The organism is Halobacillus sp. Marseille-Q1614 (assembly GCF_902809865.1).
In the GTDB taxonomy this organism is placed as follows: domain Bacteria; phylum Bacillota; class Bacilli; order Bacillales; family Halobacillaceae; genus Halobacillus_A.
This window is the reverse complement of sequence record NZ_CADDWH010000001.1, coordinates 1-115,343: the sequence shown is the minus strand read 5'-3', so window position 1 is coordinate 115,343 and position 115,343 is coordinate 1. Positions and strand designations below refer to the sequence as shown.

Annotated in this window: 115 protein-coding genes, 5 pseudogenes and 1 riboswitch (1 of these 121 running past the window's edge); of the genes and pseudogenes, 25 read left to right on the top strand and 95 right to left on the bottom strand. The window is 41.5% G+C overall.

Translation table 11 applies throughout. The features are described 5' to 3' along the window. Nucleotides 1-452 carry the 5' portion of an AAA family ATPase gene (locus tag HUS26_RS00585; protein ID WP_173915304.1) on the bottom strand. Its footprint begins 67 nt before the window's first position, so 452 of the gene's 519 nt are visible here — the first part of the coding sequence; the start codon lies at nucleotides 450-452; the stop codon falls past the left edge of the window. 234 nt (nucleotides 453-686) lie between these two features. Between HUS26_RS00585 and HUS26_RS00580 the strand changes: the two genes are divergently transcribed. Further along, nucleotides 687-1,322, top strand: a complete 636-nt coding sequence (locus tag HUS26_RS00580; protein WP_173915303.1) for a phosphatase PAP2 family protein — start codon at nucleotides 687-689, stop codon at nucleotides 1,320-1,322. A 259-nt stretch (nucleotides 1,323-1,581) separates the two neighbouring features. Here the strand turns inward: HUS26_RS00580 and HUS26_RS00575 are convergent, their stop codons facing one another. Both HUS26_RS00575 and HUS26_RS00570 read right to left on the bottom strand, forming a co-directional pair. Further along, nucleotides 1,582-2,052, bottom strand: a complete 471-nt coding sequence (locus HUS26_RS00575) for a GNAT family N-acetyltransferase (RefSeq protein WP_254434102.1) — start codon at nucleotides 2,050-2,052, stop codon at nucleotides 1,582-1,584. A gap of 143 nt (nucleotides 2,053-2,195) precedes the next feature. Further along, nucleotides 2,196-2,375, bottom strand: coding sequence for a CsbD family protein (locus tag HUS26_RS00570; protein WP_173915302.1), 180 nt, complete (start codon nucleotides 2,373-2,375; stop codon nucleotides 2,196-2,198). A gap of 283 nt (nucleotides 2,376-2,658) precedes the next feature. Here HUS26_RS00570 and HUS26_RS00565 point away from each other — a divergent pair, with 283 nt between their 5' ends. Then, entirely contained in the window at nucleotides 2,659-3,921 is a 1,263-nt protein-coding gene (locus HUS26_RS00565; RefSeq protein ID WP_173915301.1) for a hypothetical protein, read from the top strand. Between the two features lie 137 nt (nucleotides 3,922-4,058). On the opposite strand, the gene HUS26_RS00560 is transcribed toward HUS26_RS00565, so the two are convergent. The 5 genes and pseudogenes from HUS26_RS00560 to HUS26_RS19940 form a co-directional block, all read right to left on the bottom strand. Beyond that, nucleotides 4,059-4,868, bottom strand: a complete 810-nt coding sequence (locus HUS26_RS00560) for an STAS domain-containing protein (protein ID WP_173915300.1) — start codon at nucleotides 4,866-4,868, stop codon at nucleotides 4,059-4,061. Nucleotides 4,869-5,162: 294 nt separating this feature from the next. Further along, complete coding sequence (locus HUS26_RS00555) at nucleotides 5,163-6,152, bottom strand: aldo/keto reductase (protein ID WP_173915299.1); 990 nt, start codon at nucleotides 6,150-6,152, stop codon at nucleotides 5,163-5,165. Nucleotides 6,153-6,232: 80 nt separating this feature from the next. Further along, nucleotides 6,233-6,617, bottom strand: a pseudogene (locus HUS26_RS19955) (arylamine N-acetyltransferase). 20 nt (nucleotides 6,618-6,637) lie between these two features. Further along, nucleotides 6,638-6,868 (bottom strand): arylamine N-acetyltransferase, encoded by a 231-nt coding sequence (locus HUS26_RS19945; RefSeq protein ID WP_254434254.1) that lies wholly within the window; start codon nucleotides 6,866-6,868, stop codon nucleotides 6,638-6,640. Beyond that, on the bottom strand, nucleotides 6,804-6,944 hold the full coding sequence (locus HUS26_RS19940) for a hypothetical protein (RefSeq protein ID WP_254434314.1): 141 nt from the start codon (nucleotides 6,942-6,944) through the stop codon (nucleotides 6,804-6,806). Before HUS26_RS19940 ends, HUS26_RS19945 begins: the two co-directional genes overlap by 65 nt. Before the next feature lie 255 nt (nucleotides 6,945-7,199). Between HUS26_RS19940 and HUS26_RS00545 the strand changes: the two genes are divergently transcribed. Further along, nucleotides 7,200-7,808, top strand: coding sequence for a hypothetical protein (locus HUS26_RS00545; RefSeq protein WP_173915298.1), 609 nt, complete (start codon nucleotides 7,200-7,202; stop codon nucleotides 7,806-7,808). 196 nt (nucleotides 7,809-8,004) lie between these two features. On the opposite strand, the gene HUS26_RS00540 is transcribed toward HUS26_RS00545, so the two are convergent. Together HUS26_RS00540 and HUS26_RS00535 are read right to left on the bottom strand one after the other, a co-directional pair. Beyond that, nucleotides 8,005-9,822: a YhgE/Pip domain-containing protein gene (locus HUS26_RS00540; protein WP_371809521.1), complete on the bottom strand. Its 1,818-nt coding sequence runs from the start codon at nucleotides 9,820-9,822 to the stop codon at nucleotides 8,005-8,007. Nucleotides 9,823-9,824: 2 nt separating this feature from the next. Next, a complete protein-coding gene (locus tag HUS26_RS00535; protein ID WP_173915296.1) occupies nucleotides 9,825-11,858 on the bottom strand; it encodes an RND family transporter in 2,034 nt (677 codons plus the stop codon). A 182-nt stretch (nucleotides 11,859-12,040) separates the two neighbouring features. Between HUS26_RS00535 and HUS26_RS00530 the strand changes: the two genes are divergently transcribed. Continuing rightward, entirely contained in the window at nucleotides 12,041-12,607 is a 567-nt protein-coding gene (locus HUS26_RS00530) for a TetR/AcrR family transcriptional regulator (RefSeq protein WP_173915295.1), read from the top strand. Between the two features lie 73 nt (nucleotides 12,608-12,680). Here the strand turns inward: HUS26_RS00530 and HUS26_RS00525 are convergent, their stop codons facing one another. Continuing rightward, nucleotides 12,681-13,166: an SRPBCC family protein gene (locus HUS26_RS00525; RefSeq protein WP_173915294.1), complete on the bottom strand. Its 486-nt coding sequence runs from the start codon at nucleotides 13,164-13,166 to the stop codon at nucleotides 12,681-12,683. 265 nt (nucleotides 13,167-13,431) lie between these two features. Further along, complete coding sequence (locus tag HUS26_RS00520) at nucleotides 13,432-13,875, bottom strand: GyrI-like domain-containing protein (protein WP_173915293.1); 444 nt, start codon at nucleotides 13,873-13,875, stop codon at nucleotides 13,432-13,434. A gap of 416 nt (nucleotides 13,876-14,291) precedes the next feature. Between HUS26_RS00520 and HUS26_RS00515 the strand changes: the two genes are divergently transcribed. From HUS26_RS00515 to HUS26_RS00505, 3 genes are read left to right on the top strand one after another with little or no spacing between them, the layout of a single operon-like run. Then, the gene (locus HUS26_RS00515; RefSeq protein WP_173915292.1) at nucleotides 14,292-16,403 is read left to right on the top strand and encodes a BglG family transcription antiterminator; all 2,112 of its coding nucleotides are present in this window, start codon (nucleotides 14,292-14,294) and stop codon (nucleotides 16,401-16,403) included. 22 nt (nucleotides 16,404-16,425) lie between these two features. Continuing rightward, nucleotides 16,426-16,692: a PTS sugar transporter subunit IIB gene (locus tag HUS26_RS00510; protein ID WP_173915291.1), complete on the top strand. Its 267-nt coding sequence runs from the start codon at nucleotides 16,426-16,428 to the stop codon at nucleotides 16,690-16,692. 29 nt (nucleotides 16,693-16,721) lie between these two features. Beyond that, nucleotides 16,722-18,092 (top strand): PTS ascorbate transporter subunit IIC, encoded by a 1,371-nt coding sequence (locus HUS26_RS00505; protein WP_173915290.1) that lies wholly within the window; start codon nucleotides 16,722-16,724, stop codon nucleotides 18,090-18,092. A gap of 115 nt (nucleotides 18,093-18,207) precedes the next feature. Here the strand turns inward: HUS26_RS00505 and HUS26_RS00500 are convergent, their stop codons facing one another. From HUS26_RS00500 to HUS26_RS00485, 4 genes are all read right to left on the bottom strand, one after another. Further along, on the bottom strand, nucleotides 18,208-18,774 hold the full coding sequence (locus HUS26_RS00500; RefSeq protein WP_173915289.1) for a DUF4256 domain-containing protein: 567 nt from the start codon (nucleotides 18,772-18,774) through the stop codon (nucleotides 18,208-18,210). A 52-nt stretch (nucleotides 18,775-18,826) separates the two neighbouring features. Continuing rightward, nucleotides 18,827-19,870 (bottom strand): DUF2332 domain-containing protein, encoded by a 1,044-nt coding sequence (locus tag HUS26_RS00495; RefSeq protein WP_173915288.1) that lies wholly within the window; start codon nucleotides 19,868-19,870, stop codon nucleotides 18,827-18,829. A gap of 153 nt (nucleotides 19,871-20,023) precedes the next feature. Next, on the bottom strand, nucleotides 20,024-20,950 hold the full coding sequence (locus HUS26_RS00490) for a nucleoside hydrolase (RefSeq protein WP_173915287.1): 927 nt from the start codon (nucleotides 20,948-20,950) through the stop codon (nucleotides 20,024-20,026). Between the two features lie 441 nt (nucleotides 20,951-21,391). Next, a complete protein-coding gene (locus HUS26_RS00485; protein WP_173915286.1) occupies nucleotides 21,392-22,705 on the bottom strand; it encodes a TrkH family potassium uptake protein in 1,314 nt (437 codons plus the stop codon). A 155-nt stretch (nucleotides 22,706-22,860) separates the two neighbouring features. Here HUS26_RS00485 and HUS26_RS00480 point away from each other — a divergent pair, with 155 nt between their 5' ends. Beyond that, nucleotides 22,861-23,526, top strand: a complete 666-nt coding sequence (locus tag HUS26_RS00480) for a TrkA family potassium uptake protein (RefSeq protein ID WP_173915285.1) — start codon at nucleotides 22,861-22,863, stop codon at nucleotides 23,524-23,526. Between the two features lie 108 nt (nucleotides 23,527-23,634). Here HUS26_RS00480 and HUS26_RS00475 read toward each other — a convergent pair whose 3' ends face one another. The 3 genes from HUS26_RS00475 to HUS26_RS00465 all read right to left on the bottom strand — a co-directional run bounded on the left by HUS26_RS00475 (nucleotide 23,635) and on the right by HUS26_RS00465 (nucleotide 25,610). Then, nucleotides 23,635-24,096, bottom strand: coding sequence for a hypothetical protein (locus HUS26_RS00475; protein ID WP_173915284.1), 462 nt, complete (start codon nucleotides 24,094-24,096; stop codon nucleotides 23,635-23,637). Between the two features lie 15 nt (nucleotides 24,097-24,111). After that, complete coding sequence (locus HUS26_RS00470) at nucleotides 24,112-24,753, bottom strand: uridine kinase (RefSeq protein ID WP_173915283.1); 642 nt, start codon at nucleotides 24,751-24,753, stop codon at nucleotides 24,112-24,114. A 263-nt stretch (nucleotides 24,754-25,016) separates the two neighbouring features. Continuing rightward, complete coding sequence (locus tag HUS26_RS00465) at nucleotides 25,017-25,610, bottom strand: YdhK family protein (RefSeq protein ID WP_173915282.1); 594 nt, start codon at nucleotides 25,608-25,610, stop codon at nucleotides 25,017-25,019. Nucleotides 25,611-25,906: 296 nt separating this feature from the next. Between HUS26_RS00465 and HUS26_RS00460 the strand changes: the two genes are divergently transcribed. Next, nucleotides 25,907-26,143 carry a hypothetical protein gene (locus HUS26_RS00460; RefSeq protein ID WP_173915281.1) on the top strand — a complete coding sequence of 79 codons (237 nt, stop codon included), beginning with the start codon at nucleotides 25,907-25,909 and terminating at the stop codon, nucleotides 26,141-26,143. 147 nt (nucleotides 26,144-26,290) lie between these two features. Here HUS26_RS00460 and HUS26_RS00455 read toward each other — a convergent pair whose 3' ends face one another. The 4 genes from HUS26_RS00455 to rraA form a co-directional block, all read right to left on the bottom strand. Further along, complete coding sequence (locus HUS26_RS00455; protein ID WP_173915280.1) at nucleotides 26,291-26,845, bottom strand: DUF488 family protein; 555 nt, start codon at nucleotides 26,843-26,845, stop codon at nucleotides 26,291-26,293. A 116-nt stretch (nucleotides 26,846-26,961) separates the two neighbouring features. Beyond that, nucleotides 26,962-27,258 carry a hypothetical protein gene (locus HUS26_RS00450; RefSeq protein WP_173915279.1) on the bottom strand — a complete coding sequence of 99 codons (297 nt, stop codon included), beginning with the start codon at nucleotides 27,256-27,258 and terminating at the stop codon, nucleotides 26,962-26,964. 643 nt (nucleotides 27,259-27,901) lie between these two features. Beyond that, nucleotides 27,902-28,135, bottom strand: a complete 234-nt coding sequence (locus HUS26_RS00445; RefSeq protein ID WP_173915278.1) for a hypothetical protein — start codon at nucleotides 28,133-28,135, stop codon at nucleotides 27,902-27,904. Between the two features lie 178 nt (nucleotides 28,136-28,313). Beyond that, nucleotides 28,314-28,799: a ribonuclease E activity regulator RraA gene (rraA, locus tag HUS26_RS00440; protein WP_173918697.1), complete on the bottom strand. Its 486-nt coding sequence runs from the start codon at nucleotides 28,797-28,799 to the stop codon at nucleotides 28,314-28,316. 293 nt (nucleotides 28,800-29,092) lie between these two features. On the opposite strand from rraA, the gene HUS26_RS00435 reads away from it, so the two are divergent. After that, on the top strand, nucleotides 29,093-30,283 hold the full coding sequence (locus HUS26_RS00435; RefSeq protein ID WP_173915277.1) for a sodium:proton antiporter: 1,191 nt from the start codon (nucleotides 29,093-29,095) through the stop codon (nucleotides 30,281-30,283). A gap of 246 nt (nucleotides 30,284-30,529) precedes the next feature. Further along, on the top strand, nucleotides 30,530-32,461 hold the full coding sequence (fbp, locus tag HUS26_RS00430) for a fructose-1,6-bisphosphatase (RefSeq protein ID WP_173915276.1): 1,932 nt from the start codon (nucleotides 30,530-30,532) through the stop codon (nucleotides 32,459-32,461). Between the two features lie 276 nt (nucleotides 32,462-32,737). Here the strand turns inward: fbp and HUS26_RS00425 are convergent, their stop codons facing one another. The 19 genes from HUS26_RS00425 to HUS26_RS00335 all read right to left on the bottom strand — a co-directional run bounded on the left by HUS26_RS00425 (nucleotide 32,738) and on the right by HUS26_RS00335 (nucleotide 48,368). Further along, nucleotides 32,738-33,184, bottom strand: coding sequence for a hypothetical protein (locus HUS26_RS00425; RefSeq protein WP_173915275.1), 447 nt, complete (start codon nucleotides 33,182-33,184; stop codon nucleotides 32,738-32,740). 324 nt (nucleotides 33,185-33,508) lie between these two features. Next, entirely contained in the window at nucleotides 33,509-34,285 is a 777-nt protein-coding gene (gene srlD / locus HUS26_RS00420) for a sorbitol-6-phosphate dehydrogenase (protein ID WP_173915274.1), read from the bottom strand. A gap of 16 nt (nucleotides 34,286-34,301) precedes the next feature. Further along, nucleotides 34,302-34,664, bottom strand: coding sequence for a PTS glucitol/sorbitol transporter subunit IIA (locus HUS26_RS00415; protein WP_173915273.1), 363 nt, complete (start codon nucleotides 34,662-34,664; stop codon nucleotides 34,302-34,304). 20 nt (nucleotides 34,665-34,684) lie between these two features. Further along, nucleotides 34,685-35,716 carry a PTS glucitol/sorbitol transporter subunit IIB gene (locus HUS26_RS00410; protein WP_173915272.1) on the bottom strand — a complete coding sequence of 344 codons (1,032 nt, stop codon included), beginning with the start codon at nucleotides 35,714-35,716 and terminating at the stop codon, nucleotides 34,685-34,687. Beyond that, nucleotides 35,709-36,281: a PTS glucitol/sorbitol transporter subunit IIC gene (locus HUS26_RS00405; protein ID WP_305792015.1), complete on the bottom strand. Its 573-nt coding sequence runs from the start codon at nucleotides 36,279-36,281 to the stop codon at nucleotides 35,709-35,711. The genes HUS26_RS00410 and HUS26_RS00405 overlap by 8 nt, the downstream gene beginning before the upstream one ends. Continuing rightward, the gene (locus HUS26_RS00400; RefSeq protein ID WP_173915270.1) at nucleotides 36,281-36,730 is read right to left on the bottom strand and encodes a transcriptional regulator GutM; all 450 of its coding nucleotides are present in this window, start codon (nucleotides 36,728-36,730) and stop codon (nucleotides 36,281-36,283) included. The genes HUS26_RS00405 and HUS26_RS00400 overlap by 1 nt, the downstream gene beginning before the upstream one ends. After that, a complete protein-coding gene (locus HUS26_RS00395) occupies nucleotides 36,727-37,695 on the bottom strand; it encodes a sugar-binding transcriptional regulator (RefSeq protein ID WP_173915269.1) in 969 nt (322 codons plus the stop codon). Before HUS26_RS00395 ends, HUS26_RS00400 begins: the two co-directional genes overlap by 4 nt. Nucleotides 37,696-38,042: 347 nt before the next feature. Continuing rightward, nucleotides 38,043-41,210 carry a bifunctional cytochrome P450/NADPH--P450 reductase gene (locus HUS26_RS00390; protein WP_173915268.1) on the bottom strand — a complete coding sequence of 1,056 codons (3,168 nt, stop codon included), beginning with the start codon at nucleotides 41,208-41,210 and terminating at the stop codon, nucleotides 38,043-38,045. 80 nt (nucleotides 41,211-41,290) lie between these two features. Then, complete coding sequence (locus tag HUS26_RS00385; protein ID WP_173915267.1) at nucleotides 41,291-41,866, bottom strand: TetR/AcrR family transcriptional regulator; 576 nt, start codon at nucleotides 41,864-41,866, stop codon at nucleotides 41,291-41,293. 198 nt (nucleotides 41,867-42,064) lie between these two features. Beyond that, nucleotides 42,065-42,436 (bottom strand): iron chaperone, encoded by a 372-nt coding sequence (locus HUS26_RS00380; protein WP_173915266.1) that lies wholly within the window; start codon nucleotides 42,434-42,436, stop codon nucleotides 42,065-42,067. A gap of 170 nt (nucleotides 42,437-42,606) precedes the next feature. Then, entirely contained in the window at nucleotides 42,607-43,164 is a 558-nt protein-coding gene (locus HUS26_RS00375) for a GNAT family N-acetyltransferase (RefSeq protein ID WP_173915265.1), read from the bottom strand. Nucleotides 43,165-43,389: 225 nt separating this feature from the next. Next, nucleotides 43,390-43,806, bottom strand: coding sequence for an ASCH domain-containing protein (locus tag HUS26_RS00370; RefSeq protein ID WP_173915264.1), 417 nt, complete (start codon nucleotides 43,804-43,806; stop codon nucleotides 43,390-43,392). 270 nt (nucleotides 43,807-44,076) lie between these two features. Continuing rightward, nucleotides 44,077-44,451 (bottom strand): glyoxalase superfamily protein, encoded by a 375-nt coding sequence (locus HUS26_RS00365; RefSeq protein ID WP_254434100.1) that lies wholly within the window; start codon nucleotides 44,449-44,451, stop codon nucleotides 44,077-44,079. Between the two features lie 300 nt (nucleotides 44,452-44,751). Beyond that, nucleotides 44,752-45,408 carry a permease prefix domain 1-containing protein gene (locus tag HUS26_RS00360; RefSeq protein WP_173915263.1) on the bottom strand — a complete coding sequence of 219 codons (657 nt, stop codon included), beginning with the start codon at nucleotides 45,406-45,408 and terminating at the stop codon, nucleotides 44,752-44,754. Then, nucleotides 45,392-45,751 carry a PadR family transcriptional regulator gene (locus tag HUS26_RS00355; RefSeq protein WP_173915262.1) on the bottom strand — a complete coding sequence of 120 codons (360 nt, stop codon included), beginning with the start codon at nucleotides 45,749-45,751 and terminating at the stop codon, nucleotides 45,392-45,394. The genes HUS26_RS00360 and HUS26_RS00355 overlap by 17 nt, the downstream gene beginning before the upstream one ends. Before the next feature lie 335 nt (nucleotides 45,752-46,086). Next, entirely contained in the window at nucleotides 46,087-47,196 is a 1,110-nt protein-coding gene (locus HUS26_RS00350) for an endonuclease (protein ID WP_173915261.1), read from the bottom strand. A 126-nt stretch (nucleotides 47,197-47,322) separates the two neighbouring features. Continuing rightward, entirely contained in the window at nucleotides 47,323-47,517 is a 195-nt protein-coding gene (locus tag HUS26_RS00345) for a hypothetical protein (RefSeq protein WP_173915260.1), read from the bottom strand. A gap of 45 nt (nucleotides 47,518-47,562) precedes the next feature. Next, a complete protein-coding gene (locus HUS26_RS00340; protein ID WP_173915259.1) occupies nucleotides 47,563-47,901 on the bottom strand; it encodes a hypothetical protein in 339 nt (112 codons plus the stop codon). Nucleotides 47,902-47,972: 71 nt separating this feature from the next. Beyond that, on the bottom strand, nucleotides 47,973-48,368 hold the full coding sequence (locus HUS26_RS00335) for a VOC family protein (RefSeq protein WP_173915258.1): 396 nt from the start codon (nucleotides 48,366-48,368) through the stop codon (nucleotides 47,973-47,975). A 298-nt stretch (nucleotides 48,369-48,666) separates the two neighbouring features. On the opposite strand from HUS26_RS00335, the gene HUS26_RS00330 reads away from it, so the two are divergent. Further along, a complete protein-coding gene (locus HUS26_RS00330) occupies nucleotides 48,667-49,404 on the top strand; it encodes a PHP domain-containing protein (protein ID WP_173915257.1) in 738 nt (245 codons plus the stop codon). Between the two features lie 641 nt (nucleotides 49,405-50,045). Here the strand turns inward: HUS26_RS00330 and HUS26_RS00325 are convergent. The 5 genes from HUS26_RS00325 to HUS26_RS00305 all read right to left on the bottom strand — a co-directional run bounded on the left by HUS26_RS00325 (nucleotide 50,046) and on the right by HUS26_RS00305 (nucleotide 56,015). Then, entirely contained in the window at nucleotides 50,046-51,695 is a 1,650-nt protein-coding gene (locus HUS26_RS00325; protein WP_173915256.1) for an alpha-glucosidase, read from the bottom strand. 20 nt (nucleotides 51,696-51,715) lie between these two features. After that, the gene (locus tag HUS26_RS00320) at nucleotides 51,716-52,540 is read right to left on the bottom strand and encodes a carbohydrate ABC transporter permease (RefSeq protein ID WP_173915255.1); all 825 of its coding nucleotides are present in this window, start codon (nucleotides 52,538-52,540) and stop codon (nucleotides 51,716-51,718) included. Further along, nucleotides 52,540-53,400, bottom strand: a complete 861-nt coding sequence (locus tag HUS26_RS00315) for a carbohydrate ABC transporter permease (RefSeq protein WP_173915254.1) — start codon at nucleotides 53,398-53,400, stop codon at nucleotides 52,540-52,542. Before HUS26_RS00315 ends, HUS26_RS00320 begins: the two co-directional genes overlap by 1 nt. Before the next feature lie 70 nt (nucleotides 53,401-53,470). After that, entirely contained in the window at nucleotides 53,471-54,745 is a 1,275-nt protein-coding gene (locus HUS26_RS00310) for an ABC transporter substrate-binding protein (RefSeq protein ID WP_173915253.1), read from the bottom strand. 277 nt (nucleotides 54,746-55,022) lie between these two features. Continuing rightward, entirely contained in the window at nucleotides 55,023-56,015 is a 993-nt protein-coding gene (locus HUS26_RS00305; protein WP_173915252.1) for a LacI family DNA-binding transcriptional regulator, read from the bottom strand. 218 nt (nucleotides 56,016-56,233) lie between these two features. Here HUS26_RS00305 and HUS26_RS00300 point away from each other — a divergent pair, with 218 nt between their 5' ends. Both HUS26_RS00300 and HUS26_RS00295 read left to right on the top strand, forming a co-directional pair. Beyond that, complete coding sequence (locus tag HUS26_RS00300) at nucleotides 56,234-56,965, top strand: ZIP family metal transporter (RefSeq protein WP_173915251.1); 732 nt, start codon at nucleotides 56,234-56,236, stop codon at nucleotides 56,963-56,965. A gap of 101 nt (nucleotides 56,966-57,066) precedes the next feature. Next, nucleotides 57,067-57,645: a hypothetical protein gene (locus tag HUS26_RS00295; RefSeq protein WP_173915250.1), complete on the top strand. Its 579-nt coding sequence runs from the start codon at nucleotides 57,067-57,069 to the stop codon at nucleotides 57,643-57,645. A 281-nt stretch (nucleotides 57,646-57,926) separates the two neighbouring features. On the opposite strand, the gene HUS26_RS00290 is transcribed toward HUS26_RS00295, so the two are convergent. The 11 genes from HUS26_RS00290 to HUS26_RS00240 all read right to left on the bottom strand — a co-directional run bounded on the left by HUS26_RS00290 (nucleotide 57,927) and on the right by HUS26_RS00240 (nucleotide 68,547). Then, nucleotides 57,927-58,136 (bottom strand): hypothetical protein, encoded by a 210-nt coding sequence (locus HUS26_RS00290; RefSeq protein WP_173915249.1) that lies wholly within the window; start codon nucleotides 58,134-58,136, stop codon nucleotides 57,927-57,929. Between the two features lie 75 nt (nucleotides 58,137-58,211). Then, on the bottom strand, nucleotides 58,212-59,252 hold the full coding sequence (locus tag HUS26_RS00285; RefSeq protein WP_173915248.1) for a glycosyltransferase family 4 protein: 1,041 nt from the start codon (nucleotides 59,250-59,252) through the stop codon (nucleotides 58,212-58,214). A gap of 2 nt (nucleotides 59,253-59,254) precedes the next feature. Next, nucleotides 59,255-60,487, bottom strand: coding sequence for an O-antigen ligase (locus HUS26_RS00280; RefSeq protein ID WP_173915247.1), 1,233 nt, complete (start codon nucleotides 60,485-60,487; stop codon nucleotides 59,255-59,257). Next, nucleotides 60,474-61,940: a lipopolysaccharide biosynthesis protein gene (locus tag HUS26_RS00275; RefSeq protein WP_173915246.1), complete on the bottom strand. Its 1,467-nt coding sequence runs from the start codon at nucleotides 61,938-61,940 to the stop codon at nucleotides 60,474-60,476. The genes HUS26_RS00280 and HUS26_RS00275 overlap by 14 nt, the downstream gene beginning before the upstream one ends. 33 nt (nucleotides 61,941-61,973) lie before the next feature. Next, nucleotides 61,974-62,582 carry a hypothetical protein gene (locus HUS26_RS00270; RefSeq protein WP_173915245.1) on the bottom strand — a complete coding sequence of 203 codons (609 nt, stop codon included), beginning with the start codon at nucleotides 62,580-62,582 and terminating at the stop codon, nucleotides 61,974-61,976. Further along, nucleotides 62,566-63,309: a YveK family protein gene (locus HUS26_RS00265; protein WP_173915244.1), complete on the bottom strand. Its 744-nt coding sequence runs from the start codon at nucleotides 63,307-63,309 to the stop codon at nucleotides 62,566-62,568. Before HUS26_RS00265 ends, HUS26_RS00270 begins: the two co-directional genes overlap by 17 nt. Next, nucleotides 63,306-64,247: an NAD-dependent epimerase/dehydratase family protein gene (locus HUS26_RS00260; protein ID WP_173915243.1), complete on the bottom strand. Its 942-nt coding sequence runs from the start codon at nucleotides 64,245-64,247 to the stop codon at nucleotides 63,306-63,308. The genes HUS26_RS00265 and HUS26_RS00260 overlap by 4 nt, the downstream gene beginning before the upstream one ends. 48 nt (nucleotides 64,248-64,295) lie before the next feature. Then, entirely contained in the window at nucleotides 64,296-65,240 is a 945-nt protein-coding gene (locus HUS26_RS00255; RefSeq protein ID WP_173915242.1) for a hypothetical protein, read from the bottom strand. Between the two features lie 13 nt (nucleotides 65,241-65,253). Then, the gene (locus HUS26_RS00250; RefSeq protein WP_173915241.1) at nucleotides 65,254-66,621 is read right to left on the bottom strand and encodes a sugar phosphate nucleotidyltransferase; all 1,368 of its coding nucleotides are present in this window, start codon (nucleotides 66,619-66,621) and stop codon (nucleotides 65,254-65,256) included. Between the two features lie 15 nt (nucleotides 66,622-66,636). Continuing rightward, entirely contained in the window at nucleotides 66,637-67,866 is a 1,230-nt protein-coding gene (locus HUS26_RS00245) for a glycosyltransferase family 4 protein (protein ID WP_173915240.1), read from the bottom strand. Nucleotides 67,867-67,881: 15 nt separating this feature from the next. Then, nucleotides 67,882-68,547, bottom strand: a complete 666-nt coding sequence (locus HUS26_RS00240) for a sugar transferase (protein ID WP_173915239.1) — start codon at nucleotides 68,545-68,547, stop codon at nucleotides 67,882-67,884. 333 nt (nucleotides 68,548-68,880) lie between these two features. On the opposite strand from HUS26_RS00240, the pseudogene HUS26_RS00235 reads away from it, so the two are divergent. Continuing rightward, nucleotides 68,881-69,714, top strand: a pseudogene (locus HUS26_RS00235) (hypothetical protein); the annotation flags it as partial. 183 nt (nucleotides 69,715-69,897) lie between these two features. Continuing rightward, a complete protein-coding gene (locus HUS26_RS00230) occupies nucleotides 69,898-70,770 on the top strand; it encodes an alpha/beta fold hydrolase (RefSeq protein ID WP_173915237.1) in 873 nt (290 codons plus the stop codon). A 364-nt stretch (nucleotides 70,771-71,134) separates the two neighbouring features. Here the strand turns inward: HUS26_RS00230 and HUS26_RS00225 are convergent, their stop codons facing one another. The 6 genes from HUS26_RS00225 to HUS26_RS00200 form a co-directional block, all read right to left on the bottom strand. Next, complete coding sequence (locus HUS26_RS00225) at nucleotides 71,135-71,845, bottom strand: EAL domain-containing protein (protein ID WP_173915236.1); 711 nt, start codon at nucleotides 71,843-71,845, stop codon at nucleotides 71,135-71,137. Between the two features lie 385 nt (nucleotides 71,846-72,230). Further along, on the bottom strand, nucleotides 72,231-73,598 hold the full coding sequence (locus HUS26_RS00220; protein ID WP_173915235.1) for a TrkH family potassium uptake protein: 1,368 nt from the start codon (nucleotides 73,596-73,598) through the stop codon (nucleotides 72,231-72,233). Between the two features lie 131 nt (nucleotides 73,599-73,729). Beyond that, nucleotides 73,730-74,395: a TrkA family potassium uptake protein gene (locus tag HUS26_RS00215; protein ID WP_173915234.1), complete on the bottom strand. Its 666-nt coding sequence runs from the start codon at nucleotides 74,393-74,395 to the stop codon at nucleotides 73,730-73,732. Between the two features lie 88 nt (nucleotides 74,396-74,483). Then, nucleotides 74,484-74,641: riboswitch (cyclic di-AMP (ydaO/yuaA leader) on the bottom strand. 706 nt (nucleotides 74,642-75,347) lie between these two features. Beyond that, a complete protein-coding gene (locus tag HUS26_RS00210) occupies nucleotides 75,348-75,932 on the bottom strand; it encodes a hypothetical protein (protein ID WP_173915233.1) in 585 nt (194 codons plus the stop codon). A gap of 106 nt (nucleotides 75,933-76,038) precedes the next feature. Next, nucleotides 76,039-76,734, bottom strand: coding sequence for a hypothetical protein (locus HUS26_RS00205; RefSeq protein ID WP_173915232.1), 696 nt, complete (start codon nucleotides 76,732-76,734; stop codon nucleotides 76,039-76,041). 304 nt (nucleotides 76,735-77,038) lie between these two features. Then, the gene (locus tag HUS26_RS00200; protein WP_173915231.1) at nucleotides 77,039-78,322 is read right to left on the bottom strand and encodes a peptidase; all 1,284 of its coding nucleotides are present in this window, start codon (nucleotides 78,320-78,322) and stop codon (nucleotides 77,039-77,041) included. A 266-nt stretch (nucleotides 78,323-78,588) separates the two neighbouring features. On the opposite strand from HUS26_RS00200, the gene HUS26_RS00195 reads away from it, so the two are divergent. After that, entirely contained in the window at nucleotides 78,589-79,287 is a 699-nt protein-coding gene (locus HUS26_RS00195) for a hypothetical protein (RefSeq protein ID WP_173915230.1), read from the top strand. A 247-nt stretch (nucleotides 79,288-79,534) separates the two neighbouring features. Here HUS26_RS00195 and ald read toward each other — a convergent pair whose 3' ends face one another. From ald to HUS26_RS00145, 10 genes are all read right to left on the bottom strand, one after another. Beyond that, nucleotides 79,535-80,674 (bottom strand): alanine dehydrogenase, encoded by a 1,140-nt coding sequence (gene ald / locus HUS26_RS00190; protein WP_173915229.1) that lies wholly within the window; start codon nucleotides 80,672-80,674, stop codon nucleotides 79,535-79,537. Nucleotides 80,675-80,697: 23 nt separating this feature from the next. Further along, complete coding sequence (locus HUS26_RS00185; RefSeq protein WP_173915228.1) at nucleotides 80,698-81,348, bottom strand: GNAT family N-acetyltransferase; 651 nt, start codon at nucleotides 81,346-81,348, stop codon at nucleotides 80,698-80,700. Nucleotides 81,349-81,373: 25 nt separating this feature from the next. Further along, the gene (locus HUS26_RS00180) at nucleotides 81,374-82,798 is read right to left on the bottom strand and encodes an NAD-dependent succinate-semialdehyde dehydrogenase (RefSeq protein WP_173915227.1); all 1,425 of its coding nucleotides are present in this window, start codon (nucleotides 82,796-82,798) and stop codon (nucleotides 81,374-81,376) included. A 12-nt stretch (nucleotides 82,799-82,810) separates the two neighbouring features. After that, on the bottom strand, nucleotides 82,811-83,893 hold the full coding sequence (locus HUS26_RS00175) for a C45 family peptidase (protein ID WP_173915226.1): 1,083 nt from the start codon (nucleotides 83,891-83,893) through the stop codon (nucleotides 82,811-82,813). 42 nt (nucleotides 83,894-83,935) lie between these two features. After that, nucleotides 83,936-85,321: an aspartate aminotransferase family protein gene (locus HUS26_RS00170; RefSeq protein WP_173915225.1), complete on the bottom strand. Its 1,386-nt coding sequence runs from the start codon at nucleotides 85,319-85,321 to the stop codon at nucleotides 83,936-83,938. A gap of 186 nt (nucleotides 85,322-85,507) precedes the next feature. After that, complete coding sequence (locus tag HUS26_RS00165; RefSeq protein ID WP_173915224.1) at nucleotides 85,508-87,625, bottom strand: sigma 54-interacting transcriptional regulator; 2,118 nt, start codon at nucleotides 87,623-87,625, stop codon at nucleotides 85,508-85,510. A gap of 141 nt (nucleotides 87,626-87,766) precedes the next feature. Further along, complete coding sequence (locus HUS26_RS00160; protein ID WP_254434099.1) at nucleotides 87,767-88,018, bottom strand: hypothetical protein; 252 nt, start codon at nucleotides 88,016-88,018, stop codon at nucleotides 87,767-87,769. Nucleotides 88,019-88,049: 31 nt separating this feature from the next. Then, on the bottom strand, nucleotides 88,050-89,504 hold the full coding sequence (nhaC, locus tag HUS26_RS00155; protein WP_254434098.1) for a Na+/H+ antiporter NhaC: 1,455 nt from the start codon (nucleotides 89,502-89,504) through the stop codon (nucleotides 88,050-88,052). Nucleotides 89,505-90,171: 667 nt separating this feature from the next. Beyond that, the gene (locus HUS26_RS00150; RefSeq protein WP_173915222.1) at nucleotides 90,172-90,459 is read right to left on the bottom strand and encodes a hypothetical protein; all 288 of its coding nucleotides are present in this window, start codon (nucleotides 90,457-90,459) and stop codon (nucleotides 90,172-90,174) included. Between the two features lie 298 nt (nucleotides 90,460-90,757). Next, nucleotides 90,758-91,204 (bottom strand): SgcJ/EcaC family oxidoreductase, encoded by a 447-nt coding sequence (locus HUS26_RS00145; protein WP_173915221.1) that lies wholly within the window; start codon nucleotides 91,202-91,204, stop codon nucleotides 90,758-90,760. Nucleotides 91,205-91,335: 131 nt separating this feature from the next. On the opposite strand from HUS26_RS00145, the gene HUS26_RS00140 reads away from it, so the two are divergent. Genes HUS26_RS00140 through HUS26_RS00130 form a run of 3 tightly spaced genes read left to right on the top strand, consistent with a single transcriptional unit; the run spans nucleotide 91,336 to nucleotide 93,600 of the window. Further along, nucleotides 91,336-92,160: an amino acid ABC transporter substrate-binding protein gene (locus HUS26_RS00140; protein ID WP_173915220.1), complete on the top strand. Its 825-nt coding sequence runs from the start codon at nucleotides 91,336-91,338 to the stop codon at nucleotides 92,158-92,160. Beyond that, nucleotides 92,144-92,851 carry an amino acid ABC transporter permease gene (locus HUS26_RS00135; RefSeq protein ID WP_173915219.1) on the top strand — a complete coding sequence of 236 codons (708 nt, stop codon included), beginning with the start codon at nucleotides 92,144-92,146 and terminating at the stop codon, nucleotides 92,849-92,851. Before HUS26_RS00140 ends, HUS26_RS00135 begins: the two co-directional genes overlap by 17 nt. 11 nt (nucleotides 92,852-92,862) lie before the next feature. Further along, nucleotides 92,863-93,600, top strand: a complete 738-nt coding sequence (locus HUS26_RS00130) for an amino acid ABC transporter ATP-binding protein (protein WP_173915218.1) — start codon at nucleotides 92,863-92,865, stop codon at nucleotides 93,598-93,600. 87 nt (nucleotides 93,601-93,687) lie between these two features. On the opposite strand, the gene HUS26_RS00125 is transcribed toward HUS26_RS00130, so the two are convergent. The 6 genes from HUS26_RS00125 to HUS26_RS00105 all read right to left on the bottom strand — a co-directional run bounded on the left by HUS26_RS00125 (nucleotide 93,688) and on the right by HUS26_RS00105 (nucleotide 97,025). Further along, nucleotides 93,688-93,984 (bottom strand): hypothetical protein, encoded by a 297-nt coding sequence (locus tag HUS26_RS00125; protein WP_173915217.1) that lies wholly within the window; start codon nucleotides 93,982-93,984, stop codon nucleotides 93,688-93,690. A 27-nt stretch (nucleotides 93,985-94,011) separates the two neighbouring features. Further along, the gene (gene dnaB / locus HUS26_RS00120; protein WP_173915216.1) at nucleotides 94,012-95,265 is read right to left on the bottom strand and encodes a replicative DNA helicase; all 1,254 of its coding nucleotides are present in this window, start codon (nucleotides 95,263-95,265) and stop codon (nucleotides 94,012-94,014) included. Next, complete coding sequence (locus HUS26_RS00115; RefSeq protein ID WP_173915215.1) at nucleotides 95,262-95,588, bottom strand: hypothetical protein; 327 nt, start codon at nucleotides 95,586-95,588, stop codon at nucleotides 95,262-95,264. Before HUS26_RS00115 ends, dnaB begins: the two co-directional genes overlap by 4 nt. Next, the gene (locus HUS26_RS00110) at nucleotides 95,585-96,325 is read right to left on the bottom strand and encodes a DnaD domain protein (protein WP_173915214.1); all 741 of its coding nucleotides are present in this window, start codon (nucleotides 96,323-96,325) and stop codon (nucleotides 95,585-95,587) included. Before HUS26_RS00110 ends, HUS26_RS00115 begins: the two co-directional genes overlap by 4 nt. Before the next feature lie 324 nt (nucleotides 96,326-96,649). After that, a complete protein-coding gene (locus tag HUS26_RS20120; RefSeq protein ID WP_256371048.1) occupies nucleotides 96,650-96,772 on the bottom strand; it encodes a hypothetical protein in 123 nt (40 codons plus the stop codon). A gap of 4 nt (nucleotides 96,773-96,776) precedes the next feature. Beyond that, entirely contained in the window at nucleotides 96,777-97,025 is a 249-nt protein-coding gene (locus HUS26_RS00105; protein ID WP_173915213.1) for a hypothetical protein, read from the bottom strand. Nucleotides 97,026-97,546: 521 nt separating this feature from the next. Between HUS26_RS00105 and HUS26_RS00100 the strand changes: the two genes are divergently transcribed. After that, entirely contained in the window at nucleotides 97,547-97,813 is a 267-nt protein-coding gene (locus HUS26_RS00100) for a helix-turn-helix domain-containing protein (protein WP_173915212.1), read from the top strand. A 457-nt stretch (nucleotides 97,814-98,270) separates the two neighbouring features. After that, a complete protein-coding gene (locus HUS26_RS00095) occupies nucleotides 98,271-98,507 on the top strand; it encodes a hypothetical protein (protein ID WP_173915211.1) in 237 nt (78 codons plus the stop codon). Nucleotides 98,508-98,563: 56 nt separating this feature from the next. On the opposite strand, the gene HUS26_RS00090 is transcribed toward HUS26_RS00095, so the two are convergent. The 4 genes and pseudogenes from HUS26_RS00090 to HUS26_RS00075 all read right to left on the bottom strand — a co-directional run bounded on the left by HUS26_RS00090 (nucleotide 98,564) and on the right by HUS26_RS00075 (nucleotide 101,072). Next, nucleotides 98,564-98,737 (bottom strand): hypothetical protein, encoded by a 174-nt coding sequence (locus HUS26_RS00090; RefSeq protein ID WP_173915210.1) that lies wholly within the window; start codon nucleotides 98,735-98,737, stop codon nucleotides 98,564-98,566. 423 nt (nucleotides 98,738-99,160) lie between these two features. Then, nucleotides 99,161-99,397, bottom strand: coding sequence for a hypothetical protein (locus tag HUS26_RS00085; RefSeq protein WP_173915209.1), 237 nt, complete (start codon nucleotides 99,395-99,397; stop codon nucleotides 99,161-99,163). A 193-nt stretch (nucleotides 99,398-99,590) separates the two neighbouring features. After that, nucleotides 99,591-100,305: pseudogene (gene istB, locus HUS26_RS00080) on the bottom strand (IS21-like element helper ATPase IstB). Next, nucleotides 100,302-101,072, bottom strand: coding sequence for a hypothetical protein (locus tag HUS26_RS00075; RefSeq protein WP_173915208.1), 771 nt, complete (start codon nucleotides 101,070-101,072; stop codon nucleotides 100,302-100,304). Before HUS26_RS00075 ends, istB (HUS26_RS00080) begins: the two are co-directional and overlap by 4 nt. A gap of 189 nt (nucleotides 101,073-101,261) precedes the next feature. Between HUS26_RS00075 and istA (HUS26_RS00070) the strand changes: the two are divergent. The 3 genes and pseudogenes from istA (HUS26_RS00070) to HUS26_RS20185 all read left to right on the top strand — a co-directional run bounded on the left by istA (HUS26_RS00070) (nucleotide 101,262) and on the right by HUS26_RS20185 (nucleotide 103,534). After that, a pseudogene (gene istA, locus HUS26_RS00070) lies at nucleotides 101,262-102,492 on the top strand (IS21 family transposase). After that, nucleotides 102,492-103,253, top strand: a pseudogene (gene istB / locus HUS26_RS00065) (IS21-like element helper ATPase IstB). The pseudogenes istA (HUS26_RS00070) and istB (HUS26_RS00065) overlap by 1 nt, the downstream one beginning before the upstream one ends. A gap of 128 nt (nucleotides 103,254-103,381) precedes the next feature. Further along, nucleotides 103,382-103,534, top strand: a complete 153-nt coding sequence (locus HUS26_RS20185; protein WP_173918694.1) for a YdcF family protein — start codon at nucleotides 103,382-103,384, stop codon at nucleotides 103,532-103,534. A gap of 114 nt (nucleotides 103,535-103,648) precedes the next feature. On the opposite strand, the gene istB (HUS26_RS00055) is transcribed toward HUS26_RS20185, so the two are convergent. The 11 genes from istB (HUS26_RS00055) to HUS26_RS19930 all read right to left on the bottom strand — a co-directional run. Further along, on the bottom strand, nucleotides 103,649-104,392 hold the full coding sequence (istB, locus tag HUS26_RS00055) for an IS21-like element helper ATPase IstB (protein WP_173915207.1): 744 nt from the start codon (nucleotides 104,390-104,392) through the stop codon (nucleotides 103,649-103,651). Next, nucleotides 104,382-105,944: an IS21 family transposase gene (istA, locus tag HUS26_RS00050; RefSeq protein WP_173915206.1), complete on the bottom strand. Its 1,563-nt coding sequence runs from the start codon at nucleotides 105,942-105,944 to the stop codon at nucleotides 104,382-104,384. The genes istB (HUS26_RS00055) and istA (HUS26_RS00050) overlap by 11 nt, the downstream gene beginning before the upstream one ends. 341 nt (nucleotides 105,945-106,285) lie before the next feature. Beyond that, nucleotides 106,286-107,434, bottom strand: coding sequence for a DegT/DnrJ/EryC1/StrS aminotransferase family protein (locus HUS26_RS00045; protein WP_173915205.1), 1,149 nt, complete (start codon nucleotides 107,432-107,434; stop codon nucleotides 106,286-106,288). 49 nt (nucleotides 107,435-107,483) lie between these two features. Then, nucleotides 107,484-108,737, bottom strand: a complete 1,254-nt coding sequence (locus tag HUS26_RS00040; RefSeq protein WP_173915204.1) for a phenylacetate--CoA ligase family protein — start codon at nucleotides 108,735-108,737, stop codon at nucleotides 107,484-107,486. Between the two features lie 60 nt (nucleotides 108,738-108,797). Next, a complete protein-coding gene (locus HUS26_RS00035; protein ID WP_173915203.1) occupies nucleotides 108,798-109,436 on the bottom strand; it encodes a NeuD/PglB/VioB family sugar acetyltransferase in 639 nt (212 codons plus the stop codon). Then, complete coding sequence (locus HUS26_RS00030) at nucleotides 109,429-110,028, bottom strand: sugar transferase (protein ID WP_173915202.1); 600 nt, start codon at nucleotides 110,026-110,028, stop codon at nucleotides 109,429-109,431. Before HUS26_RS00030 ends, HUS26_RS00035 begins: the two co-directional genes overlap by 8 nt. A 17-nt stretch (nucleotides 110,029-110,045) precedes the next feature. Then, nucleotides 110,046-111,203: a glycosyltransferase family 4 protein gene (locus HUS26_RS00025; protein WP_173915201.1), complete on the bottom strand. Its 1,158-nt coding sequence runs from the start codon at nucleotides 111,201-111,203 to the stop codon at nucleotides 110,046-110,048. A 3-nt stretch (nucleotides 111,204-111,206) separates the two neighbouring features. Beyond that, nucleotides 111,207-112,487 carry a nucleotide sugar dehydrogenase gene (locus tag HUS26_RS00020; RefSeq protein ID WP_173915200.1) on the bottom strand — a complete coding sequence of 427 codons (1,281 nt, stop codon included), beginning with the start codon at nucleotides 112,485-112,487 and terminating at the stop codon, nucleotides 111,207-111,209. Continuing rightward, nucleotides 112,487-113,500 (bottom strand): NAD-dependent epimerase, encoded by a 1,014-nt coding sequence (locus HUS26_RS00015; protein ID WP_173915199.1) that lies wholly within the window; start codon nucleotides 113,498-113,500, stop codon nucleotides 112,487-112,489. The genes HUS26_RS00020 and HUS26_RS00015 overlap by 1 nt, the downstream gene beginning before the upstream one ends. A 27-nt stretch (nucleotides 113,501-113,527) precedes the next feature. Then, nucleotides 113,528-114,895: a phenylacetate--CoA ligase family protein gene (locus HUS26_RS00010; protein ID WP_173915198.1), complete on the bottom strand. Its 1,368-nt coding sequence runs from the start codon at nucleotides 114,893-114,895 to the stop codon at nucleotides 113,528-113,530. A gap of 19 nt (nucleotides 114,896-114,914) precedes the next feature. After that, nucleotides 114,915-115,343, bottom strand: a 429-nt coding sequence (locus HUS26_RS19930; protein WP_217424720.1) for an EpsG family protein, incomplete at its 5' end; no start/stop codon positions are given.

The following is a 115,343-nucleotide window of genomic DNA, read 5'->3' as shown; positions in this document are numbered from 1 at the left end:
TCCGTTGTATCATAGAGAAATGACTGATTAGACTTTTTCCCCTCCAGTTCCTCTAATAATTGTAAAGAACGCTTCCCTAATTGAAGATCTCCTCGTTTATTCAGCCGCTTCATTAGCACCTCTTCATCTGCTCGTAAAACGACATAATAGATGTGAACATTTAGTTCCGTCAGCTGCTTACAAAACCACTCCAACTCACTTTCCACGACATAATCGATCACGACATTAAGGTTGTTTTCAACGAAATTCCTCGTAAGCGAAAGGATATTCTGCCATACGATTTCTAAATGGCGCTCCCACGAAAGCTCAACAGTAAGCATGGAATAAATGACATCCCCTTCTAATAGAGCAGCCTCTTCCATCTCTTGCGCGAGTGCTTTTGTGATCGTAGACTTACCCACTCCACAAGGACCTGATATTATGTAAATGGATTTACTACTTTGTATACTCATTTCTAGATCACCTTACCTTCCTCATTCCTTAGTACATTGTAATAAATGCCCCATCTGCCTTGGAGCAATTCTTAACTCTAAAGGACGCCTCACACAGAAAAATCACATTTCCGCCAGCAGTCCTTTTTTCAAACCATACTGAATCAGTTAAGGATCTCCTTCTAAGATGATTCTAAAGCATAAAAAAATCCATATGCTAAAAACTAGGTAAGGAATCCATGGAGGAGGTTCGTTATGAGGAGATCACTTGGTATTATGGCCGGCAGTACGCTTCTCTTTATTTTATTAGCCTGGGCTATTCAAGCAAGCACACCTTACATAGTAAAATGGGACGACCGGACAGTGGAGTGGTTCAGCACGGCTCAGGAAGGTGAGGCCTTGCAATCCGCCCTCTTCTTAACACACTTTGGGGATTATTGGATTTGTGCAAGAATAGGAGCCGTGCTTCTTCTGATTCTACTGTTTTTGAAAAAATACCGGATGTTGATCTGGATTCTTGTCGGCCTATGGGGCATGCGGGAGGTTAATCATGCTTTAAAAGCCTTTTTCGATAGAGAGCGCCCGCCAGTGGATGCTTTTACTAATGCAAGCCTCGCTTCGTTCCCAAGCGGACATGTTATGTATGCCACGTTCACTTACGGAGTTGTTTTACTTGTCGTGCTGTATCTGACACACAGCACGTTTCTAAAAGGGTTGGCTGCTGTCCTCACGGTTTCCATAATTGGAGCGGTGCTGTGGACCAGAGTTTACCTTGGTGTTCACTACCCGACGGACGTTGCTGCGGGATTATTTGCAGGGCTGGTGTGGCTGCAGCTGATTTGGCTGATGGCAACTTTCAAGCGCACATCCAGAGAGCAGGGCTGTCAATAGCTTCTGCTCTTCTTTTTTAACGGCGTAATGACTGGACGTCGTCTAAAAGTTCAGGAAGATCATCCCTAAAAAAGTGGCCGTAGTTTTCAAATTTCCGGGTCATGGCATGCGGAAGCTTATGAGAGTAATACTCGAAATGCGCAAATGGCACCACTTCATCATTACGGCTGTGTAATTAGAACCCAGGGATTTTTAGCTCCGCAAAATCGTTGGACTTCTGCTTTCTTCGTGTTTCCTTCCAGAGTAATTACATTGTTCCTTATGTAATATTTTTCATAAATAATATCCTGTCTTTTCCGGGTCCATCATAATCTGAATACACCGAAACCCCCTCCACTTCTTTATCCCCTTCTTTTATCTCAAACCCCATCTTTGTATGATAGGCAATGGAAGTCTTGTTAACGGGTGAAGTCACAGCTCTAACAATGCTTCTATTCTCTCTTTTAACGGCTCGATAAAATTCGTGATAGAGCTGTTTTCCGATATAATGCTTCCGGTATTCCGGGTGAACGCCTACGAAGTGGATGTAAGCTTCCTCTTTATTAGACTGGGATAAAAAACCGATTAAGAAACCAACTGCTTTGTTATCTTCTTCTACTATAAAACTTGTATTGTTAAAATGATCAAAAAACAGCTTTGGCAGCAGGTGAGACATGTTTCTGCCGCCCCACCACTCATTAATCAAAGGTGATAGAACATAATAATCTTCACTTTTAACAAAACGGATCACCCTTCCACCTCCTTAAAGAAATAGGTTCTATCTTATTATTAACCTTTTAGCCAAATATTTCAAAACGCTTCTCTTAACTTCACCGTTGCTTAAAATAAATACACCCCCTCGATTATTTACAATCAAGGGGGTGCTCTCTATTTCTACAATTTGTCTTTAAAATTCCCAATTCCTTTTTGCATATCTCCTTTGGCTCTATCTTTCTTTCCTTTTGACTGCATTTCAGGATCGTTTTTAGCATTTCCTACTTGATCCCTAACTTCTCCCTTTGTTTTATTAACGTTTCCTTTCACTTTATCACTCAATCCGTTTCTATCTGCCATAAATATTCACACTCCTAGTATCGTTTGTTATTGATTGTATTCCCGGAAGATTTCTAATCAAACATTCCCCTTGTTATCAGCGCTCCCTTCACATCCTCAAAATCCTGCTCCAGTAAGTTTTTTTTTTCTGGGTACCTGGTACCGATGGGATGTCTGCTGGTACCTGGTACCGAAGCTCTCTCTACCGGTACCTGGTACCAGCTACGCGCTATTCCAGTTTAGAAGAATTAAATTATGGTTATATAGTATTAGATAATATGAGAGAGGTAGAAGAGGTGAAGATATGAGCAAATCAAAGAAAACGCTAGGATTAATTACAGCACCGGGATATCCAAATAAAATAGGAAAAGAACTGCAAAGTCAACTTCCCGATTTGCTCAGTTATTATGTGGATGATCAATATGAGTGGCATTCGGACTATATAGAGGACCCTCTTACAGGCGGGACGGAAAAGTCCTTGGAAGTGCTGGGGGACACCATGGATAAAAAGGCGGAAGAAGAATGGGATTTTGCGATCTGTCTTACCGATCTGCCGTTGTTTAAAGGGAAAAGGCCGATTGTAGCTGAGGCATTTGAAGAAGAAAATGTTGCCTTGATCAGCCTTCCAGGACTTGGGTCCACCCCTATGCTCAAACGAGTCCGTGAATCAATTTTACAATTAGTGAATGAGATGTATTATGGAAGCTCGGACGAAGACCGGGAGAAGGCCGAACAGCGGATCCAGTCCAAAGACGACGGCGAACATGAAGAGCTGAAAAATAAAAGCTCTACGAGACTGGTCGGGAAGCGGGCGTTTGAACGCCTTTCCCCTATTCAGCGGGAAACACCGGATGAGAATGAATCGAATATTGATGTCCGCTTTACCGTGAAGTCACGGTTCAGCGGAGCATTAAGAGTTTTGACAGGGATGGTCCGGGCCAACCGTCCGTGGGCGATGTTTCCAGCTTTTATGAAGGTGATCATTATCGCCTTTACGACTGGTTCCTACGCCCTTGTTTTTCCGACGTTATGGCAGCTCAGTAATAATTACGGGATATGGCGGATGTTCATGCTTTCGATCGTTGCTATTTTGGCTATGGTCGGCTGGATCATACTGGCTCACAGATTATGGGAAAGAAAGTCCGATAGTGGAGGGAATGATTATTTAAGGAAGTTATACAATGCCTCGACTTTCTTTACGCTCCTTGTCACCGTTTGTCTGTATTACGTCTTATTGTTCCTCTTGTTCTCTGTTGCAGTTATTGTCCTGATTCCAATAGGCATGCTGGAATCCCAGCTATCTGGCAGTACAGGGTATGTCAATTACTTCTATATTGCATGGACAGCGACAAGTGTTTCAACGATCATTGGCGCGCTCGGGTCTGCCCTAGAGAATGAAGATGTTGTCCTGTCTTCCACTTATGGATACCGCCAGCGCCAGCGTTACGAAAAGATAAAGGAATCCAAAGAAGAGAAGAAAGAAGCCGAGGAAGAGAAAAAAGAGGCAGCCGAAGAAAAGAAAGAAGCGGCCGAAGAGAAAAAGGATGCCGAGGAAGAACGAGATTAACCAAAACCCTGCCTGCGCAGGGTTTTTTTCTTATTTTTCTGGGTACCTGGTACCGGAATTCTGTCCTCACGTACCTGGTACCGGTTTGATGAAAAAAGCGCTCCTTCTTCAAATCAGAAAGGAGCGCTTTTTTAGTGCTATTCTCTTTTTCCGAACACATGAATGGAGAGAGCTTGCTGCAGGGAGTTGTAAGTCTTAATCTCAGAGAAATCAATTCCTAAGCTCACCATCGTATGAGCCACTTCCGGACGAATGCCTGCTAAGATCGCAGTCACTCCGAGTAAATCCAGGGAGGTGACGATCTTAGCGATGCTGTTGGCAACGTGTGTGTCGATCATCGTGACACTTGATAGATCAATTAATAAATAGGAAAGCTGCTGCTTCATAGCTTCATTGAGTGTGGTGTCCATCATATAGTAGGCTCGTTTTTCATCCACACTTCCAATAATCGGCATTACGGCCACTCCATTTAACAGAGGCACCACCGGGGCTGATAGATTCAAAAATTCCTGATGGGCTTTCTCTAAGGAGGCTTTATACGAATGAACAAAGGAGGTGCTGAACGCGTAAACAATGTGGTCGAGCAGCGGATCGACGCTCCGCGCTACTTTAAAGATCGTTTCCTTGGAAAAATCCTCTTCCTTAGTAATGTCCTCGAGAGCATTCCAAAGGTAGACTCGAAATTCCATCGTTCCTTTTAGTGAATTATCCAACTGAGCGCCTTGTTCAATGGCCAGGCGGCCGATATGTTCGCCCCACGCGTTCACCTCGTCCTTCGTAGCTTCGTTTCCTTTCTGCAGGCCGTCTGCAAAAAGCTGAAAGAGCTCCGCGCGAAATTCACGATTCTCAGGAGCTTCATTCTCCTCCTGCTTCATGGCATCGGCAAATTCGTACTTTCTTTCTTCAATCTTCTTTCCAATCATGATTAAATCTTGGTTTTGCTGCACTAGGAAGTCACCTCAGATCCATTATTAAAAACAGACATGTCATTTTTCCTTATTATACCGCACTTTTATACATACTATGGCATTAAGTTTCTCCAATCCGATAAGCAGTTATACTTTCTTTACCCCGAACTAAATATAAAGCAGAGAGATGGACTATTCCGAATTAACCGGCTTTCCTAAGAATAGGGAACACGAAAACAATTGGACGGTACTTTGACTACGGACTTCCATATCATGAAGCTGGGATTCTGGAGAAAAAACCCTCATCTAACAAATGAGGGTTCCTGTTGTTCATTACTTTTTAAAGGGCAGCGGCGCATCAGGAGCTATAACTTTTCTTTCACGCATTTCCTGCCAGAAGGCTGCGGGAACCTCCGTGTTTAAAGCGTCCTGATCTTCTTTTATCCTCTCCGGGCGGCTGGCCCCTGGGATAGCGGCAGTAACAGCCGGATGAGCGAGTGTAAATTGCAGAGCCGCGGCCTTTACGCTAATCCCGTGCCGATCTGCAATATTTTTAATTTTTTCCACTTTCTCTAGGGTTTCCTGCGAAGCTTCTTGGTATTCGAAATGACTTCCTCCAGCAAGGACCCCGGAGTTGTAAGGACCCCCGGCCACAATCTTCACATTCTGTTTAATAGCTTTTGGCATCAGACGCTGTAAGGCATGTTCATGATCTAAGAGCGTATAACGGCCGGCCAGCAGGCACAGATCCGGCTTTGTTTCTTCAAGGTCAAGCGTGATCTCAATCGGTTCCACACGGTTAACCCCAATCCCCCACGAATGGATGACACCTTCGTCACGCAACCGCGACAGTTCGCGAAAGGCGCCTGTTCGAGCGATTTCAAGCTGAGAGAGCCACTCATCCCCGTGGAAGTCCTGAGCCACATCATGAACGTAGACAACATCGAGACGGTCGGTGTTCAAACGTTCGAGGCTTTGTTCGATTGAGCGTAAAACAGCATCAGCACTGTAGTCCGTCACGACTTTATTGTTACGGCCATGCTCAAACAGTTCACCTTTAGCTGGCTCTTCTTCTTCATCCAGCATATATCGGCCGACTTTTGTACTTAACACATAATCATCACGATCGTAATTGGACAATGCTCTTCCGAGGCGGATCTCAGAAAGACCGGCGCCATAAAAGGGAGCTGTGTCAAAATAGCGGATCCCATGCTCCCAGGCAGCATCTACGGTGTCGGCCGCCTCTTCTTCAGGAATATTACGGAACATATTTCCTAATGGTGCTGTCCCTAGTCCAAGTTTTCCCTTCTGTATACGATTCATATAAGGTAACCCTCCCTTTTAGATAGATACTACTTTATTTACCGGTCACGTTTCTTCTCAAACTCAGTTCAAAATATTCCCTAGCCAGTTCGTTGAACCGAAGAGAATCGATTTCCTCTTTTCTTACTTCCCCTGCTGCCCAGGGAGTCCATGAAGTATCGGTTATCTTCAGTTCCGTTTTCGGTGAATTTGGTCAGTAATAGATGTTTATTAAATGGGGATTTTTCATGTTCTACAATGATGCGCTGCATGGCATTTAATTCTGTGACATCAATTATCAGATCCGATGTATCAAAGGTGTAGCCGGTTCTCCATTCTTTACCTTTGTCTTTAAGCTTTATCATCAAGGGAAAGCTGCCCTCCTCGGTTGAAATAACCCAGAATTCTCCAATTGGGGTTTGGATTTTTTCCGGTTAAAGGTACAGGGGTTAACGGCAAGTTCCCGCCAAACCCGGCATCGACAATATACGTTTGACCTTCATGCTTCAGAAGAAGAGCGACATGGGTTTTACCTGTCTCTGAACCTTCAACGGCTGAAACTGATTTTCTTTAAGAAAATAGTAAAGAAGCGGATTGATTTCATAGCAGACCCCGCCTTCTTGATGTATGAGCGCCTTACTTATTAGATGTCCTTTCGTAATCCTTTGCTTTTCACCTAAAATAATTCGTAAATTTTTCAAAAGGAATGGTTCTTGATACCTTTTGAAGGATGACATCCAGCTTTTCAAAAGGAATTTTTTCATTTTCAGGAAAGCCGATTCGATTTCGAAATATTCGAAATAATTGATCCATAGAATTCCCCTCCACTTTCCCATTATAGTTTCCATAAATTTGAAAAAACAAATCATAGGAGCCATCCTTTTATCGGCACCATTATCAGAAGCACCAGGTCGCCATTCCGTTTAATTATCCCCTATTTTAGAAGCATTTTTTCAAGGTTATGTCGGACGAATGATTCGAATGAATGTAAGAGTTTTTGAAAAAGATGGTGCCCAAATTAAATTTAATGAATAGGATGAGGGTGTATATCAAGGAGGCGAATGATTCATGTATTACCATAATCCTTACCACCCTCACTGGTACCCGCGTCAGCAGGAGGGCTATATTTGTATTCCAAAAGATCAGTACGAATTCGAAGGAGGCATGGAGGGCACAATTACGACATCAGATGAAGAAGAACTTTCTGTCGTATGCTTTCCTATTCCTCTTCAAGGAGCTGGTCAGGAAGGAGCACCTCAAGGGCAAAACGGGGGCAACGGAACAGGAAACGGTCAAGGCAATGGCGGAAATGGCCAGGAGCAGGGCGGCGGCATGATGCCAGGATTCCCAGGTGCCGGTGGCGGTCAAGGCGATATGCCGGGCGGCGGCATGATGCCAGGACTCCCAGGTGCCGGCGGCGGCCAAGGCGGTATGCCGGGCGGCGGCATGATGCCAGGACTTCCAGGTGCCGGCGGCAGTCAAGGCGGTATGCCGGGCGGCGGCATGATGCCAGGACTTCCAGGTGCCGGTGGCGGCCAAGGCGGTATGCCGGGCGGCGGCATGATGCCAGGACTTCCAGGTGCCGGCGGCGGCCAAGGGCAAGCTGGTATGTACGGAAGAAGCCATTATCCAGCGAATCCCTACTATTACCACCCCGGAAGCCGACACCATTGGTAATAAAAAGTCGCTCAAAGTAACTGAACAGGCTGTCATGTATTGCATGACAGCTTAATTAGTTGTTTAAGTCAGCATGGTACGCCCACTTAAAAGTGAACCGTTTCCCGGATCCTTTACTGCATCCTTCGGTCGTCCGTAAGCATATGGTTTCTCTACAAGCTAAAGCCTTCTCTTAACAGAGAAGGCTTTTTCCATGTTATTTGAATAAATCTATGAAGCGGTCCCAGAAGCTTTTTTCTTCTTTCTCCTTAGGGGCCTCTTCTTCTTTTTCAGGTTTCTTAATGCTTTCCGTCTTGATCACGAACTGCACAGACTCTACCTTTTCGTTCTCAGATGAAACAAAGGAAACCGGCTCGAAATCTGATTTATCGTATTCCTCCACCATTTGATCGATTTCACTTTGCATCTGTCCAGGAATGTCGCTGGTTGATTCCGCTAATTCTGATGTTCCATTATGAAGTTCAGCTGCCCCATTTTCCAGCTCACTCGTTCCATTTGATAGTTCGCCTAAGCCGTTGTGGATTTCCTGATAAGATCCAGCTAATTCGGAAACACCGCCGGTATAATCCGTTAATCCGGAATGGAAATTATTATAATTGGACGACAGGGTCTGCAGTCCTTCCTGCAGCTCTTTCATAGATTCATCAATGTCCACGCTGTCAAGACTGCTCGCCAGGTTATCTGCCAGAGCGCTTAAGCTCGAGCTCATTTCGTTCAGTGAGCCGGCGCTCGTTTCAAGCGCCGGGTCGACGGCATTGAACACTTCTTTTACATTGGCATAGGTTTCTTTCGTGGCAGCGGCGGTCTGATGAGTTTCTACAAGCTGATCGACGACTTCCTTGTCAGCTCCGCTTTCATACAAGACCTGGATTTGTTCTTCGGTAATATTGTAAGCAGGAATCGATTCGATCGTCTCGCCTAGTGCCCCATGAGCCTTGCCATACTGCTCTTTTAGATTGGAAAGACCATTCTCGGCTTCCTTCAGGCCTTCGGCGACCTGACGTATGCCGTCTTCCATCTTAGACAAATCACTTAGATTCATTTCACCAGAACCTGCTCCGACTGATTCGCTCATTTTTTGAAGAGCGGACTGGATCGACGCCGATCCTTTGACGAGTTCAGCTGAGCCGTTATCAAGCTCACCTATACCATTTTTGTATTCGGCAGAACCGTCGTAAAGGACGGCGGCGCCATCGTTTAGTTCTGCGATCCCCTGCTTCAGTTCGCCGACACCCTGATTGAGTTCTGATGTGGCGTTAGATAATGAGTTCATATCATCCGTCACCGCACCCGTGTCTGGGGCGTCAATAGACATGGAGGATGGAATCGCCACCATTTCAATGCTTTCCATTTCGAGATCAGTGACATCCGCACTTAAAGTAAAACTTCCTTCTTTTTCAGGCATGGCGGTAAATGTCACTTGGCGGTTCTTCCCTGCATTAGCGACTGTTCCATCTGGAGCTTCAATGTTTTCATACAGCTTGGAATCCAATGTGAGAGTAATCTGCATCAGATAATTTTCGAAAAAGGCTGGGTCGGCATCTTCATTTTTTTCTGTATCAATCTGGATCTCAAACTCTCCGTCCTTGCCGAGCAGTTCTTCAGGCTGTAATTCTTCACCATCTAATTTATAAGAAACATCTATATTCCATGGAAGCGGCGTGTCTTCAAGGTTTCCCTGATAATAAAACTCATCTTCTTTCGCCGTCAATTCCACACGGTTATCGTTTTGATCGATATCGGTTAAATCCGTCAGATTTTGCACACTGGTATAAGATCCATGATCGACGATTTTCCCAGGTTCCTCAATGCTGAAGTTGTTGACGCCATACATTTCTTCCTGATTCCCGGACGCATTCAATGTGGCATACACGACTTCATGCTTCTCAGAGTAAGACCCTTCTCCCCCGGGAGTTTTCTCTTCTGAGGATTTATTTTGTTCAGCCGATACGAGAAAGGCCGGCATCACAAGAAGAAATGCCATGAACAGAGCAGTTATACGTTTATATTTCATCATCATTTCCCCTTATAAAAATTAGGTTTCCATGTTGTTTTTTCAATCACCTTATCAAATACAAGTAACAGCGCAGGCAGGACGAACACAACCATGACGAACGCAAGCAGCGCTCCCCGGCCTAACAATAAACCGATGGAAGACACGATCGGGTTCGACGATGTAAGTCCTAAGATAAACCCGACACTGGATAATATGGAAGCCGATATGAAAATCGCAAAAATCTTGTCATCAATCGTTTTCTTGACCGCCTTTATTGCCGGCATTTCTTTCCTCAGGTAATTGTAGTTTTCCGTAAATAAGATGCCGTAGTCGACGGTAGCGGCCAGCTGGATCGTGCTGATGAGCAGATAGCCGATATAAACGAGAGGCGTGTCCGTAAAGTATGGGACCGCCAAGTTGAACCATACGGAAGCCTGGATAGTCAATAACAAGACCACAGGGATCGATAGCGAGCGGAACGTGATCAAAAGCACGATCGCAATCGTGATGATCGTCAGCCCATTCACTAACTTATTATCTTCCTGGACGACATTTCTTATATCAAACAACGTGACACTCTCACCGAGCAAATGGGTTTCTTCATAATACGAGTCAGCTGTATCCTGAACTTTTTCAATCAGAGAAAAGGCCGCTTCCCCTTCCGCATCTGTCTCTGTGAAAAGGGTCATGCGTGCGTAGTTATCGGAATAGAATGGCTCTGTCATTTCTTTTTCTAAATAAGCAGGCGGAACAGCTGTGCTGACCATATTGACATAAGAAATGACACTTGAAACTTGAGAAAGGTCTTCTAAATCCTGTACGAGTTCTTCCTCTTTGCCTCTGTCCCCTTCAGGTACAAGCAGCACCATCGGCATGTTTTTCCCGAATGCTTCCTCAATGGCCGCTTCATCCTGAGCCGCTCGTGTGTCCTTTGGATGTTCCCCAAATCCATAGATGAAAGTTGTATGACTTTGCGCAAGGAAAGCAGGGACAATCAGAAGCAGTACTAAGACTAAACTTGGAAATCTGGATTTAAGTACATTCTTACCGATATTTTTAAACGCCGGCACAAATGGCCGGTGCTGTGTACGATCAATCCAGTGATAAAACATCAGTGTCAATGCAGGCAATAAGACCATAACACTGAGGAAGCTCAGCAGGATTCCTTTTAACAGGTTCAGACCTAAGTCAGCACCGATGCCGAAATCCATGAATGTCAGTGCGGTAAAACCGAAGAATGTGGTCGATGCACTGGCTGCGATCGCCGGGAATGAGCGTTTCATTGCTAGCTGCATGGCTTCCCCAGGGTTTTCCGTCTCTTTGCGGTAATCGGAAAAGCTATGCAGCAGGAAGATCGCATAGTCCAGCGACACCGCCAGCTGCAGGATTGGCGCCACCGACTGTGTCACAAAGGAGACTTCTCCAATAAAGATGTTCGTCCCTAAATTGATCAGGACAGAAACCCCAATCGCTGTTAAAAAGAACACGGGTTCAATCCACGAATTCGTCGATAAAAGCAAAATCAAAATAATGATCGGAACTAATAAGGCGCCGGCATATAACGATTCGCTGCCAGCCATCTTTTGTGAAACAGCTGTATTTAAGGCTTCACCTGCAAGCGCATCTTCTTTTCCGATCAGTTTATAAATCTCATCGGTTGCTTCCACTTCATATCCTTCTTCTATGTTCAAAGAGAATAATGCAGACTCCTTTTGATAATAGGATTTAAGTATATCCTGATCAGCCATCTCAAGAGGCACTTTTAAATCAACGACATCATCGAGCCAGGTAACTTCGCTCACCCCGTCGATGGCCTCCAGTTCTTCTTTATAGGTTAATGCCTCGGTTATCGAGACATCCTCTACCATCACTCGCGCATTCTCCATTGGTGTATCAAACTCTTCCTCCATCAAATCCATCGCCTTTATGGAGGGCGCCTCTTCCGGGAGGTAATCAACCATATTGTGATTGACCGATACGCCAAATTGCGCAACCGCACTGATCAACGTGATGATAAGAAATGTAAAAACAATGCTTTTTTTATGTTTAATCATTCGTGCTGACAGACCGATAAGACGTCATCCTCTCTTGCATACACCTTTCACACACTCTAATATTGTATTTGACACTGTGTCGGATATTCAACAAACAGTTTCACAAATTCCGTCAGTTTCCCAACATAATGCTGCGTTTGTGTTGGATTGTCACACAAATTTAACAAAAGGAGCCTTTAGAGATGAGCGAGAAATTAGACCGACGTAAAAAATATACGCGAAAAGTCTTGAAAGAAAGCCTGATTACCCTGCTCGCCCAAAAATCAATTTCAGAGATTACGGTAAAAGAAGTCTGTGAAATCGCAGATATCAACCGCTCGACTTTCTACACTCATTATTCCGACCATTTCGATCTATTGGATAAAATTGAAGAAGAAATCACAGAGGATATGAACAAATACTTGAACAGCTACAGCTACGAAATTGAGGAAGAATCTATCCAGATGACCGAGAAGATCCTGGAATACATTATCGAAAACAAATTCATGTTCCAAACCTTGCTGAACAAGGATGCAGCCCCTACCTTTGAAAAACGAATGATGGAATTGACCCGCGGATTTATGGTGAACAATTGGTTGAGTGAGAACTATTTGAAGAGGGAAGAATCGAAGTATTTAAGTTCCTTTGTGATCAGCGGAGCGATTCATGTGATTAAGGATTGGCTCGCAAATAACATGGATCAGCCGCCGAAAGAAATGGCTGTGATGATTAATAATTTTATTAATTATGGATTTTCTTATTTGGATTAAAAAACTTCCTGTGAGCTTTTAGTCAGCACAGGAAGCCTTAAGTTCGTTTATTTATACAGACATCAAAAATAATTTATCGTTCGGTAAAGATAGCGAGATTCTCCAATGTGGACATTAAACCTGTGTGGTGATCTTCCTTACGTATTCCTTCAGGTACGTTCTCACAAACGATAGTGACTTTTGTGCCTTCTGAAATGGGCTCCAATAGCCATTTCTGCGTCATTTCACCTGAAAACGATGGATCCTCAGAATCAAATTTTACTGATTGTACAATTCGCTTGTCTGGAACCAACTCTAAAAACTTCCCTTGGGCTACGTCAGTGTTTCCCGAAGTCTTACCAGGGTTTGGGTTTGAGTGATCCGTTTCGTACGTGAGGGTCACTCGATAAGTTCCGCCTTCGCGGGGATCAAACAAGTCAATATGACCCGACATTCCTTTCGGGGGAAGCCACGACACTAATGCTTCTGGGTTTATGAATGCCTGATAAATGGCTTGCGATGATGCCTTAATCACTCTTGAGACAGAATCTGTTCTCTTATTTCTTGATGAATCTAACATGATTAAACCCTCCTTTTTGACGTACTTTCACTAAGTCAATTTTTAAAGTTTATCACATATGAATGCTGAACATTTTCCTTTACTCCATAATTTGGCGCTTAAGTCGACTTCTGTTTCCAAATTTTCGTACTAACCATACTCTTCCATAATTAAACATAAAAGTTATGAATCCTTTATTATAGTATTGGTATTTATGAAGGTATCTTGAATTCATCATTTTGAAGAGGCGATCAAGATAAAATGAATGATTCATTTTTAGTAATTATTAATTATAGATCGGTAAGTAAATCTCTACTTCTTCCCCATTTACCATTGGATGATAGGTTTCAATGATATAAGATTCTAGATCTCTTTTATATCCCTGTCCCTCTGCCCATTTTAATAAATGATTATGCAGGCTATCGAGATTATTTATATTTCCCCTTGTCGATACATAATCTTGAGCCTTTTCGATATATTCCATTCCAAAAGGAACCTCTCTTAGAGTTTCATTAACAATTAACCCTACATAATAGTGCCCTGTTTTATGACCAGCATCTCTTTTAGGCTCAAAGAGTGCTATTTCGGTGTTGCAATGATTCTTAATTTCATCTTTACGAGCTATAAATTGTTGGGCAAGTTTTGGAACCTCTTTACCCAACTCACAAAAATTCCCACTACCTTTTATGCCTACAACTCTAAAGACTTTGTTAACCTTTTTACAATCCATCAACGGGTCCTCCTGCTTTTTATAACTTATCTTCCATATTCTCTTCGAAGAAGTTAAATTCCTTCTATAATAAATTGTTGCAGTTAGCTGCCCCTTTTATGGAGTAACTAAAAGGCGGTTACTTTATTCCTCCCTCCTTCTTTTACAGCAGCTTCTGGATATATAGCCCTCAATGAACTTTTTTTCTTTTTTCTCTTGGTACCTGGTACCGAGAAAGGCTGACTCGGTACCAGGTACACATCAAACTCAACTGTTCATTTTTGCAAAAAACCGATATACAAACTCTACACACTGAAAACCCTTTCAAAACTGATAAAAAGCCTATATAATAAAGCCATAAGATGATCATCGAATTACTACCTGTTCAATTATGCAAAAACTGACACCTTAAGAGATAGAAGACAAGGGGGATCCTCATGGTACTGGATAAAAGACGTGCACACTTATTATCCATCATTCAACAATCAACTGATCCGGTCCCGGCAAAAGATCTTGTTGCCAAAATGAATGTATCGCAACGCACGATTTATTACGATCTCGATCAGATTAATAGTTGGTTAAGGACTCAGAACCTGGAACCAATTGAAAGTATACATGGCAAGGGATTGCTTTTGCCTGATTCATCGAAAGAGAAACTGATGATTCAGCAGGATCAGAGTTTTGAAGATTGGCAGTACCAATTATCAAAGCAGGAACGCGAAATTCTGATTAAAGCAAAAATTCTATTAGAAGAACATGATGCATCGATGCAGAGGTTTATGGACCTGACAAGCATGAGCCGGGGAACGCTCGCCAAATCCATTAAGTCTATCAAGCAAGAGTTCAAGGAAGCTGGTCTGTATTTGTACTACCAAAAAGGCTCAGGATACCGCTTGAATGGTTCTGAGGATGCAAAAAGAACGATGCTTTCCAATATCCTGGCGACCATCATCTCACATCCGGCTTGGCACAACGTCAGGAATGAGGTTCATAAGATGATCCTGCCGGAAGCCGATACTTGGTCACAGGAGACCGATCAGCGGCGCTCTGTGAGAAACCTTCTTTTTGAAGCTGAAAAAGAATTAGGATTGACTTTGACAGATGAAATGGTTGAGATCCTTTCCTTACAGATCTTAATGATTATGAAGCGAATCAAGTTACAGAAGTATATCCTGGTTGAGCCAGAAGAGAAGCAGGTATTGCAGCAAACAGAAGCTTACCAGGCTTCCTTACTCATCACGAATAAGCTTGAAAACTTATGGGGGGTTGCTTTCCCAGAGGATGAGGTTTGCTTTATTACCATGAATCTGTTGGGTTCTAAAGTCCAACAGGATGACTTCAGCCGTTATTCCGATCGAGAGCTGTCGGGGCTGAAAGAAGTCGTTCAACAGATGATTGCTGATTTTCAACTTTCTGCTTTTGTGGTGTTTGATGATAAGGAAGGACTTGAGGAAAACCTGATTTCTCATATCAAGCCAACATATTATCGGCTGAAGTATGGGGTGCAAATCGCGAATGACTTAGCTGATACCATTCAAGAAACCTATCCAGACATTTTCCATTTGACGAAAGGGGTGATGAGGCACCTGGAGCTGTATGTTGGGAAGACGATTCCTGATGAAGAAGTGGCTTACATTACCTTACACTTCGGAGGCTGGCTGACAAAAGAGAAAAAGCATGTCGAAACAAAGCTCAGAGCCATCATCGTTTGTGAGAATGGGATCGGGACCTCCAACATGTTACGGACCCAATTAGAAAACTTGATTGCCGGCTTGAATGTCATCACCACCCTGTCGATGAGAGAATATCAAAACAATGAACATCAGGTGGACGTGATCTTTTCAACGAATTATATCAAACCGAAAGACATTCCCGTCATCCACGTTCCGGCCATCTTAACTGACATCGAGAAGGAACGGGTCATACAACGGATGAATGAGCTTTTCGATTCGAAGCCGCCAGAAAAGAATTCTATCGATCACCTGATGGATGTGATCGAACGCCATGCGACGATCCATCAAAAAGACGAACTGAAAAGAGAATTGGTTCACCTTTTAGAAAAAAATAACCCGCGAACAAAGGAGCTCAAAAAGCCTATGCTCAATGAATTACTAACGGATCAAACGATCCAATTTAAAGACAATGTACAAAGCTGGGAGGAAGCCATCAGAGTGGCGGCTCAGCCACTGATCGACCAGCAATCGATTAAACCGCATTACGTTCAGGCAATGATTGATAATGTAAACGAGTTAGGACCTTATATTGTCATCGCCCCAGGAATCGCTATCCCCCATGCGCGCCCAGAAACAGGGGTCGAACAGCTGGGAATGAGTTTCTTACGATTGAAAGAACCGGTTTATTTCTCCGAAAAAGAGAAACATCGCGCTCAGTTAATCATCGTACTAGCGGCGATTGATAATCAAACCCATCTAAAAGCGTTAGCCCAGCTCACGGAATTGTTATCGGAGGAAGACAATGTCGAGAAGTTAATTTCAGCAAGTGATAGTAAAACTGTTATTGATTTAATCAATCAATCCGTCGAAGTTTAAAAAATTTGAGGAGGAAACTATTATGAAAAAAGTATTAATCGTATGTGGAAATGGTTTAGGCAGCAGCATGATTGTAGAAATGAACGTGAAAGCAGCACTTAAGGAAATGGGGAAAGAAGCGGACGTTTCCCACACGGATTTAACTTCCGCCAAGTCTGAACAAGCCGATCTCTACTTGGGGTCAGAGGATATTGTCGGAAATCTGGAAGATGGCAATAAAAATGTCGTAAAACTGAAGAATTTGATGGATAAAAACGAGCTTCGTGAAGCCTTAGAACAAAATTTGTAATCCACTAAAAAACAAAAGGAGCGTTAAATATGATTGATTTAATAATGAAGGATATCTTAGGTACCCCTGCGATCCTGGTCGGTCTATTCGCCTTAATCGGACTCCTTGTGCAACGCAAAAATTCCGGAGACGTCGTCTCCGGAACTCTTAAAACGGTAATGGGCTTCGTCATCCTTGGGGCTGGGGCGAATGTACTCGTCCAGTCCCTGGACCAGTTCAGCAGCATGTTCGACGAAGCCTTCGCTGTCAACGGGGTGATCCCGAACAATGAAGCGATCGTCGCGCTTGCACAGGAATCATTTGGTACAGAGACAGCGATGATCATGCTGTTTGGTATGATTGTCAATATTCTGCTTGCACGATTCACGCCTTTTAAATATATCTTTTTAACTGGACATCATACCATGTTTATGGCCTGTTTAATCGCTGTCATCTTAATCACTGGAGGATTTTCCGGTATTACAATGATCATCCTTGGATCAGTTATTCTCGGGGCATTGATGGTCCTTTCCCCAGCGATGCTTCAGCCTTTCACCCGAAAAGTCACCGGTTCGGATGACTTTGCCATCGGCCACTTCGGATCAGTTGGTTATTTAGTGTCCGCGTTAGTCGGTAAAGCTGTCGGAAAAGGTTCAAAATCGACAGAGGATATCAAAGTTCCAAAATCACTCGGCTTTCTCAGAGACACCTCTGTTTCCGTAGCGTTAACCATGGTCATCCTGTTCTTTGTCGTCGCAGCTGCAGCCGGTCCAGCCTTCGTGGAAGGAGAACTAAGCGGTGGACAGAACTTCCTGGTTTTCGCCTTTATGCAGGGTCTTACATTTGCAGCTGGTGTTTATATCATTTTAGCCGGTGTGCGTATGCTTCTTGCTGAAATTGTTCCAGCCTTCAAAGGAATTGCGGATAAAATCGTCCCTCACGCTAAACCTGCGCTTGATTGCCCAGCCATTTTCCCATTCGCTGGAAACGCTGTCATCATCGGTTTCCTATTCAGCTTCATCGCTGGACTCGTCAGCATGCTATTCTTACCTTTACTAGGTTTGAAAGTAATCGTTCCCGGACTAGTCCCTCACTTCTTCACAGGTGCAGCGGCCGGAGTCTTCGGTAATGCAACCGGCGGTCGAAGAGGAGCGATTATCGGCTCCATGGCGAACGGTGTAATGATCAGCTTCCTGCCAGCCCTCTTGCTGCCAGTTCTAGGCACACTAGGGTTCCAGGGAACAACGTTCGGGGATGCTGACTTCGGTGTAGTTGGAATCGTGCTAGGTAATCTGATCAATCTTTTTGATTCCAATATTATCATCATTGGAGGAATCATTCTCATCCTAGCCCTCTTGTTCTTGGCCGGCTTTAAATCAAAATCAAATGAGAACAATAAGGGTACAAACGACGCAGCATAACTAAATGTAAAACACTCCCTGCCTCTTAGAAGCAGGGAGTGTTTTACTTTACGCTGGATGCTGGCTGGGAGATGATTCTTCGGGCTGACTCGCAAACTAGATGTCTGTGCAAAATTCAGACCCTTAGCGATCCACGGAACCCCCTTGCACTATAGTAGGATTCTGCTCCATTGTGGTACACAAAGACAGTATCGTAGCGACGGTCACAAAAGAGGGCACCGCCAAGTTTTCTAATATGAGCAGGTGTTTGCACCCAGCTCGATGTTTTCAAGTCAAAATTTCCAAGCTCCTGCAGCTCCCGGTATTGTTCTTCCGTTAAAAGTTCAATGCCCATTGAAGCTGCCATATCACTAGCGTTATTCTCTGGTTTGTATTTTTTCCTTGACTCCTGCGCTTCACGGTCGTAACAAACCTTTCTGCGGCCTTTAGGACTTTCCGCTGAACAATCATAAAAAATATATTCATTAGTCTTTTTATCATAACCCACAACATCCGGTTCACCGGCAGTTCCTTCCATTTCATGAAGAGACCACATCTTTTCAGTATGAGCTTCGAGGTTAGCTTGTACTTCAGCCCATTTAACATCTTTATGGCGGTTCATGTTTTTTTCAAAACGGGCTTTCAAAGTTCTGAATAGTTCTTCACGCTGCTCTACTGACAACTCCGTATTTCTTTTTGTCATATTAATTCCTCCTTATTATTAGTAAAAGTTTTATAAGGATTAAACGGCCACGTTATATGGAACAATCGCCCGATAATTTCCAATCAAACCAACGGCCATGTCCATCTGTTTCCCCAACAGTTTTCTTCTGGACTTTTCCATTTAAAATTGAATCTACATGCAGCTTTCTATCCTCCATATTATTGTAAATGTGAAAAATATCTCTTTGGCCGCCAATTTCATTTATTTTTTGTAGTAAACTTTCTTTAACACTACGTGGCATCTGATTAGCTACATGAGTATGAAAGATACAAAGTGTCGTATCAGGAGGAATTTCTTCTACTGCCTCTGATAATAGAGCTGCGCCATCTCCTTCGATAAGATGAGGAGGATGTAACCTTAATTGCTTAACAGAGTCTTCAAAGTTTACAAATCTGTCCTTATGTTCTGGCCATATTAGGGCTTTTAACCATAAGTAATCTTCTTCATCGGTAAGGTCACTAATATGTAAGTCAATCCCTAGTCGATCATTAACTGGAGGGTTTAGAGATAATAATTGATGAGGAAGTCCTCCTTCACGCACTTTAGAGGTTAAATGTACAAAGGAATCTTCATTGCCATAAAGATGATCCTTCTCGTATGAATAAGAATAATGATCCCATAACAGCTGGAGACCTGCACTTGTCCCGATTTCTATAAGAGAGAGCGGTTTATTAGTCTGCTGATAAATGTAACAGAATACAGGATATAAATAAGCACAACGACGGACTTCATTAGTCTGCACCCGCTTATTTTTTAAAATGGACTTTATATTCGTTACGTTTTTCAGGCAAAAATCTTTAAATAATGCGAAGGAGTGACTATCTTTCTTAGTGTTATCGACTATACTTGAGTAGTATTCCTTTAGTTCGTGATCAGTACCTTGGAGTAGTAAATAATGGACAGCACCAAAGAGCAAATTTGGAATAGGCTGTCCTTGTCGAGCATATAGACATAACTCTAATAAATCATGATCTTTCGCAATCTGCAGGGACAAATTTTTATAAAGTTCACTTGAACCTTCACACTCTAAAATCGCAAAATGATTAAATCGTTCAGCAACCCAATGAGTATCCATATCCTTCTCTCCCTTTAATGATAACGCTGACACTTACAATTCTAGACCACTTTCAAAATTTTATAAATGATGGAATGAAAAAGAGAACAATTCCATTTAAGAATTGCCCCCTTATGCGGAAGACACGTCCTTCACTCCCCTTTTCACACGAAATCACTCAGGTAACATAACTTTAGTAAACTCTTTTAAAAACGCTTCGTAATGGAGATGGACAGCAATACTTGTATTTCCTGTTTTACTTGTGGGACGAAGGTCAATATAGGACTGTCCCCTTGCTTCTATACCCTCAATTACATGGGCATCATAATATATGTAATCCACAACGTTAGGATTTTTAACAAGAATTATCGTTAGAAGATCATGAATAGGCGCACCTATAATACCTGGCACAGATTTTTTATAGAATTTGTAGTAATACTCAAAAATGGGAGCCATCATGAAAGCATAAATGTTTTTCTTGTTTTTAGAGATGTTATCAACAATATCCGGAGTAATGATAGCGAATTGAGTGACGTTTAACGGAGTTATCGTTAGGTTATGCGCATACTTAAGAACATAATTAGAGGAAGTCGGGTCTCCAAAGAAGTTTGCTTCTGCCAGTGCTGTTACGTTTCCTGGAACAAAGAAGGCCCCGCCCATCACGTAAAAGGAATGAACCATTTTCATATGATCTGGAAACAGGATAAATACAGTTGCCAGAGTAGTCGAACGGCCAGTGTCTACAATAATGAGCTCATTCCTGTATCTTTCTATAATGAGACGAATCGTGTCAAAAGGATACGTCTGATATTGCATATTACCAGGAGGCTGTATCGGGCCAATGCCTTCCTCACCGTGGATTTCCGGGTAAAAGGTCACTTCCTCCTGCTGCACAGGATTGGAAGCTCCAGGAATAATGGGAATATCTTTTCTACCCGCTAATTGCAGCAAATAAGCAGCATTGGCTGTAGCTTGGTCTTTAGTCACATTCCCATAACTTGTAACGATACCGGCGAGGTCAATTTCAGGATCCATTATGGCATAAATAATGGCTAAGGAATCATCAATTCCAGGATCACAAAATAAAAGAATTTTTTTCATAATAGGAATCCCCCCTTCCTATTTCTTTATATTCCAAGGTTTCATGAATCATGCTTGATCCAGTTTTATGGAGGATTCAATATCATGTTAAAATACGTACATGCTTCTATACCCTAAGTTAATTACTAACACTTTTAAAAATTTAATTTGCGAACTCCAGGATAAAGAAAACAATTATCCCTGTGATAAAGGCAATGGCTATAGGTATTAGGTAAGACAGAATTATATATAGTTGTGACGTCCTCGCCAAAAATAGCTGCACCTTTGGAATAATCAGGTGTCACATCAATTTTTCCATTCACATGAACGCCATTCTCAAATTATTCTGTTAACATTTGTGCAAGTCTTTATCCCAGTTATCATATAAATTCCTTTTCGAAGAATCATAATACTCCTCTTTAGTATAGACCTCAGCCTCATTCACTTTTCATATCAAATCTTCTAACCTGTAAGGATATCTTCTTTTGGATACTTTACTAGATCAGAGGTTTGTTTGGCAAATGCAAAAGCAAAGGTTAACGGTCCTAATTTGCCAATCAACATCGTTAAAATAATCGTTATTTTCCCGACTAATGTTAAACTCCCTGTTAACCCCATAGAAAGACCAACGGTGCCAAAGGCTGAGATACTTTCAAACACGATCGTTAAAAAGGGAGCATCCTCCGTCAGTTCTAATATGAAGATGGTTATAATAACTACACACGCACTTCCTATGGTTAATGATAAAGCCTTTAAAACAATGTGCATGGTAATACTCCTATTAAAAATCACGATATGTTCCTTCCCTTTAAAAAAGAAGAGTGTGGCCAGCAGAATGGTTAAAACCGTTGTAAGCTTTACTCCTCCAGCCGTAGAGGCACTTCCTCCTCCTATAAACATCAAAGTAATAATGAAGAATAAGCTGGACTCTTCCATTTGCCCAATATCTAATGTATTAAATCCAGCAGTTCTCGGAGTAACTGCTTGGAAATAGGCAGCTTGGATTTTTCCGAAATTACTTAAATTGGCTAAGGTCTGCGGGTTATTAAATTCTAAGAAGAAAATCATGAGAAAACTAAAAACATTAATTGCTAATGTACCCACTACCATCACTTTAGTTTGTAGGGAGAGGTGATTAAACTCTTTACTTTTCCACAAATCAAATACAACCGTAAAACCTATACCGCCAATTATAAAAAGAACGGAAATGATAATGTTGACAAAAGGATCATCTACATACCCCGACAAACTGTCAGACCAAATAGAAAACCCGGCATTATTGAACGCAGAAACAGCGTGAAATATACTCGCATATATCCCTTGCCCCCAACCCATTTCCGGAATCCACTTTGAAGCTAGAAAAAAAACAGCGATTAACTCTACTAGAAGTGAAAAAAGAAATAACTTTTTAGCCAGGCTGACGACTCCGCCAATAGCAGATTGATTTAAAGCTTGTTTTAAAAGCAGGCGCTGTTTAATTCCGATCTTTTTACCGACCGCAATATAAATGAGTACGGCAAATGTCATGATTCCTATACCACCCAGCTGTATAAGGATTAAGATGATCATTTGCCCAAACAGAGTAAAAGCAGTGCCCGTATCCACCACAACTAATCCTGTTACGGTCATAGCTGATGTTGCAGTAAATAAAGCGTCGATGACAGATATACCTTCTGTACTTGAAATGGGCAGGCATAATAATAACGTCCCTATAAGAATAATGGAAATAAATAAGCTGATAACTACTTGAGGAGGATTAAGTGCACTCAGTTTCATCAGAATGTCTCCTATTATTTAATTATTTAATTGAGTATAGTATATTCTACCCTATATAATTTTTTCCTAAAGTTCCCTTGAGAAATTTTACAATTAAAGAGAAACCTTTTTATGTTAAAATATGTTCAATTACCTGAAATGTGGAGGAACAAAATATGGGCAGAGATTTTGCAGTTATAGGTTTAGGGCGGTTTGGCGGAAGCATATGCAAAGAACTCAGCCGTGAAGGAATGGAAGTTCTAGCCATAGACCGTGATGAAAACAAAGTGAATGAATTCAGGGATATTGCGGCACATGCTGTTATCGCAGATTCCACGGACGAAATCGTTCTTAAAGAACTAGGCATACGCAACATCGATCATGTCATCGTTGCTATTGGGGATAACATTCAGGCCAGCATGCTGACCACGTTAATGCTTAAAGAATTAGGAATAAAGAAAATCACAGTTAAAGCCCAAAACGATTATCATGAGAAGATTCTAAACAAAATTGGAGCCGATCATGTGATCCACCCCGAACGAGACATGGGCAAGAGGATTGCGCACAATATTATCTCTAATAATATCCTTGATTACATTGAACTATCAGATGACCATAGTGTCGTAGAAGTAAAAGCAGGCTCAAAGATGAGTGGACAGACACTTACCGAATTGGACGTTCGAGCTCACTATGGCTGTAATATTGTAGCCATTAAAAGAGGAAAAGATGTAATTGTGTCCCCCGTGGCTACCGAAGCAATAAAGGAAAGTGATATCTTAATCGTGATTGGTGCAGACAAGGATATTACCCGTTTCGAGAAAAACCTGGTACTTGAAGATTGATTATAGCGCTTAAAATAAGGTAGCTCTAACGTATTAATAGAGCTACCTTATTTTATTTATAAGAATTGGACACCTTTAACTGAATGAGACAAATAATGTTAGTAAGACCTATTCGCTTTCTAAAGTTAGTTTTTCTGTCTTGTCATCCCATTCTATTGTCACATCAAACTCTTGATTTTCTCTTGTAATAGAACATCCCGAACAAGGATGACGAGATGACTCTAAAACGCCTTTTTCTAAAGATACATTGTGGCCAGTTTCCTCCCCGGCATTTATATTGCAATCAATTTCCTCAGGTGGTTCTCCGCCTCCTATATAGTGCATCGTGAAGCTGGCAGACTCCTTATCTTCTCCCTGAATTTCAGCTTGATAATTAACTTTCCAATGATCACTCTCACCTTCAAAACGCAATGTTTCCTGCCCTAAACAAGCTGAAAGCAAAAGTACTATACCCAGCAAAACATATATCCTAATATTTAATTCCTCCTTAGAAGTCATGATGATGCTGTACATGTAAGTTCCATCTAAATATAAAGACAATTGAAGTAAATAATAGTTTCTCTTGTCCAATAACCAGCCACTCTTTTATAAAGCAAATTTTTCAAGAAAATATTCTTCGTTACTATTTTTTATCACCACATCAAAGTTCCGATGATAAGGGTGCATAAAGATGTCGTATTGAATTCTTCGCTCTTCATGAGAATGCCTAATAAAGTTAATATCGGCCCCTCTTTCAGAAACATCTCGAACGCCTCTTCTATTTAACTCTGTTTCTCCACCGGTATATAAGTAGATTTTGATTTCGAATAAATTTGGATCGGTAAAAGCAACACTCATGCCTTCAACAATAGTCACTTTTTTGCCCGAAGAAATTATAGTGCTCTTCTTATAATCCGTCCCTATGGAATAAAAATCTAACCCATTCCTGATCATATGGATATCTCTTTCTAAAGCTGATACATGGTGAGCGGCCGGATGACAGGCTGTCATTTTATAATGATGGTTTTCATTCTTATATTCATAATCTATAATCGTGTGTTTTCTAATATCGGAGCCGATAATGTAAGGGTCGGTATTTATGTAATTCACATTTTGCTGAGTCAAAAGCTTCATGAGATTCTTAGCAAAGGTAGTCTTTCCTGAAGCGCCATGACCTGAAATCCCAATAATTAATTTTTCACGTTTCCTATTTATTACGTGTGCTAAATCCTGTAATACCTTCTCCATCATTTATCCTCCTTTTTACTCGTCGGTTTAGTGCCTGAACACGAGAACTTGACCACCTCACGTGGTGAACTGGCGCATTAACTCTCGCCGGGAACGTCCTAACTTAAGTATACTAATTTGAACAAGTGGAAGGCTTTAAATTTTAAAATAATTTAACAGCTGCGGGACAGTCTTTAACTTATCTGCTGATGATTGGTTATAAGTAAGCCAGTCATAATTAAAAGGCGCCACCCTTCTAAAAGGTGACGCCTGCTTCCTCATATTTATTCTTCTGTAGCACTTAATTCACTTTCGGTTACCCACTTGTGGTTTGTTATTTTTTCTCCACCATCAGTTGGTTCAAAATCTACCATATACACAGTTGTTTCTTCGGCAGAATCGATGGTCGCTGTGGCGCCATCCATGCCTTCCATATGGGAAGCATTCAGCGTCACTTCATCGCCCTCTTTAAACGATTCTTCCCCGGCTTCTTCTATCTCTTCATGAATGACCCATTTGTGGTCTGTTACTCGTTCGCCGCCATTTGTTGGATCATAGGAAACGACGTAAGCTACAGTATGGAAAGCTCCGGAGATGGTGGCTTCTGCTCCTTCCATTTCAGCCATATGTCCTTCTGTTATGAGAGCCTTACTTCCGACTTCATATGTAGGGTTTTCGGCTTCTTCGAGATCCTCAGGAACCTCGCCAGAACTGGAATGGTCCATTTCATCCGATTCTTCATTAGATTCAGTTTCTTCACTTGATTCGGTGTTTTCGTTACCATTCGTTTCTTCATTTCCTTCTTCACTGCTTGAACAGGCCGTTACTAAAGCCAGAAACAAAAGAAAAGTAAGGCCTGTTAACAATTTTTTGTTCATTTCATGGATCCTCCTTGATGCTGCGTTTCCTCCAAAGGGAGTATATTCCAACACTAGTATACAAACTATAGTGAGAGATTACTAGTATTCTAACTCGTTTCCTTATACTTTACCCGGGATAGGTATACATAAACTTATAGTAAACAAACCAGCAGTCAGTATTTAACCTTATATCTTATACAAAATGGGGTAATTCCCTCTGGAAATCTCTCGAATAGATTGGTATGTTTTTAAAGTATGTTCCATTTTTAAGGAACTGGCCTGATTTACAATCAATCTGTTGAGGAGATGATAGCATGAACAAATTTGGTCGAATCGCCGTTGCCTTAGTGGCAGTATTCGTACTTAGTTTTGGAAGTTTTGCTGGAGCCAACCCCCTAAATGTTGTGGAGGCAGCAAAAGTCAGCGAAACGATTGGTTCCACTTCTACAGGAAGCGATTGGAAAAGCGGACAAACTGGATTCACAGCAGGCTGTGCCCTTTCCGAATGGCTTGGCTGGTTTGAATGCCACGACTCACAGGTACCTTGGTAAAAAAGCCTGATCAGTTAACAAAGGACTGCCTTGATGGCAGTCCTTTTTGCTTTTATGGAAGTTTGTCACCCTTTATTAAAATTAGCTCACATCACTTAATCGGAGAGCAAGCGATTCAATCTCATCTACGATCGTAGTATCAATCAGCTATTCATTCAGTTCTGGATACACTACCGTGCCGTCCTCTTCGATTATCGGCATGGCCCCCCATTTCCCCAATTCATGATGGACCAGCTCAGGATTCCCCTTTGAACCATCGATGATGTGGAAAACATCCCAGCCATTGGCCAGCAGCCAGTTACTGACGAGCAAACGGTGGCATCTCGCCGGATGACGTTCCGAACACATATAGACCAGGTTGGCATCCTCCGCTTGTGCCTTAAGTTTCTCCAGTCCATTTTTGAACTCCTCAGTCAGCGTATAATCCGCATAATTGTGAAACGAGCGATTGTTCCATCCGGAATTCAGCTCCTCCCCAGTCTGGCTCGACTGCTGCCGTCTGCCTCCGAGAACCGAGAAATGACGGTATTTGATTCCCGCTTCCCCAAGCCACTGCTCCATGTTTTCCTTTTTGTATTGAGGGTGTTTACGGCTTGCAGGAAATGCTCGGATATCCGCTACAAAGTGGATGTCAGCCTTATTCAGCATCTTCAGAAAATGTTCCTGGGAATGGTCCGAATGCCCAATCGTATATATTTTCATAAGAGTGACCCCTTTCTCGGATATTCATAGAATGATAGGAAGATGAGCATTTAAAAAACTATACCCTCTCATCTATTATTTACCCTTGCAAGAGTCCCTTGCAGCCGCCAGTTCTTCTACAACTTCATTTGTTCCTCTTTCAGCTCACCCTTAGATGCCATCAGCACCGTCCCATCCTTGGAAACATGTTCAGTGACAGCTGTGCCGACATACGAGGTGCCTTCAAAGTCCGTAAACTGCAGGCTGTACGACGCGTCATCGGACTGTAAGCCGCTCGGTTCTTTAACTTTAGATAAGCTGACGTTCCAATTACGGTGAGCGCCTTTATCGTCGATCAGCAGCAGACCTTTGGAGAAATCTACTTCTGTGTTGTTATCCATATGGTAAACTTTATCTATCTTTATTCTTTTCATACGTGGACCCTCCTTTTCTATACCTATTCAACGTCCCTGGTGGGTTCTCCTTCCAAAGAGTGAGGCAGGTCTTGAGTTTTACTCGCGATATTTCGATAAATACCCTCGAAATTCGGGAAGTACTCTCGAAGTTCAGGGAATACGGGCGAAATTTTACTTCCTTTCAAAGGATAGGATGAAGCGAAGGGCTCCGGATAAGTTTTTATCTCTTGTTCTTATGGCTCTCTACCCGAGTCAACGCTCTTATGGATGCAAAGTACCGGGTGAAAGGTCAGCTGATTCCTCTTCTCGAATAAGGAGGATTCCATTCACCTTTTTCCTTGTAATGGGAAGGGAACAAGCGAGACTCCTACAGGATGTGCAAGGCTGGAAAGACCCACAGGGCAAAAAGCCCGAAGAGGCTTGCCGTCTTCCCCGTGGAAAGCGAGGTGGTTCCCGTCCCATTCGTCCCCTTTTATGGCCAATGGAATCCTGCCTGCCGCGCTATGCTTTAACAGGAAACTCCATGAGAAAAACTGTTGAGACTTTCTCGACAGCCTGAGATTCCCTCTATTATGAGAGAATCTTCAGCTGCTGTTCTTTAGGCGGCACACATAATTAAGAAGCACGCCCCAATTGTAGCGTACTTCTTAAACAAAAATGACTATTCAACTGTTGGAGACTGATCAGCGAGTACCTCAGGATCTTCCGTATACTCTCCTTTGCGCCAACCATAGAAATACACACAGGTGAAATAGACAGGGATGGCGATGATAAGATAAATCCAGCCTTCGTTAAGGACGGCCTCTTCGTAAGGATTTGGATTAAACATCAAATGAAAGATCCACGATAGATAAGATACAATCCCAATCAAGTACATAAAATTAGTCTTGCTCATAAGTTATTTATTCCTTTTCCTTTAATAGGGATAATCCTCAGAGTTATTCCAGCATTATTTTTAGTATGATCTTTTTTAGACCTTCTATTCATCCCTTATTTTTATCCTGTGTTTATTACATACAATATCGCAAATCGTGAAATAATAAGGCTAGCTGTATCCAGTTAAGTTAGTTAAATTAACCTTCCGTAACCTCCAAGTATTCAGAAGCCACCACTACTCCATCTTCGTCGACATAAACGTAATCGTTAGGATTCCATAGTGTATTACCGAACTCCAGCGTTACATTTTCTTCTCCTTTTCCTTCTTTTCGACTCTTCAAAGGGATGGTACCTAATGCGATCACTCCAATATCCGTTTCACATACTTCTGTTGAATCTCGAATATATCCATTAACAATAATTCCAGCTAATCCCCTTTTGGCTGCTATTTCTGCTAAATTGCCCCCTAACAAAGCACAGTTTTTAGAAGCCATTCCATCGACTACTAAAACTGAACCAGGAGCTATTGTTTCAAGTGCCCTCCTGACAAGGACATTATCGTCTTTCACTTTAACTGTGGATATAGGACCAAAAAAGCTTTTTCTTTTACCGAAACTTGAAAACAAAGGGTCAACGATACTTAACTTATCCGGGTAATGATCGCATAAATCGGCTGTTTTAATTTTCAACACGGGTTCCCTCCTATTTAGTACTCATCTCACTTCTTTGTTCTAGAATAACTTTATAATAACAAAGTAATTCGAATTTTCGAACTTTGAGGAATAGTTTATTGATTCAAACGTGCTGCTGCCATTGAAACCTTGCCCACTCATGAGTAACCATAACGGAGAAGTTTTATTTTAAGGGAAATAGGATAATCAACCACTATAATTAAAACTGACGTTATCTAGAAATGTGCCTCCGTATACCCCGGCTTTGCGGGGCTTTTTATACTTTAAAGAGAGGTGGGTTTATTTTGCATATATCGCAATATATTTTGCTGATTTTCATTGGTTATATCATTTTCACGATCGATAAAAAACAAAAAAACTTCCCAGTTCCTACAATACTGGTGCTGCTGGGTATCGGCCTTTCCCTGATCCCTTATTTTGCATCAATCGAAGTGACGAAGGATATGATTTATCAAATTTTCCTTCCTCCTCTGTTATTTTCGTCTGCCTACCGGTTCCCTGCCAAAGGTTTTAAAGAAAATGCAGGAATCATAAGTGTACTCGCATCAATCGGTATCATGCTCACCGTGGCACTGCTTGGGGCAGCTATATTTGCGCTCAGTGGACCGTTCCTATCGTTATCCTTTGTGGGCGCCTTGATGGTTGCCGCGATATTGACGCCGACGGATCCTGTATCTGTTACCTCAATACTAAAGAATTCGACGGGTAATGAAAAAATGGCGGATGTGGTGGAAGGGGAATCGCTGATCAATGATGGGACAAGTATTGTCATCTTCACAGTCCTTGCAGGAATGCTGACAGAAGGAAAATCGTTCGGACTTCTTTCGTTTTTAGGCGAATTCCTGCTCGTTTCCCTCGGAGGTGCTTTCATCGGCGTATTATTCGGATGGCTTGTCAGTAAGGCTGTTCACTTTACACATAACCGCGAGTATCAAGTGATGCTTTCGATTGTATTAGCGTTCGGCGTGTTCAACATGGCCGAACACTTCCATTTTTCCGGCGTTCTTGCTACTGTTTTTGCTGGAATTATGCTTTCCTTTGAATTCGGGCGAGCGATCAAAGAAGATGACCTGCGCGACAAGCTGGACGGCTTTTGGAATATCATCGAGCTGACAGTATTAGCGCTGATCTTTCTCTTGATTGGCATCCAAGCTGCCCAGCATCTTGTTTTTGGAGCCTGGGGCTTTGCGATCGTCATCTTTTTACTCTCCCTGATTATACGTTTCCTGATCATTTTCGGGACAACCCAGTTATTTCCCCATTGGAGAAATGATATCAACTGGAGGGAATCGATTATGCTCACCTGGTCCGGTTTAAAGGGAACTATGTCTGTTTATCTTATATTGAATCTGCAATCCAAGAGTGCAGGAGAAGTAGATATGATACTGTCGCTGGCGTTTGCAGCCGTATTGATTTCCTTAGTAGTCCAGAGTCTGGGCGTCTATCCGCTGTCCCAAAAATTGGTGAAACAATAAAACCAACCCGGAGAAAATATTCTCCGGGTTGGTTTTTGAGGAATAGTAAATAAATTTCCTCCCCTCCCCAAACACCAGCCTCCTTTTATGAAAGATTGCTCTTCAAATATCTAACAAAAATTAAAAGTTAAAAATATGTTACTATCATATATAATTAAGAAAATTCTAAACAATGACTATAAAAATAGAAGTCCTGTTATTTCAGGTATGAAATAGAGATGAATTTTGAAAGGGGATACCATAAAGTTGAACACAAAATACTTAGATTTACTTGCCCAAAAATATAATAGTGAAGAAAAAGTAGCCGCTGAAATCATTAACCTTGAAGCTATTCTTAACCTTCCAAAGGGGACAGAGCACTTTGTCAGTGATTTACACGGGGAGTACCAGGCCTTCCAGCATGTGTTAAGAAATGGTTCGGGGCGGGTTGAAGAAAAAATAAGGGATATCTTCAACGGGGTCATTTACGAAAGTGAAATAAATGAAATGGTGACCTTAGTCTATTACCCTGAAGAAAAATTACAGATGATAAAAAATGGCTTTGACCAGGAAGAAGAATTAAACCAATGGTATAAAGAAATCATTGAACGGATGATTAAGCTGATTTCTTATGCTTCCTCCAAATATACACGATCGAAATTACGCAAAGCACTGCCAGATCAGTTTGCCTATATTATTGAAGAGCTGCTGTACAAAACGGATGAATCGTCAAATAAGGAGCAGTATTACACAAAAATCGTTCAGCAGATTATTTCTCTCGGACAGGCGGATAAACTGATTATCGGGCTTGCTTACAGTACGCAGCGATTGGTTGTTGACCACCTACACGTCGTCGGAGACATTTATGACCGGGGACCTGAACCGGATAAAATTATGGAGACGCTGATCAACTACCATTCTGTAGACATTCAATGGGGGAATCATGATGTGCTGTGGATCGGTGCCTTTGCCGGTTCAAAGGTTTGTCTCGCGAATATCATTCGAATCTGTGCGCGCTACGACAATCTCGATATTATTGAAGATGTGTATGGAATTAATCTCCGGCCTCTTCTCAATCTGGCGGATAAATACTATGACGACAATCCCGCCTTCCGGCCAAAAATCCATTCCGACAAAAAACCATCAGAGCACGAACAATTACAAATCACAAAAATTCACCAAGCCATCTCCATCATTCAATTCAAACTGGAAAGCCCGATCATCAAGCGGCGTCCGAACTTTAATATGGAAGAACGTCTTGTGTTAGAGAAAGTGGATTATGAGAAGAACGAAATAACGATTCACGGAAAAGCATATCCACTGGAAAACAGCTGTTTTGCAACCGTTAATCCGGAGCAGCCTGAACAACTATTAGAGGAAGAAGAACAAGTGATGGACAAACTTTTATTTTCTCTCCAACATTCGGAAAAGCTGGCCAGACATATGAAATTTCTTATGAAAAAAGGCAGTCTTTATCTAAAGTATAATGGGAACTTATTAATACATGGTTGTATTCCTTTAGATGAAAAAGGAAATATGGAGAAAATGGATATAGAAAATAAAACCTATGGCGGCCGTGATTTACTTGATATCTTTGAACATTTTCTGCGCCATTCCTTTGCCCATCCGGAAGAAAACGATGATCTGGCGACAGATATGGTCTGGTATTTGTGGACAGGAGAATATTCTTCCCTCTTTGGGAAAAGGAAAATGACGACGTTTGAAAGGTATTTCATTAAAGATAAGATCACCCATAAAGAGAAGAAGAACCCTTACTATCATTTACGAGAAAATGAAGAAACCTGCCGCAGAATCCTAACAGAATTTGATCTGGATCCTGATCAAGGCCATATCATAAACGGCCATACACCCGTTAAAGAAATTGACGGAGAAAATCCAATCAAAGCCAATGGAAAGATGATTGTCATCGATGGAGGCTTTTCCAAGGCTTATCAATCAACAACAGGCATTGCGGGATACACTTTATTATATAATTCCTACGGCATGCAGCTTGTCGCTCATAAACAATTTAACTCAAAGGAAGATGTGCTGCAAAATGGAACAGATGTCTTATCAGTAAAAAGACTGGTGGATAAAGAACTAGAGAGAAAAAAGGTGCTGGAAACGAATGTTGGAGAGGAATTATTACAGGAAATTTCTATTTTGAATAGTTTAATGAAATATCGCTATATGAAGTGAGGCTAATCCTTACAAAAGATGTTACGGCTTTATTTTCTGAAGCTATGAGGACGATACTTTATGTATCAATCACTATGAAAGACTCAATAGCTGGATAATAGGAAGAAGGGCGATTGTCATCCACCAATCGCCCTTCTTATGGAAAACTATATACAAAATGAAGCCTTGAATCCTTATAAATGCGAGCCCCACTGATCACCTTGCCAGTACAAGACTTTGGCTTCCCCTTTTTAAAAAACGGAGCGTATGTTCAAGACGCTCCGTTTTCCTTATCCATCAGCTTTCCGTTTGCAAAGCTTGAAGAATGATACGTTTAAAGTATGGAGTCATTTCTCTTAATTGGTCGACGTCATAAGTACCTATATAGTACTGGATAACCAAACCGTCTACGAAAGCGACGAGCACTGAGGCTCCGTGGTTCGAGTGCAGGACAGGGTATCCCATGTCAGGATCCAGCTGCTCCAATTTCACTTGAAGATGGTCGATCATTTCATTGAATGCTCCGCTGAAGGTCCCTTTATAAATTTCACCACTTGTGTACCGGCTCAAAACGCTCTTGATGTTTTCTATATTCCGATCATTATAATCCCAGGAATCATACAAAAACTGTTCAATGAAACCCTCTACGGTCGTGCTTTCATTGCCTTTGACTGCTTTCACATAATCATCTTCCAATTGCTTCAATAACTCATCCATCCCCTGGTGGGAAATTCTATGTTCCATTACGAATGACCTCCTTTACCATTTTCCCCCCATATTCCCTAATGATGTCGTTGTCAGACATGCTTTTTAATTAATACATTATATTCTTTTGCACATACTTGATGAGAAGGAGATGTAGTTCTATCGCTAAACTTCAATAATTAGAGAGTTAAAAGGCGTTTCCTTGCAATATTAGAGGTATTCAGCCATTTTTGTTATGTCAAAAAAAGATGACCTCAAATAAACCTAGAGATCATCTTCTTTACTTAATTTGGTTATTCAATTAGTTGTATCACTGCTCTTACTGTATACATAACATGATTGGTATTTTTATAGTTCTGAGGATTAATGCATAACTTGCCCGCCAGTAACATTAATCGATTGCCCAGTCATGTAAGAAGCTTGATCTGAAGAGTAAAAAACAACAGCATTGGCTACATCTTCATAAGTGCAGCCTCGCTTCATTGGTACTTTATCGATATACACCTGCTCAACTTCATCCTCAGCTATACCTAATTTTTTGGCATACGAGGGAATCAAGCTTTGGAACATTGGGGATTTCAATAAATTTCCAGGCATGATACTGTTTACTCGAACTCCGTGTTCCGCTAAATCTAAGGCAAGGCTTTGGGTTAAGCCCACTCCTCCAAACTTAGAGGATGAATACCCCGCATTATGCTTACTACCCACTTTTCCTGATTTAGAATTGATCTGTATAATATTTCCGTACCCTTGTTCGATCATCACTTTCGCCACTTCTCTTGCACATAAGAAATATCCTGTTAAATTTACATTCATCATTGCAGCCCAGTCTTTGAGTTCAAAGTTGGTGATTTTTGTACTTTTGGCAACCCCAGCATTAAAGACTAATAAATCGATTCTCCCATAAGTCACTTTCACCGTGCTGACCATGTTTTCGACACTTACTTCGTCTGCTACATCAATTTGGACAGCCATTGCTTCTCCATTTAGTTCATTTTTGATTTTACCAGCAACCTTTGAAGCTGTTTCCTCATTAATATCAGTAACCACCACTTGATAACCTTCTTTTGATAAACGATAACAAAGGTGTTCTCCTAAATTCTGGCCTCCACCCGCTACGATTGCTACTTTATCTCCCATTTAATATTCCTCCTTATTATCTAATGATTTCTAATACATCGCCCTGACGAATTTCAGGTACTTCTACATCGTCCAGGGACAATGTTCCAGGCAGCTCAGGGTCTTGGCTGCCATCAAACTTTAAAGTAATATGACCTAATGAGGCTAAGTTTTTGTTAACGGCACTTCCAACACCCGTAATTTTATACTCATGTTCATTTACTTTTAACGTATCATTTACTTGAATGTCTTCCTTCAATTGATTGATCTCATGAGATACACAAAACTCTTCAAGTTCAGCTGGTGCTCCTTGTTTAAAAAGAATAATCATCTTTTCTTCATAAAACTCCGTAACCATTTCTCCTAATTCTGTAACTTCTGTATAATAAATCTGCTTCATATTTCTCTCTCCTTATTCGTTTATTCATACATGCCGAAGCTGGCTAACCATGCTACAAACACCGTGGGCGCGCCGGTTAAGAAGCGTCCATATAACACGGCTGGCACCCCAACTTCGACGGTTTCTGGTTCTGCTTCTGCTAAACCTAATCCGACAGGGACAAAATCTGCAGCTGCTTGAGAATTAATGGCAAATACGGCTGGAAGAGCGAACTGCGGTGGAATATTTCCTCTTCCAATCTCTACTCCAATTAAGGTACCAATGACTTGCGCAATGACAGCTCCAGGTCCAAGAAACGGGGAGAGCAGTGGAAAGGAAACAATAGCTGAAAGTAATAACAGCCCCCAAATGCTCCCTGATAATGGAGACAATAGATTTGCGAACACATCCCCAATTCCGGTTTCTAGAATGAGACCGATGAGCATAGATACAAAGGCCATAAACGGCAGAATGGTTTTTAGCACTGTGTCGATTGCATCTCTTCCTGCTTGATATAAGACGCCAATCACATTTCCCATCATGACGCCCACTTTAGTCATGATGCCGTTGGACGACTGTTCACTAATCTTTTTACTTGCATCATACTTTCCAGAAGGAGTCTCTTCTTCTATTTTTTCTTCCAGTGTATCTGTACTTGGTTTCATCTCTTCTAATTCACTCTCATCGCCAGAACGATTGATGAGTTCAATGTTGTTTGGTGTGACACCAGATACATAAATATCTTCTTTGATATATTTCGCCATCGGACCACTTTGCCCTGTAGACATGATATTAATGGTTGGTATCCGTTTCTTTGGATATAATCCAGCTCTTAGCGTTCCGCCACAATCAATAATGACACAAGCTATTTCCTCTTCCGGCACAGAAGTTTTAAAGCCATTTACCAGTTCAGCACCTGTTAATTCAGCTATACGTTCAGCTGTTGACGAAATCGGTCCACCGGTAATATTGACGATCTTATTTTTCGTTTCCGTAGGTGTGATTTCCAAAGGACCCCCAAATCCTCCTGATCCCTTATTGACTCTTACACTTTTATAAAGAGTATTAGGCATGGGCATTTCCTCCTTTCATAGATTCAGAGAGAGTGGTTTTTAATTTTGTCTTTTGCTGCTTCTCCACAAAAGTGACACAGATGTCGGTCACCCATCCTCGAATCATATTCATAAGCAGACCGACTAAAAAGTAACGTAACGCTAATTCTGCGGTAGAGAACCCTAACTGTTCGATACCGGCAGCCACACCCAAAAAGACAAATAGTTCAGCTGGGTTTACATGAGGAAAGAGACCATTCATCGAGTGACAGGAATAACTTGCTGATGCATAATATCCAGGTTTAAATTTCTCAGGAAGAAATCTTCCAAGAGATAACGTCATAGGGTTTAACAAGAAAAATGTCCCTAAAAGAGGAAGCACTAAATACCTTGTAAATATGTTACCTGAAGACTTCATGGCCAGCCTTTCAATTCTTTCTTGCCCCACCATAGCTACTATCGCATTCATCGCTACTAGCAGCATAATAAGTAAGGGAATAATATCGGTAACAAACCCCATAAATGTTTCTCCGCCTCGTTCAAATAAGCCAATGAAACCTTCTGCAGCGTTGATCAGAAAATCCATCATAAACGACTCACCTCACCTTTCTTTTTAAATAGATTTAATAGTTTTTCAACAGGACTAGCAGGCTTTGGAGGTTCTCCGCCAGCTTGAATAATCCTATACGTATGCTGAGCATCCCTAATCGCCTTTCTAGTAAATCGATCCACTTGAGCTAATGTTTCTTCATCGATTTTCAGGAGTTGTTTCCCATTCAGTTTCTCGAATGTCTTAAAGCGAGCAAAAATTGTAGTTCCTTGCATTTTCCTTGTTTCTATAATTCGTGCCTTTTGATCGATTCTCATCAACAAAACAACACCCGTAGTCACTAACCCTTTACTTCTTCCAATGGAAACTTTATTTTGACATCGCATTTCATTATAGTTTTTATTAAAGTCTTTTAACTGTCCGTAACCCAGAACGCTTTGAAGGATAAACATGATCGCTATTAGACCGAGTAATGTGAAAATCAATTCTCTTTTTCACTCCCTTCAGAAAATCCCAAAATCGATTTGGCTGTTATGTCATTGGTCACGAGATGAGAGAGGTATCCTCCTCTTAGTGCCCCGACGATCGATTCTGTTTTCTCTATAGACTCCGCCACTCCTATGGAATAGGAAAGGCTTTTTAGTTTTTCTAGCGTAATGGCAATCGTCCGTTCATCAATCTCTCCAACAATCTGTTCCCCGTGAATGTCATAAAATCTTGAACATATATCACCAATAGCACCTTTGTCATTCAAATAATTGAGATCGCTTTCACCAAAGAACCCAGAAAATACAAGGTTGGAAGAGCTAACGGGTGTACCAACACCCACAACGGCAATCGTCAAATTCTCCCACAAGCTAATAATGTCTTGAAAATATTTTGATTCTACGATTTCTTTTTTACTCTGAGGGGAAGGAACAATAGCTGCCGCATCGATAAAATTGGCATGTCCCTTATAGGCCTTAGCGTAAGAGTAGACAATTGTATTCACGTGATGCTCTACAGGCATCTTTCCTGGTCCTCCGACTAATGGAACAAACTCTACGTCTCTATTTTTCGAGCCTCCTAAGGCATCCACCATTTTTCCAAGGGTACTTCCCCACGCAAATCCAACAACATCGCCGTCTTTCATAATGCCGTCAATTAAATGAACAGCCGATTCCCCTAGTTTTTGTTGTCGTTCATCCTTCGATTCCGTGTCTTCAGCAGGAACAACTACCACCTCTTTCAAACCGAACTTATCTTGCAATTGTTGTTCTAAATTCACCTGCTCCCTGTAATCACCTTTAATCGTAATTTGAACAATCCCTTCATCCCTTGCCTTTTGAAGTAAACGGGTAATTGTGGTGCGATAAATGCCCGTTTTCTTAGCAATTTCATTTTGAGTCAAATTGTCTTCATAATACATTTTCGACACCTTTATTAATCGACGCTGTTCATCCCAGTCCATTTCTCAATCTCCCTTTCCTTTTGCACATTTGTGCGTAATCTTAATCATATGTGCTAAATAAGTTATTGTCATAATAAAGGAGTAATGTAAGCGTAGTCAATAAAATATAACGAATATTAGAAAATTTGTGTATCAATCGCACATTTGTGCAAAAAATCCAAAGGAAAACCGGCACTCTCAAATAAGTGTACCGGTTTTACTCTGAGTGTAAGGCGTTTGACCTTCCTAATTACGAAAGAGAGGGCGATCACCTAGGTAATCGCCCTCGTTAGTTCAATAATCCATACACGTAAATACAACAGTGATAAGCAGGTCTATCAGAATGTCGTTCGTATTGTTAAAAACCCTTAAGATCCAGACCAGACATCCTTCGCAAAGCGACCGGATTGTTCAAGTCCTTCCAACCATGCAGCTGCTTCTTGATCGCTTGTTTGATGAAGATTTTGATAACACCTGATCAGCGTATCCGTCACTTCAGGAGCCATCTTGCTGCCATCGCCGCAGATGTACAGTCGTCCTCCTTGATCTAAGAGGGAAAGAATCGTTTGTGCATTTTTCCTCATCAAATGCTGCACATACAACTTTTCTTCATTCTCCTGTCTGGAAAAAGCACTATGAAGTTCAATAAGCCCGAGGCGTTCGGCTTCCTTCAGCTCTTTCTCGTACAAAAAGTCCTGTTCTGGATGACGGCATCCAAAGTACAGATGGGCTTTTCCCAGCATTTCGCCTTCCTCTTGCAGCACACGGCGAGCTTGGATGAAGCCTCTAAAAGGTGCGATTCCCGTTCCTGGTCCTACGAGAATCATCGGAGTTTCAGGATCGTCAGGCAGCTGAAAGTCCGATTGCGGCGTCCGGATGAAACAGGCGATTTTGTCCCCTTTCTCTCGTGATGCCAGATAATTAGAAGCCACTCCCTCATACTCACCTTTGCCGCTCCAGGCCTCTCCACGGACGACACTGACCGTAATACTTGTTTGATGTTCATCCACACGTGGAGAACTTGAGATCGAATAATAACGGACTTTCAAGGATGGCAGCAATGATATAAAGCGTTCAAATTCCATTTCACAGGAAGGATAAGCTTCCAGCAGCTCAAGCATAGTCTGCCGTTTCTCCAAAATCTCTCGTTTATAGATTTCATCCTCTACGAGCTGTTCAAGCTCCATTTTGTGAGGAGGGCAAGGATTGCTGGCTGCGAGCTCACGAATTTGCGCGCGAGTCGCAGGCTCCTGCAGTTCCACATAAGACGATAACAATTGAGCAAGCTGAACAGGCTGGTCGGTAGGCAGGTGGTTCGCTCTTCCTGTACCTTCCCCAAGAATGACGTACTCTTCTCCTTTTATTCCAAACCGTCTCAACACCCTGTTCACAAGTGATGATGTATTTTCGGGAAGCACTCCAAGATGATCGCCCTCCTTGTAGGTGACCCCTGAAGGCAGCTGCACATCAATGTGACGAGTGCTGCGATCACTTGAATTCAAGAGTTCCCGGTTGTCATAAACAACCGCTGAGAAAGCATCATACGTGCGGGCAACTGGTGTATAGCTGACTCCACTGACGAATTCCATAGACACGTGACTAGACGTATGATCCCCTTGCTCCAGCTCAAGGTTAAAACGATCCGCTAAAGAGGGCCATAAACGCTCCTGCCATTTTTCAAAATCCCCATCAAAATCTTCACTGGCATCTCCTTCTCCACGTTCAAGGAGTCTTGAAGCCCCTTTGGCTGCAAGTTCTCCATCGATAATGGCCGGAATGCGTTGATAGGTGTTCGCCCAATTACGATCCCCGCAGCCGAAGACGGCGTAGGTTACCCCTTCCAGATCTGCTTTATCAGCAGAAGGAAGCCAATTCATAAAGGAGGCGGCATTATCTGGCGGGTTTCCGTTATAGGACGCAGATACAATCAAGACAGCCCCTTCAGTCGGAAGATTCCCAGCAAATTCAGCGAGTGGTGAAGTGGTCACTTCAAATCCCTGATATCGCGCGGTTTCCGCAAGCTCCCGGGCTACGCCCTCTGCCGTTCCCAAATTGGATCCAAATAACACAAGTAACGGTGTTCCATGGGATTGGATGACAGGCCCCGCCTTCGATTCTACGGAGGTTTCTTTTTTCTCTTCGGCTTTCGCCGCTTGGAAGACCTTTGCTTCTTTTCTGGATTTCACTTTCATCGTTAATCCATCAGGCTTGAACGTTAACGTTTCTTTGACGTTAAGTTCATAATCCGTATGATCTTCAAGCTCAAAATACTGCAGAACCATGCCGAGGACGAGCGTCGCTTCATGAAGAGCGAACTGTTGGCCAATGCAGGCCCGCTGCCCATTCCCAAAAGGTTTATACGCATGATGCGGGATGCTGGCAGGATCTTCAAACCTCTCTGGTTTAAACTCTTCTGCATCTTCTCCCCAGACAGACGGGTCACGGTGCAGCTCCGGTATAAGGAGGGTGAACGTGTCTCCTTTTTCAACTTCATATTCTTCATTAAGGGTCGTATCTTCCTTGGCATAAACAGAAAAAGCCGGTGCAGTCGGCCATAATCGTAAAGCTTCATTTAAGATCATTCGCACATATTTCAACTGTTTCACCTGTTTATAAGAAGGCGTATCATCACCAAGCACTTCATCCACTTCTTGATAGGCTTTCTGTAATTTCTCAGGATGTTTCAACAAATAATAGGTGGCAAAAGAAAGAAGACCACTCGTTGTTTCGTGCCCGGCAATCAGAAAGGTAATGATTTGAAATCGGATGTTCTCATCATCAAGAGATTCCCCTGTTTCAGGGTCTTTCCCTTTCAGCATGTGGGCAAGTAAATCGTTCTCTCCTTGATCACCCGCTTGTTTACGTTCTTCGATTAATTGATCGACAAGATTGAACATATAATCAATATCTTCTTTATACTGCCGTTTAGACCGGACCATCAGCTTATCCTGGATCCCCAGCCGCTGCGTCTGGCTCATCGATTCATCCATCGCCCTCACCATTTTTTCTACGAATGGATGAGCATCTTCACGATAGAAGCTGTTGAAACGATAGTTGAATCCACACAAACCGATCGTATCCAGCGTAAGACGTGTCATATCATCCGGCACATCAACTTCTTCGTTCGAATTAAGCCTGGCCCATTTTTGGATCAGCTGTGAAGCAAGATCGACCATTTTTTCATGGTACCCCTTCATCGCCTGCTGGCTGAAACTAGGCAGCAGGATATTGTGGGCTTTCTTCCAATTCGGTTCTTCCGTCTCACTTGTGAACAAACCATCTCCGCCAAAGGCGCGTACCTTTTGAAGAGCGGGTCCCACTTTTTTATCAAATCGCGTCTCGTCACAGATTTCTGCAGCAAAGCGGGCACTGGAAACGAAGGTACTTACCCGGCCTGGGAATTGAAATCGATAGATCGGCCCCAGCTCCCGAGCATGCTTCATAAACGATTGCACAGGTTTTTCTTTATCTATGCCCGGTAAATTGCCGAGCGGTCCATAGGATTTCGGTTGTGGTAGTTTTTCTATATGATTCATGAACAAACACCTCTTTCATGGAATTGAAAATAACGGAATGAATATTCATTCCTAAAGTAGGAGAAAAAAACTGAGCCCCATCACTCAGGATGACGCACAGCGTCCCAGCAGCTTTCCTCTACTCCGGCCAATAATTCGTCCGATGCTTCGATCTCACCTGTACGAATCAATTTAAAAAGCTCCAGAAAACCACCAAATATAATAGCAATTAACGCCTTCGATGGAAGCTCTCTTATCTGCTTTTCTTCTTTCCCCTGATCTAAGAAATTCTCGAGAATCATCAGCAGATGATTAAATTGCTCTCGACTCGTATCATCAAGAAAGTAAGCAGCATTATGTGTTTTTATGAAATAAAGGGCATGCTCATGTTCATTTGTAAAACGGACCATCCCTTGAAATAAATGATGAAATTGATCACGGATACTATGTTCTTGCGGATAATCTTCCGCCAGCGTATTAGTGAACAATGTTACATAATGTTGGAACAATGTATTAACGAGAACCTCTTTGTTCTCAAAATAGCGATATATGGTTCCTGCTCCCACATTGGCATCATTAGCAATCATCGGAATCGTTGTGGCATCGAATCCACGTTCTGCAAATAGAGTCAGCGCACTATGCAAGATATGATCACGTTTACTTGTAGATGTTGGCATCTGGAAACTTCCTCCTTCTGTTTCGGAATGAACATTCATTCCTGATCAGTTTAGTACATCTTGCTATACAGTGCAAGCATCCAAAGGACTTAAAATGTCCGGGAGCCCATTGGAGCTTCCATCACCATATGTATGTTTAATAGCTTCAGCAGCAAGCAATAAAAGCCATCAACAGCTGAAGACTTGAAATCAAGACATTTACTTCCGCCAAAAAGTTGAACAGTCAGCTTTATCTTGAATATTAAATTCTATTATTTTCTCAAGTAATTCGTAATTTACCGGCTCATTCCACCGAATCCGAAACAGGCCCTTGGTAGCGCTGTAGCCAGCTTGTGCAATGTCATCGGCAAAGTGCGCCATGGCTGCTTCTTCTGGTGCGAAGCTCATATGATGCTTCGCTGTGGAAATACCGATGATAAATGTACCGTGATCCGTAAACATTGGCGTATTCCACTTGATCTGCGGTTCCAAGCTTGGGAATTTATTAGCAACCCACGCCAAAATTTCTTCTGCTCGGTCGCGGTGGTCAGGGTTATCGATACCTGTTAAAAAATTCGAAAAAACTTTCATGTTATGTCTCCTTAAACAAAAGATATTTTAAACGGTGTCATTACTCATGCCTTATGGGGCATTCCGCAAATACATCTCTCACCAAATATATTATCTCTACTTGATTATATCATTATCCCTCTGCAATAGATGTTCATAGAAACCACCGTTACTTTAAGTACAACCATTAATTAGATGTCCATGTACCACATTAATTTAGCCTCATCCTCAACTAAGGATTCGCCATATCCATGTAGGTCGATAGTTTCTAAAACAAATCCCTTGTTAGAGTAAAATTTACAAGCAGGAGTATTCACGTTTTGGGTTTCAACCATCAGTGTTCTGTAACCTCGTTCTTTGGACCAAAGTCTCACCGCTTCAAGTAGTTTCCCTCCAATGCCCTTATTCCTAGCATCAGGCTGAACACGTAAGTCCCATAAGTTTGCCGCACCTCTCTTAAACCCCGCCATTTCTGGAGCCACCGCAGCTCCGCCAACGTAAATGTCGTTTTCTAAAGCTATGAACAATCCCCATGCATCTAAGTCAAACTGCTTTTTCCAACTGAGTGGATGACAATCTGGTAAGAGATCATAGTCCTTCACATAGGATCTACATGGTCTTTCCACCAACTGAAGTCCCCCAAGCCCGTTGTTTATTGGACAAATTTGAAGTTTGGTTTTCACTTCGAATGCAATTGAAACTTTTGCGTATTCAGAAAGCTTTGAAAGGTCGATTTGTTGAATTTGCATTTGGGCCTCCAATTCTTATTGACACTTACTCTGTGCCTGTCTGTTTGTCTCCTTCTTCTTGTACTCTTCTGCCCGATTCTTATCAAATAGTGGCGTTACCCTTCTTAGATGAACGCCCCCTATTCTTGAGTAATGGATTCAGTCACCACACATTTCACAAGTAAATGAGCTCTTACAATCTATTTTTCCTCACTTATAGAATGACTTGACAATACATTTTATGTTTCAATTTATTAGTTTAAATAATTCTACAATTAATATCGTATCATCATTTAGTATAAAACCTTCTTCAATTTCTTCTTTCCAAGCCCGTCTATGTTGTTGTTTAAAAACATCAACATTATTTCCATTGCTTACAGACTCTCCCTCAATTAATCTAGGATCGGGGTTACCAAAACTAGTTTCAAAAATATCTATAATATGTATATTACACCTAGGATTATCGAATTTATCCATTACAGTTACATATTGATCTTTCATTGCCAATAATTCCTTTAGTTCTTCCTCTCCATATAATTCCTTCGGAGAACAAGTGGCTGTTTTTTGACCTTTTTTAATTTGGTTAATTAATTTCTCACCTATTCCATTATCATTTTCCCATCCAAAATACGACTTATTTGAGTATTCATTTTTTTTCACCATTACCTGCACTCCAGTTAAATTAATTTAATAGCCTGTTCCAAGTATTTTTGTAAAAACACTTAAGTTCAAACATCTTTAAAAACCTTCTGTTCTTGCCCCTTTAGTTGAATACTTGTGTTCAAAGACAAAGGTATTGAAGTAACGGGTGCGTTAGTTTAAGTTCAGCCCCAATATATCTCGAAATCAAGTCTTACAGTATAGGGGCGATTGCTTAATACTGTAATCGCCTACACCCTTAAAAAGGAATTTCCCTGGAGCCGGACTCTAGTTTTAAAGGTTCTCAAAGAATACGATTCTATTTCCAAATGGGTCTCCAATGCGTACCTCCCGAGTATTCCAGGGAGTGGTTTCGACACCAGGGCGAGCATATTTGTATTTCTTTGAGGTAAGGTTTGAATGGAGTAACTCTAAGTTTTCTACTTCAATTCTAATAGCAGCCCCTGGACAGCAGTCCCCATGGTTTTCTGACAGGTGAATCGCACAATTATCATAAGAGATTTGCATGTATAGAGGCAGATCATCTTCAAATCTATGTTCCCAATCCAGTTCGAATTCCAAGAATGTCAAATAAAATTCTTTCGCCTTTCCTTCATCAAAAATACGGAAAATCGGTGTAGAGGATGTCATATTAATTTCAGATGTCATCAGCGAATTTATCACCTTTCTTTATTAAATTTTTAGGAATTGCATTATTTCAAAGTTCATTAAATGATTCCAGTATCTGGTCAGCCTTTCACTCCCTAATCTGCTTCTTTCAGCAGGCGGTTGTAAGATTTATGACGGGTAAGGTATGATAAAAAAGAGAAGTGCTGCAACACTTCTCTTAATAGAGTCACTATCTCTATGTCTCCACCTTATGTCTTTTTGATATAGGGTGGTTGTTTTTTTATAGAGGCTGCCTGTTTTCTAAATGGCTTCTTTTTCATCTTCATAGCCACCATCCTTTTATTTCTTTCTGCTGATACGTGTTGTAAATAAAAGAACTAACCATAATCCTAACCCAATCATGAAGAATACCATAAATGAGCTGATGGCTATAAACATTTCTCCTGTCGCAATGCCTGAAGTAACTGCTGTAAATAGGCTGAACAATATGAGGCCGACCGCCAGGGTATAGAGTAATGCTCTTCCTTTAGTCATGGCATAATATTTTGCCGTTTCACGTGTGAGCATGCTATACGCCGCAAGCGATCCGCCGATTACAATAAAAAATGCCGGCCCGGTCACAGCTTCGCCAGGAAGATCCATAAAATACAGCATGGCAGTCGTCAGGGCGCCAAATACGATGACGAGAATGCCGACAATCAGTCCCGCGGCAGATATTCTCGACGACATGGATGTGTACACTTCTTTTCTGGCTTTGTCTTCTCCAAGACGACGCATATCTTCCTTTAGCCCGCTTAGATCCCCCATGGTACTAATCGCTTCTTTAAAAGCCTTTTCCTCGGTTTGGCCTGCTTTTTCATAATCTTTTGTTTTTTCTTTTAGATTGATAGCTAGTTCTTCTTTCAATTCATACAGCTGCTGGCTCTCCCCTATGCCTGCGAATTCCCGATCAAGATAGGTGTGAATCTTCTTATCCAGGTTACTCTGATACTTCATTCGGATCTCTTCCCCCTTCGATTAATTTGTTTAAAATTTCTTTAGCGAATTCCCAGTCCTCTTTGTTTTGCCGGAGCCTTTCCTTGCCTTCATCGGTCATTCGGTAATACTTACGGCGCCCTCCTTGTGTTTCATCCCCCCAGTATGAAGCGATGCAGCCGTCTTTTTCCAGGCGGCGGAAGGCCGTATAAAGGGTCGCTTCTTTCAGTTCGTACTGCCCTTCACTTAACGACAGAATGGTTTTGTAAATTTCGTAACCGTAACTGTCATGCCTCTGAAGAATATTGAGCACAATGGTATCCGTATGCCCGCGAATCAAGTCATTAGAAATATTCTTTGACAAAATAACCTCACCTCCTCAATTACAATATAGACCAAATTACTTTGTGTGTCAAAGTAATTTGTGTGGAATAGTTATTCACTCAAGAAATGAGACGAGCAGCCATCCAAGAACAAAGGCTTAAAGCGCCCTGGCAGACACGAAACGCATAAGCAAAACGGCCGGAGGAAGGCGGCCTTCCCTTTTAGCAGGGCGGATTGCTTATGACGCGAGTGTCTGGGCGCTGAAGCTGGATGTCGCACTTTTAAACATATATATCCACAGCTTGGAATTTGATATTTCCTAGACAATAAAAAAAGGACTAAACCAGTCACGATTTAGTCCTAACCGGCTGGCTGTCACCAAATTTGTTCTACGAATTCCGGGTGATCTACGAACGGGTTACGGTTGCCTTGATAGTCGCTGTAAATCACGTCATTGCGATGTCGTTCAAATGCATCGACAGGGTCGTTTTCATGCCATTGTTTTAAGGTAGTCAGCTTCCCTAAGTATGGTCCGCTTGTCCCGGCATAATCAGCGACTTCCAGGTCCAGCTCGCCGACATCGCCTTCATAACGAACATCCATGTAAAAGATCATTCGAGCCACGTCCCCTTTCACTTCGTCACGCGGCTCCCAGGAATCCAAATCATAGTAAGTTCCCGGTGCTTCCGGAAAAGTGGAGCCTCCGTTATCAAAATCCAGGTTTCCGCGCGCCGAGTTGACCGTTACATCCGTCGGTCGTAAATGGTGGATATCTGTACCCGGACCGCGGGAGGTTCCGAAGTCTCCGTGTGATTTGGCCCATACGTGCTCCCGGTTCCAATCATCGCCATTTCCTCCGTTATCAAATTTAGAAAGAGACTTTCCGGAATACAAAAGAAGGACATTATTCGAGTTATTGGGGTCTTCGTCCGTTTCTCTTAATGCCTCCCAAACGCTGCTGTAAGATAATTCCGTGTGGTCGTCGATAATATTATGGAGTTCTTGTTTTAAAACGTCCCCCGAAAGTCCGTCAGCACTATCATAATAACCAGCCGGGCTTGTCTCATCGTCTCCGCCTTCATTGCCCTCGTCATTAACCGCTGAAATCGAACGGATGCTTTCCATTCCTTCATGACTGAAATAAGGATCTCTTGTACCATCGACTTGCATGCACTGCCCCATATTTTCCGGATTGTCCGCAAGCCCAAACTCCCTCCTATAGTCAGCCTCAAGCTTCACAAAAATCATTTCATTCACTTGCGTTTCATTTGGGTCATCGGCCAGGGCAAGGGCATAGTTACTCGTAAAATGACTCTGCTGCACGTAATCAATGGCTGTTGGAACACCAACGATGTACCCTTCTACCGTTATATCCGCACCGTTTGGCTGATTCATTGCTTCCTCAACAGAAAGTATACTGGCTCCTTGAACAGGGCTGGTCATCAGAATTAGAACAACAGCCATCAATACCATCCATTTCCTCATTTTTAAACACTCCTTCTATGTATTTGGGAATAAGTTCGATAAACCCTTTCACATCCCTTCAAATAATGGAAAACTTTACAAAAAAAAGAACAAGCTCCTTCATAGGAACTTGTTCTCTGCCTTCTTCTAAAATGGGATAACCCTTCTCAGTTCCTCCGCGTTCACTAATTCCCATGAAAACGAAGGGAAGTGTTCCATTAAGTTTAATCCTGCCATATTTCCAGACACCCAGATGATGCCGAAAAATAAAAGAAGGATGCCGAAAATAGCAATAAAGCATTCCGACGTTTGGCTTTTATTAGTTTTTAAAGATGACGTCACTTGTACATTCTCCCTTCCAAATGTTTGGGGCAGAAAAATAAGTGACTATACTAAATAGCTCGACTGATACTTTCTTGCATAGAGAAAGCCGCTGTCCTTTTCGATAACAGCGTGCTCCCGCCTGTCCTCAAAATGAATGTCATCCCCGTTATCAGATGACCAAGGTACCGGGACAGTTCCAAACGAAGGGTCACTTTCTTTAGGAACACCTGTTGAGTGGGGCGGCTCAGCTGGAACCACTTCATAATAAGCCTCCACTTCTGTGATCGCCGGTGCCTGATGCTTAGAATCGATTGCCAGCTTATCCAGATCTTCCGAAGGGGCGGCGTAGCCGGTGAATAGAAAAACAACAAATGATAGAACCTTGCAGAGTCTCTTTTTCACGGGCTTGTCCCCCTTCTAGTGTCGTTCCTTTCCATTATACAATGCGATGCAGCAAGGGGGAATAGCCTATGTCATTCAGCATTTTCATCCGGCTGATGAACACCAAAAATATTTCCCTCTGTATCAATAAAGTATCCCTGCCACGCCATCCCAGGCAGGGCATGTTTCGGCATGGCCACCTTGCCTCCATGTTCGATAATTTTAGCTTCACTGGCATCAAAATCCTCTACAGCCATGGTGCAGGCATAACCATTGACCGGCTGGTTTGCTTTTAGGGGCGGGCCCTGGCGCTGCATTAATGCTCCATCGATGCCCAGCTCCTTTTTGTCGCCGGTCACGGCTCCAAGGTAAGGCATGCCCGCGTACTCACTCCAATCTTCAAACGTCCACCCAAATACCTCTCCATAAAATTTCCTGGCCCGTTCCATGTCATCCACATGAATTTCGAAATGAACTAATCTCCCCATGATTTCCTCCTATTTTTTCGAATTTTAAAACCTTAAGTATTAATATTCGATCATCGTTTTAAATCTCCTTCTTCAATCAAAGCGATCCCTTTGGCAGACTTAAAGTAAGGTCTATCGTATCTATCTCTTCTATAATTCTGCCACTCGATATTATCAGTAAATTAATAGATCTCAGAAAAATTTACATTCCGTAAACATATTACAATAATTCCCTTAATAATGTTTGATTACAATGATAGGTAATTAGGATCTTACTTGAGCTGATGATTAGCTTAGTAAAAACAAAGGAGAGAGCTAAATGCACATAGACTTTCATACCCACGCAAATTTATCAAGAAAATCACCCATTACTTTAGATGAATTCATGCAAAAAATGGAAGAAGCGAGCTTGAATGGACTAGATGCGTTAGCTTTAACGGAGGATGTTAACCACCCTAATTTTACTAATCTTTATAACATGCTCGATAACAACTTCTCTTATGAAAATGATTATTATGATGTAAATGGACTAAAAGTGTTTCCTGGCATGCAAGTTGAGGTTAAAGATAAAGGGACCTTTTTAATTATTGCTAATCGGGAGACTGTCAAACTCATTTATAAGAAGCTAAGTCTACAAGAGAAGGGGATCCGTGCGGACGAATTGCTGGAGTTAGTTCATAATGATAATGTTTTGAAGATTGCAGCACACCCTTTAAGAGAATCCAATCCTTGGCTCCATCATAGGGACGAAACCTTAAAACAGTTTGATGCTTTCGATATTAACGGAAAAGATTTATATAGATATGGGAATAATATGAAGAATGAAGTGGAAGCTTTAGCTTCTCACCTTCAAATCGGTGCTGTGGGTGGCAGTAGTGCTGATCAGCGTTTTCACTACGGATGTATCTTTAATGAAATTCCAGAATGTACAACCATTGATCAGTTGAGAAAGGCTATTAAAGGAAAAGAATATAAAGTTCACGTTTCCCCTTTCTTACACCCTAAGATAAAAGCGGCTAATTTTGTAAGCATGTTTTTCAGAAAAAAAGCTGTTTAATAAAACACGCGGTTTTAACAACCGCGTGTTTTCAGCTTATAGAGAAACCTCTGCATGGGGACATCAAATTTTTCTTTCAATAATACAGCAAAAGGCTGCGGGAAATGGATCGCTTTCCATGGGCGTACGGTGAGCTGCCTCGGGCTTTGCCCTCCGGGATCTCCCCTGTACTTCCTCCCATAGGAGTCTCCCCATTTCCCTTCGCCTTTCTCCCATTATGTGGTTCGTGCTTTTTCTCTTCCCAGGGGCAGAGGTCGCTCATTTCTTCTCGCAAGGGTTCCATTCACCTTTTCAACATCATGGGAAGGGAAGCTCCGAGACTCCTGCAGGAGATGCAAGGCTGGCAAGACCCCACAGGGCGCCAAGCCCGAGGAGACTTGCCGTCTTCCCTGCGGAAAGCGAGGGGCTTCCAATCCCCATGCGCTGTTTTACGGCCAAGGAACCCCGTCAACCAGTTAAATATAAATGAATGTTTGCATGTAAAAGCATAAAGACTTTCTCGACAGCCTGAAAACACGCGGCTGTTAAAACCGCGTGTTTTTTATGGAGTTTCCTGTTAAAGCTAGCGTGGTTTCCCGAAAGCCCCTCGCTGTATCTGATCCTTTGAAAGAAAAGTTGGCCGACGGCTGCATAAGGTTCTCTTATAAATCGGACAGTTTATACACTCTTGCCTCAAATGGCTGTAAGAGATCTTCCCCATTGTTTTCATAGTTGCTCAAACACAGTTCCAAAGAGTGGTCGGATGACAGCTCAAGTGCTGTCCTCTCTTCAAATAAATTCGCGGCCACAAGGAACGTCTCATTTCCGAGAGTCCTGCGGTAGGCAAAGATTTGATCATGGTCGGGCAGAACAGGTGTGTAATCCCCATAAACTAAAGCAGGATGCTGCTTTCGAAGCTGTATGAGTTTTTTATAAAAGTGATAGATAGAATTTTCCTGTTTAAGCGCGTGTTCGACATTGATTTCTTTATAATTAGGATTCATTTTCAGCCAGGGTTCTCCTGAGGTAAATCCTGCATGTTCACCAGCTGTCCATTGCATAGGCGTCCGGGAATTATCGCGGCCGCTGTGCCAGATGGCTTCCATCACTTCTTCATGCTTTTTCCCGCTGGCCATTTCGTGTTGATACAGGTTTTTCGCTGCGACATCATCATAGTCGTCAATGGAGGAAAACCGGACATTCGTCATGCCAATTTCCTGTCCTTGATAGATGAAAGGCGTCCCCTGCATCAGGAAATACAGAATAGCTAAGCATTTGCTGGATCGATCATGATACTCTCCATCATTTCCCCACACGGAAACGGACCGCGGAAGATCATGATTTTCCAAAAATAAAGCATTCCACCCTGCACCATGGAGTGTGGTCTGCCATTTTGTAAAAATATCCTTTAATCTATGGATATCTAAACGTTTACTTCCGTCTTTCCCCCATAAATCCGTATGTTCGAATTGAAAAATCATATTAAACTTTCCGCCTTGTTCACCGACCCACTCGTGAGCCTCGTCAACACTTACCCCGTTGGCTTCCCCCACTGTCATAATGTCATAGCGGGAAAAAGTCCGGCTGTTAAGTTCCTCCAAAAAGTCATGAATTCCTTTCTGATTCCGGTGACCGTCAAACGAGCAGACGAATTCTTTCTCCTCAGGGTTCGGCAAATCAAGCAGCCCGGGAGCCTTTTTGATATGGGAAATGGCGTCAATCCTAAAACCATCTATTCCTTTATCGAGCCACCAATTAATCATTTCATATAAATCTTCCCTTACCTGCGGATTCTCCCAATTCAAATCCGGCTGCTTGCGGGAAAAGATATGCATGAAGTACTCCTCTGTGTCTCTATCCCATTCCCAGGCAGAACCTTCAAAAATGGAAGCCCAATTATTTGGCTCTTTTCCATCTTTCCCAGGATGCCAGATGTAGTAGTCTCTATAAGGATTATCTTTAGATGATTTCGATTCAATGAACCAGGGATGCTCGTCAGATGTATGATTGATGACTAAATCCATGATTAACCTCATGCTTCGTTTATGAACTTCATCCAGCAGCAGATCGAAATCTGTCATTGTGCCAAATTCGTCCATAATCCCTTTAAAATCACTTATGTCATAACCATTATCGTCGTTGGGAGAGGGGTAAACCGGACATATCCAAATAATATCGATCCCTAGATCTTGAAGGTAGTCCAGCTTTGAAATAATCCCCTGAATATCTCCGATTCCATCCCCATTGGAATCCATAAAGCTCCGGGGATATATTTGATAAGCGACGGCTTCTTTCCACCAATGCCTTTTCATTTTATAACCTCCATCTTTAACTATTTCACAGCACCTTCAGAAACACCTTGAATGATTTGTTTCTGGGCAAAAAAGTATCCGATAATCACTGGTATAATCGCGATCGTTAAACCGGCAAGCGCTAAGTGCCACTGCTTCGTGTACTGTCCAAAGAAATAGAACATCTTAAGTGGAATAGTCGCATTAGACTCACTTAAAACGAGAGAGGGAAGCAGGTAGTCATTCCAAATCCAAATGACGTTCAATATCCCTACCGTTACAGAGATCGGTTTAAGCAGCGGGAAAATAATGAACCAGAAAAGCTGGAACCTATTCGCTCCATCAATAATCGCAGCTTCATCCATAGACTTGGATACTCCGGTCATCGCCCCGTGATATAAGAAAATGGAAAGACTGCATCCAAACCCTAAATACATGAAGATTAATCCACCTGCATTTAACATATTGGCCTGTCCGAACAATGCAATCAGCGGAATCATCACTGACTGGAAAGGAATCAGCATCGCCGCTACAAAAACAAAGAACATGAAACCGCTGAGTCTGCTTTTGTTTCTCTGCAGGGCATATCCCGCCATAGCGGAGAAAATGATGATGACCGCCACACTCAGCACCGTGATCAGAACCGAATTAAACAGCGACTTCAGAAACTCTAAATCGATAAAAGCTTCCACAAAGTTTTGTATGCTCCACTCTTTAGGAAGCCCAAGCACGCCTGTAAAGATATCCCGCTTTGTTTTAAAGGCATTAACGATCATTAAATAGAAGGGAGCGATCCACAGCAGACCGAGGATAATCCCAAGCACTTCAACCGAAACTAAGTTTCTCTTTTCATTGTTTTTCTTCATTACATCTCCACCTCCCGCTTCTTGTTGTAATAAACTTGTGTTAACGCTACAACAGATACAATCAAAAAGAAGATGACAGCTTTTGCCTGGGCGTAGGCCATGTCATTATCTGAGAAGGCCGTATTTACGATATCCATCGCCACCATCTGCGTCTGGCTGGCTGGGCCGCCATTGGTAAGAGATAAGTTCTGGTCATAGATTTTAAAAGACATCGACAGCGTTAAGAACATGCTGATCGTAAAAGCGGGCGCTACAAGAGGGAATGTAATGTTTTTAAACCGCTGGAAAGCACTGGCGCCATCAATTTTAGCCGCCTCGATTAAGTCTTTTGGAATATTTTCTAAGTACGCGATATAAATAATCATGATATATCCCGCCATCTGCCAGCATGTTAAAATAACGATGCCCCAGAAACCGGTGTTCGCTGTAGACAGCCAGCCGTTAAACCCTTCGATCCCTGTCAGGTTCCCAATATCGCCAAACACGCTGATAAAAATAAACTGCCAGATGAAACCTAAGATAAGTCCGCCAATTAAGTTCGGCATAAAGAAAATCGTCCGCAGCAGGTTATTGGATTTAATGTTACGAGTCACAATTAAAGCAAGAGCCAGTCCGAATAGGTTGAGTAAAACAACGGCTGCGGCAGCAAACTTTGTCGTAAACCAAATCGCGTTTAGAAACTCTTTTTCCTGAAATAAATTCAAATAGTTTTGCAATCCTAAGAATTCTCCAGCGGCCAATCCATTCCAGTCGGTGAAGGAATAAATAAAACCATAGATGAAAGGAATGACTACGACAATTCCTAAACCTAAAAGGACGGGAGAAAGAAACAACCAAAACGAGAGGGTTCGATTACTCATAAAATCCTCCTATGTGTTTAAATAATGAGAGCCAACAGCATTAGGCTGTCAGCTCTTTTATAAGATTCTCTTATTCCTGCCTGTATTCTTCCCATTTGCTGATCGCTCGGTTTTCTACTTCTTCCCAAGTGATATCGCCGCTTACATACTGCTGGATGTAGCCGCCTACATCATCACCCCATGTCCCTGGGTAGCCAAGAAATACCCAGCCGATCGTATTACCTTCAGAGGCATATTTGTAAATTTCCTGAGATAATGGATCTGAGATCTCGGCTGTATCAAAGCCTTCATAGGCCGGAATGAATTTAAAGTCTTTTAAGACGGCTTCTTTCCCTGTTTCTGAAGTGTACATCCAATCAATAAAGTCTTTAGAGGCCTGAATCGTCTCTTCATCACTATTCTTATTAACGGCCCAGTAATTAGGAATCCCTACAGGCATCTTCCCTTCATGACCTTCCACCGGAATTGGCAGGATGCCCATGTTTTCACTCGCGAATTCAGGATCCATTTGCTCAACCGATGGATAAATCCAGTTCCCCTGCTGAATAATGGCTGTTTCCTGCAAAGAGAAATACTGCTCCACCTGCTGGGAGTAATCAAGCGTCAATACAGGCTGAATGGAATATTCGTTTTGCAAATCTACCATTCTTTGAAATTCTTTTCCTTTTTCAAACTCCACGCTCTCTGACTCAAAAGCATTTAATACTTTCTGATCAAATTCAGGCGCCATAAAGACATTCGACAGGTGGTTGCCCGGCACCCACTTCTCTTTCGCAGGGAAGGCAAAGACCGCCTTTATCCCTAAGTCTTCTTTTTGGCTGTCCAATTCCTCAACAGCCCCTTCTAAATCTTCATAAGACTTAATTTCATCAGGATCAATTCCTGCCTCTTCAAAAATCCTCTTATTATAAATCAAGCCATACCCTTCCTGGTTAAAAGGAAGGCCATGAACTTCCCCGTCCTTCGTCACAGGCTCTAATGTGCCTTCAAGGGCAGCATCAGCAGCGCTTGTATCCGACAAATCAGTGAGATATTCTTCGTAGTTGGCCGCTTCTGTAGGTCCGGCAATACTAAAGATCTCAGGTTCATCACCTGAAGCAAATCGCGTTTTTAATGTCCCGGCATAATCATTACCGCCGCCGACGCTTGTGATCTTAATATTTACATCCGGATTTTCTTTTTCATACTCTTCTGCGAGACTTTCAAATTGATCTTTAAACTCCACTTTTCCCTGATAGATTTCAATCGTGACCTGATCTTCAGACCCTGCACCTGATCCGGAGGAAAACGAACAGCCTGCTAACCCTAAACAAGAAACTAAAACGGCCAATAAAATCTTCTTCATACCTCGTACCACTCCTTTAATTTTATGATATCGGTTTCACAAAACCTTAAAAAATAAAGAATCTCCATAAATCCCCTGCCTATCAAATTCACATTTTCCAACAACCTATGAACGAAAGCGACTGAACGTTAAACAATAGATGATATCGGTTTCACATTTTCATAAAAAAATATAGTTGATTTCCCGATATCACACTCTCTATGAATTACTTTGTATTATACGTCAATGTGATATCGGTTTCAACAGTATTTTTTATTTTTCTGATTATTTGATGACTTCAGGTTGAATCTCTTACCAGCAATTCCACGGGTAATTCAACATTCTCAACAGCTGCTTCCTTATGGTTCATCAGCGAGATTAACTGCTCGACGGACTTCTCACCAAGGTCATTAATCGGCTGACGGATCGTTGTCAGCTTAGGCTCCATCATTTCAGCGGCCGGCTGATCATCAAATCCAATCACAGCGATATCTTCCGGCACCTTAAGACCATGCTCCTTCGCCTCGATGATGACACCTGCAGCGATCTCGTCACTGCCTGTGAAAATAGCAGTAGGCTTGTCATTCATCGCCATCATTTGCTTCATCACTTTTTTGCCATCTTCGGTTGTATGCTTATTAATAAAAATCCAATTTGGATTAAGCGTAAGCCCCGCTTCTTCTAATGCCTGCTGGTAACCCTTATTACGATCTTTATCCTTTCCGTCCTCCGCAAACAGACCGCCCGTACAATAGGCAATCTTCGTATGCCCCTTATCAATCAAATGCTTGGTCCCTATATAGGCTCCCTTCACCTGATCCAGCCTGACCATAGGAACATTTGATTTATTGAGATATTCATTACACAGCACGATCGGACCGTACTGTGTATAGGGTTCAATCACATCCCAGTCATTTTCGATGGACGTCATAACGATCCCATCGACCTGCCGGTTCTTTAACAGATTTAAAAAGTAGATTTCTTTATCTTTGTTTTCATTGCTTTGAAAAATAAGCACCTGATAATTATTTTTAAAAGCTGCCTGTTCAATAGCATTGACCAAATAAGAGAAAAAGGGATTGACGATTCTCGGGACAATCACGCCAATCGTGCTCGTCAGTGATCCCCGCAGCCTTCTTGCTGAAGGATTCGGCACATAGCCAAGCTCTTTCATCGCCTTCTCCACACGTTCTCTTTTCTCTTTAGCAATATAAGGATGATTGTTAATTACCCGCGAAACTGTGGCTTTAGACAGCCCGGACAGCTTGGCAACATCTGAAATCGTCGGCACGTTACATCACTCCACCATTTATATATGAAATCAGTTTCATATTTATATTCTAAATAAGAGAGGCTCCATTTGCAATTATTTTCCGAGGAGCGACTGACGTAACCAAAAAAAGCGGGACCGTTCCATGTAATACTCTCGTGGTTAGGACATGCACTTCTTTTACCGAAAGTTTGGACATACATTGTAAAAAACCAAGAACGAACAGGGGGAAGCTGTTTATGGAAATCGAGATTCTGACTATGGTGTTATGTGCCCTGGCCACAGGGGTTGGAGCTTTCCCGGTTCTGCTCATTCGTCGTATTTCTCACAGGCAGATGGATATGATTCTTGCTTTTACAGCAGGCATCATGGTTTCGGCCTCTACCTATGGATTGATCCCTACGTCTTTAAAATTAACGAATTTATATGTATTAACCTGTGGAGTTTTATTAGGAGCTCTCCTTCTCAATGTACTGGAATATTTCATACCCCATGAGGATATTGATCATAAACGGACGGGAAATATGCTGCCCCGCCAATCGTTAATGATGGTGATCGCGATGACCCTGCACAACATTCCCGAAGGATTATCCGTGGGAGCAAGTCTTGCGAGTGAAGTAGAAAATCTTGGTTTAGTTGTGGCTTTATCCATGGGGCTGCAAAATGCACCGGAAGGATTTCTTGTCGCTTTATTTCTGGTTAACCAAAAAGTGAACAAATTCTTCGCTGTGTTATTAGCGACCTTTACAGGAATGATTGAATTACTATCAAGCCTGCTCGGGTTTCAATTAATACATGCAGCGTTGTTTCTCGTTCCCTATGGACTGGCTTTTGCCGCAGGAGCGATGCTGTTTATTGTTTATAAAGAGCTGATTCCTGAAACTCATGGTCATGGGTATGAACGATCGGCCACTTTTTCTTTTCTTATAGGACTCTTAAGCATGATTGGGCTTGTCGAATGGTTTCGTTAAGCAAAGAACCCCTTCCTTCAAACGAAGGTAAAAGAATGGAAAAATTTATGTTAGACTAAAATTAATACTTTATGACCACTTTACATATAGGAGAGTTTGAATTGAAGAAAGTATCTAAGAGATTTTTATTCATTTCGATAGGAGCCATTGTTTTGTTTATGTTAGGGATGTCGTGGTTTTTCCCTTATTCCCCTTTTAGTATTTATAAAAGCTATATTTATAAACCGGATCCTGTTGTCGCGGAGGGGTATGCCCAGGATTTAAATACTTTTAAGAATACCTATAACCCTTCCACCACAGATGACAATCGGACGAATAATATGAACCAATATATTGTCCCATTGTTTGAACAAGACTGGCTCATACATAAAGACAAGGCAAAAATGGGAAATCCGCAGATCGAATCCTTCTTAATTGAAGTAAAAGAAGCACGTCAGAACTTACTAAGCCTTTTGGTTGAAGAGGACTATACAAGAGAAGAACGAGAGTATTTAATGATTACCGTTGAAGGGCTGCTAGGTCTTGAAGAATCCATTGTGGACCTAAAATTTAGTCACTCCGAATCAAGAAGTACGATTAACAGGCAGTTTCGTAACCTTCATGTAAGTTATATCAATACTTTTGGAAGGTATGCCACTTTCTATGAGGTATTCCAAAATAAGGGGCGGGCTTCTGAATAAATAAGCCTGGAGAGAAACCTCTTAATACAGACGTCCAAACTTTTTTTCAAAAATATAGAAAAGAGCTACTGGGAAGCGAAGTATTTTGACGGAGCGATGGTGAAAATCCTTTCTTGAACACAAATCATCCGAACTGATTTCAATAGAATCGTTCGGATGATTTTATGCTTTCCTCAGTTTTGTCCCGGCCTCTTTTTTCTAGATCGTAATTGAAAAGAATAAAAAGACAAACGTCCGCCTTATTTAGAGAACCTCATGTCGTAAGAACCATCAAAGTCAGGTTACGAATTATTGTACACCTGGCCGATTTCCTTTATTGCTTGATCTTCATTGAAGGCCTCTAATTGATTCAGCTCATCAACAGAATCGCCGGAAAGCTGGTCTTCCGCATCCAACGGCTTGCCGGACTTCACGGTATTCTGCATACCTACTTGTCCTGTAGTATCAGCTTCTGTAGGAATTTTAAATTTCTTTTTCGGCTCTTTTGCCATCTTTATCACCTCTTGCTTAGTTTTCCCCCCTTCCCCTCTAAAGTATGAAAACAATTTTGTATAGAAACCCTCAACTCAATAATGGCTGAAGGTATGCGTAACCATATGATGGGAAGTAAAATCCCTTTCAACTTTCTGACGGGCAGCATCAATGATTCTCTTCCTTAATTCCCCGTCAGATTTCAAAGAGAGTATTTTTTCCTGAAAAGCTTTGAAGCAATGATCATCGACCAGCATTCCCGTCTCGCCGTCAGTGATGGCTTCGGATATTCCTCCCCTGTTTATCGTTACGACAGGAGTGCCTGTCGCCATAGCCTCAAGGATGACCATCGGAAACACTTCCCTCTCAGAGGTAAGCAGGAGGGCATCCATCGATTGGAGAAACTTGTCGGGTTCTTGGACTTCCCCAAGTAAGGTTACCCGTTCGCTGAGCTCTAACGTTTGGATCTTGGACTGGATATTCTCACGTTCGGGTCCTTCTCCGGCGATATAAAAATGTAAATCTTTTTCCGCCTTCATGGAGGCGGCGATATCTAAAAACAAGCTGTGATTTTTTTCTGGAGATAAACGTGCCAGGATACCAACCTTAAATACCTCAGGCAGAGGCTTTTCGGTGAAAGGAAACTTTTCTACATCAACTCCATTGTACACAGTGGTTACTTTCTCTTTCTTAACGCCATATTGTAAAAGCACTCTTCTCTCGTACTCACTTACCGTAATGATCCCTGTGACCTCACGATTCATCCATAATGAAAATAATCTTGGGAATTTTTCAAGAGCCGTGACATTATGCTTCGTATAGACGATTTTCATCTTCCGTTTCCAGGCAAGCTTCCTTAAGCAGCCGGCATAAAAGGCCATTCGCAGGCTGTTTGCATGAATGACATCAATGTCCCGCTTATTTATATACCGGGTGAGGAGCCACAAATTGAGAAGGTGATTCTTCCTGGATAATTTCATATAATGACGCTTGTTGACGATGTGATCTGTAAGCTCTCCTCCGCCAGCAGCTGTATAAAGATGAAAGCCGGTGCCGGTCATTTTGTTTTCGAGTTTGATGAAATAATTTTCAGCTCCCCCCATGGTCAATTTATCCGTCAGCATCAAAACATTCATCTCTATCCTGCCTCCTTTACAATGAGTGGGTTTTCCTTGTCCTTGCCTGTTTCTCTCTCATAGGAAAAATAAGTAGACAGGACGGCTAGAAATAATAAGAACATGTCATTCACAATCAAGGATAAGAACATCATCTGAAACATACATCCAAGAAAAGTTAAAAACAGAAATGGATGCTTCTGGTGGAACTTCGCCTGGAAGATTTGATAAAGCACGGTAAACACAAACAATCCATAGACAAACAGTCCGATGATCCCCGATTCGGTCAATACCTCAAGGAACGTATTATGAACCACAAGATCATCCCCATAATGAAAGGCGTTGTAATCGGCGAAGTTGCTTGCCCCAATTCCAAATAAGGGATTGGATAAGAAGAATTCCCACGCTCTTCCCCACAGCTCAAACCTTCCGCTGCCTCCATCATTGGAAAAGTCCTCAAACCTGTTCTGCAGGATATCCATCACACGAAAACTCATCGCTTGTCCGACCATCACGATGAGACCCAGGAAGAAAGAGGTGGATAAAAATAACCTCCATTGGTTAGCAGGTTTGTTAAGGAAAAAGTAAACCATAAAAATGACCATAAGAATCAATAATCCGCCCCTGGAGAACGTGAGTACACTCGTAATGAGACACAACAAGAGACCGATTTTATTTTTCCTTGAGTCACGGTTACATAGATAGAACGTAAAAAAAATCGTATTATAAAAGACAAAATAGTTCGGATCTTCGATCAAGCCGATCAATCTGGGGTAATCACGGTCAAACCAAACGCCATATCGGATCACCCCGTCTCCCAGCAAGGAAAATCCATTGCTTTTAATCCCCCATACATAAAGGAAAAGACTTCCTACATTAAAGAGAAGGCCTGCATTGGCCAGCCCGTTTTCCAGTTCGCTCTTCTGGAACATCTGGAGGATCCCCTTCATGATGATATAGAAGGTTACATAGAGAAAAATGCCAAGCATCACTCTCAAACTGGAGGAAGCATACAGGGAAAAAGCCCCGGAAAACACATACACCAGATAGAAAAAGAGAAGCATCACTTCAAAGCCCTGCAGCTTTTGAAATCGGAAGGAAGCCGCCAGTACCACAACAAGGATGCCGAGATACATCATATATGGTTTGAACGCAAAGCCGATATAAATATGATATTTGCCAAGCATAACGGAAAACAGCAAGAGAAACAGGATCAGGCTGCTGCGCGGTACGGCAGATGCATCAGGATGCCCCATCGTGTGCCTCCTTTCTTATTTTCGACTTCCGTTTATACAGGACAGACTTTTTCCAAATCCCGAGGCTTTTTTCCCTCCATTCCTTATCAAGCCCGGCAAGGGAAAGAACCAGGAGAAAATGGACACTGCCGGCAAGAAACGGAAGGGAGGATAAGAACAGTTCTATGGCCAAAAGACTGATAAAAAAGTAAACCAGGTAGGGGAGGACGCCTCTTCTTACGAGAACGGCCCGGTCTGGATGACAGAACAAGAACCCGAGTAATAGGACCACTTCAATGAGAACTCCTGCTGTCACTGCTCCTGTTAAGCTGTAATATTCACTGAAGATGGTATAAAAAAGCACTCCAGATGCCACAGCAATGGCCTGAATGATCATTCTCCGCGACTGGAGCGCCTTCGTCGTTAATCCATCCCCCAGGGCAATGCTCACTCCCTGAAAAACCATGACCAAGGACAATACCTTCAGTAAAAAGGCTGCTTCCATCCACCTCTCCCCAAATAAAACCGCGATAACAAAATCAGAAAGATGATAAAAAGGGATGGCAGCCAGCATGCCGGCAAGTGCCATCAATTTCACCTGGGAGATACTCATCCTTACATGCTGCTGATGGTCTCCCGCCTGGAATAGACGGAATAAAACAGGATAAAAGGCGCCGGCGATGATAAAGGGCAGCTGCTGCAAAGCCTGAGGAATCCTGTAGGCTACGGCGAAATAACCGACTTCCTTCCATGTCAGTGTCTGCTCTAACACAATCGGACCGATCTGCGGCAGGAAGATAAATAATAATCCGGTCACCATAAAAGGCCCCCAGTGCTTACGGAGTCCTTTATAAAAAGGCGATCCCATGGAAAGGGACAAGGTTTTAACGGTTAAGTATAGGCCAAAACATCCGGACGCAAAATAAGCCGATCCATATAAGAAAAATACGATCATGGGAGCTATGTTAAACCCTTTCCCAACTAAAATAACGGTGATCAGCAGCCCTGCAGAGACGATTCGTATGAATCCGCAATATTGCATTTTCTCCTGCATCTGAAAATAAGTAATGCTGATGCTCTGCATGGATACCCCGGTAACGAGCGGAAGGATCAGGCAATAGGAAAGGGTGATCAATTCCATGTCACCGGCGTAAATCCAATGAATAAGAAGGAATCCAATCACCAGCGCCCCCAGCGTCAATACGAGGCGGAGTTTTATATAAGATGCCATAATTAAGGATATAGGAGCTTCTTTCTTCGCCCCTTCCCGAAGCACGATCTGGTTTAAGCCGGCTTCGGTCAAATAAGCCATAATCATAGCAAAGGCAAGGACTACACTGAATCTGCCGTAGTCATCTGTACTTATAAAAGAGGCGAGAACAATCAATGAGGCCGCATTTAGGATGCTGGCAAATGCGGTGCTGTAGAATAAATGAAAAATATTCTTCCCCACGGAATTTCTATTCTTCTTCATGAAGATCTGCCCCTTTTCCTTTAGGTTCATCGATCACTTTTGATAAACGGCCCCGATGACTTGACACCCTGCCCTTTCAAGTTTGGCCTGGGCTTTTCTTATTTCTTCAAACTTATCCTTTTTCCGCTGGATGACAAGCACCGCTTCCTGGCACCCTTCAGCAAGCAGCTCCGTTTCCACTCCTGAAGATAAAGAAGGAGCCGAAAAAATAACACGATCATAGGTCTCCTGCCAGGAAGCCACATGCTGCTTAAAGGAAGGGGACAGCCAGATATCAATTGGCTTTTTGTTAGAACCGTTGGCCAAAAGGATATCCAAGCCCGGCAAAAAGGTCGGAAGGACGGTGGTTAACGGCTCCTGATTCATGTCAGCAGGCCGCTCCATATAGAACCATTCATGGAGCGATGGTTTCTTCCTATCCCCTTCCACAAGAAGGACTTTTTTCCCCTGAAGCGCAAGGGCAGCCGCCATTTCTGCGGCTATCATGGCTACCGATTTTCCTGCAGGGATGGAAGTCACCATGAGGACGGAAGGGTGCCGCTTCTCTACCTTGCTTGCGATCACCTTCATCTCATCAAAGCTGACGATCCCCTTCTTTTTCTTATAACCGCCATAAATGATATCCTCAATGGGACTCAGCACGGACGCCGCCTCCTTTTTTCACATTTCCTTTTGCCTCTGTAAAACGTTTCTGGTAGATTTTCGGCAGCTTGTCTTTAGTGGCTGCTACTTCTCCAAGCACTGGCAATCCCAGCTCCTGTTCAATTTGATCCAAGCTCTGTACGGAGTCATCCCAGTGTTCTCTTACCATCGCCATTGCGATCCCACAAAATAATCCGGCCATTGTTCCGATCAACACATTCACTACGGGATTCCCCACTTCTTCCACCTTGTTTGTTCCTTCATTTTTACTGAGCAATGTTATATGTTCCATTTCCAAGGACCCTTTCATCTCTTCTACGGAAGCGGCCGCCAGGAGATGAGCAAGCTCCATGGATTGATTCGGATCAGCATCCCGGATCACAATAGAAATGATCTGTGAATTTTCCTTATTTTTTATCGTGATTTTTTCTTCCAGCTCTTCCTGGCTAAGGTTCATTTTGGCCTGCACAGATTCCAATACGATCGGACTTGTAATAAAATCAACGGTCGAAGCCACCAGCCTGTTAATAGTTTGGGGATCGATGTAGACCTCTTCATCATTTCCCAGGTTTCCTACGAGAATATATTCCGTCGCTTCATACGTGGGTTTTAAGAAATAAAACACTGCGGCTCCACTGATGAGAGAAATGCAGATTGTGGTGATTAGAATGACAGCCATCCGCCGTTTGAGGATACGGAAGATGGTTTTGATATCCATCTCCTTCATGAAGTGACCTCCTGGAACCCGTAAGGATTTTCCTGCTGATAAAATTGAACGGTCTCCAAAAGCCCTTCCTTTAGTGAATAACAAGGGGACCAGTGCAGCATGGATTGGGCTTGTTCGTTTTGTAAGACACTTGAGCGAATGTCCCCTTCCCGGGCTGGTCTTAAAATTGGCTGAATAGGTTTTCCTAAAGAAATCGCTAATTGCTCAATGATTTCATGAATAGATACTTCCCGGCCCGTGCCTATATTCATAATTTCGTTTTTACCATTGGATAGCGCAGCTACGTTTGCACGTGCCACATCTTTGACAAAAATGAAATCCCTCGTCTGCTTTCCATCCCCAAAAATTACAGGAGACTCCCCACGGATTAATTTCTCGATAAAGAGAGCGATGACTCCGGCTTCGCCGCGGGCATCTTGTCTTGGGCCATAGACATTGGCGTAACGTAAAATGGAATAGTCAAGGTTATGGGTGTCGGCAAAAAGCTGGATATACTTCTCTGCATGTGCTTTGGTCAGCCCATAAAAGGAAATCGGCCGCACGTTATGGGCTTCATCAATTGGGAGATAGACCGGGTTCCCATAAACGGCGGCGGAAGAGGCAAACACGACTTTCTTGACTTTATGCTTAGCACAAGCTTGTAAGATATTGAGTGTCGCAAGAATATTTTCTTCACAATCATATAAAGGGTCTGTAAAAGAGTGGCTTACTGAAACCTGGGCAGCCTGATGAATGACATAATCCGGCTTCTCTTTAGTAAAGATGTCGTCCACATCTTTTCGAACGTCCTGTCTGTAGATACATACTTGTGGCGGAAGATTATTCAAATTCCCTGTCACTAAATTGTCTACCACGACAACCTCGTAGTGTGAATCGAATAATTCTTCCACAATATGCGATCCTATAAAGCCCGCCCCGCCTGTTATTAACACCTTCATGGCAACCTTCCTTCCATTATTAAAAATAGAAACAACGGATACAGATGTTCATTCTTCGAGGGTTGAATAGCGGTTGCCCTGTCCCTCATCTGTGACCCTGTCTTTAGGTACATTCATGTTCACATCATTTCCTGACGATTCTCCGATGAATTCAATTAAGGGTTGATTATCTTCTACAAAGGAAGCGTCCCATATCATACCGTCTATCCTGTTATTGGTCCCGGATAGAATCATTGCTTTGTCCGTTCGCTCAGTCAGCTGGATCTGCACGTTTTCGAACATGTTCCCCGACACCTCATGAGGAATGGTAACGGCGCTGTCGAACTGGATACAGACAATACAGTCATCGAGGGTCAAATTGACGAACCTGTTTCCATTTATAAAATTGTAGTCCCCATCTTTCTTGGGAGGTGCTGCTTGTAAATGCACGCCGGTATGAAACCCGCTTATATTGACGCTCATAACATTCACAAAACTGATAAATTCTCCAGAATTCCCGGCGGTAAAAGAGATGCCCTTCCCACGATTGGTACCGCTTGAGTTGTACAAAACCACATTTTCGATATGAAAGCGTTCGGTCGTCCATACCTGTTCTTGTCCACTCACGTAAATTGCCGCACGGGAGAATTCGGGAGTCGTAATCTCAATGGTGCCATTGGTTATTGCGGCTTTTTTCTCTAACTCCACCACATTAAAATCTCCTTCAGCCAAAAGCTTCGTAGCCAGCCCCATTTCAAGTGCGACTCCCTCTTTCAAGTGCAATCCCTGCTTCAACGTGTAATTCTTCCCCAGTAACTGGACAGGCAGCTTATCGTTTTCGTAGCTGTAATCGATCGCAGCCTGGATGGCTGATGAATCATCCTGTTGATCACTCCCATCAGCTCCGAACGCTTCCACCCTTAGACTGCCGGCTTCTTCCTTGGTAAAAAAGCTAAACAACAATACCACCGTCAGTAAAACGATGGTTCCTATATAAAACTGCTGCCTCTTCATATCTATTTACCGCCTATGAGTAATTCGAATAGGCAGGCGCCTTCAAATTTCGGGAGATTCTGTCGTTTTTTCTTCGACCTTCCCATAGATCTTTCCCGCTCTGGATGACGATGAATTCCATGTCACTTGCCGCCTTCAAAGAATAGTGTTTCCCCGCGGGAATCGTAAGAGGGGTTCCCATGTCTATTTCTGAGAATTCATCATTCAAGACCAGGACACCCTCCCCTTGTGTTACCGTCCACACTTCCTGATTTCTGCTGCTCTGATCATTTAAGTTCCTACCAGCGGTCACGTGGACTTTTTCCGTTAATGTTTCTGTCCCGCCTTCTTTCTTGCTATACTCAAGGACTCTGCTCCATCCCCACGAGTATTCTTCATACATCGGCCCATCACGGAAATGGGAAACGTACTCTTTAACTTTATGGCTGCTCTTCTTATCGGCCACCAGCAGACCGTCCGGACTTGCGGCTACCACGACATCATCGACTCCAATCAGAATAATGGGGATATCCAGTTCATTCACGATACAAGACGCTGCCGCATCCTGACTTATGACCCCATGGCCCATGACTTTAGTTCCCATTTCATCCGTCAAGGTGTTCCACGTGCCAAGATCTTTCCAGTATCCAGAGTAGGGAAGAGCGATGATATTGCCTGCCTTTTCGACGACTTCATAATCAAAGCTGTTGGATTGGAGCTTCCCGTAATCCTTCAGTAATGCATCGTACTGAACAGGGATATTTTTACGCTTGAGCAGCTGGATAATATAATCCAGCCGGAAACCAAATACCCCGCAATTCCAAAGGGCCTGCTGGTGAATCAGCCTTTTTGCTGATGTCTCATCAGGTTTCTCACAGAACCTGCTTACGTGAATAAAGTCATCAGCCGCTGCACCACTCGGTACGATATAGCCATACTTCTCCGATGGATACGTCGGTTTCGCGCCGAGGAGAGCTAAATCGGCCCCACTCTCGCGCAGCCCCCATTCGAGCTCCTTTATCGTTTCAAAAAAGTGATCTTCCACAAAGGGATCAACAGGGAGGACTCCTATCACCTCATCTAAGCTGCATCCTTCCACGGAATAAAGATATACCGCTGCTAAGGCGATGGCAGGAAACGTATCCTTGCGTTCTGGTTCGACGACAACGGGAATATTTGGACCGAGCTGGTTATGAAGCATTTCTACCTGAGAACTACTTGTGGCGATCATCGCCTTATCGGACATGTTAACTTTCCCAAGCTGGCGCCAGACACGCTGGACCATGGACTCCATCTTTCCATTTTCATTTTTCAGCACTTTAAGGAATTGCTTGGACCTGGAGTCGTTAGACAGCGGCCATAACCGCTTTCCTGATCCTCCTGATAAGAGAACGATTCGCATGTAAGCCACCTCCTTTCACTCATGCACAAGCATGGGTTCCATTTTTTCTGGAGTTTCAGCACTTCTATGGATAACAGCATCCTGCCAGGTTTGGATCAATCGTGTACAGTTATGCTCCCAGGAATAGTGACTCTGAACAAACGCCTGCCCTTTAGCGGCATAACGCTCTTGTAATCCGGGGTTTTCAATCAAACGCTTAACAGCTGCCATCATTTCTTCTCTACTTTCACTGCAGATCAGCTCATCCCCGCACCTTCCTGCAATGCCCTGCAAAGCTATAGGAGAAGCAATCGTCGGAAGTCCACATGCCATCGATTCCACAATTTTATTCTGCATGCCTGTCCCTGACTTCATGGGATAAATCCCAATTTGCGCCCGCCTTAAAGGAATACATATATCTTCAACAAACCCGGTAACCACCACGTTATCTTTGCCGTGCAATTCTGTAACCTTCTTCACCGGATCCTTTCCAACAATATAAAATTGATAGTCCGGATAGGCCTTATGAATGTGCAGCCACACTTCTTTTACAAAATCAAGAACAGCTTCGACGTTCGGATAATATTGCATGTTTCCGTGAAAAAGAATGATTTTTTCCTTAGGGATGGAAGGATAGCCGGCAAGGCGCTGCTTTGTGATGGATGTTCCATTTGGATTCACAACAATATGCGGGCTCCTTAAGTATTGTTTGTCGCTTTCCGAAACGATCATCGACCGGTCAAATTTCTTTAGTATTGCTTCTTCATATCGCTTCATCAATTTTGACTCAAGCAGGAATAGGGGCTTCAGCCACTTGCTCTCTGTACGGGCACGCCGCTCCATATTCAGCGATAAAGCATCAATCATATCGATACATTTCGGGCAGTTGACATCGATGAAATATTCAGCAGCCCTGGCCGTTTGAACATGGACGATATCCGGTTTAATTCTTCTGTATATATCCATCACGTGTTCTTTTACTTTAGAATCAAAAAAGAGATTGACCTGAATCGGTTTAAAGTTATAAATCGTTCGTAACGAACGGAGCAGCTTCTGCAGCGGATGGACCGTAAAGACAACGACTTCTTTGCAGTAAGGAGAAAGCTTGTCCATAATGAACTCCCCCTCCTGCTTCGAATCTACAAAAGTAAGCAGATGAACGTGGTGCCCGTTTACTTTCAATTGTTTGATCTGTTCCCACGCAATCAGCTGATCCCCTTTATGGGGCGGATATGGCGGTCTCGAAGACATATACAAGACGTCCATTCATATTCCTCCTGTTTATCTGGCACCTTCACCAGTTATCACGATTCTGAAAGTCAGAAAAATTATTTTTACATCAAGGAGGAAACTCCTCTTGCGGATATACTCTAAATCGTAAGCGAGCTTCTCTTCAGGAGTTATATCATATCCTCCGTTTACCTGGGCCCATCCTGTCAATCCCGGTTTGATGGCCAGCCGGTTGATAAATCCCGGCGTTTCCTTATTAAACATTTCAGTAAATACAGGGCGTTCCGGTCTTGGGCCAATGATGCTCATATCCCCTTTTAACACGTTCAAAAGCTGTGGCAGCTCATCGATCCTAGTCTTTCGGAGAAACTTCCCGATTCTCGTCACCCGAGAGTCGTTGATGCCTGCCCATCTTGGTCCATCTGTCTCTGCATCCATGACCATTGTGCGAAGCTTAAGCAGATGAAAGCATTTGCCCTTCACTCCTACCCTCTCTTGCCGGTAAAACACCGTACCTTTCGAATCCATTTTGATAGCGATGGAAAAAAGAATAAGGAGCGGCATAGCAGCGGCTAAACCAACAATCGCGAGAAAAATATCAAATAATCTTCGGACAATAAGATAGGGAGCAGAAGATAAAGTTTTGTTTTCAATAAAGAACGATTCAGCATCAATAATTCCTCTAACTTCCCTTCGCTCCTCGACTTTAAGCGACAAAACCTGCACCTCCCAGCATTTACTTTAGTAAGGTTCATCACCATTGTTCTTAATTACGAACTAAAGCTTGAGTGTATTTTATCAGATTTTAAGTTATTTAGGAAGAACTTTTGTTAATTATTTTCTTTTTTCTACATTAACCACCTGTTACACAACGAATCTAATAAGTAAGCAAATATATGGGAGAATTGGAGAACGATGGACCTAACTGGAACTAATAGTATTTTACTAGAATAAGATAGAGTATAAGCATTATCTTTAGAAAGCAATAGGAATATTTCGTTTTGGTTTAAAGGAATGCTGAATATAAGAAAGCAGGTACAAATGATGATAGAAGATATTTATGTCGAAGACTTCAGCGGTGCGAATGACTCCCTTAAAATACAGGCTGCCATTGACTTCGCCAGGAATAATAAAGGGAAAACCGTTATATTAGGAAATAGGAATTACTTAATTACAGCACCAATCGTTATTAAGCAAGACGTCAAATTATTGTTTAATTATGGCACGCAGTTTGTGGTCGAGGGGAACTTCCGGGTGCTGGAGCTTCAGAAAAACGCTTCTCTGGAAGGGGCGTATATTGCGATCAATGATCCGGCCTTTGATTCCGAAGTCATCTACTTAAACGGGAAATACAAATATTACAACACATGGAACCGCACACAAATAAGAGATATCAATATAGTCAACTGGCACAGCAGTCACAAGGGGATTGGCTTATCCCTATTTTCCGGCGGCCCAGGCCACGAAATTTCATTCGTCCATTTTGAAAATATAAAAATTGCCGGATTGAGAATCGGATTAAGATTGGTCGCCAACCGCCCTTCCAGCGGATATGCCTGGATCAATGCGAACCGGTTTATCAACTTATCACTGGATGATTGTATTGAAATGATTATGATGACGAGCAGCTCTACAATTCCTAATGAAATCAGCGGAAATCAATTTAAAAACCTCCAAATCCAGCCCACATCGATCACCACTAAAATTCTTAAGGTCACTGGACAATTCAACTATTTTGATGGGATGGTTTGGGATGTAGCCTCTATCCCAAACAACACTGTGATCGAACTAACCGCTCAAAGTATGGATACCACAATCCAAATTCCCTCTGTACCAAACAACAGAATTATCGATAGAGGTCAGCAAAATAAAGTCAATCTATAAAAAAATGGCGATGTATGCGCCATTTTTTTGTTTGACCCTAAATACTATCGATAGGATGTCGTGGTCACGCTATGGTTGTAAAAGGTACTTTAAGATAGTAATTTCTGATGGTTCTCGGAGGAAGATCATTAGTGCAGTAAAATATTATATAATATCCTTAGAAAATGAATTGAGGTGAAGAGAATGAAGAGAATACATGGAGAATTTATGATCAATCACTTGTCGATGGAATACTCGATAGCAGGTGAAGGAGAACCTGTTCTCGTTTTCCATGGCGGACATTCAAACAGTTATGAAGAATTCGGATATGAAGAATTGGTGGGAAACGGCTTTTCCATGATTACACCCTCAAGAGCCGGTTATGGAAATACATCTAAAGAAATAGGAGAAACCCTTTCTCTTGCCTGTGATTATTACTCAAAACTATTGCACCATTTACATATTGAAAAAGTGCACGTAATCGCTGTATCAGCCGGCGGGCCAACAGGCATCCTCTTCGCAAAAAAGTTCCCGCACCTTACCCGCTCCCTTACTTTACAATCGGCCGTAACGAAAGAGTGGCTGACTCAAAAAGACCGAACGTATAAGGCGGCGAAGCTCCTGTTTCATTCCAGGACTGAGAAATTCACATGGGGTATGATTTCAAAGATGAGCCGGAGATTTCCTCATTTTATGTTCAAACAGATGTTTTCATCTTTCAGCACGTTACCTTACAAAGATACTATAGGAAAAATTAGTGATGATGACATCAGCTTATTTGTGCAAATGAATAACCGGCAGCGTTCACGACATGGCTTTCTCATCGATTTATCCCAGACCAAAGAAATATCCAGCCATGACCTGCAGGCGATACACTGCCCATCTCTTATTATTCACAGCCGATATGATCGTTCCGTTTCTGTAGAACATGCCCAATCAGCTCACGACAACATTCCAGATTCAAAGCTGTACGTACTAGATGCCTGGGGACACTTAATTTGGCTCGGCTCAGCCTCCTCTTATGCTAGTGATCTGGTCATTAAATTTCTTAAAAGCAATACTCCTCAAAACCAGTAATAGGCGAAAGTGTAGTTTCAAAGCCAGCGTGGTTGGCGGGATTCCATTGGCCATAAAAGGGCACAAATGGGTCGGTAACCACCTCGCTTTCCACGGGGAAGACGGCAAGCCTCCTCGGGCTTTTAAGCCCTGTGGTGTCTTGCCAGTCTTGCTTGTCCCGCAGGAGTCCCGCTGCTTCCCTCCCCATTACAAAAGGAAGCTCACCGTACGCCCAAGGAAAGCGATCCGTTTCCCGGAGCCCTTTGCACTTTTCCTTCGAAAGAAAATCGGTCGACTGCTGCATAAGGTTTCTCTACAAGCTAAAAAACGTCATTCCATTAAGGAGGAATGACGTTTTTAAAGTTATGTTTATGACACGTGCTCTTTACAGCAATTTATACTCCTGCAGCTTACTAGCGGGATAAAGCACATCTCCTTGAGCTAAGGACACGCCAAGAGATTTCGTTAAAGCCAGCTCTTCAGGTGACTGAAGTCCTTTTACAATCAGCTTGGAATTAAATCGATGGCTGTATTGGTTGATACAATCAATCATAAACTGCTTCTCCGGAGAATGTTCTAAATTTGTGGTCATATACTTCTCCATCTTGATATATTCCGGCTTCATCTCAATTAGGGCAGCAATCTCATTCCCAAAGTCATCAATAGCTACCTTCACTCCTAAGGCACGAATGTTCTTCAGTGGAGTCTGCAGCTCATCATAGTCAGGAATCCCTTCCCACTGGTTGATTTCAAGAATCACTTCTTGTTTATTATGATCATGTAGAAGCTCTTTAAGAAAACGAACAAAAGACGGATGGCGGAGGGTGGATGGAAAGACATGAAGAAATAGCAATCCATTGAAAGAAGTGAAGCCTTCTTGATTATAATACTCTACAGCTTTTCTAATAGACATCGTATCGAGTTCGTATAATTTTTCTTCATCCATTGCCATTTGAAAAGCTTCTCTCGTGTTCATGGAGCAGTCCGTTCTAAACAAAACATCGTACCCTACCCTCTTCCAGTTGCAGAGATTGTATATGGGTTGAAAGTAATGGAAAAAAGATTCTTCTTCCATTATTTTTTTGACTGTAGGCAACCTATTCACTCCTTTTATGTTCAATAAATAACGTACGGTTATTAATAGGTTTGCAATACGATGAACGAATGATCACTCATATTTTTACAAATATAATACACCTCCACGTATATTCAAACCAGAGGTCTAAAGCACTAAATACGATAAAATTATACGATTTGAAACTGGATGTAACAGCATGTTTATACTTTTCTACTTGGAAGAAGCATGCCAGCCAGCCTTAAACATTAAAAAAAAGCAGCCCAGGGGTAGTGCACCCCGGAAGTTAGATTATTAACTCTAACTTCCGGGGTGCACTACCAGGGCCCTGCTTTTTAACGTTCCTTATTCAGATGTGTAATAATATCATAACCCTGTGTGCTCGGGCTCTCCTGCTTCTCCGGCCTTATCCGATAATCATCGGTTCTTTCGGATAATGATAACGGTCTTTCGACACTCTTCCTCTTACGATAAATAAGAACGAGAATATTCCAATTCGCCCAATAAACATGAGAGAGATAATGATAAGCTTCCCAGGCGCGTGCAAGTCTGGCGTAATCCCCATCGATAACCCTGTCGTTCCAAAGGCGGAACAGACTTCAAATATGATTTCGATCAGCGTAAACTGAGGTTCGAAATAATTTAATAATATAACAGCAATCCCTGTAAGGGCAATCGCTGTATTAATCACGATATAGGAACGAAAGATATCATCCTGATGAATTTCCCTTCGAAAAACCCTTACGTTCGATTTCCCGCGGGCATAGGCGATCACACTCAGTAAAGAGATAGCAAAGGTCGTCGTACGAATCCCACCGCCTACACTGCTTGGGGAAGCCCCAATAAACATCAATACACAGATTACGAGAAGGGTAGGTGTCGTGAACTCTGCCACATCCATCGTCGCAAGTCCCCCATTTCTCGTGGTCGTCGATTGGAACAATGCATAGAAGAAGGACTCATGCCATGATTTCCCTTCAAAAAAGTGGGTGCGGTCAAACAAATAAATAAGGATCGCTCCTACGACAACGAGCGCAGCAAAGGTTACAGATGTCAGCTTCGCAAATAAGGAAAAATTGATATAGGCATTGCTTTTTTTCGTAAGATAATCTTTGATTTCAATCAGTACAGGAAAACCGATCGCCCCTAGTGTCAAGAGAAGTATATTTATAAACTGAACAAAGTAGTCATCCTGAAACATAACAAGCGAGTTCCCCGTAATATCAAACCCTGCGTTTGTTGTCGCACTGACGGATGCAAACATTCCTTGTACGAAAGATTCCCCTAACGTTGGGAAGTATTGCGTAAAGTAAACGCCTAAAATAACCGCTCCCAACGCTTCAATCGCAAGAATGAGCAGGAGAATTTGTTTAATGAGGGAAACCATCCCCGAAAAGGTTGATTGGTTTTGGTCGGTCTTAATCAGCTCTCTTCTTTTCAGCCCAATTTTACTCCCTAACAATAACCAAATAAAAGTCCCTAACGTCATGACCCCGATTCCTCCAAACTGGAGAATAAACATTAACACAAAATAGCCCGGGGTATTGAAAGTTTCTGCTGTGGAGACCACAGTTAACCCTGTCACACTGACGGCACTGACAGCCGTAAACATGGCATCAATCAGGCTTAAGTTCATGCCTTCCTTATGTAAAAAAGGCAGACTAAGAAGAAAGGTTGAAACGAATACAGCCATACAATAATACAGCACGATAATCTGGAACGGGGTAAGGCGATTAAAATACTTGGTCAAGCTTCGTTTAGGATTGCGTATCATAAGTTAAACTCCTTAGGGCATTCGAACAAATTTTATAGATAAAGATGATTTGACAACTTAGCTGAAAGGATCGAAAAAAGGATAAAGGGCCTACATTATGGTATAAAAAGCCGTGCGGTCCGCCCCTTAGATCAATCATTGTCTAACATATGGTCTCTAAATCTTTTAATGTCGTCATCCGCCCCGACGATAACCAAAAGATCATCTTTTGCCAAATCTTTATTTGGTTCTGGTGAAATGAATATTTCTTTAGCTCTCTTAATAGCTAAAATATTTATCCCAAAATGAGCACGAACATCCAAGTCGCCTAATGTCTGCCCGATCATTTTCTTACCGATCACCACTTCAACCACGCTGGATTCATCGGATAATTCGATATAATCGAGTACACTCGATGAAATCATCTTATTAGCTATACGTTTCCCCATCTCGATTTCTGGATGCACGACGTGATCCGCCCCTATTTTCTTTAAGATGATTCCATGGTAATCGGTAATGGCTTTCGCGGTTACTGTTTTAATTCCCATTTCCTTTAAAATGAGAGTCGTCAATAGGCTGGCTTGAATATCATCCCCAATGGCGACAATCACATGGTCCGCGTTTTTAATCCCTATTTCCTGCAGTAACTTTTTGTCTGTGGAATCAGCTATCACCGCATGTGAAGCTAAGTCCTTGTATTCATATATAATTTCATCACTTTTATCGATCGCCAGAACTTCAACACCCTGCTCACTTAACGTTCGGCAGATGCTTCCTCCAAACCGTCCTAATCCAATAATGGCAAATGTTTTTTTCATGATGGTTACTCCTTTTTCCCATTAAAAAACCACAAAAGAATGACTTTTGCGGCAGCGGGACATCGTGTTTAAACAAACCTGTCCACTTCATTCTTCCCTTTAGACGCTTATGAGGTTAGCTGTCGGATTCGGGTCTAAAGAGTCACCCTACTAACGAATGCATTCGTTAGATTCACCCCTAGCAGCACGGCTGCAAAAATGGGTCCCCCACCTTTCTTTGTTAAGAAAGTTAAGCGAAGCTATTCTATTCAATTTGCATGAATGTATTTTACTCCCGGTGAAGGTAAAAGTAAATAGGGCGTCCTCATTCTATTTGTAAATTTTAAATGGATCCTGCAACTAAGTTTTTTCTAAATGGATAACCATTTGAGACTTATCCTCTTGCCTGACGGCTCCCATCGAGTTTCTTCTATGTTATATACTTATCGGAAACCCTTTAGATTTTCCTTATATTGGGCAACTACGAGAGACTGTATCACTCGCACGGAACAAAGGCACAAGCGCCCTGGCAGGCACGAAACGCATAAGCAAAACGGCCGGAGGAAGGCGGCCTTCCCTTCCGCAGGGCGGATTGCTTACGACGCGAGTGTCTGGGCGCTGGAGCTGGATGCCGCACTTTTAAATATATATCCACAGCTTGGAATTTTTATAATTTCCTGGACAACAAAAAAAAGTCCCGTTAAGGAGACGGGACCTTGAGACATATGGCTAGCCTAGGGGGAGGTTTCTAATTATAAGCTAGCCCCTACAGTTTACCAAATAAACATTTAAATCGAATTACCTCGATGTTATAGCTATGTTAAAATTATTTCCTTCTCCTGAGCTTCTTAAACTCCACCGGAACTTTTCTCTGCTTGCTGAGCAATAGATCCACCTTATTTTTCTCATCCGCTTCCCTTCAAAGGAAAAAAGGTGGAGCTTAAACTTTTATATACCCTATTTTAGCCATTTCTCACTCAATTAATCCTTGTTCTCTTAGCCGATCTAGAATGTTTACAATTAAATCAGAATGCTCTTCATAGAGCTCACCGCTTTGTCCAATTGCGTTTTTGGCTCTGCCAGCACCGGTTATAGCCAGCGGCAAATTCTCTGCTATTTGCTGCATATTTGCCACATTTTCCTGTTGAACTTCATATAGACGATCTAAGTCATCAGTAGGAGGAGGGCCAAGTTCTTCGAAAGCAGGAACAACTTCACTTTCCACACGAGACATAATGGACTGTAATTCTTCAAGTTCAGGTGAATCTATATTAATGTCACCAGGGGCGTATGTGTCAGCATACGACATTGCTTCTTTATGAATTTCTATAAAAACCAGGTTCATATCTAATAAATCATTAACATATTGATCATTTTCTTCTCTGACTTTTTCTACGGGCGTAAGTTCTGGCTCAGTTTCCGTAGTGTCTTCAGTAGCAGGGGTTTCAGCTGCCGGTTCAGATTCTTTATCCTTAGTAGCTTGAGCAGGATCATTTTCGCTACAGGCGGCCAGTAATAAAATACATAAGACGAAAAGTACGTTTCTTTTAACATACATCTTAATCAGATCACCTTACCTTGAATTTTTTAATTAGAAACCTACGGGCAATGGAAGCAAAGAAACAAATGTAAACGAAAGACTTAACTCCTGGCTTTTTGAACATTCACTCCACCGGGATTAATCGGAAAGGAGCTTCCGAATGAATGATATAGTCCTCCCCGCACGTAAACACATATTCCGGAACCCCGAAATCACTCTGATTGCTTAGGATCGTATTGACCTCCGGGTATCCATCAGGATCATAAACGACAAAGTTGCTTCCTTCTCCAACGGGAACCACTTTATAGCGCCCCTCCTGTAAGTCATGACCGACGATAAACTGCCCCGCCGGGAACTCCACTGGCTCTTCCTTCTTTTCTTTGATTGTATCGTCCAGTGCTTTAATTTCTTCCTTTTTTCCCTTAATCTCCTTATCCAGCGCTTCTTTCTCTTCTTGAGCATCTGTTACCTTTTTGGTGAGATCCTCCAATTTTCCTTCCGTTTCCTCTTTCGCTTCTACGACAGCAAGGGCTTCCTCCACTTCTTCCTGTTTAGCTTTCAGTTTGTCCCCTTCTTTTTCTAACTCTTCCTTAATATAAGAAAGATTCAGCTTTTCCTCATGTAATTGGTCTTCTGTATCTTTGAGCTCGCTGCTTTTCTCTTCAAGCTGATGGATAATGTCTTCATAGCTGGCTTTTTCCTCATTTAATACGATCTTCGCACTGGAATGTCCGATCCAATAAAAAATAAAGAAAGCGGCTATTCCCCCTGCAATTCCCCCTAAGATGAGGTATGTTTTTTTCGACTTCAGGAATTTCATACACCAAGCCCCCTTTGCTCTACAAACATTCACTTCACATCCATAAAAAAAGTTATGCATAATGTAGGAGGAAAAGACTAGGACGCTTCGAATTATCTAATGAGGGAGCTTGTCATCTCCACACCCCCCCATACTCCTTCTTCCCCTCAGCTTCACGATCTCATGACAGCCCACGAAAAAAGACACCCGTTAAGGTGTCTTTAGATTGGTTTTATACTCTTTAAGTGAGTGGTCCAGGATCTATGAATTATATTTCAAATGTTATCTCGTCGACAGCTTTCTATTTCAAAAGGAAGAAGCCATCCTAGTGCACACTCTCATTCACGGACGCCACTTCACACCATTGAAGAATCGTTTCGGCCATAATCACAGCAGCTTCAAATACGTGATCTAAGTTAATGAATTCATTCGGATAATGCGCCATACTTGTCTCGCCCGGACCAAAGACAACCGCTGGGATACCTCTTAACGCCGTCAGCAATCCGCCATCGGTTCCCCATGGAGAAGCTTTCAGCACAGGGTCCTCGTTTTTATAGGAATGATAGGCTTGAATCAAAGAATGTAGAAACGGATGATCGTCTTCAATTTCCCCCGGCAGCCACCTTGCGCCAAACCACTCGACTTCCACCGGCGCTTCCGCAAACCAGCTGTCCTCTTTAGCTAACGCAGCCAGCTTAGCTTCCAATGCCGCTTTCGCTTCGAGTAGATCTTCTCCCGGAATGACACCCATACGGCCTTCGATCGTCACTTGATCGGGAACCGAAGACGGCCAGGTCCCTCCTGCAATTTTCCCTACATTAATTGGAACAGGGATCGGATTTCCTTCATACAACGGACTGTCCAGGCGTTCATTTCTTTCCTGCTCCAGCTGCAGGATCGCTTCATGAACGGTATGTACCTTCTGAATGGCGCTGACCCCTTCATATCTTGTTCCACCATGAGCAGATTTACCGTAAATATGTACTTTGAACCACATCGAGCCTTGCTGTTTTGGAAAAATCGTCATATTGGTAGGTTCAGGAATAAGGGCGGCATCCGCAGTGTAGCCTCTTTCGATGGCAGCCAGCGTACCTGATCCGCCACTCTCTTCTTCTACGACACTTTGAAAAATAATATCACCTTTTAGCTTGATGCCCAAAGCCTGGATCGCTTCAACGGCCAATAACGCGGATAGATTTCCGCCTTTCATATCTGTCGCCCCGCGGCCGAAAAGCTTATTCCCCCGGATCGCTCCAGAGTAAGGATCATGCTCCCATTGGACTCTTTCTCCTTCAGGTACCACATCCACATGCCCATTTAAAATGAGTGATTTCCCCTCCCCTTCTCCTTTAAGGACGCCTACAACATTCTCACTTCCCGTAAAATCGGGGCGGGACGCACAGAAATACGTATGTTTTGATAAAGCTTCATAATCGAGTTCCCAGCGGTCCACATCGAATCCTTTTTCTGATAATCTCTTCTCCACGATGTCCTGGATGCCACTCTCCCCTCCCGCTTTACTCGGCTGCTGCACCATTTCCTGTAACAAACGTTCATATTCACTGCGGTTCTTCTCTATATACGAGCTCACCTTTTGAATATAGGACATGTGACTTCCTCCTTTTCTTTTCACTTTCACGATACACAATATTCTGACTACTTTGCAAATCATAGAAGCTGGAGTTAAATTTCCTTTGGCGAAACAGGACAAAAAGCGTATAAAAGATGAAACTTACCAGGGAGACAATGTATCCCACCGCATTAATATGTATTTTTAATGTCATTTATATTACAAACTCTTTACAAAAGATTGAAATAGTATTATTCTAATATACGGTGATTTTATATAGCTATAATAATTTAGGGGGAAATATTTTGGGCACTTTATTATCTATCGTAGGTTTTGTAGGATTTATCCTATATGGAATATTAGGGATTGTAAGTATATTTAAGAAGAATGGATTATTTAAGAAACGGCTTATAATAAGTGGTGTTTCATTCATCGTTATGATCGCTGGTAGCTCTATGTTAGAGCCAAGTGACATTGAACCCGCGGTGACGGAAGCCGAAAGTTCCAGTGATGCTGCCGATTTAGATTCATCTGATGCAGCTGATGACCAAACCTCTGCAGAGTCAACAGAAAAAGAGGTAGATACTAAAACTAATGAATCTTCAGAAGATATAGCGGCTGAAAAAGAACTTTCTCAGGAAGAGTTAGACAAGAAAGAGATTAAAGAAAAAGTGAAAAGTATATCTAAAGACTATCAAACCACTACTATCCAAGATATTCGAGTAAATGAAGACCTTGGTAAGGGAGAAGGTTATATCGTTTTAATAGATTTATCTTTTGATATCAAAAACAAACCGGATACTGCAAAAGAAATGATTGATATGTATTCAAATGATCTAGGAGCAAACTTAGCAGATCTTGAAACAGTGAATGAAGTCACAACTTTTTGGGTCGTTCCCTATTTACAGGAGGATGGTAATATTGTCAAATACAATATGGAACGTGTAGAAGGTGGAATGGCAATTAATGAAGAATATTATGACCCAAATATATTTGAACAATAAATTCTATAACCATTTTAAAAAACAGGCTGTGAGTCTGTTTTTTTACTTATAAATCTACAATGCTATTTCATTAAAAATTGTACAGAGCTTTACTGAATACATATGATTTAAATAATTCAGCTGAAGAATCTTATCCTGAAAGTATGAACTAATGAGTACACTCCTTTAATAGCCGCCCTGTACTTCCCCGTACAGGGCGGCTATTCATTCTTCTTACATAGACCCAATGCCTCTACTAGATCCCTCTCTATTTTGTAAAAGCCATGTTCGCTTTCTTTAGAAGCTCATCAATAGGCTGGTATGCATATCCATGAGCTTCTGCAACAGCTTGATAGGTTACTACACCATCCAATGTATTCAAACCTTTTGCGATAGCCTTGTTCTCCCGGCATGCCCGCTCATACCCTTTCCCTGCAATTTCAAGTGCATAGGGAACCGTGACATTTGTAAGACCTATAGTTGATGTCTTAGGAACTGCGCCTGGCATGTTCGCTACAGCATAATGAACGACTCCATGTTTATCGTAAGTGGGATTATCATGGGTGGTGATATGATCTATGGTTTGGAATATACCACCTTGATCAACGGCAACATCCACAATGACAGATCCTTTTTTCATTGTTTTGACCATTTCTTCAGTTACGAGCTTGGGCGCCTTCGCTCCAGGAATAAGGACGGCGCCAATGACGAGATCTGCCTCTGCCACTGCTTCTGCAATATTCAGCGGATTGGACATCAATGTATTTACATCTCTTCCAAACAGATCATCCAGTTCACGGAGGCGATCAGGATTAAGGTCAAGAATGGTCACATCCGACCCTAGTCCAACAGCCACTTTCGCTACATTTGTCCCTACGACTCCTCCACCAATTATCGCAACCTTACTGCGTCTTACTCCTGGAATTCCACTGAGCAACACACCTTGTCCACCTTTTGGTTTCTCTAAAAATTGAGCACCGACTTGAGCGGCCATCCGTCCCGCCACTTCACTCATTGGAGTAAGAAGCGGGAGAGTGCCGTTGTCTTTCTGAATCGTTTCATAAGCTATGCTGACCACTTTGTTTTCTACTAAAGCTTGTGTCAGCTCAGGTTCCGCCGCAAGATGAAGGTAGGTAAACAAGACCAGACCTTCCTGAAAGTACTCATATTCCTCAGGCTGCGGCTCTTTCACTTTCATCACCATGTCCATTTCCCATGCTTCATTTGCAGTCAAAGCAAGTTTCCCCCCTGCTTCCTGGTAAGCTTCATCAGGAAAACAAGAACCGACTCCTGCTCCTTTTTCTACAAATACCTCATGACCGGCAGAAACAAGGCTCAGCACTCCAGACGGGGCAAGGGATACACGATTTTCATTATTTTTGATTTCTTTAGGTACACCAATGCGCATGTGACCCCTCCTCAATTTTTCTGTTATTTAGTCCTGAAATCCGGGTTATCCCATTCCATTGAAGTCGCGTAAGCTCTTGATGCATCATCATCGGGCAGATAGTTCGGAATGACTTCGTTCAAGACAAATCCATTATTCACCTGGAAGGTAAGTACCGGATCGTACAATTCTCCTCTAACGACTTTTTCTGCATATTCTTCCGCTGCCATTTCCTCTTCATATTTATAGTAATAAGGAATACGGCCTCCAATAATAATGCTTTTCAGTTTCAATTCTTTGCACACCTGTTTCCTTGCATCATACAATCGGCGGCCAAGCTTTAACTTTCTATAATCAGGATGGACACTGACTTCCACCCCATACAGATTCCTGCCATCTGGATTGTGATTTCTAATATAGCCGTTGTCGCAGATGACTGAATAGGAATGGTTGTCTCTATACTCGTCAAAATTAAGAATCAGACTTGAACATGAGCCGACGATTCTGCCTTCATATTCGGCAAGAATCTGTCCCTCCGGAAAAATTTCCGCTTGGCTGGCAAAGTGATCGCGCTTAAAGGAAATGTCCGGGCCGAAGCTATTGTCAGACAGGGCGGCCACTTCCTCTATATCATTACCGGTAATATTACGGATGGTGAGTTTCTTTTCTATATGAAGCAGTTCGATGTTAGCCACTAAGCATCCTCTCCTTTTTAGATATTTACTTTCCTGTGCCGACTGAGACGAATTTTTCTTCCAAGTATTCCAATAGGCCTGACCTTCCGCCTTCTTTGCCCATTCCACTTTCCTTAATGCCTCCAAATGGTGCCTGTGCCACAATTGGTGCAGGATCATTAATGCCGACGATTCCATATTCGAGTTCCGCCATCATCCGGTAACCTCGACCAAGGTCATTGGTGAAGCAATAAGCAGCAAGTCCATAGCTGTCATGATTGGCCCGTTCAATCACTTCTTCTTCATCTTTAAATGTGTAAATCGGCGCTACTGGTCCAAACGTTTCTTCTGTTGAAATTTTCATATCGTCATGAGCATAATTGATAACTGTCGGCTCATAAAAGCTGCCTTTCCCTTCGTCATATCGTTTTCCACCGCACAATACTTTTCCGTTCTGCCGGACGGCATCTGCGACGTGGCTTTCAACCTTTTCTACTGCCTGCTTGTTAATAAGGGGACCGACATCCACACCCTCTTCCAGTCCGTTTCCGACTTTGAGCTGGGCGGCTTGTTCGGCGAGTTTTTGGCCGAATTCTTCCGCAATACTTTCTGCTACATAAATGCGGTTCGTACTAATACATGTCTGTCCGGAGTTCACAAATTTTGTACCAAGCACCCCTTGGATGGCTGCTTCGAGATCTGCATCTTCAAATACGATAAAGGGGGCGTGCCCGCCAAGTTCCATAGACACTTTTTTCACCGTGTCTGCTGATTCCTTTAAAAGCATTTTTCCGACCTGAGTAGAACCGGTAAATGTCAGCTTGCGTACATCAGGGCTTTTGGTCAGTACATTTCCAATATCTTCTGCCGGGCCGATGACGAGGTTGGCGACTCCTTTTGGAAGACCTGCTTCATGGAAGCATTCGAATACTTTGATCGCTGAGAGCGGTGTGGATGGTGCGGGCTTCAAGACGACTGTACATCCCGCCGCAATCGCCGGAGCAATTTTGCGTGTGATCATGGATGCAGGAAAATTCCATGGTGTGATCGCGGCAGCAACTCCGACCGGCTGTCTAAGCAGCATAAGATGTTTATCGGAATGAGAGGCTGGGATCGTTTCACCATACACCCGCTTTGCTTCTTCTGCGTACCAATCCACATAATTAATCGCACCCGCTACTTCCCTTTCAGCATGAGGGAGAGGTTTCCCCATTTCTTTCGTAATCGTTTCCGCTATTTCATCCTTTTTCTCCCTCATCAGTGAGGCTACATGAGCCAGATATTGTCCACGCTCTTGGCCTGTCGCTTTTTTCCATGTTTTAAAGGCTTCTTTTGCAGCCTGAATGGCTTCCTCTGTTTCTTCTCTTCCTCCTGATGCCACAGAATCAATAACTTCCCCTGTAGCAGGGTTGTATACTTCAAGAGTGCTGCCTGATTTCGCTTTTCTCCATTGACCGTTGATATAAAGCATCATTCATCCTCCTTATATTTCTTCAAATTGTTCTTCTGTCGGGTGTCCGACACTGAGCCATACTTTGCGTTCTGATAGATTCATAATGATTGAAAAGACTGTCTCCATCCGACGGTGCTCTGGTGCCTGAAGATTTTCGTAATGGTTGATCGAATTTGGTGCGTTAAATTCATCGCACAGCCATGTCTTAAAGGCAGATTCATTAATCGGTTCTTTGAGGGCAACGGCCGTGTCAATCAGCTGCTCTGCCCGTTTTTTGCGCAGCATTGAATCATCGAATACAAATTCATTCATATCTTTAACATTCTTCTTGATCTGTTCAGAGATTAAATGATTGGAGTGAACAAGCTTGCCGTCATTTCCGCCGACCATGTCGATTCCAAAAGGGGAAACCTCGATGTTAACGGCCATACCGTTTCGGCCGCCTTCATCAATACCGATCAGAAAGCTTGCGGATGATGCCATTTGTCCACCCTTTATTTTGGATATGGCTTCATGCAGGGAATAAGAATTAAGCACGCTTCTAAGCCCAAGATGAATAGGAACTTCGTCTGATTTCTTATCTGTAAGAACGGCATTAAAGCATAGTCCCAGTCCAGCTGAGTTAAAGCCGATTTTGCCAATCATTCCCCCCTCTGTCACCATCGTGATATCCGGTTTGTTTTCCTGCTTGATATCGAGCAGGAGCAGACTGTCCTTCTGTGAGGATTTCCAGTCCCAGTTCTGCCCGATGATAATGTCTTGATTAAGTGGCGGTGCGACAGACATGGCCGTACATCCATCCGCAAATACAGCACCTTTATAATTGGCAAGTGCGATTTCACTGCGGGCATTCAGAGCGAGAATATCCTCAAACTCAACTCCCGCTCCTTCGGCAACTCCTCTCATTTCTTCTAAAAGGTCCATGTCGTATTGTTCAATAGCTGGAAGATGTTGAAGCGCAATATCTTTTGCTTCCTCCCAGCTGAGGCTCTTGTAACCGTAAAAAAGCTTCTCATAGGTTTTTAGACTTTTGAGAACCTCTTCTCTTCCTTCCTGCCCATGCTTCCTTCCTATTTCTCTTGGTGACCCCTGTAGTTTAATCCGTTTGATCATGTTTGTATGCTCCTTCCCTAATTGCGTAAATTACTAGATAGATTAGCAGTATTTGCGTTCGAAAACCGTTATGGATTCATCTATGATATGAACCATGTCTTCTATCTGCTGTCTGTTAATAATCAATGGTGGTGCGATGGCGACAATATTCCTGCCAACCTTAGAGGCTAATGGGCGCAAAATCAGTTTGCGGCGAAAACATTCATCAACGACCTCTGTTGACGGCAGGATCGATGGATCAAAAGGCACCTCATTGTCCCGGTCCGCATACAGTTCAAAACCAGCAAGCAGGCCTAATGCTCTTGTCTTTGTAAAGGTTGGATGTTTCTCTTTCAAAAATTCAAAACCTGCTTTTAATACCTGTTCCATTGCTTTTGCATTTTCGACCACCTGATCACGTTCCAGAATTTCAATATTTTTCAAGGCGACAGCACATGCCATAGGATGACCACTGTAGGTAAACCCATGAGCCAGTACATCCTCATACTCAGAGAGCGTGTCACAGATTTTTTCCTTCATTATGACAGCTCCAAGCTGGGAATAACCGCTCGAAATGCCTTTAGCGACACACATCAGATCAGGTACCACTCCCCAGTTGTCCACCCCGAACATTTTTCCTGTCCTTCCGAAACCACAAATGACTTCATCGGCTATGAATAGGACACCGAATTCATCACAAAGATTACGTACAGCTTGCAGGTAGCCTTCCGGAGGCATATGGACGCCGCCCGACCCTTGAACAGGTTCAACGATAACTGCTGCTATCGTATCTGCCCCTTCTTTTTCAATAACGTTTCGGATACTCTCATCATAATCAGGGTCATTTTTATCCCCCAATTCACAGTTCGTAAGGTGGGGAGCCGCATGCAGCATTTCCGGAATGGCCGATGACGAAAAGTTGTGGAAGGCCGGTATCGCTGTTGCCGACTGGGCAGCGATCGTCACGCCGTGATAGCCCTGCCTCAGGCTGATGATTTTCTTTTTCGCCGGCTGGCCCTGCAGTGCCCAGTAAAAGCGGGATAGCTTAAAAGCCGTGTCATTGGCTTCTGAACCTCCTGATGTGTAAAACACGGTGTTCAAATCTCCCGGCGACATAGAAGCAAGCTTTTCAGCCAGCCGGACTGCCGGCTCATTGGAAAATCCTGCGAATGAAGAACTGAAGGCCAGCTTTGTCATCTGTTCTTTGGCTGCCTCTGCCAATTCCTGATTCCCATGCCCGAGGTTTACATTCCACAGCATGGAAAGCCCATCGATGTATTCTTCTCCTTTTCTATCTTTCACATAGATCCCGTTTCCTTCCGTAAAGGTAAGCTTAGGTCCCTGCTCCGCATGAACCTTTGGAATGGTCGTCGGGTGAAGATAATGCTTTTTATCTAGTTCCTCTAATGATTCTTTTGTTATTGAATGCAGCGACGCTTGATCTGTCATAGATAACCCTCCTGGAATATAATTTTTCCCTTCACTTTTTGTAATGCAAGTTCCGTGCCAACTCTAAAAAAGCGCTCCAGCAGCGACTGATAAATACCAATTTTCTGAATTCATGCATATATGCATAAGCTATATTTCTGTGCATAAAAAAAGTACCTGGCCGCTAATACCAAGCACTTTCCTTATTTAGGATTCGACTGTATTTTGTTTTTCCATGATTTTTTGATATTTTCGACTGACCGCAGATTGGCTGATTTCCAAGGCTTTGGCTGCTCTTGTTGTCGTTTTATATTTTTTCATCGCCAGAACAATCAGCTGCTCCTCAAGATGATCGCGCGCTTCCTGGAGTGGAAGGATGCCTGTGACCATCGGTTTTGCCTGTTTAGACTCCCCAAATTTCAGTGACTGACTGACAAATTCAGCTGATATCACCTCATCATCCGTAGTGACGACAAGTCTTTCAATCAGATTCTGAAGCTCGCGGATGTTCCCGGGCCAATCATAGACTTCGAGCATATTGAGAGCTTCTGGTGACAGATGATAGCTTTTGTTGTACTGTTCGTTCAATTGCTGAAGAAAATGGAAGGCGAGCAGCGGCACATCCTCTGACCTTTCTCTTAAGGGAGGAATGTTGATTGGAATGACATTGATCCGGTAATATAAATCCTCACGAAATGTGCCTTTGTCCACCATTTTTTCGAGGTCGCGGTTTGTTGCTGCAATGATTTGGACATCCACCGGAATCGACTTCGTGCTTCCAACCGGGGTCACTTCTTTTTCCTGCAGGACTCTCAGCAATTTCACCTGCAGCCGCAGAGGAATTTCACTTATTTCATCGAGAAACAGGACGCCTTTGTCTGCCTGCTCAAAGTATCCGATTTTTCCATTTGCATCTGCTCCAGTGAAAGCTCCTTTTGTATAACCGAACAACTCACTTTCAAGCAGGTCTTCAGAAATAGCCCCGCAGTTCAAAGCTAAATAAGGCTTGTCTGAACGGTTCCCTTCCCGGTGGATTGTTTTAGCGATCAGTTCCTTCCCTACACCGGATTCTCCAAGAATAAGGACCGTTGAATTAAAATCGGCCAGCTTTTTTGTCCTGTTCATTACCTGTTCCATCTTCGAGCTGCAGTAGATGATCTTATGGGCGGGCTTATCTTTGCTCTTTAACTTCTCCAGCTCTTCTTTATAATTTTTAGATATCCGTTTAGTTTCTCGTAATTCAGATTTCAACTTCGTGGTTTCCGTAATGTCTCTTGAAGCAATAATAACCCTATGGACATCTCCTTCATCATTGAAGACGGGATTTCCAACAGCCAGCACACTTTTTCCATCCGATGTCTCCTGCACGACCGAAACTTTTTTCTTTTTCTCAATGACAAGACGAGCTACAGATGGACTGAATGCCCCTCTTTTTTCAAAATCTAATAGACTCTTTCCTATGAGTTCACTTAAATTGTCGACACCCCAAAAATCAGGGATGAAATTTTCACTATGGCGCAGCAATTCGCCCTTACGGTTGACGACAAGAATCTCGTCGTACATTGTAGCTAAGATCGCGTTTAAATCTGTATTGAGATTTTTAACATATTCGATTTCCATGGCCATGTCTTCCACCATCGGGAGATCCTGTACGATAATCATCATCCCATCCACCACTTTGTCGTCGTTGATGATGGGACTATAATCGACGAGTACTCCCATATCATCTGTAATGAGAATCTGATTGAGCATGGTCTCTCCGGTTGCGAAAACTTTCTCTATATGCTCCGGATCGAACGTGTCATTGGCAGGGCTATTGATCATTTCTTTATACGTAGACTTGATCATCTTTAACCCTGAATCGTTGCAATTGACCACCCGCCGGTCGGCATCTACTATAAATACCCCCATCGGGATAGAGGACAGCATGACTTTTAGGAGGTCAAGGTTCTTATTGTCTTTACGAAGCAGTTCTACCAGTGCATCTTCCCGCCTAAGATATCCTTCCCACTCATCCTCTTCATTTTTGACCATAGTGATATGCTCCCCTAACACTTGAAAAATCATAGGCAAAGATACCGAGTGGCCAATTTTCCATTCTCCAACATTCGAAATAGGAACCGAACAGGCTTCCAGTGTTTCCAACGTAAATTCGGACTCCTTCTCCAAATCGTCTAAATAGACATAGGCGTAAATTTCATCTTCTTTTGTCAAGAATAAAAATGGTTCCTCAGCCTTTGAGAGCTTTTTCTTAACATTCTTATCCGGGGGATGTATAGATAATTTTGTAAGCGGATTCATCTTGTCTGTGATTGTGTGATTCATGTGTGACCCCTTCCTGTCTGGACGATCTAGTTCCTAATTATAGCAAAAACTTTAACTTTTCAAAAAATTACACATATTATCATTTCACAGCATAAAAAAGGGGAAGTTTTCTAAGTGGAAACTCCCCCCTTTCTTCAACATTTAATGGCTGCCGCCGGCCACCAGGTCTTCTTTGATATACGCTAACACCATTCCAGAAAATACCTCTTCCCCGATATTCACTTCCAAGGATTGGACAGATCCACTGATGTCGACGGAAACGATTTCGATTTCGCCATAGTCGGAGCAAATCTTAAACAAGACATCCCATTCCCCTATGGAGCTTTCTTCTGAAATGAGAATCTCTTCAACTGTCCCCTGGCAAGGAGAAAGGATCCATTCACAGTCGTTCATTGTTTGTCAGTCCCTCCATTATGAATTCCAATCAAGCTTCTGCGCTCTTCTTTTCGTCAAATCCGATGTTCATGCCTTTTTCTTCTGATTTAGCAGGCAGGTATTCGATTTTGATATTAAAGTAGCCGTAAATGACTGCTATAATTGGGCTGATGAAACAAAGGAATGCAAACGGCGCGTAGCTCAGTGCGGATACGCCGAGTGTTGCAAACATGAATGCACCACAAGTGTTCCAAGGAACCAATGGCGAGGTCATCGTACCCGCATCCTCAATGGTCCGTGATAAATTTTTTGGATGAAGGTTTCTATCCTGATAAGCTTTGGAATACATACGGCCGGGAAGAATGATCGAGAGATATTGGTCACAAGCAATAATGTTCGCGGCAATACACGTAGCTACGGTTGTAGCAATCAAGCTGCCTGTATTTTTGGCGAATGAAAGCAGGGCCACAACGATCGCTTCGAGAATTCCTGCTTTCTCGAGGATTCCGCCAAAGGACATGGCAATCATAATCAAGGCAACCGTATACATCATACTTTCCATGCCGCCATTATTGAGAAGGTTGTCTACAACTTCAATGCCAACCTCCTGGGAATACCCATAATACATAACACTGAAGGCTTCTCCAACAGGCATCCCCTGAAACCCGATAGCGAAAGCGACACCTATAAGGGAACCAATGGTCAAAGCGGGAATAGCAGGCATCTTGCGGACCATCATAACGATAACGGCCGCAGGTGCCAACAGCAGCCAAGGGGAGATACTAAAAATATCGCTTAACTGTCCTTGCAGTGCCCCCACTTCTGAAATACTTGCACTGTTATCTATAAACTGCAGTCCAATAATGGTGTACAGCACCAGCGAAATGATCAGGGCAGGGATGGTCGTATACATCATATGCTTGATATGTTCGAACAGCTCTGCCCCTGTGATCCCAGGTGCCATGTTCGTCGTTTCTGAAAGCGGTGAAACCTTATCCCCAAAATAGACCCCTGAAATAACAGCGCCGGCTACCATTGCGAGATCAAGACCAAGTCCCTGGCCAATCCCCATAATGGCAATACCAATCGTGCCGGCAGCTGTCCATGCATTTCCTGATGCCATCGCAACAACACAACAGATAGCACACGCAGAAACGAGAAAATATCCTGGAGACAAGAAATTTAAACCATAATAGATCATAGTTGGCACAATACCAGAGGCAATCCACGTACCGATGATAGACCCAATGATGATTAGGATGATCACCGCCTGAAGGGACAGCCGAATGGTATTTAAAAATGAATGTTCGATTTCATTCCATGAATGACCAAGCCACATGGCAACAATAGTTGCGACAACACCACTTAAAAGCAATGGAATATGCGCATCCAATTCAAAGATAGCAATCCCAAAATAAAGGGAAACGATCATAAACACGATTGGAATCATAGCCACTTTCAACGATGGTTTTTTTACCGCCTTCTTACCAAACTTTCCATTCAAAATAAAAACCCTCCCCCTATTGATTTTATTGGATCTTGAGTCGCTTAAGATCCTCTCACTTATGTACAATGCAAGAACTGTGCCAACTCTATTTTTCCGACAATTCAAGATATTCTGACATACTTTTTTGTTCATCTACCCATCTATGCATAAAATATTTAATAATTCATAATATTGATTCAAGTTGATAGGTTAAAGCATTATGTAATCGTTATCAATGGTAAAGAAAGGATATAGAAGACGCGTTTTAGCTACTTACTTACAATATTTCCCGTACTTACATGAAAGTGAGCCGTTTCCCTTTGCTGAGTATGAGGAAGAAAGCAGAGAATCTTATGTGGACAACTCATTTGAATATGCATCAATAATCATTGTTGCATAAAACCAGGGTCTAAATATTTGTTGAAGCTGTTTGGTTTATTCTCTTGGCCAACCTCTTTTTGGCTAGCTGAGCCGTTATTTCGACCAAGATCAACGCTTCCTCCACTATCTTCCCTTCCAGATTAAAAATGATAGAGCTGGGGGGATGGTATATAAATGAGATTTTCGACTTTATTAGCTGGGCACCTATCCATGTTACAATTTTATCTCTTTAAAATTTAGAAATAAAAAATCCTACCCTTTTCGGATAGGCATTCTTTATGAAGCAGGATTATACGGTATACCTTTAAAGGATATATTCTTTAATGAGTAAATCATCGAGTGCTCGAATTCCTGTTCGATACCCTTTTCTCACATGATCGCCTATGGCGGAATGAATAACTTTCCGAGCCTCCGCTTCATTTTCTTCCCACAACTCGAGCTTATTTATCAGCTTTAAGTACATCTGAGAATAAGCTTGTTCACATCCACTAAGCCGACAGCGTGTGTAAGTAGAACTAGGCGTCTGGTGGCTAACATTAAATAATTCTTCGGCACTGGTATGGGCTAAGTTATCCAATATAAACGAATACAATGTACAGCCTCCTTTAGTTCTTTTGTTATATAAATTCGGTGAATACTTTCTAATTCCTTTCACTATTTTTGTCATTCTGTGGTTATTTCCGTCTAATTTTTGTATCCTCATATAAGAAAGGATAGTAAAAAAAAAAGACAGACAAAGCTGCCTTTTGACCAAGCTTATTCAACCTCAACAATCATCTCAATATCAAAAGTTTGTTTGGTAGTAAACAAACGAAAAAGCAGGATCTTTTAGGGATTCTGCTTTTTTCGTTTGTATGACGGTTAGGCGTTAGCTGTAGGTCAGAAGGCGGCTAAAGCAGTTCTCTTAATTCATTTGTCATTTGCTCCACTAGTTCCGGCCTTCCGTGGAACTGCGCAGGCGTGTTTTGGAAGACGTCTATCTTCCATTTACTTTCTTCTTTTACTACGACTAGTGTGTGATGAGTGTTAACCTCTGGTTTAATATCTGATTTTCCTTGGGGAATCATTCCTGCGATCGCTCTTAAGACGGCGGCCTTCTCCCCCAATAATCTAACCTCTTTTACTTTAAAAACAAATGGTGCTGTCGGATGATCTTTAAAGATTGGATGAAGATGATCATAAATTTCTTTTGGACCTTTAGAAAGGCTGCCATCAAACCCAATACTCTCTCCTTGTGCTGTAAATAAAGCCGCCATTGCTTCTGCATTACGGTTATTCCATGCTTCCATCAGCTGTTCATATGTTTTCCTTACCTGCATTTCCATGCTCTCACTCATTGAACCCCTCCTAACGGTATTAGATAAATAATATCAGGCATTTGACAACCTGTTCCATCCACTGCTATTATGTATTAATGCTATAATGCCGATAAGATTACTATGTTTTCAAAATTAATAGGAGGGACAACATGAGAAAACTATCTTTTTACTTATTCACATTAACCTTAATATTGGTACTTACTGCCTGCGGGTCAAAAGGTGAAAATCAAGAAGAAGAAAGTTCAGATAGTGCTTCTTCAGGGGAAAACTTATATGAACAAATTAAAGACAAAGGCGTACTGACCGTTGGAACAGAGGGAACCTACCCTCCGTATACCTTTCATGATGAGCAAGGCAAACTGACGGGCTATGACGTAGAAGTTGCCCGGGAAGTGGCCAACCGGCTGGATTTAGAGGTGGAATTCAAGGAAACAAAATGGGACGCGATGTTTGCCGGACTGAACTCTGAACGATTTGACATGATTGCCAACCAGGTCGGAATTAAACCGGACCGTGAAGAGAAATATGCTTTTTCAACGCCCTATACGTATACAGCGGCGGTATTAGTAACGAACAAGGACAATAGTGAAGTCAAGTCATTTGAAGATTTACAAGGAAAAACTTCCGCTCAATCTTTAACTAGTAATTATGCAGAAATTGCGAAAGATAATGGGGCAGAAATTCAAAGTGTGGAAGGTTTCAATCCAGCTATGGAATTGCTTGCCACAGGACGTGTCGATGCCACAGTAAATGATCGTTTATCTGTGCTTGATTACTTGAACCAAAAAGGAGAAAATGCACCAGTTGAAATCGTCGACGAAGCGGAGGATGCATCAGAGAGTGCCATGATGTTCCGACAAGGAAACGAAGAATTGGTGGAAGCAGTAAGCGGAGCCATCGATGACATGAAAGAAGACGGAACGTTAGCGGAAATTTCTGAAGAATGGTTTGGCGAAGATGTTTCCACAAAATAATGTTCTATTGACGACAGCTACAAATTTTGAACGTTACCTGGAGATTGCTCAGAGCTCTTTCTGGCCCCTTCTCAAAGGGGCTCTGGTATATACCATTCCTATGACTTTAATCGCATTTGGGATTGGTATTGTTCTGGCCATCATCACCGCCTTATTTCGGTTATCCGGCATTAAATTGTTAAGCGGTATAGCCAGAGTCTATATATCTATTATTCGTGGAACCCCGTTACTCGTGCAGCTGTTTATCATCTTTTTCGGGCTTGGCTCCATTGGCTTGAAGATCGATCCATTTCCTGCTGCGATCATCGGATTTTCACTAAATACAGGGGCCTACGCTTCAGAGATCATTCGGGCTGCCATTCAATCGATACCAAAGGGTCAATGGGAAGCGGCCTATTCCATCAATATGAGTTATGGACAGGCTTTAAAAAGGGTCATCCTTCCTCAAGCCACACGGGTGTCTATTCCCCCATTGTCCAATTCGTTTATCAGTTTAGTGAAGGATACTTCGTTAGCCTCTACCATACTAGTAACCGAGATGTTCAGGACTTCTCAAGAAATTGTAGCAACGACTTATGAACCTTTACTGCTTTATACAGAAGCGGCTTTCATCTATTGGATGTTATGCTTTATCTTATCTCTCTTTCAAGATCAAATTGAGAACCGCCTCAATCGATATGTTAAAACATGAGGAGCTTCCATATGCTATCCATTAAAGACTTACACATGAACTTCGGTACGCTTGATGTGCTTAAGGGTATCGATCTAACTATTGAAAAAGGAAAAGTGATTGTTGTCATCGGACCCTCAGGCTCTGGTAAGACTACCTTGCTGCGCTGCCTAAATGTCCTTGAAACTCCATCCAAAGGAGTTCTAAGCATCAACGATCAAGAAATCGACTTTTCGAAAAAAGTCCTAAAGAAAGACATCCGTGCCATCAGGCATCAAACCGGCATGGTCTTCCAGACGTATAACCTCTTTCCCCATCTCACGGCATTGGAGAATGTCATGGAAGGGCCGGTTACTGTCCAAAACAGAGACAAGTCAGAGGCACGGCCAAAGGCCATAGAGCTCTTAACCAAAGTAGGACTTGGTGAAAAAGTCGATTACTATCCGTACCAGCTTTCCGGCGGGCAGCAGCAGCGCGTTGGGATGGCTCGAGCTCTCGCCATGAATCCTGAGGTGATGCTGTTTGATGAGCCCACCTCATCTCTTGATCCAGAGCTGGTCGGAGAGGTCCTTCAAGTTATGAAACAATTAGCTAGAGAAGGAATGACCATGGTTGTGGTTACGCATGAAATGAGCTTTGCCAGAGATGTGGCCGATGAGGTCTTATTCATGGACGGCGGCCACATATTGGAACGCGGTCAACCTGAGGAATTATTCTCCCAGCCTAAAAATGAGCGAACGAAACAGTTTTTGAATCTGCTCAATGAATAGGATCAGAGATATATTTTAGTCTCAGCATGTGAAATTTAATGAACTATAAACAAAGGCCCAATTCGTTACGTTGAATTGGGCCTTCTTTTACATACTACGTGGAGAAATACGAGAAATCATTTCATAAATAGCTGACTGATACTTCCTATCCCCCTTATATAAGAGATACCCTTTCTCTTTCAATTCCTCGCGCGCTTGGTTAAAGTCCTTCTCCGATAAGCGAGTCTTCCATCGAAGGAGTCGATCGGATAACAGCAGCTCTTTCTTCTCTCCACTTCTAAATTTAAAGTGCATGAGTGTATGCCATAAGGTTACCGCCTTCCAAGATAACAAGGTAACGTCCACTTCATCAAAAAAGGCCTCTACTTCTTTCAAATAGTCCATCTTTATTTTCCTCCTCTTCACATTCCCTTAACCTACAAACCTCCCATACTCCTTCTCAAACTCCAGCTTCACCGTCCCCACCGGACCATTCCGCTGCTTGCTGATGATCAGCTCTATTTCGTTGTTCTCGCCGCCGTCTCGCTTGTAGTAATCCTCCCGGTAGAGAAAGCCGATGACATCGGCGTCCTGTTCGATGTTGCCGGACTCGCGCAGATCAGACATCATCGGGCGTTTGTCTTTGCGCTGCTCCACCCCACGGGAAAGCTGGGACAGGAGCACAATGGGGATATCAAGCTCTAGAGCCAAAAGCTTCAATTCCCGGGTAATCGCTCCGACTTCGAGGTCGCGGCGTTCAAAGCGTCCGTTTGCGGCTAATAGCTGCAGGTAATCAATGATAATGAGGGGTTTATCGCTGTGTTTTCGGATCGACTGACGGATGGTGGCGCGGATATCGGCGACGGTGCGCATGCGTTCATGGATGTGGAGGTTCCATTCCGCGATATCTCCAACAATGGTGAGGCAGTTCTCAAAGTCTTCGTTCGAAAAGTTGAGGCTGCGCCATTTCTGAGCGTCGATTTCGCCTTCACAGGAGAGCAGGCGCTTAAGCAGTGCTTCCCTGTGCATTTCTAAGCTGAAAAGGTGGGTTCTGCCTCCGTTCTTGCAGTGGTGGCCGGCGAGGTTAAGGGCGAAGGCGGTTTTGCCCATAGACGGACGGGCGGCTATGATGATGAGGTCGCTTCTCTGGGTTCCTCCTGTGAGCTGGTCGATGTCGTTATAGCCTGTGGCGAAGCCGGTCATGTGGTCTTTTGGAGGATCACAGAGCTGCCGGCTGATGTTCAAGAGAGTTTCATAGTTGGAAACTTCTTCACTGATCATTCCTTCTTCGCGATATTCTTCAAACTTGGCCATCAGCAGATTGAGGGTGTCTTCGTTGGGGTTTTGCACATAGCGGGTGGCTTCTTCCTTCGTTTTGCGGTTACGGTAGGCATCGAGGACGAGGCGCTGATGGTGCTTGAGGGTGGCGGTGGTGGGGATGGAAGCGGCGAGTTCACTTAAGTAGCTGACCCCTCCCGCCGCTTTAATTTTCTCATGGAGCTCGGTGGTGACCGTGACGAGATTGACAGGCTCTCCGGCTATCTCAATCTTTCGGACCGCCTGGTAGATCAAGCGGTGGCGCTGGTCACAGAAATGCTCGCTGCGTAAGGTCACATCCTTCGCCAGCTCTCCTTCAAGCAGCAGGCTTCCAATGACAGACTGTTCAGCTTCCTGGTTATAGATCATCGGCTCACCTTCCTTACCAGCTCATCAAACTTCTCTTGAAAAAGCCTCTTCGTCTCCTCAGGCACATTGGCCGCTTCCTCCTCCCACCGTCTCATCTTTTCTAAATAATCGTCTTTCTTTGGTGGGTAGGAGGCAATATCAGCTAATGTCGGGGGAAAATGATACTTGGAGGCATAGTGATACACCTTTTCCATGACGCGATCAATCTCCATATGTTCAAGCTCCGGTACAAATACGGCGAGCTTTCGTTTAGTAATCGTGAATTTCCCTTCAAACAGCTCCTCAATCGTCTCCAGCACCTTTACCGCTTCCTCATACTTCATGCGCGACGCTCCTTCCTGAATTCATCGACCATAGCCTTCAGCTTCAGCGCCCGATCGTCCTTCTCCCTCTTCTTCACCGGTGGCTTTGAACTTGAATCCAGCTTCTTAATATCAGCAAGCGTGCGTACATTCGCTTTCTCCCAGCGCCTCAGAATCCCTTCACAGTAATGAAAAAACAGCTTGTTGTGCTGGGCCGCAATTCTCATCGACTCCAACACCAGCTCATCAGAGAGCCGGTCACACCAATCGGTAATCTTCTCCGCCATAAACGGTGTCAGCATCCCCATGTTCTGTTCGTAAAAAGCATGCGGAGAAGCCGCGTCCACCACTACCCCTTCATTTTCTCTTCTTTCTTTTCTTTTATATAATACCTTCGTATGATCCTCCGGCTTATCCTTCATCCCTTCCGTCACCTCTTCCTTCTGGGTATCCTCCACGTCATTCACCTTCTGCTCTTTCACTTGAGAAATCATTTGATACACAGGCGCCTGATTCCGCTTGCCCGCTTGAAAAAGGATATAGCCCTTCTCCTGTAATTCTTTGCGCGCACGCAGAAACGAACTCTCACTTAAGGCCGATTTCACTAAAATGACGGATGTGGGAGCCGTGAATTCCCTCTTCCAGCCCGTCTTATTGTTGTACTGCATCAGCACATACCAGAGCAGCTGGGCAGAAGCCGATACGGAATTCAGCTCTACCTCATCATCAAATGCATTAATCTCCTTTAAATAATTCATTTAGAACGCCTCCTATAAATATTTAGAGCATTAGAAAATACTCCGTCATATCTATAATCGAAAGTTAGGTGCATTCAGGTGTCATAAAAATTAATTTTTTTATAAAAAAATTTTCTCCTGGTTTTTTCCTGGGTTCCATTTGATCTACACCCAAAAAAACAGCCACTATAGTGAACTTTTCCAAAAACCCCTTACAGTCGCACGTTCAGCGAAGCCAGATTCTTTTTCCAACAAAAAGATAGCCCTCTGTCCTTAGGCTATCTCTTTTATCCTTTATTCATTTCTCTATTAACCATAGGGTGTAAAGAGATAGTCTCTGATTGTTCACTGCGGAATCGTTACGTGGGGATTGTAAAAGATAGAATCCATTGCTAGGATCCCTGCTGTGACATCGATTTTTACTTCATAGAGCTCTCCACGTACCTCTCTGTGAACAACGCAATCCATCTTCTCAATTCCTGCGAAGCGCTAGGAAGTTTGAGTATCTGCCTGCTTCAGCTGCTGTACCATTGTCTCTGTCCAGATTCGATAATTCCCTTTCGTCACAGCATCCAGATAGCGCAATTTCATCAACTGTTCCTGCGCCGTAGGGACGGCTGGTCCCTGACTTCCGTGCATTCGAACGCCAAATTGAGCAGATGAGTCTTTCGGAAAATACGGATACGGCAAATACGAGCAAAAGGTTCCCGATTCTCTTCATAAACCTTCCTCCTTCTTAACCAGCTTAAATTCAGGAAAAAGACTATACGTCTTTGCCTTATCACGTAGTATATCAGCAAAAGATTACTAGAACTTTCGAAAAACGTAAAGTCTACGTTTATAGTTTTTCACTAAATGTAAATGAATAATAAAACACTCGGAAGCAGCAAAAAAGACAGCCCTTCTATAAAAGGCTGTCTTACTTCGTCATAACTCTATTAAACCAAATGCGCCGGCGTCCAGATTTTCTGTTGCTTTACTTTGCCATTGCTTTACACGCATATGTGGTTGGTAAACCAATAGGAGGGGGTGTAACGCAATTGTTTATCTGAAGAATCATCATCCATGCTCCCCTGCTAAGGAGGATTCGACACTTTCCATTCTATTGAAGTGATGATATTTCTTCTCTCTCAAACGGCTATCTCTTAACTTTTTTAAAAAAATTCAACAATATACTATTATATGTAAAAATACGACTGTCAGTCTGTGTATTAGTTTAAGGATGCATAAGAGAATTTGAATATGAGAGAAGATCATATTAATCAAGCAAGGAAAGAATTCGGCAGAAATCTAGCAGCCATTCGTAAAGAACTGGGCATCACTCAAGAGGAGCTTGCCTACCGAGCAGATATACACGCCACTTATGTCAGTGCTATTGAGAGAGGAGTAAGGAATACAAAAATAGACATGATCCATAATATCGCCTTCGCTCTAGGCGTGCCCCCCTCCCATTTATTTTCAACAATAAAGGTGCCTGACAATTACAACGAACGGTCGGAAGAAGAATAAGAAAATGAATCATAAGGCGTCTGACAAATGAATTGTATATAATAATGAAAGGAGTACCGTAAAAGCCTACCGTTCGTTCCTCATCTCTTAAATCGTGATTCACCCGTCTAGACGATGAGGAAAACTGTTTCACTTGATAAAACCCCATTTGCTTTCCCCAGTTGCGAAAAAACTTTCTCCAGAATTCCACTGCTGAACCTGAATCCTTCCTGCTTCGATCCCATGACTTTTCTTATACACCGCTTTACTGTACCACCGTTACCCCCCCACTTAATTTTACATTGAAAAAAAGTACATCCCTTTCCTTAACCATTCACACAAAACCCTGTTTTAGATTGAACGAAAATTCCGAGAAGCTACTGTTAGGAGTAACTAAAAGGAATAAAAAAGAGGCTACACGTATGGTTCAGCTATTTCTTTCCTTTGAAAAATTATAATTTAATGGAGGAGTTATTCTATGAGATATTCTATTTTATACACCCAATTAGATGAAGAAGGGATGCGGAGCATACATATCCTGGACAGAGCCTATAATTTTGGTTTTCTTTATTACACAAATGAAATACTGGACATTCCTGATAGGGATATGCAAAGGCTGCTGTTAAACGATTGGATGAATATCATAAAGGGGAAATACGATAGGGAATTAAACGTAGAAATGATTGAGTGCTTTCAAGAATACCATTTGAACTAATAACAACAAATTCTGGTGAGTCTGACTCACCAGAATTTGATCGCGAGATTCGTTCTTCAATCCACATCGTCTGTTATTTCATGAATTTTCAATTCTACTTGAAAGCCCTCATATGTATTCACAAATTTACCTAACTCTTCCCATGTATAAGGCTTCCCATCTGCTACGATAACCGGTAAATCATGCGGGTCACTCGAAGCAACATGTCCTATTAGCTGATTATGAATCATAGAATGATATGGCTTCCCATCTGGATGAATATTTCACTTGATTAAAACAACCTTCACGGTTATATTGAACCAGCATGACGGAGAGAGAACCACTTGCTCAATTTACAGTGTAAAACTAAGTAACTAGATTGCTACGTCCGCTACCATTGACTTTTGCTTTTGTTCGTGTAGTGAATGGAATTGCAGGTGTCCTAAAACAAAAGCCTAATGGGTTACCTGCAACAAATGATAACACGAACAAGTCGATTCTAAGCATTCGCTGACGGGGCCCCGTCCCCTTCCACCGAATACTAAAAATCGGGTGCTACAGTCCATGGCAAGCCGCTTCGCTGTAGCTATGCTCTCTAGCCGTGAAGGTGGTTCTATTTGTCCGTGGTGAGTGATCATTTTTTCCGAGATAGTGGTTCAATCTAAGCGAAATATTTAATCTTGAAACGTCCTACACTCAATATAGGATAAAGAAACCCCCTTATTGATTTTATCGATGAGTTTATTCATAAGAGCCGTCTGATCACAATCTAACTCTCCATGAACAGCAAATACATAACCATAATCATTCTTTTCCTCTGCAGTAATGAATAGCCCCATAGGATCAAGTCTAGTCTCTATCCAAAACGTTCGAAGCACTCCTTTATTATCTTTAACGGTCAAGGATTCCATTTTATTCTCCAGGTCAACGCCTAATGCGTCAGAGAGTTTGTCATTATAGCAGTCATTGCATAAGGCTTCCTGTTTATCATCAGTAACTAACGAAATCTTTGCCTTCCGTTTTTCACAGCGATTACATACTGTCTGTATTTGGCAAGTAAAAAATGTAGTAAATGGCAGTTAAAAATGTATGCCACTCCTCGTTTTAGATTAAAGATTCCTTGTATCGAAAGCTTTCCCCGGTAAATAACAGTAGATGGGAGTGATGAATCAATCGATCAATCACTGCTTCCGTTAAGATTGGATCTCCGAATACATGGTTCCATTGCCCAAACTGTAAGTTTGTTGTGATGATAATGCTTTTGGTTTCATAACACATGGATATCACTTGAAAAAGTAGTTCTGCTCCTTCTTTATTCAATGGAATGTACCCCCAATTCGTCCAGCACTAATAAATCAAGCTTTTAAATCTGCTTCATTACTTTCTGAAGTTCTCCTTTTTGGTTGGCTTCAATGAGATGATTCACCAAAGATGCCACCGTAAAGAACTTCACTTTACTGCCAAACCTATGTATGGCATTCAAGCTAATTAACGTTGCCAAATATGTTTTTCCTGTGCCAACCCCTCCATATAAAATGAGGTTTTCTTTTTCATGGATGAAGTCGCCATTCAACACAACTTCTCGGCTAATCCCTTGTGGGATTTGAATATGCTCCCACTGAAATGGTTGAGTCCCTGTCTTGGGTAGTTGAGCCTGACTAAGTAAAAGGTTGATTTTTCTTTCTTCCCGATTCTCTACTTCTCGTTTGAATAATTCCAGAAGGAATTCTTCATTCGTATCGGCTTTGACCTCCTGGTAATGCTCTCGAATCCAGCTTAATTTCAAACGTTTCGCCAACATTTCTATTTGTTGATTCACTTCATGCCACCTCCATTTTCCATAAGGGAATCATAGTGGGACAATCCCCTGGTGGCCGCCGGCACTTTAGGAACTTTCATCGTTGGCGTAATGGTTTGATAGTTGCTGTCTCCTTGGATGATCGAATAAAAACAATGCTTAATCTGATCTGCTTTAGGGTGACCATGCTTCATTGCCAATTCAAGTGCTTGATTCAATAATTCAAAGTCATTATTCTTCAACAGTTTCCCGAGTAATTGTAAGGATTCTTTCTGTTCGTGCTCTGTGCAACGGTTTAAGTATTTCGTCCATACTGGCGGAAACTGCTCATACAAGTTCGAATACTTGATTGCCATTGGGCGTCTGGACAATAAATCTAAATATGGCTGCCAAATCATCGACTTTCTCTTTATTCCATACAATCTGTTGTGCTTCACAATCACCTCGTTATGATCATTTAGAATGACAACAGAATTATAGGTGATTTGGACATTTACTTTCTGCTTGGCAAAACGCGGAGAAGTAGAGTACTGCTTTTGGTCTACCGAGACCATCCCATACTTATCTGCGGTTAATGTTTCATGCCTTACGCAATCAAAAGATTTAACGGGGATCATTAACCACTCATCTTTATGTTCTGCGTGAAGGTATGCTTGTAAAATATCCTTCTCATAATGCATACGATCTCTGTCTTCTTCAGCTAATGTCCATAAAGTCTCATTGAAGTGATCAAGGTCCAGGATGGTACATTCAGGCAAAAGGAAATTATTTCGCACATACTTAACCATGGCTTCCACATGTCCTTTTTCATTTCCTTTCCCTGGATTACAAAACTCATAGTTGAAGCCATAATGTAACACGAACCGTTCAAATGTGTAAGCAACGGTGCTAAAATCCCTAATAACAACGGTTTCAAATTCCCCAATAATAACGGATAATCATTTCTATATTACCTAGTGATTTGGAGTGTAGAAATGATGGTCAAGATTGGGGAGTTTTTTATGATTAGAGAGCTACATCAAAAAGGATGGACGGTCACAGTTATTTCTGAAGAAACAGGGTTTGATCCTAAAACCATCCGTAAGTACATAAATTCTGATGAATTACCAAAGAAAAAAAGCTCTCAAAAGAGGCCAAGTAAACTGGATCCTTATAAGGAGTACTTAGAAAAAAGGATTAAAGAAGGGACTACAAACTGTGAGGTTCTTTTAAATGAGATTATGGCTTTAGGTTATGAAGGAAAAATTACAATCATTCGGGATTTTGTACGTCCTTATAGGGCTCGTCCTAAAAAGCAAGCAACCATACGATACGAGACTACACCAGGAAAACAAGCTCAAATGGATTGGGGACATGTTGGAAAGTTTGAAGTCTATGAAGAATTAAAAGAGGTTTATGCATTTACCATGGTGTTAAGCTTTTCCAGAATGAAATACGTAGAATTTACGGACAGTATGGATTTAGAAACCTTAATGAAATGTCATATGAATGCATTCGCTTATTTTAATGGGGTTCCAGAGCAAATTCTCTATGACAATATGAAAACAGCCGTTATTAAGCATAGTCCAGTGGAAATACGATTTAACCGAAAGTTTGAAGAGTTCTTGGCTTACTATGGGATAGCTCCAAAGGCATGTAAACCCTATAGACCTCAAACTAAAGGAAAAGTAGAAAATGTCGTGGGCTATATAAAGAAAAATTTTCTGCAGCGTAAACATAGGCCGACGCTAAGAGCATTAAATGAAGATATGAGAGAGTGGCTCGATCAAACACCGAATCGAAAGATTCACCAAACAACCATGGAACCTCCACATACTCGCTTTCAACATGAACAGAAATATTTGAGTGCTTCTAACAGTAAACCGCTCTTTCCTATTAACCACTGGGAAATTAGAACGGTGAGCAAGGATTGTTTTGTTTCTTATAAAGGCAAACGTTATTCCGTACCTTATTCGGTACGTTGGTCAAGAATTAAAGATTAAAGAAATGCTGGACCATCACTTAGAGGTCTACGATTCTTATGAATGTATAGCTAAGCATCCTTTAATGATTGGAAAAGTGCGAGATCATATTAATCTGGAACATTATAAAGGACTGCAAACGACTACTGTTGGTTTGCCGACCCACAGCCGTTTACAGTCCCCTGACATAGAAGTGGCACAACGTCCTCTTCACATGTATGAGCAACTAGAAGGAGGTGATCAATAATGAGCACGAACCTTTTAGTTGAACGCTTAGAAAAGATCGGTTGGCACTATACCGCCGATCAAATTGATGGCCTACTCGAAGACGCATCTAAAAATAATGTACCATATTCGGACTTCTTAATCACTGTTTTGTCCCAAGAAATTGAGCAAAAGGAAAAACTAGCTTTAGAAAAGCGTCTCAAGAAAGCAAAGTTACCGTACATTAAAAGCATCCATGATTTTGACTTTAGCTTTCAACCTAGCATTGATGAACGCAGAGTTAAAGAAGTTTTGTCAGGAAGATACATTCATAATGGAGATAATATTCTTCTTTTAGGGCCACCAGGTGTAGGGAAAACTCACTTGGCTATCTCTATGGCATTTGAAGCTATAACCCAAGGGCACCAGGCCTTATTTATTACAGCGAATGATTTTATTGCGGAATGTCAGAAGGCAGAAAAGCAAGGTCTAATCCAACGGATTATCAAACGGTATAGTCGTCCGGAGTTACTTATAATGGATGAAATCGGCTATTTTAGCTTTGATGAACTGAGTGCGCATATCCTTTTTCAAATAATATCGAGAAGATACGAGCATGGAGCTATGATTATTACATCTAACAAGTCATATGTGGAATGAAGAAAGATATTTGGAGACGAAGTATTAGCTACGGCAATCCTGGATCGACTGATCCACCATTCTACAACCTTCAATATCAAAGGGGATTCTTACCGTTTAAGGGAAAAGAAAAAGGCTGGCATTCAGCCAGCTAATACTCGATGATATCCGGGAATTTGATTCCGTTGAAAATAGGGAATTACAAACCGTTGTTGACAGTTGGCAAGTGACTTTTTTTATGTTTCATATACTACATAAAAATTAGCTGCCAAAGCTTACATTTTTAGAATGCCATAAACATACTAGAAGAGCCAAAAGCAAGAAGTACATATGAGAATGCTTTATTATCTAAAGATATTGTAAAAGATAACGCATTTAATTCCGCCATAATAGTCACTAGTAATTATCATTCATTAAGAAGTAAGTTTACATTTGAAGAAGTATGAAGAAAGACAGAGGTTAGATCCGCCTCTGCCATCTTTTTGATCCACTTAGGACAAGGAATTGAGCCACTCGCGCCATAAGTGAGCCACTACCATACATGATGGTGGATCTGAGTTTTACTGGTGTAATCCGTAACGTTCTCTCATCGACATTTCTCCGTCAATGACAATATTATATGAATCGTGAACGATTCGATCGAGAATGGCGTCAGCCAGTGTGCTTTCTCCTATTTTTTCATGCCATCCTCGCGGATCAAATTGTGAACAGAAAATAGTGGATCCTTGTTGGTGACGTGCCTCCACAATTTCTAGAAGGTCTCTTGCTTCCGTATCATTTAGAGGTGTTAGAAGCCATTCGTCTAATATGAGTAAGTTAACTTTTTTATATTTTTTCATTACTTTTCTGTAGATCCCTTCGCCTCTAGCGATGGCTAATTCGTCTAATAAGTCGGGGAGACGGGTGTATTTCACTTTATAAAACTGCCGACATGCTGCGTTGCCAAAGGCACAACCCAAGTATGTTTTACCATTTCCAGAGGCGCCCATAAGAATGATGTTGTGGTGCTCTTCAATATAGCTACCTGTCGCCAAACGCAAGATTTGGTTTTTGTCCAATTTCCGGTCAGAGTAATACCTGATGTCTTCAATACATGCTTGAGTGTCTCTTAATTCAGCTGCCTTTATCAATCGATCGAGTTTACTATTTTGTCTTCGTGACCATTCCATGTCAACCAGTAATCCAAAACGATCCTCAAATGATAATTCTTGATATTCAGGGTTACTTAATTGTTCAGTAAATTTCTCTGCCATTGCTGTCATACGCATTTCATTTAATTTTATTAGAGTATTATCAGTTGTCATGATTTTTACCTCCATAATAGTTCGCACCGCGTGTAAAACCATAAGCGCTATCATTTTTTCGTTCACTAGATTTTTTTGTCACCATTTTAGGATCGAATTTATCCTGGCCCGTTTTTAAAATGGTCTGAACACTTTTGAGTTTAGGTCTTGGAGTATAGGACAAAATTCTTTCGCAGGCGTCTTCGACACGTTCAATGGAATACTTATCTGCTAACTTAATTAAACCGAAGGTTGATTTTAAGCCTTGCTTTTCAGTTGGGTAGCTTTCTAAAATCTTTTCAATGGTTAATAATGTGAACGGTCCTGCGGACTTCCCCCATTTTAAAATGTACTCTTTATCAAGCTCTAAATATTGCTGGTGTTTTCTAGGCATATGATCTGGAATCGTTTGAAAAGAATCCCCATATCTACTTAATCTCTTATGGGAGGCAATCCGTGCATTTTTATAAAATACTTCTACTATTGTTCTAGTCATTCTGACGTCTACTGTACATTTGATATAATCATAAGGAACAGAATAAAATTTAGAATCAGCTTTTATATGATAGTCGGGTTGGACAGTCGCCGTTGTCCAAGTCGCCATTTCATAGGATGAAGTAGGCAGAGGCATAAGAGCGAACTTTTCTTCCTCTAAAAATGCTTTCTGCCTATTTCCACTTTTTTTCTGAAAATCTTTAGTATTGAATTCTTCTAACTTCTCTTTTATTGCCTTATTAACTTCTATGAGAGTAAAGAATTTTTGATTACGAAGAGAAGCAATAATCCACGTTGATATGTGGCCTACAGTAACTTCTACACTTGGTTTATCTTTTGGGTGAGAGACTCGTGCTGGGATTATAGTTGTCTGATAATGTTCAGCCATCTCTTGATAAGTCGGGTTAATGATAGGTTCAGTACGAGATGATTTCGTTACACCAGTTTTTAAGTTATCAGGGACGATAATTCTCGGGATTCCCCCAAAAAATTCAAAAGCATGAATATGAGCTGTAATCCAGCTTTCACTGTTCATGGACAAAAATGCTTCTACATATGCATACTGACTACAAGGTAAAACACTAACGAAAATATACGCAGGTATCTTCTCACCAGTTAAGTGGTCGGTCAGATGCATTGTATCCCCTGCCCAGTCAACTTCCAGCTGTTCTCCAGGTTTCCTTTTAATACGCATGGTAGCTTTCGTTTTTCGTGCATAGTCATTATAAAACCTGCAAAACTGGCGATAGCTGTATGGGATTTCATTATTCGCCCTGCTCTGCACAGAGTATTCATCCCATAATAGAGATAAAGTGACACCTGACTTCGCCAATTCCTTATGAATATATTCACCATCTGGCTTGCGCCGATGATCGGAAGGAAGTTTCTTTTCCGGGAACAGAATGGACAGTAAATCTAAGTCAGTCACATCCTTGTCCAATGGCCAACATACACCTTTTTCCTCCGCTCGTTTTAGCACTTCCCTTACAGTGTTCCTGGAATGTCCACAACTTGAAGCTATCCCCCTTTGAGTGACTCCTTGTGCCTGAAGCCTTAATATCTCTCGATACTTAACCACAAAAAAACCCCCTACATAATAAAATGGCACCGTTAAGGTGCTTCTTTATTATATAGGAGGGTGGATCAGCTTTGTCTTAAGTGGATCAATATATTGGTAGAGTTGGATCAAAAAGATGGCAGACCTGGGTCATTTCCATGGCTGTAAACAAAGTATATGAAAGGTCTGTAGTATTAAGTTATTTGACAGCATTTTCAGATTACAATCCTGATAATGGTATGTCTGTAGAAGAAACACAAATAGTTTTTAAGGAATATATAAAAATGATAGGTTACTTATTTCTATTCATATTTAAGTGGTAAATTTAAAAAAGGCCCTCTGATTGAAGGCCTTTTTATTATCTAGTTCCTCTCTTTAACTAGCTCTTTAATTATAGAAATAACTCTTTCTTGATCTTCAGCTTCCATGTTGGAACCAGAAGGAAGACATAAACCATATTTAAATAGTTTATCAGAGACACTATAATTTTCTTGGTGAGGATAATAAGGCACTCCTTCAAATAGGGGTTGCAAATGTAGAGGCTTCCAGACAGGCCTGGCCTCTATATTTTCTTCACCTAATGCTTCAATGATGTCTAAGCTTGTAACGCCTGCTTCATTAGGATCTACTGTTAAAGCTGTAAGCCATCTATTTGATTTGGTTCCTTCCAACTCAGGCATAAAATAAAACCCTGGAAGATTACTAAGTTCCTCATAATACCTCTTATATACATTCCTCCGTTGCTGGACACGTAAATCAAGGATTTCTAATTGAGCTCTTCCGATACCTGCCACAATATTACTCATTCTATAATTATAACCCAGTTCACTGTGTTGATAATGGAGAGCATTATCTCTCGCTTGTGTGGCTAAAAACCTAGATTTATCCAAGGCTTCTTTATTGTTAGAGATTAATGCTCCTCCTCCAGAGGTAGTTATAATTTTATTACCATTAAAAGAGAAAATTCCAAAATCCCCAAAAGTGCCACTCTTTTGCCCTTTATATTCACTTCCCAATGATTCTGCTGCATCTTCAATTACAGAAACTTCGTAATCTGTACATATATCTATAAGCTCTTCCATTTTTGCTGGCTGACCATAAAGATTTACTATTATAGCTGCTTTAGGAAGTTCATTCGTTTCATTTAATCTTTTTAAGGCTCTTCTTAAAGCCTCAGGACACATATTCCAAGTATCCGGCTCGGAATCAATAAATATAGGCTTAGCACCTTGATAAAGAATCGGATTAGCACTAGCTACAAATGTTAAAGATGAACAAATTATTGAATCATTTTCTTCTACACCTAATAATCTTAATGCTAAATGAATAGCGCTAGTACCTGATGTAACTACAGAAGCTCCAGCGACCGAATTATAATCAGCTATAATCTTCTCAAACTCGTTAACGTTATTACCTAAGGGAGCAATCCAATTTAAATCAAAAGCTTCCTGTATGTATTTTTGTTCGTTACCACTCATATGAGGTGCAGAGAGATATAGTTTATTTTCCATTGACTTTTCACCTCAACAGTTTATTTTATAGCTTGTTATATTGATAACTTTAATAATGTTTTTGAAGGATATATGGTCTCTTTCCTGATTTTAATGGAGGTATATCTTCTAAATATTCCACTTTAATATTTGAGTCATATCCAAATAATTCCTTGTACCTTCTAATAATTTCTTTTTCCTCAGAAAAACCTTTCATAGCTACTAAATTAATTTTATAATCTTTCTCACCCACTTGTATAATTTGGAACTGCAAAATATTTTCAATGTCCCTCATCTTACCATTTAATCCCATAGAAGCAACAGGCGTACCATCAGTATTATAAAGAACTTCTAACTTTCTTCCTGTTAACCTCTCAAGATAGGGAGTTTCTAATCCGCAGTTACAATTACCTTTCCCTAAAACTGCTAGGTCACCAGTATCATACCTTATTAAAGGCATAGCGTAAGAATAAAGATCCGTTACTACTACCCGCCCAGTTTCCCCAGGTTTAACAGGGTTATCATGTTCATCTAGTATTTCAATAATATAATTAATATTATTAAGATGATGTTTTTGATTTTTCTTACATTCAATTCCTAATACGCCTAATTCTTCTGTGGAATATCTACTTATTGGAGTGACCCCAAATGCTTTTTTTACATTTAACCTTACATCTTCTGTAAGAATTTCAGATATAGTGATTACTCCATCAAGTTTATAGAATTTATTCTTAGAAACAAAGAATTTAGCAATTGCTCCAATTGCAGATGGATAGCCAATAAGAACCTTAATTTTTTTTGAAACTATTTTTTCCATCTCGTTAGAAAGCCAATCTTCTGAAATAACAAATGGGGCAATTGAGAGTTGATTTTGAATGAATTGATCTTTTTTACTTTTTATTTTAGATGCAACATAACCATGTTTTACCCCAATATCAAAATTAGCCCATCTACTAAAAAAGGTTACTTCCGCATGCTGCATTTCTTTTTTTTCCTTTGTAAGGTAGAAAGTAAAAGGAGTTCCATATGACCCGCTAGTAGTCATAGGTATTAATTCATCCTGTTTAAAATCATTAGATAGAAATTCATTGTAATTTTCTTTTATAACTTTCTTTTCTATTACTGGACATTCTTCAATTGATTTATACTTTGCGTAACTTTTATAATAGTCAGTTGTATCGATTGCATGTTTGAGGAGAGTGGTAAATTTTTTTTCCTGCTCTTTTTCTCCCGCCACTCCATACAATTCTTCCATATTAGCAATCTTTTCAAACACTCTTCCGTTCTTAACCCTTTGAGTAATTTTAAAAAGTGCTTTTCTCATTCCCTATACCACCTTCCAATAGAAGTTAAGAACAGAAAAATCAATCCATACGATAATAAACTAAATTTCTCTTCCTGGAACTCCTACTATTTTCTTACCTTCTGGAACACTATTAATAACAACACTTCCTGCACCTATTTTAGTTTTACTCCCAATATTTTTACTCGGAATGATAGAAGCATTAGTCCCTATTTCGACCTCATCACCCAATTCCACATAGCCTGACAAAGCTGTTAAAGGAAATACAGAGTTAAAGTTCCCCATTACTACATCATGACCAATAGAACAATTATAGTGAATAAGGTTAAAGTTTTTAATATTAATATTTGTAGATAACGCTACTCCATAACTAATAATATTACCTTGTCCAAAACAATTGAATGGAGAGACATCTACATTTGGATGTATAAGGTTTGGAAACTTTATATTATCTTTATATTTTAACTTTTCAAAGAGAATCCTTTTAATCCTTGGATTGCCAAATGCTAGCACTACATTAACTGGCTTCTCCATGTTTAAAAGGCTATCAATGTTCCCAACGACCTCATAACCATTTACGTTTCCTTTATTTGTATCATCAAGAAACCCTTTCATTTTCCATCTTTCACCATTTTTTCTATTAATGGTGTATATTAAATCAAGTACTCCTCTGCCTAAGCCGCCAGAACCATAAATATAAATTTCATTTTGATTATTCATTAGACTTTGAACCCCTAAACCTTTCCATAGTCACAGTGTTACTCCTATTAACTCCATCAGACTTCATTACTTTAATTGCCGTCTTCCTCAAAATTTTTAAATCAAGAGAAAAAGATTGATTATCAACATACCAAACGTCATACTTGAATTTTTCTTCCCAAGTTAATGCATTTCTTCCATTTACTTGAGCCCAACCTGTAATTCCAGGTTTAACTTCATGCCTGCGTGCCTGCTCAGTGCTATACAACTCTAAATATTCCATTAGTAATGGTCGAGGCCCCACTAGACTGAGATCACCTTTAAGTACATTAAATAACTGTGGTAACTCATCCAAACTTAGTTTTCTTAAAAAGTTACCAGTCTTCGTTGTTCTTTTGTCATTAGGTAGTAAATTTCCATTAGAATCCTTTTCATTAGTCATAGTTCGAAATTTCTTAATATAAAAAGGTTCTCCATTTAAACCAGGTCTTTTTTGTGAAAATGTAATAGGAGTACCCATAGTTAACAAGACCAATAGGGAAACTACCAACATTGGAATAATAAAAACAAGAATAGCTAATAAAGAAACAACGATATCTAATAAACGTTTCATACTTATCCCCTTTAAATTTACAAATTACCTTCTTTTCTACTATGGGCAGTTTCAAAAATATCCAGTTGGGTTCTTACTACTTTTTTTTCATTGTACAACTTAGCTGCCTTCTCTCTTGCATTAGTTTTAAAGTCAGACAACTTTTCAGGGTTATTGGCTAACTCCTTTATAGAGGAGGCTAGCGAATCAGGATCATTAAGATTAACTAAAAAACCGTTTTCCCCATTATCCACTTCTTCCCGAGATCCACGAATATTTGTTGCAACTATTGCACATTCCATAGCCATGGCTTCTATTATTGACCGAGGCATCCCTTCTCTATAAGAAGGTAAGCAGTAAATATCAGAAATAGAAAGTAATTCTGGAATATCCCTTCTAAATCCGGTGAAAATAATATTTGAATAGTCTCTATAGTTTTCTATTTCTTTAAAGGTTTGTTGATCTCTTTCAGAAAGGTCAGTATTCCCTATTATAATTAATTTTATATTCTGTTGTTCTATCTTACTAAATGCATTTAATAGATCTATAATGCCTTTTTCTTTAACTAATCTACCAATAAAGGATACTAAGATTTCATCTTCGTTTAAGTTAAGCTCTTTTCTCAAATTCTCTATTTGTTTTACATCTATACTCGTTGGATTAAATTTTTCTTCAACATCTACTCCATTACTGATTACAGTAATATTCTCTCGGGGTAAAAATTTGTTTTGAATTGCTAATACGCCATCTTCTTCACTCTGAGTAAAAATAAAATCCGTACAAAACCTAGCACACAGTTTTTCCACTGTATAAAAAAGTTTATATTTTATAGGCGTCATGTTTTCATGAAAATAGAAACCATGTGCAGTGTATATTATGATTGGTACTCTCGCTAACTTAGCTGCTATACGTCCTAATACTGCAGCTACTGGGGTATGAACATGGACAATATCGGGGGTTTCTTTTTTAAATAAATTATACATCCCGATTACAGATTTGAAATTTTCAATTGGATTGATATTTCGGTCAATATTAATCGTCCTTATATCAAATCCTTCTTTCCTTAAATTTTCTACTCTATCGCCATCAGAACATACACAAATTAATTCATGTCCATTTAGTAATATTGAACTGTTTAACTCTCTAAGCAGTCCATTCATAGTAGAATCGACTGCACTAACTTGAACAATCTTCATAATTTATAACCTCATTAGTGATATGCTGGCGGCACATTCTTTTTTATCTAGTTTGGATTTTACGTCATATACAATTCCTTTACCGTGCTTCAACAATTGATCAAACATACTCCAGCCTTTTTCTAAGTATGCTTGATGAGGAACTGCAAAAATTACTGCATCGGAAGGCTGTAATTCTTCATAATTTATTAAATTTATTCTATATTCTTTATAAGCTTCCCCACTATCAGCATAAGCATCTGTAACTTGTATATTGACTCCGAATTCTTCTAACTCTCTAACTATATCAATAACTTTCGTATTACGTAAATCTGGTACATTGTCTTTAAATGTAAATCCTAATATAGTAACCGTAGAACCTTGTATAGGCATATTTTTCTGAATCATTTTCTTTACTAACGAGGTTGCTATGAAATTACCCACGTTATCATTAGTTTTTCTCCCTGCCAAAATAACTTCCGGATGATGCCCTACCTTCTGGGCTTTGTAGGTTAAATAATATGGGTCAACTCCTATGCAGTGACCACCTACCAAACCAGGAGAAAAATTCAGGAAATTCCATTTCGTTCCAGCAGCTTCTAAAACCTCCGCAGTATCAATATTAAGCTTCTCAAAAATTACTGCTAGCTCATTCATTAACGAAATATTTAAGTCTCTTTGTGTATTTTCAATTACTTTTGCAGCTTCTGCTACTTTAATAGAACTAGCTTTATGTACTCCTGCTTCTACTACCGAGGCATATACTTCTGCTATTGTGTTCAGTACTTCTTCATTTTGACCCGACACAACTTTAGTAATAGTAGTAAAAGTATGCTCCTTATCTCCTGGATTAATTCTTTCCGGTGAATATCCCACAAAAAAGTCTTTACCACATTTTAGTTGAGAAGTAGCCTCAAGCACGGGCACACATTCTTCTTCAGTTGCTCCGGGATAGACCGTAGATTCATATACTACTATCGTACCTTTTGAAAGGTTCTTACCAATAGTCTCAGAAGCTTTAACCAGTGGTGTTAAATCGGGCTGTTTATTCTCTGTAATTGGAGTAGGAACCGATACTATAATAAAATTAGCCTCTCCTAATTTTGAACTACTAGATGTGAATTCTATTGAAGAACTCTCTAAATCTTCCCTTTCAACTTCCTCTGTTCGATCCAATCCTTCTTTTAACTCTTTAATCCGTTGGTCATTAATATCAAACCCTATGATATTTTGTTTTTTTCCAAAAGCCACAGCTAAAGGTAAACCTACATATCCTAATCCAACTACTGCAATATTCTTCTGCATTATAATTTCACCCCATAATAATCTAAATACCAATCTATAAAATCGTTTACCCCACTTTGAATGGAAGTTTGGGGTTTAAAGTTTATAGTTCTAAATAGATCTTCTACGTCCGCATATGTTTCTGGCACGTCTCCCGCTTGTAGCGGCAAGAAGTTTTTTTGAGCTGTTTTGCCTATTTTTTTTTCAATAGCCTCTATAAAATCCATGAGTCTTACAGGGCTATTATTTCCTATATTGTAAACTCTATATGGTGCATAACTGCTACTAGGATCCGGATTTTCTCCAGACCAGTTTGGGTTTGATTCTGCAGGTTTTTCTATTAACCTATTGATACTTTCTACTATATCTTCTACATAGGTGAAGTCACGCATCATATTGCCGTGATTAAAAACATCAATTGGCTGATCATTTACTATAGCTTTAGTAAATAGGAAAAGAGCCATATCAGGGCGCCCCCAAGGTCCATAAACTGTAAAAAACCTTAGACCAGTGGTCGGTATTCCGTATAAATGACTGTAAGTATGGGCCATTAACTCATTAGATTTTTTAGTGGCTGCATATAAACTTAAAGGATGGTCGATATTATCGTTGGTTGAGAAAGGCTTTGATTCATTTGCTCCATAAACTGAACTAGAAGATGCATAAATTAAATGTTTTACTTTATTGTGACGACATGCTTCTAGTATATTAGTGAATCCAACAATGTTGGAATTAATATAAGCATGTGGATTTTCCAAACTATATCTAACGCCAGCTTGTGCCGCAAGATTAATTACTATCTTTGGTTGATATTTTTCAAAAGCTTGGTTGATATTTTTATTATTTTCAAGATCCGTTTTTATAAAAAAGAAATTGTCGTTAGATAGTTGTTTTAATCTATCTTCTTTTAGAGTAGGATCATAATAATCATTGAGATTATCTATCCCAATCACTTCATGTCCCTCATGAAGTAGTCGTTTTGATAAACGAGACCCGATAAATCCTGCTGCACCGGTTATTAGTATTTTAGACATTTTTTTACAGCTCCTTATAAAGTTGCATCATTGTTTATTCACTAATAAATTTTTTATAAATAGAGTTTTTCCACTTTTTTCTTTTTTTAATTCTTCAACAAAATTAAATTTAACTCTAATGTCATTTCCAAACCTGTATTTTAAGGCTTCAACAATATCATCTTTATGCTTTTCAACAAATTTTGTATCATCAACAACTATATTAATAATTATTTCATTTAATTTTTCTTGTACAAATTGACAAGCTACTATAGAATTTGGGGCATTCTTAATAGCATTCGACAGATGTACAGATGTCACTTTCCCGTTTTTTGATAAGAGGTAATCTGATTGTCTCCCTAGAATTTTTTCTACATAAAGTGACCTATTACCGCAATCGCAAACTTCTTGGTTTTTATTGAATTCTACTATATCTCCAATTTTATATTGTACTATAGGAGTAGTGTAATTTAAGAAGCTCGTAACGACTAATTCATATAAATTTTCTTCAATATTGTAATCCTTCAAATTGAAATATCCTGTTTCAGTATTAAAGTGTAATCTACCATTTTCACACTCTGTTATAAAAGGTGCTCCCTCACTTGAGGCGTATTGATTCCTTACAGGACAATTAAAGGCTTCTTCAATTTCTTTTTTTTGGTGCTCTAACAATGTTTCAGCTGTTGGGAATATACATATAGGTTTAAAAGATAGTTTAATATTATTCGCATTAATATATTTAGCAATTCTATATATGGAAGTTGGAAAACCATCTAAGGCTTTTGGTTTAAATTTATTTAAAGATTTTATATAGTAAGGGATATTATTTTCACTTACATGGAAACCTGAATAAAGGACTTGGTTTATTGCATAATTATATCTCCAAAAAACATTTTTATTTTGTTTATAAGGCACTATTTCTTTCCCAGTAAAACTTGCTCTTTTACTAAAAGGTTTAACACCATGCTTTAGTTTAAAGTAATCCAAATATGCCATCCTCTTAGCATTGTCTATTTTACTTGCATAAACTATTAAGCTTTTACCAGTAGTTCCACCTGTTTTCCCTTTAAACATATCTTTTTGATTAGGATTTACAAAACTTTTAAGGTCTTTCCTCAAATCTTCTTTTGTAATTATAGGTAAATTTAATAGAGTTTCTTCATTAAGGTCTTCATCGGAAATATTTTGGAGAGTCTTTTTATAATAGGGAATATTATATTTCAAATGTTTTAATAATTTATTTAACTGATTTGATTGTTCTTTTATAGGATCTTGAAGATTTTTATACATATTTAATTTTTCAAAATAAAGTTTATTGTACCTTCTCTTTTTTAATTCATACCCCTTTAAGGTAGTAAATAGATGTTGAATTATAATAGGAGACTTATCATATATTTTCTTATAAAGAGTTGTCATATAGTGACCTCCAAATCTATTAGTAAACGAAAAATGCATGTATTAAAGGTGTTGTTAGGATGCCTATTATTAGAATAAAGGATAGTAAAACTGCTTTGTTAATTGTAATTTTAATATTTTTTATCAATACAGCAATTAATAAAGGTATAAGAAGCCAGCTATATCCTGCTATTCTATCGGCAAAAGCTACAAAACCAAAAAGGAAGAATACTCCTGAAGATAAAATATACATATTAAGAAGGCTTTTAAAGGTATTATTTAACATTAAAGTAGATTTAGCAAATAGAAAGAGAAATAAAAATCCTGTGTTAAATAATAAAAAATTTATATTATAACTACTTCCATAATTCTGCATTACTTCTTGTGAACTATATGTTTCTAAAAAATTTAAATTTAAGGGCAAAATATTAACCACATTATCACTTAAATGTGTTAAATATAATAACGC

Bases quoted from the DNA above. Each gene is read 5' to 3' on its own strand.
- HUS26_RS00330 (WP_173915257.1), top strand. From the start codon at position 48,667: ATGCACATAGACTTTCATACCCACGCAAATTTATCAAGAAAATCACCC.
- HUS26_RS00245 (WP_173915240.1), bottom strand. From the start codon at position 67,866: ATGGACGTCTTGTATATGTCTTCGAGACCGCCATATCCGCCCCATAAA.
- HUS26_RS00045 (WP_173915205.1), bottom strand. From the start codon at position 107,434: ATGGAAAATAAACTATATCTCTCTGCACCTCATATGAGTGGTAACGAA.
- HUS26_RS00555 (WP_173915299.1), bottom strand. From the start codon at position 6,152: ATGAATCGTATACAGAAGGGAAAACTTGGACTAGGGACAGCACCATTA.
- HUS26_RS19940 (WP_254434314.1), bottom strand. From the start codon at position 6,944: ATGGATCAATTATTTCGAATATTTCGAAATCGAATCGGCTTTCCTGAA.
- HUS26_RS00390 (WP_173915268.1), bottom strand. From the start codon at position 41,210: ATGAATCATATAGAAAAACTACCACAACCGAAATCCTATGGACCGCTC.
- HUS26_RS20120 (WP_256371048.1), bottom strand. From the start codon at position 96,772: ATGGATTGCGTTGTTCACAGAGAGGTACGTGGAGAGCTCTATGAAGTA.
- HUS26_RS00505 (WP_173915290.1), top strand. From the start codon at position 16,722: ATGATTGATTTAATAATGAAGGATATCTTAGGTACCCCTGCGATCCTG.
- HUS26_RS00315 (WP_173915254.1), bottom strand. From the start codon at position 53,400: ATGAGTAATCGAACCCTCTCGTTTTGGTTGTTTCTTTCTCCCGTCCTT.
- HUS26_RS00370 (WP_173915264.1), bottom strand. From the start codon at position 43,806: ATGGTGAAAAAAAATGAATACTCAAATAAGTCGTATTTTGGATGGGAA.
- istB (WP_173915207.1), bottom strand. From the start codon at position 104,392: ATGACAACTGATAATACTCTAATAAAATTAAATGAAATGCGTATGACA.
- HUS26_RS00030 (WP_173915202.1), bottom strand. From the start codon at position 110,028: ATGAAACGTTTATTAGATATCGTTGTTTCTTTATTAGCTATTCTTGTT.
- HUS26_RS00410 (WP_173915272.1), bottom strand. From the start codon at position 35,716: ATGCCTAATACTCTTTATAAAAGTGTAAGAGTCAATAAGGGATCAGGA.
- HUS26_RS00230 (WP_173915237.1), top strand. From the start codon at position 69,898: ATGAAGAGAATACATGGAGAATTTATGATCAATCACTTGTCGATGGAA.
- HUS26_RS00035 (WP_173915203.1), bottom strand. From the start codon at position 109,436: ATGAATAATCAAAATGAAATTTATATTTATGGTTCTGGCGGCTTAGGC.
- ald (WP_173915229.1), bottom strand. From the start codon at position 80,674: ATGCGCATTGGTGTACCTAAAGAAATCAAAAATAATGAAAATCGTGTA.
- HUS26_RS00090 (WP_173915210.1), bottom strand. From the start codon at position 98,737: ATGATTCATAATCAGCTAATAGGACATGTTGCTTCGAGTGACCCGCAT.
- HUS26_RS00490 (WP_173915287.1), bottom strand. From the start codon at position 20,950: ATGAAAAAAATTCTTTTATTTTGTGATCCTGGAATTGATGATTCCTTA.
- HUS26_RS00040 (WP_173915204.1), bottom strand. From the start codon at position 108,737: ATGAGAAAAGCACTTTTTAAAATTACTCAAAGGGTTAAGAACGGAAGA.
- HUS26_RS00530 (WP_173915295.1), top strand. From the start codon at position 12,041: ATGAGCGAGAAATTAGACCGACGTAAAAAATATACGCGAAAAGTCTTG.
- HUS26_RS00350 (WP_173915261.1), bottom strand. From the start codon at position 47,196: ATGAGGAAATGGATGGTATTGATGGCTGTTGTTCTAATTCTGATGACC.
- HUS26_RS00465 (WP_173915282.1), bottom strand. From the start codon at position 25,610: ATGAACAAAAAATTGTTAACAGGCCTTACTTTTCTTTTGTTTCTGGCT.
- HUS26_RS19945 (WP_254434254.1), bottom strand. From the start codon at position 6,868: ATGTCATCCTTCAAAAGGTATCAAGAACCATTCCTTTTGAAAAATTTA.
- HUS26_RS00180 (WP_173915227.1), bottom strand. From the start codon at position 82,798: ATGCTTTATATCAACGGTCAATGGAGAAAAGCGAAATCAGGCAGCACT.
- HUS26_RS00220 (WP_173915235.1), bottom strand. From the start codon at position 73,598: ATGATACGCAATCCTAAACGAAGCTTGACCAAGTATTTTAATCGCCTT.
- HUS26_RS00290 (WP_173915249.1), bottom strand. From the start codon at position 58,136: ATGGCAAAAGAGCCGAAAAAGAAATTTAAAATTCCTACAGAAGCTGAT.
- HUS26_RS00495 (WP_173915288.1), bottom strand. From the start codon at position 19,870: ATGGATACTCATTGGGTTGCTGAACGATTTAATCATTTTGCGATTTTA.
- HUS26_RS00170 (WP_173915225.1), bottom strand. From the start codon at position 85,321: ATGACAGATCAAGCGTCGCTGCATTCAATAACAAAAGAATCATTAGAG.
- HUS26_RS00010 (WP_173915198.1), bottom strand. From the start codon at position 114,895: ATGACAACTCTTTATAAGAAAATATATGATAAGTCTCCTATTATAATT.
- srlD (WP_173915274.1), bottom strand. From the start codon at position 34,285: ATGGGAGATAAAGTAGCAATCGTAGCGGGTGGAGGCCAGAATTTAGGA.
- HUS26_RS00415 (WP_173915273.1), bottom strand. From the start codon at position 34,664: ATGAAGCAGATTTATTATACAGAAGTTACAGAATTAGGAGAAATGGTT.
- HUS26_RS00365 (WP_254434100.1), bottom strand. From the start codon at position 44,451: ATGACATCTGAAATTAATATGACATCCTCTACACCGATTTTCCGTATT.
- HUS26_RS00405 (WP_305792015.1), bottom strand. From the start codon at position 36,281: ATGGATTTTCTGATCAACGCTGCAGAAGGTTTCATTGGCTTATTTGAA.
- HUS26_RS00125 (WP_173915217.1), bottom strand. From the start codon at position 93,984: ATGGACTATTTGAAAGAAGTAGAGGCCTTTTTTGATGAAGTGGACGTT.
- HUS26_RS00470 (WP_173915283.1), bottom strand. From the start codon at position 24,753: ATGGAGAAGGTATTACAGGATTTAGCACACGTAATAAATAGGAAACGT.
- HUS26_RS00135 (WP_173915219.1), top strand. From the start codon at position 92,144: ATGTTTCCACAAAATAATGTTCTATTGACGACAGCTACAAATTTTGAA.
- HUS26_RS00165 (WP_173915224.1), bottom strand. From the start codon at position 87,625: ATGAATCACACAATCACAGACAAGATGAATCCGCTTACAAAATTATCT.
- HUS26_RS00110 (WP_173915214.1), bottom strand. From the start codon at position 96,325: ATGAATTATTTAAAGGAGATTAATGCATTTGATGATGAGGTAGAGCTG.
- HUS26_RS00360 (WP_173915263.1), bottom strand. From the start codon at position 45,408: ATGAAGTATCAGAGTAACCTGGATAAGAAGATTCACACCTATCTTGAT.
- HUS26_RS00565 (WP_173915301.1), top strand. From the start codon at position 2,659: ATGAGCAAATCAAAGAAAACGCTAGGATTAATTACAGCACCGGGATAT.
- HUS26_RS00500 (WP_173915289.1), bottom strand. From the start codon at position 18,774: ATGACAAAAAGAAATACGGAGTTGTCAGTAGAGCAGCGTGAAGAACTA.
- HUS26_RS00335 (WP_173915258.1), bottom strand. From the start codon at position 48,368: ATGGGGAGATTAGTTCATTTCGAAATTCATGTGGATGACATGGAACGG.
- HUS26_RS00250 (WP_173915241.1), bottom strand. From the start codon at position 66,621: ATGCGAATCGTTCTCTTATCAGGAGGATCAGGAAAGCGGTTATGGCCG.
- HUS26_RS00485 (WP_173915286.1), bottom strand. From the start codon at position 22,705: ATGAAACTGAGTGCACTTAATCCTCCTCAAGTAGTTATCAGCTTATTT.
- HUS26_RS00145 (WP_173915221.1), bottom strand. From the start codon at position 91,204: ATGAGTGAGAGCATGGAAATGCAGGTAAGGAAAACATATGAACAGCTG.
- HUS26_RS00450 (WP_173915279.1), bottom strand. From the start codon at position 27,258: ATGAAAAGAATAAAGATAGATAAAGTTTACCATATGGATAACAACACA.
- HUS26_RS00310 (WP_173915253.1), bottom strand. From the start codon at position 54,745: ATGAAGAAGATTTTATTGGCCGTTTTAGTTTCTTGTTTAGGGTTAGCA.
- HUS26_RS00385 (WP_173915267.1), bottom strand. From the start codon at position 41,866: ATGCCAACATCTACAAGTAAACGTGATCATATCTTGCATAGTGCGCTG.
- HUS26_RS00130 (WP_173915218.1), top strand. From the start codon at position 92,863: ATGCTATCCATTAAAGACTTACACATGAACTTCGGTACGCTTGATGTG.
- HUS26_RS00535 (WP_173915296.1), bottom strand. From the start codon at position 11,858: ATGATTAAACATAAAAAAAGCATTGTTTTTACATTTCTTATCATCACG.
- HUS26_RS00020 (WP_173915200.1), bottom strand. From the start codon at position 112,487: ATGCAGAAGAATATTGCAGTAGTTGGATTAGGATATGTAGGTTTACCT.
- HUS26_RS00320 (WP_173915255.1), bottom strand. From the start codon at position 52,540: ATGAAGAAAAACAATGAAAAGAGAAACTTAGTTTCGGTTGAAGTGCTT.
- HUS26_RS00570 (WP_173915302.1), bottom strand. From the start codon at position 2,375: ATGGCAGATAGAAACGGATTGAGTGATAAAGTGAAAGGAAACGTTAAT.
- HUS26_RS00285 (WP_173915248.1), bottom strand. From the start codon at position 59,252: ATGAATGTTTTGATGCTGACGGATAAATTGACCATGGGGGGAGCTGAA.
- HUS26_RS00455 (WP_173915280.1), bottom strand. From the start codon at position 26,845: ATGAAAATATATACGATTGGGCATTCGGACCATTCCCAGGAACATTTT.
- HUS26_RS00580 (WP_173915303.1), top strand. From the start codon at position 687: ATGAGGAGATCACTTGGTATTATGGCCGGCAGTACGCTTCTCTTTATT.
- HUS26_RS00025 (WP_173915201.1), bottom strand. From the start codon at position 111,203: ATGAAGATTGTTCAAGTTAGTGCAGTCGATTCTACTATGAATGGACTG.
- HUS26_RS00260 (WP_173915243.1), bottom strand. From the start codon at position 64,247: ATGAAGGTGTTAATAACAGGCGGGGCGGGCTTTATAGGATCGCATATT.
- HUS26_RS00545 (WP_173915298.1), top strand. From the start codon at position 7,200: ATGTATTACCATAATCCTTACCACCCTCACTGGTACCCGCGTCAGCAG.
- HUS26_RS00325 (WP_173915256.1), bottom strand. From the start codon at position 51,695: ATGAAAAGGCATTGGTGGAAAGAAGCCGTCGCTTATCAAATATATCCC.
- HUS26_RS00395 (WP_173915269.1), bottom strand. From the start codon at position 37,695: ATGGACTGGGATGAACAGCGTCGATTAATAAAGGTGTCGAAAATGTAT.
- HUS26_RS00100 (WP_173915212.1), top strand. From the start codon at position 97,547: ATGAGAGAAGATCATATTAATCAAGCAAGGAAAGAATTCGGCAGAAAT.
- HUS26_RS00210 (WP_173915233.1), bottom strand. From the start codon at position 75,932: ATGTATGTTAAAAGAAACGTACTTTTCGTCTTATGTATTTTATTACTG.
- HUS26_RS00515 (WP_173915292.1), top strand. From the start codon at position 14,292: ATGGTACTGGATAAAAGACGTGCACACTTATTATCCATCATTCAACAA.
- HUS26_RS00140 (WP_173915220.1), top strand. From the start codon at position 91,336: ATGAGAAAACTATCTTTTTACTTATTCACATTAACCTTAATATTGGTA.
- HUS26_RS00540 (WP_371809521.1), bottom strand. From the start codon at position 9,822: ATGAAATATAAACGTATAACTGCTCTGTTCATGGCATTTCTTCTTGTG.
- HUS26_RS00160 (WP_254434099.1), bottom strand. From the start codon at position 88,018: ATGAACGACTGTGAATGGATCCTTTCTCCTTGCCAGGGGACAGTTGAA.
- HUS26_RS00265 (WP_173915244.1), bottom strand. From the start codon at position 63,309: ATGAAGGAGATGGATATCAAAACCATCTTCCGTATCCTCAAACGGCGG.
- HUS26_RS00480 (WP_173915285.1), top strand. From the start codon at position 22,861: ATGGGCAGAGATTTTGCAGTTATAGGTTTAGGGCGGTTTGGCGGAAGC.
- dnaB (WP_173915216.1), bottom strand. From the start codon at position 95,265: ATGATCTATAACCAGGAAGCTGAACAGTCTGTCATTGGAAGCCTGCTG.
- HUS26_RS00380 (WP_173915266.1), bottom strand. From the start codon at position 42,436: ATGAAAGTTTTTTCGAATTTTTTAACAGGTATCGATAACCCTGACCAC.
- HUS26_RS00085 (WP_173915209.1), bottom strand. From the start codon at position 99,397: ATGGAATCCTTGACCGTTAAAGATAATAAAGGAGTGCTTCGAACGTTT.
- HUS26_RS00205 (WP_173915232.1), bottom strand. From the start codon at position 76,734: ATGAAATTCCTGAAGTCGAAAAAAACATACCTCATCTTAGGGGGAATT.
- HUS26_RS00200 (WP_173915231.1), bottom strand. From the start codon at position 78,322: ATGTCCTATATTCAAAAGGTGAGCTCGTATATAGAGAAGAACCGCAGT.
- HUS26_RS00375 (WP_173915265.1), bottom strand. From the start codon at position 43,164: ATGCAAATTCAACAAATCGACCTTTCAAAGCTTTCTGAATACGCAAAA.
- HUS26_RS00425 (WP_173915275.1), bottom strand. From the start codon at position 33,184: ATGGAACATAGAATTTCCCACCAGGGGATGGATGAGTTATTGAAGCAA.
- HUS26_RS00115 (WP_173915215.1), bottom strand. From the start codon at position 95,588: ATGAAGTATGAGGAAGCGGTAAAGGTGCTGGAGACGATTGAGGAGCTG.
- HUS26_RS00520 (WP_173915293.1), bottom strand. From the start codon at position 13,875: ATGGATTGTAAAAAGGTTAACAAAGTCTTTAGAGTTGTAGGCATAAAA.
- HUS26_RS00095 (WP_173915211.1), top strand. From the start codon at position 98,271: ATGAGATATTCTATTTTATACACCCAATTAGATGAAGAAGGGATGCGG.
- HUS26_RS00280 (WP_173915247.1), bottom strand. From the start codon at position 60,487: ATGGGGCATCCTGATGCATCTGCCGTACCGCGCAGCAGCCTGATCCTG.
- HUS26_RS00075 (WP_173915208.1), bottom strand. From the start codon at position 101,072: ATGGTTAAGTATGTGCGAAATAATTTCCTTTTGCCTGAATGTACCATC.
- HUS26_RS00105 (WP_173915213.1), bottom strand. From the start codon at position 97,025: ATGAAGAGAATCGGGAACCTTTTGCTCGTATTTGCCGTATCCGTATTT.
- HUS26_RS00275 (WP_173915246.1), bottom strand. From the start codon at position 61,940: ATGAAGAAGAATAGAAATTCCGTGGGGAAGAATATTTTTCATTTATTC.
- HUS26_RS00460 (WP_173915281.1), top strand. From the start codon at position 25,907: ATGAACAAATTTGGTCGAATCGCCGTTGCCTTAGTGGCAGTATTCGTA.
- HUS26_RS00215 (WP_173915234.1), bottom strand. From the start codon at position 74,395: ATGAAAAAAACATTTGCCATTATTGGATTAGGACGGTTTGGAGGAAGC.
- HUS26_RS00175 (WP_173915226.1), bottom strand. From the start codon at position 83,893: ATGATCAAACGGATTAAACTACAGGGGTCACCAAGAGAAATAGGAAGG.
- HUS26_RS00300 (WP_173915251.1), top strand. From the start codon at position 56,234: ATGGAAATCGAGATTCTGACTATGGTGTTATGTGCCCTGGCCACAGGG.
- HUS26_RS00015 (WP_173915199.1), bottom strand. From the start codon at position 113,500: ATGTCTAAAATACTAATAACCGGTGCAGCAGGATTTATCGGGTCTCGT.
- HUS26_RS00255 (WP_173915242.1), bottom strand. From the start codon at position 65,240: ATGAAGAGGCAGCAGTTTTATATAGGAACCATCGTTTTACTGACGGTG.
- HUS26_RS00525 (WP_173915294.1), bottom strand. From the start codon at position 13,166: ATGTTAGATTCATCAAGAAATAAGAGAACAGATTCTGTCTCAAGAGTG.
- HUS26_RS00445 (WP_173915278.1), bottom strand. From the start codon at position 28,135: ATGAGCAAGACTAATTTTATGTACTTGATTGGGATTGTATCTTATCTA.
- HUS26_RS00510 (WP_173915291.1), top strand. From the start codon at position 16,426: ATGAAAAAAGTATTAATCGTATGTGGAAATGGTTTAGGCAGCAGCATG.